The organism is Massilia atriviolacea (genome assembly GCF_003953935.1).
Taxonomy (GTDB): domain Bacteria; phylum Pseudomonadota; class Gammaproteobacteria; order Burkholderiales; family Burkholderiaceae_D; genus Telluria_A; species Telluria_A atriviolacea.
Genome location: NZ_RXLQ01000008.1, coordinates 1 through 109,506 on the forward strand (window position 1 = coordinate 1; position 109,506 = coordinate 109,506).

A 109,506-nucleotide genomic window follows, 5' to 3' on the forward strand; every position below is an offset into this window, starting at 1 on the left:
GTCCCTGGTTCGAGTCCAGGTCGGGGAGCCAGAATGCGAGAGGCCACGTTGAATCAACGTGGCCTTTTTTGTTTTCTAAGCAGATTTGCACTGTTTGTTACCCGAAAACAACGCCTGCCAGTGATCTTCCTTGCTTATTTGCAATTGATGCAAGTATCATTCCGCCTGGTAAATACGCAGCATTCCGCGCGTGACGGCCAACCACCCTACAAAAATACCATGAAAAAAATTGCACTCGTGATCGCTGTTGCGATCGCATCCCTGAGCTCGGCCCAGGCACAAACCGCGCAGGCCAACCCGCTGCGCTTCGTCGTCGGCGCCGGCCTGACCGCTGGCGGCGACAAGCTCGCCACCGCTGAATATTCGCACGGCGGCTCGGTCGACGTGCGCGCCGGCGGCCTGATCGCCTTCCTGGGCGGCGTCGACTACCGCGTCAACCAACAGTTCTCGTTCCAGGGCACCGTCGGTTTCCACGTCGACCAGGCCAGCGCCAAGAACGGCGACGTGACCTTCAAGCGTTTCCCGATCGAAGTGCTGGCTTACTTCCACCCGACCAACAACATGCGCATCGGCGGCGGCGTGCGTTATGTGTCGAGCCCTAAACTGAACGGCGACGGCTTCGGCGCCGGCGTCTACCAGGAGTTCGACAACACCGTCGGCGCCGTGGTCGAGGGCGAATACTTCTTCAGCCCGAACGTCGGCCTGAAGCTGCGTTACGTGAAAGAAGAGTACGAGTCGAACTACGTTTACCGCCGTGTGACCTACACCGAAAAGACCAAAGGCGACCATATCGGCATTTTTGGTAATTTCTACTTCTAAAATTCGTCCGGGGCCTATATAATACGGCCTCTTTTCCCTGATAGCTCAGTTGGTAGAGCGACGGACTGTTAATCCGCAGGTCCCTGGTTCGAGTCCAGGTCGGGGAGCCAGAATTTGAAAGGGCCTGCAATCGCAGGCCCTTTTTGCCTTGGTGCTGCCAGTTGCACGCCAGCCGCCGTCCATGCGCCGCGCATGCCCGCAGGCGGGCGGTGGCGCGCACGGTTGAGATTTTGTTGCATTCGAAACAGCTTGTCCTCATGTAAAATATAACGAAATTTATGTTATAGCAATACACATGATCGACGACAAAACGACCCCCTGTTCGGTACTGCTGATAGACGATGAGCCCTTCGCCCAGGACTTCATCGCGCACTGCCTCGAAGCGTGTTCCGACGTGGCCCTGCGCTATGCATCGCAGTCCGAGCGCGTCGTCGAACTGGCGCTGGAGGTCGGTGCGACAGTGGTGCTGGTCGACCTGCGCATGCCGGGGGTGGACGGTTTCGACGTGATCCGCCTGCTGCGCCAGCACCGCGACACCGAGCACCTGCCGGTCATCCTGCTCTCGTCCGAGGAAGACGCCGAGATCAAGGCCAGGGCGTTTGCCACCGGCGCCAACGATTACATGGTCAAGTGGCCCGACGGGCGCGAACTGATCGCGCGCGTGCGCTACCACAGCGCCGCCTACATCGCGCGCAAGCAGCGCGACGAAGCCTTCGTGTCGCTGCGGCGCAGCCAGGAAGAACTGGCCGCCAGCCAGTCGGCCCTGCACCAGGCGCAGAAGATGGAAGCGATCGGCCAGCTGACCGGCGGCGTGGCGCACGACTTCAACAACGTCTTGCAGATCATCGGCGGCAACCTGCAGTTGCTCAAGCTGCTCGGCGGGGTGAGCGAGAGCGCGCGCACCCGCATCGATATCGCGCTGGCCGGGGTCGAGCGCGGCGCCAAGCTGTCGGCCCACCTGCTCGCCTTTGCCCGCCGCCAGCCGCTGCAGGCGGTGGTGGTCAATCCCGGCACGGTGCTGCGCGACATGGATGAAATGATGCGCCGCGTGCTCGGCCCGCGCGCCGTCATCGTCACCGAGATCGAAGAACAGCTGTGGAGCACCACGGTCGATCCGAGCCAGTTGAACAATGTGATCCTGAACCTGGCCATCAACGCGCGCGACGCCATGGCCGACGGCGGCACCCTGACCATCCGCGCGGCCAACGTGCCGGTCGGTTCGCCCCTGCTGTCGGAGCTGGCGGCGGGCGACTACGTCATGGTGGAAGTGTCCGACACCGGCTGCGGGATGCCGGAAGCGGTGCTGCAGCGCGCCTTCGAACCGTTTTTCACGACCAAGCCGACCGGGCAGGGCACGGGCCTGGGGCTGTCGATGGCGTACGGTTTCGTCAAGCAGTCGGGCGGCGAAATCCAGCTGAAAAGCGCATTGGGGGCCGGCACCAGCGTCAAGATTTTCCTGCAACGCAGCGCCAGCGAGCCGGAAGACGCCGAGGAACACGTGCAGGCGCCCCTGTTCGGCGGACTGGAAACGATACTCGTGGTCGAAGACGAGGCGGACGTGCGCACCAGCACCGTCGAATTGCTGTCCGCGCTAGGTTACCAGGTGTTCGAAGCGGAGGACGCGGCGCATGCCGTGGAATTGATCGACTCGGGCGCCAAGATCGACCTGGTGTTTTCGGACGTGATCATGCCGGGCAAATTAAGCAGCCTGGAATTGAGCGAAGTGGTGCGCGCCAAGCTGCCGTCGGCCCAGATCCTGTTCACCTCGGGCTATGCCGAGGGGGTGCTGGCGCACGAGGGCAAGCTCGATGCCAAGGTCAACCTGCTGCAAAAGCCGTACAACGCCGATGTGCTCAGTGCGCGCATCCGCCATCTGCTGCGGCGCCGCAAGCCGGCCGGCGCCACCTCGCACTAAGCGGCGCGCGCCGCCTCGCACTAAGCGCCGCACGCCGCACGCCGTCATGCGATTCAGTGCGGCTTGACGTAGCGGTACGACCCCGGCGGCGGTTCGTTGAGCACCGCCCAGAAAATCCCCAGGTCCGCGATCGCGCGCACGAATTCCTTGAAGTCGACCGGCTTGACCACGTACGCATTGACTCCCAGCTCGTAGCTGCGCAGCAGGTCCTGTTCTTCCTTGGACGAGGTGAGCATCACCACCGGCGTGCTTTTCAGGGCCGGCGTGCTGCGGATTTCCTTGAGCACTTCGAGGCCGTCGATCTTGGGCAGCTTCAGGTCGAGCAGCACCACGGTCGGATTGCCTACCTGGCGCGCCGCGTGCGCGCCACGGCACATCAGGTAATCGAGCGCCTCGGCGCCGTCGCGCGCGATGATCACTTCATTGGCCAGCTGGCTTTTTTCCAGCGCGATCAGGGTCAGTTCCAGGTCGTGCGGATTATCTTCGACCAGCAGGATGGGCTTTAACATGTCTTACTTACCTTAAATATTGAGTTCTTTGGGAATGCTGAAGTAAAAGGTGGCGCCGTTGCCCGGCGCTCCCTTGGCCCACACGCGCCCGCCGTGGCGTTCGATGATGCGGCGCACATTGGCCAGGCCGATGCCGGTTCCCTGGAAGTCTTCCATCCGGTGCAGGCGCTGGAACACGCCGAACAGCTTGTGCACGTAATCCATGTGAAAACCGGCGCCGTTGTCGGCGATCGACATCACCCATTCCGCGCCCTCGTCGCTGGCGCGGATGGTAATCACGGCGCGCTCTTTCTGGCTGGTGAACTTGACCGCGTTCGAGAGCAGGTTGTACAGCGCCAGCTGCACGAAGGTGGGGTCGGCGCGCATCGCCGGCAAGGTGCCGATGTCCCATTCGACCTGGCGCGCGCCGATGTCGAGCGCGAGTTTGTCGATGCAGGAGCGCACCAGGTCGTCCATCTGGATCAGGGTCGGGCGCAGCGCGGCGCGCCCCATCTGCGAAAAACTGAGCAGGTCGTCGACCAGCTTGCCGGCCAGGCGCGCCGAATCCTTGATGTTGCGCAGGAAGCGCTGGCGCTTTTCCAGGTTCTCGTTGGCGGACGGTTCCAGCAGCAGGTCGGAAAAGCCGACGATGTGGCGCAGCGGCGCGCGCAGATCGTGCGAGACCGAGTACGAAAACGCTTCGAGTTCCTTGTTGGCGCGCCCCAGTTCTTCGGCCAGTTCGGCCATCTGTTCGGCGCGTTCGAGCGCGATGCCCAGCAGCGCGCTGCGGAACTCGATCGCCAGTTCGATCTCGCCGCCGTGCCAGGGCGCGCTGGTGCCGGTGATGGTCTCGCGCCAGGTGGCGAAGCTGGTGCGCGGCGTCAGTTGCGCCGCCGGCGGCGCGCCGTCCTTGTCGTGCGGGTTGCCGGCCCATTCCACCGTGCGCACCACTTCGGGCCGGAACCACAGCAGGTAGTGCTTGTGGATGCGCGAGACCGGCATCGCCAGCAGGCCCGCGCTGTTGGCGGCCAGCGCCGCCGCCGGCGGGTACAGCGCCGCCAGCTGGTCGGTGTGGAACACGTCGCCATGGCAGTGCAGGTCGAGCCAGGCCACCAGTTCGCGGATCGCTTCCTCGTCGGGCGTGTCGCCGTAGGTCAGCAGGCGCTCCTCGAACAGGATGGCGGCGCCGCCGGCGCGCGCGAACTTCAGCAGGGCCGGGAAAACGCTGGAGAGGTTGTCGATGAAGTCGGCGCTCTGGGTCAGGCCGGCCAGCATCGAGACCATGATGCGGCGCACGTCGAGGCGGAACTGGAGCTCGTTGGCGTCTTCGCGCGACTCGATGCACATCGACAGGATCTGGCCCAGCTGTTCGCAGGCGGTGCGCTTGTCGAAGGCGACCGTGCAGGGCGTCGCATGGTGGCACGAGATCAGTCCCCACAGCTTGCCCTTGACCATCAGCGAGACCGACATCGAGGCCAGCGTGCCCATGTTGCGCATGTATTGCAGGTGGATCGGCGAGACGCTGCGCAGGGCCGCGAACGAGAGGTCGTTGGGCTTGCCGGTGACCGGATTGAGGGCCGGGACCAGGCGCGCCGGCGTGTAGTCGGCATCCTGGATCAGGCGGATCCGGTTGAGCATGTACAGCTCGCGCGCCTGGCGCGGAATGTCGGACGCCGGAAAGCGCTGCCCCAGGTAGGACGGATAGTCGTCGGCGCGGCATTCGGCCAGCACATGGCCGTGGCCCTCGTCGTCGAACTGGTACACCATGACCCGGCCGAAGCCGGTGACGCGGCGGATTTCCTGGGCCGCCAGCGCGCTCATGGTCCGGGTGCTGGCGGTGTCGGTCAGCTTGAGCAGAAAATCGCCGACCTGGCGGTGCAGGTGGCGGAAGTCGGCGGCCGAGGCGCGCGCCACCGATTCGAATTCGAGGATCAGCAGCGCATCGTAGTAATGCGCCAGCACGTCGAAGTGGCGCGCCGGGCCGATGCCGAGGGTGCACAGGTACAGCGGACGCTGGCCGATGTCGGCGGCGTCGATCTCGGGCACCAGCTGCAGGCCGGCCTGTTCGCCGATCACCGCCTGCAGCGACTGGCCGATGGCGCGCGCCGCGTCGGCGCCGATCATGTCGTCGAGGTTGTCGCTGGCCTGGAGCACCTGCAGGGTGGGCGACAGCGCCAGCAAAAAGCCGTGCGGCTGGATGCTGCCGGGGAAGCGGATCGGTTCCTTGTCGCAGCTGGACAAATCGAGGTCGGGACGGTCGGGGTTTGCCTGGCTCATGGAGATTTCCTGGGCACGGGAAGGAGGCGCCGCATTCAAAAGCAATATTTTACTTCATACACCATCGCTTGCCACGCACGTTAGCCGGTTTGACAATGCCCGCGCGGCGATGCAAATTATCAACAGCAATTGGTCAACGCGCAGGGGCGCATGCGACAATCCGGCATGACCACGCGACCCGACTACGAGGCCCTGTTCCGCGCCTCTCCCTATCCGTACATGCTGACGGACCTGGAACTGACCATCATCAGCGCCAACGATGCCTACTGCCGTGTCACCGGGCGCAGCGAAGCCGAACTGCGCGGCCGCTACGTCTTCGACGCCTTTCCCGAGAACCCGGACGACCCCGGTTCGACCAATGTGGCCGCCGTGCGCGCGTCGATGCTGCGCGCGCTGGCCAGCGGCATGCCGGACACCTGCGCCTTCCTGCGCTACTCGGTGCCGGCGCCCGGCGGCGGCTTCGAGGAGCGCTTCTGGAGCACCGTGCACACGCCGGTCAAGGACGGCGCCGGGCGCGTGGCCTTCCTGGCGCAGAACTCGATCGATGTCACCGAGTTGTACCGCTACGACCGCCAGTCGCGCGTGGCCTCGGTCGCGCCGCAGGCCGGCAGCGGGTCGGGCGACGGGCATTTCAACCAGGCCCAGATGCACCAGGCGATGAACCGCATCCTGATGGTCGAGCGCAGCCACCTGCGCGACCTGTTCAACCAGGCGCCCGGCTTCATCGCCGTGCTGGCCGGCGAGCGGCATGTGTTCGAGATGGTCAACGAAGCGTATTACCAGCTGGTCGGCCACCGCGAGCTGGTGGGCAAGCCGGCCTGGGAAGCGCTGCCCGACATCCGCGGCCAGGGCTTCGAGGAACTGCTCGACCAGGTGTACCGCAGCGGCCAACCGTTCGTCGGGCGCGGCCTGTGCGTGACGGTGCAGCGCAGCGCCGGCGGCCCGCTGGTGCAGCGCCACATCGACCTGCTGTACCAGCCGCTGTTCGACAAGGAAGGGCGCACCAGCGGCATCTTCGTGCAGGGCCACGACGTAAGCGACGCCCACGCCGCGCAGCTGGCCAGCGCCGACAGCGCCGAGCGCCTGTCGGAAGGCATGAACGCGGCGCGCATGGTGGTCTGGGACTGGCGCATCGACACCGGCGAGATGGTGTTTTCGGAGAACGCGGAACTGGTGCTGGGCAAGCGCGAACCGGACATCGACAGCCTCACCGCATCGATCCATCCGGACGATGCCCGGCGCCTGCTCGAGGCGCGCGTGCGCGCCATCGCCAGCGGCGGCGGCTACCAGGAAACCGTGCGCTTTCGCCGCCCCGACGACGGCCGCATGCTGTGGCTCGATATCCGCGGCAAGGTGCGCTGCGATGCCGGGGGCACGCCGTTCGCGGTGCGCGGGGTCACGCTCGACATCACCGAACGCATGCGCGCCGAAGAAGACCTGCGCGACGCCCACCGGCGCAAGGATGAATTCCTGGCGATGCTCTCGCACGAACTGCGCAATCCGCTGGCGCCGATCAGCTCGGCGGCGCAGCTGCTCAAGCACGTGCGCCTGGACGAGGCGCGTCTGCGCGAGACGACCGACATCATCATCCGCCAGACCGCGCACATCACCGGCCTGGTGGACGACCTGATCGACGTTTCGCGGGTGACGCGCGGCCTGATTTCGACCGACCGCCAGCCGCACGACATGAAGCGCATGATCGGCGACGCGGTCGAGCAGGTGCGCCCGCTGATCGACGCGCGCCGCCACCGTCTGGCGGTGCTGCTGCCGCCCGAGGCGGCGTATGTGATGGGCGACCACAAGCGCCTGGTGCAGGTGCTCACCAACCTGCTCAATAACGCGGCCAAGTACACGCCCGACGGCGGCAATATCGTCCTGACCCTGGCGCTCGACGGCGACAGCGTGGTGCTGGCCGTGCGCGACGACGGCATCGGCATGGGTCTCGAACTGCTGCCGCGCGTGTTCGACCTGTTTACCCAGGGCGAGCGCAGCGCCGACCGCGCGCAGGGCGGGCTCGGGGTGGGGCTGGCCGTGGTGCGCAGCCTGGTCGAGCTGCACGGCGGCCAGGTGAGCGCCGCCAGCGAGGGGCCGGGCAAGGGCAGCGTGCTGACCGTGCGCCTGCCGCTGCTGGCCGGCGCCGGCCAGCCGGCCGGGCCCGCCGGCGAGCGTCCGGCCCTGCCGCAGGGCCCCTTGCGGGTGCTGGTGGTCGATGACAATCCGGATGCGGCGCTGATGCTGTCGATGCTGCTCGAAGCGTCCGGCTACGAGGTGCTGACCGAGAACAGCTCGCACGCGGGCCTGGCCAGCGCCGCGCGCCACGCGCCCGACGTCTGCATCCTCGACATCGGCCTGCCCGGGATGAACGGCTACCAGCTGGCGCGCGCGATCCGCGCGGTCGACGCTGCGCAGGGCGCGACCCTGATCGCCGTGACCGGCTACGGCCAGGAACAGGACCGGCGCCTGGCGCTGGACGCCGGCTTCGACCATCACCTGGTCAAGCCGGTCGATGCGGGCGCGCTGGCGGCGCTGCTGGCGGCACGGGCGGCACGGGCGGCTCCCTAGCCCGGCGGATCGGCGTTGGCCGTGTTGGAGTGCAACATCGCCTTGATCCGCCGGATATGGATGTTCGACTGTTCCACGCGCTCGGCGTAGGAGGGGCTGGCGCTGCCCTCCGCACCCATCTTGACGAGCAGGTTCTTGTGCTCTTCGAACATGCGCAGGGCGACCCACAGGGTTTCCTCCATCTTCGCCGTCTGCTCCGCCAGGAGCGCTGCCGCCGTGTACGCGTGACCGGTATGGCAACGGAAGCGCACGTGGTTTCCAACCTTCATTTGCCACAGCACGCCGCCGCAGCCGGGACAGTTGAACGGCAGCTGCGTCCCGAGGAACTCGACCGATTCCAGGTCGCTCAATACGCGCTCGGCGATCCTGGCCTCGACCGCGATATCGTCGGGAACGGCAATTGCCTTGCCGCGCTCGCCAAGCGCGAGCCGCGTCAGCAGGCTACCCATTTCCGCCAGCGGCACGCAGTGATCGACCTTGACATGGTTGAGCACGTTTTGCGGCATGTCCGGGTAGGCGGCGTCGGCCGGGTCCTGGACCACGCAAACGCCGCCGCAGCGGCGGATCACTTCCATGCCCGAGGTGCCGTCGTCGAGATAGCCGGTGAGGATGACGCCGATGAGCCGGTTGCCGAATTCGACGGCGGCGGAACGGAACAGGGGATCGATCGCGGGCCGCGCCCGGTTTTCGCGCGCGCCCTTGGTCACCACGGTTTTGCCTTGCGAGATCATCAGGTGGTGATCCGGCTGCGCCAGATAGATACAGCCGCTCTTGATCACGCCATGCTGTATCGCTTGCTTGCACGGCAGGTTGCCCTTGTCGGCAAGCATGCGCAATATCGCCTCGTTCGAGCTTGTCGCCGTCATGTGCTGGACCACCAGGATCGCGGCGGGGAAGTCCGCAGGCAGTTGCGCCACGAGAGAGCTCAGCGCACTGAGTCCGCCAGCGGAAGTGCCGATCACGATCACCGGGAAGTCGCCCGGTCGTGTCGTGGAATCGGCGTTCGCCGTCTTTTTCGTCGATGCCGTCATCAAGATTCCTATCATTGCGGATGCAGGGCTGCCGTCAGGAATGATGCCATACAAGGTGCGACGGCAGCGCGCGACAGCGCCAGGCACGTTGCAGGAATGTATGCGCACTGACGTGGTCAAGGCTGGAATGGGCCATGTGGCATGGCCGACGGGCAAGTCTGGGGCGTGATAGACTCGGTTCCTCTCACCGGACTCCTTGCTTTTCCCATGCCGCCATCGACGACGACGCTGCGCCTGATCCTCGGCGACCAGCTCAATCCCCTGCACAGCTGGTTCGGCGAGGTGCGCGCCGAGGTGGTGTATATACTGATGGAAGTGCGCCAGGAAACCGACTACGTCCGCCACCATGCGCAAAAGATCATCGCCATCTTCGCCGCCATGCGCGCGCTGGCGCGCCGGCTCGAACACGACGGCCACCGCGTGCACTACCTGCGCATCGACGACCCGGCCAACCTGCAGGCGATTCCCGCCAATATCGACGCGCTGCTGGCCCATTACGGCGCCACCGGTTTTCAATACCAGGAGCCGGACGAGTACCGGCTCGACCGACAGCTGGCCGCCTACGCGGCGCAACTGGCGCTGCCAGGCAGCATGGCCGGCAGCGAACATTTCCTGACCACGCGCGATGAAGCCGAACGCATTTTTGCGGGCCGCCCGCAATGGCTGATGGAGTACTTCTACCGCCAGATGCGCCTCGTGCACGGGGTGCTGGTGGAACCGGGCGGCAAGCCGGCCGGCGGGCAGTGGAACTTCGACCACGACAACCGCAAGCCGTGGCGCGGCACGCCGCCCGAGCCGTTCGACACGCGCGCGCAGCACGACCATGCGGCCCTGTGGGCCGGCATCGAGGCCGCCGGCGTGGCCAGCTTCGGCCGCCCCGACGCGGCGCGCATCGTCTGGCCGCAGGACCGCGCCGAAGCGCTGACCCACCTGGACGCCTTCATCGAGCATGGCCTGCCGCACTTCGGCCACTACCAGGACGCGATGCACACGACGGCCACGCGCCTGTTCCATTCGATGCTCTCGTTCGCCCTCAACACCAAGATGCTGCATCCGCGCGAAGTGATCGCCGAAGCCGAAGACGCCTGGCGCGCCGGCCACGCGCCGCTGCACGCGGTGGAAGGCTTCATCCGCCAGATCCTGGGCTGGCGCGAGTACGTGCGCGGCGTGTACTGGGCCAGCATGCCCGGCTACGAACAGCACAATGTGTTCGGCCACGACACCCCGCTGCCGTCCTGGTTCTGGGACGGCAAAACGAAGATGCGCTGCCTGCGCCACGCCATCGGCCAGTCGCTCGACGATGCGCACGCCCACCATATCCAGCGCCTGATGATCATCGGCAATTTTTCGCTGCTGGCGGGACTCGACCCGCACGCGCTGCACCAGTGGTATCTTGGCGTGTACGTCGACGCGTTCGAGTGGGTGGAAATGCCGAACACGATCGGCATGAGCCAGTTCGCCGACGGCGGCCTGCTGGCGACCAAGCCGTATGTGTCGAGTGCGGCCTACATCGACCGCATGAGCGACTACTGCAAGGGCTGCCACTACGATAAAAAGGCGCGCCTGGGCGAGACGGCCTGTCCGTTCAATGCGCTGTACTGGGATTTTTTCGAACGCAACGCCGACCGGCTGTCGGGCAATCAGCGCCTGGGCATGGTGTACCGCAACCTGTTCAACATGGACCAGGACGCGCGCGCCGCGTGCGCCGGGCAGGCGGCGTCGGTGCGGCTCCGGCTGGAACAGCTTTGACTTGGGTTTTTCACTTTACGGGACATTGATTCAACGATGACACTACATATCGAGACTGCGCTGATCGCTTCGTCGGCCATGAGCAAGGAGGGCCAGACGGTCTGGCTGAAGATGGAAGCGCTGCAGCCGAGCGGCTCGTTCAAGCTGCGCGGCATCGGCCACGCCTGCGAGGAATACGCGCGGCGCGGGGCCAGGCGCTTCATCTCTTCGTCGGGCGGCAATGCGGGCCTGGCCGCCGCCTGCGCCGGCCGTCAACTGGGCCTGCCGGTGGTGGTGGTCGCGCCGGAAACGACCAGCGCGCGCGCGCGCGAACTGATGCGGCGCGAGCAGGCCGAGGTGATCGTGCACGGCGCCTCGTTTACCGAAGCGAACGCGCTGGCGCTGTCGATGGTGGGCGAGCACGATGCCTTCATCCACGCCTTCGACGATCCCCTGCTGTGGACCGGCCACGCCAGCATGATCGACGAAGTCGCGCACGCGGGCGTCACGCCCGACGCGGTGGTGCTGTCGGTGGGCGGGGGCGGTTTGATGTGCGGCGTGATCGAAGGCTTGCGTCGCAACGGCTGGGACAAGGTGCCGGTGATCGCCGTCGAAACCGACGGCGCCGATTCGCTGGCGCAGTCGATCGAGGCCGGCGCGCGCATCGAGCTGCCGCGCATCGCCAGCATCGCCACCTCGCTCGGCTCGCGCCAGGTGTCGCAGGCGGCGTTCGACTGGACCCGCGCGCACCCGATCGACAGCATGGTGGTGACCGACAAGGCCGCGGTGGCGGCCTGCATCCGCTTCATGGACGACCACCGCCTGGTGGTCGAGCCGGCCTGCGGCGCCTCGCTGGCGGTGGCTTACGCCGGCCGCCCCGAGCTGGCCGGCTTCAGGAACCTGCTGGTGATCGTGTGCGGCGGCGTGACCGCCACCGTGGCGCAGTTGCAGGCCTGGGAAGGCACGCTCGGCGCCTCATAGGCTGTACAGGATGGCGGCCACCGCATCGTAGATCGGATACACGCGCGGCCCGGATTTGGGCCAGCCGATCATGTCGAAGTGGTCGTAGCCTTTGTAGTTCTGCAAAAAATTCCAGCTGCCGCGCAGCGGCGTGCCGCTGTAGTCGCGCACCGGATGCCCGGAGGGCGCGCGCATGCTGACCGTGTTGACCACGCCATCGTTGGCGAACCAGGTATGGTCGACCGGCACCCGGCCGAAGCCGGCCAGCGTATACGACCCCATGCCGCGCCGTCCGGCCGAGGGAATCACCCATTCGCCCGCGTAGGGGCGCGTGAGCGAGGCCATGTCGGCGCGCGGATACTGGAAGGCCGGGTTCTGGAGCGGGAACAGCAGGCGGTCGGTGTTGTTGCAGCACGGGCTGCCGGCTTCGGTGGCCTGGTTACTGATCGAGAAGTAATACACCGAGGGCGAGGTCTTGACCCAGGCGTTGAAGGTGCGCGCGCCGTCGGGCGTCATTTCGGCCTGGGCCGAGTCGAAGTTGTCCTGGTCCCAGAAGGGCGCGGCCATCACGCGCTGGTGGTAGGCCGCCTGCGGCTCGGCCGCGCGGCTGCGCAGGCCGAATTGCTCCAGCCCGAAGTCCTGCGCCGTCTGGGCCGCGTTGCCGCCGTTGGCGATGCTGGCGATGCCGGTCGCGAGCTGGGTGAGGGCGGCCCCGGTTTCTCCCATGGCGTCGCGCAGGCTGGTGCCGTCGTTGGGCGAGGAAATGGTGGTGGCGCTGAGCACCCAGCCGGTCTTGCCGCCCTGGTACAGTTCGGCGCCGCCTTCGTCGCCGTGCGGCGAGCCGTTCTCCAGCAGTTCGATCAGGGCGCGGATGGTCTGGCCGCCCTGGCTGTGGCCGATCAGGTGGATCGGGTGGCGCGCATCCCAGGCCGGATACAGCGCGAGCGGGTAGCCGTTCGGATTGTTGGCCGCATCGGCGGCCCAGCACTTGCCCTCGGGCTGGCGCAGGGCGCCGAACCTGGCCGCGCTGCCCGTGTGGGTGCTGCCGTAATCGACGCAGCCCCCCTTGATCTGATAATACAGTTCGGCCGCACGGTCCCAGTTGGAACTGATCGCGCCGACCGAGGCGGCCCAGACCTGGTGCTGGCCCTTGTGCGTGCGCATGTGGCCGACGATGTCGTCGAAGCCGCCCCAGTATTTGAAGCCGCTGCGGGTGTACTGCTCCGGGCCGAAGCCGAGGAAGCCGTGCACCAGGACGATCGGATAATTGTTTGCGGCTGAGGCCGCTTGGAAGGCGCAGGACAGGAAGAGGGCGGGGGCGAGGACTGCGCGCAGTACATTACGTGGCAACATGATTCTCTCCAGGCGAGAAAAAACGTCGGCACATTGTATAGTCATTTTATGCGCGCACGCGTCCGGTTTTTCGCGGCGTTGCCAAGACGTTACGTCAGAGGCTGCCGGTCCCGGCGCCGCCGCTGGCGCTGGCGCTGGCAGTGAGCAGCTTGTCCTTCCACACCACGTAGTCGTCAACCGAGTACAACTGACAGGGTTCCCCGCTGGTGCGCGCGCAGGCGGCCAGGGCGCGCGCGTGCGGGTCTTCGCCTTCCTCGGCCCAGCACCAGGCGCCGCTGGGCGAGACCGCGAATGCGCGCGGGGTCAGCTTGTTCAAATACTCGCGGTAGGCGGCGCGCCCGTTCTCGCTCAGGTAGGGCACGGCGGCGATGTCGTCGACGCGCGCGAAGTCGGTGCGCGGCACGCTCGGGGGCTCGGCCACGGCCACGATTTCGCGGGTCGGCATGCCGATCTGTTGCAGGAAACGTTCGGTGTCGCGCCACCAGACGCGCTCGCCGTCGCGGCTGGCGATCATGCCGTGCGCGTCGCGCTTGAAGGCGCCGAATGCGACCAGGCGCGCGCTGCCGCCGGCGCGTTCGAAGGCGCTGTGCATGCGCGCCACCAGCTCCGGTCCGAACAGGGAATCGTTGACGCCATACATCCACAGGCTGGGAATCTTGTTGGCCGCGCCGTAGTCGGCAAAGGCGTGCACCAGTTGCGCGCGCCAGTCGCAGCGCTCGCCATCGTCGCGCAGGCCGCCGGCGAAGTTGATCAGGCCGCGCACGCCGGGCACCGCGCGCGTGCCGAGGGCGATGGTGGCCAGGCCGCCGTAGGATTGGCCGGCCACGACGATGCGCTCGGGATCGGCCCAGTGCTGGCGGCGCGCGAAGTCGACGGTGTCGCGCACGTCGCTGGCCTGGGCGTAGCCGTTGGCGGTCATGTCGCAGCCGTGGTCGGCATAGCTGCCGGTGGAGCCGGCGAAACCGCGCCGCATCGGCACCAGCACCGCGTAGCCGCGCTTGACGAAGGCGGTGGCCATGAAAATGAAGCGCTCGCGCTGCTGTTTGCGCGGTTCGCCCGATTCCTTGCCATGATTGATGATCAGCAGCGGAAACGGGCCGGCGCCGTTCGGCCGGAACAAGGTGGTCTGCAGGTCCGACTGCTTGCCGGGCCCGGCGGGGATGGCGATCACGGTTTCGTTGAGGCGGAAGTCGAGCGGCAATTCCTGCTCGACCGCGATCGAGGGGAGCAGGGTCAGCCCGGTCAGCGCTGCGGCGGACAACAGGCGCAAGGCGCGCCGGACGGGCGAAAATACGCTGGCGATGATGGACTCCCAATTGCCGAAAGGAATGATTCAATTCTATGCAGGGAGTTTTTGCTGAGCAATACCGGAATGTCAATTTGCAGCGGCCGGTGTGAAAAATAGTTTCCGGATGCACGCTTCCTTGCCTGGATACGCATGCCGTTAATGCAAGATGGGCTGGCGGGGGCTGTGGCGTTTTGGCGACGCTGCGCGAACAATTACTGTCACTGTGCTCGCTTGAGAAACATTTCCTATGGGAAAAATTGTTCTCGCCATACCAGATCGGCGGTGTTAGCATTCTCCTGCCGTCCAATCCAGGCCATGTGCCCTCGTCCTCATGAAAAATCTCAGTATCGGAACCCGCCTGACGCTCGGTTTCGCCGTCGTCCTCTCGTTTCTGGTCGCCCTGACCGGCATCGGGGTATGGCGCATGCAACACGCCAGCGAGCTGACCGACAGCATGGTGAAACAGACGGTGCGCAACGAGCGCCTGATCGACGAGTGGGCCAAGGTGATCGAAGTGAACGCGGCGCGCACCACCACCGCCTGGAAGGTTAGCGACCCGGCCGATCAGAAACAGGTGGAAGCGCAGATGAAGGTCTCGTCCGCGCGCGCCACCGAGATCCAGACCATCCTGGGCGAGAGCGTCAAGCACCCGCGCGCCAAGGCGCTGCTGGAGCAGGTGCTGGAAACGCGCAAGGCCTACACGGCGGCGCGCGCCACGGTGTTCAAGCTCAAGGCGGCCGGCGACATGGCCGGCGCGGCAGCCGTGTTCGACAAGGACATGGCGCACAAGCGCGAAGCCTACCTGGCGGCCCTGGCCAGCCTCTCCGATGAGCAGCGCGGGGAGCTCGATACGACCGCCGCCGAGATCGCCGCCCAGTATGCGAGCGGGCGCACCATGCTCATCAGCCTGGGCGCGCTCGCCATCCTGATGGGGATCGGCTGCGCGGCGTGGATCACCGGCACCATCACGCGGCCGATCCGGGCCGCGGTGCGGGTCGCCGAAACGGTGGCCTCGGGCGACCTGACCAGCCGGATCGAGGTCGACAGCGGCGACGAGACCGGGCAACTGATGCAGTCGCTCAAGCGCATGAACGACAGCCTGGTCGACATCGTCGGCCAGGTGCGCGGCGGTACCGACGCCATCGGCACGGCCTCGCGCGAGATTGCCAGCGGCAACCTGGATCTGTCCTCGCGCACCGAGAGCCAGGCCAGTTCCCTGCAAGAGACGGCCTCGGCCATGGACCAGCTGACCTCGACCGTCAAGCTGAATGCCGACAACGCGCGCGAAGCCAACCAGCTGGCCATCAGCGCGGCCGAGGTGGCCACGCGCGGCGGCGCGGCGGTGGCGCAGGTGGTGGCGACGATGAGTTCGATCAATGCCTCGTCGAGCAAGATCGTCGACATCATCGGCGTGATCGACGGGATCGCCTTCCAGACCAATATCCTGGCGCTCAACGCGGCGGTGGAAGCGGCGCGGGCGGGCGAGCAGGGGCGCGGTTTCGCGGTGGTGGCGTCCGAAGTGCGCACCCTGGCGCAGCGCTCGGCGGCGGCCGCGAAGGAGATCAAGGAACTGATCGGCGACTCGGTCGGCAAGGTCGACAACGGCACGCGCCTGGTGGACCAGGCCGGCAAGACCATGGACGACGTGGTCGCCAGCATCCAGCGCGTGACGCGCATCATGAACGACATCACCGGCGCCAGCGACGAGCAGCGCGACGGCATCGAACAGGTCAACCTGGCGGTGACCCAGATGGACCAGGTGACCCAGCAGAACGCGGCGCTGGTCGAGCAGGCCGCTGCGGCAGCGGCGGCGATGCAGGACCAGGCGACGCAGTTGTCGCGGGTGGTCGGCGTGTTCAAGCTCGGCCAGCTGGCAGCGGGACGGCGCGACGCGCCCCGGCTGGCGCAGTGATGGCTTTGCCGCAACGCCAGGACGCCGTGCACGCGCAGCAGGCCGCACCCGCGCGGCGCAGCGTCTGCCAGCAGTGCGCGCGGCCGGCGGCCGCCTGCATCTGCCGCTGGATTCGTCCGGTCGCCTGCGACGCGCGCCTGCTGATCCTGCAGCATCCGCTCGAAGTGAGCAACGCCAAGGGCAGCGCGCGCCTGCTGCACCTGAGCGTGGCCGGCAGCACCCTGGCCGCCGGCGAGGTGTTCGACCCGGCGCAGCTGTCCACACTGCTTTCCGTGGACGGGCGCCACCCGGTCCTGCTGTATCCGGAGACGCCGGACGACCGGTCGCTGGGCATGCCGCCGCCACCGCCCTTGCCGCCGGCGCTGTTGCGCGCGCCCGCCAGGCTGCTGCTGGTCGTGCTCGACGGCACCTGGCGCAAAAGCCGCAAGATGCTGTATCTCAATCCACTGCTGCATGCACTGCCGCGCCTGCCACTGAGCGACATGCCGCCCTCGCGCTACCGGATTCGCAAGGCGCATGCGCCCGACCAGCTGTCGACCCTGGAATCGGCTTGCCATGCCCTGGGTGAGATCGAAGGTGACCACGACAAGTTCCTCCCGCTGAGCCGCGCCTTCGACGATCTGATCGAGGCGTTTGTGCTGCATCAAGGGCGGCTTTGAATGCTGCTTGAAATAGCGGCAGCACCCACGTAGAATACTGTATGTTTATACAGTTAAATGGGTGCTCCGGTGACCGACCGCGACAAGGATGTTGAAGAAAGCGTCATGCTCCCGCCGCGTCCGCTGTCGGCGCAAAAGGGGCGCGGCGCCGTCACCAACCTGCAGGGACGCTACGACGTCCATGCGCGCGAGCGCTTCGACGACGGCTGGGTGCATGCCGACGATGACGACGACGCGGCGGCGCCGTTCCGCACCCAGGTCACCGACGAGTTCGCCAAAACCATCCTGAGCCGCAACAGCTCGCCGGACATTCCGTTTAACGTGTCGCTCAATCCGTATCGCGGGTGCGAGCACGGCTGCATCTACTGTTTCGCGCGGCCCACCCACAGCTACCTGGGCCTGTCGCCCGGGCTCGACTTCGAAAGCCGGCTGTTTGCCAAGGTCAACGCCCCCGATGTGCTGCGGCGCGAGCTGGCCAGGCCGTCCTACGTGCCGGAGCCGATCGCGCTCGGCGTCAATACCGACGCATACCAGCCGTGCGAGCGCGGGCTGGGCATTACGCGGCGCGTGCTGGAAGTGCTGCACGACTGCGAGCATCCGGTCGCGCTGATCAGCAAGTCCTCGCTGATCGAGCGCGATATCGACCTGATCGGGGCCATGGCGGCCAAGAACCAGGCGATTGCGGCCGTCACCGTGACCACGCTCGACCCCGACATCTCGCGTACGCTGGAGCCGCGCGCGGCGGCACCGGCGCGGCGCCTGCGCACGATCCGGCGGCTGACGGACGCCGGCATCCCGGTGCGGGTCAGCGTGGCGCCGGTGATTCCCTTCATCACCGAACCGGAGCTCGAACGGGTGCTGGAAGCGGCGCGCGACGCCGGTGCGGTCAGCGCGCACTACGTCGTGCTGCGCCTGCCGTGGGAGGTCAATCCCCTGTTCCACGAATGGCTGCAGGCGCACTTTCCCGAGCGCGCGCAGCGGGTGATGAACCGGGTGCGCGAGATGCGGGGCGGCAAGGACTACGACAGCGATTTCAGCAAGCGCATGCACGGGGAGGGCGTCTGGGCGGACCTGATACGCCAGCGTTTCGTCAAGGCGGTGCAGCGGCTGGGCATGAATGCCACCAGCGGACGCTTTGCGCAACTCGACAGCTCGCGCTTCAGGCGGCCGCAGGTGGTGCCGACGGCGCCGGCCAAGCAGTGCGGCAATGCGACCGGGCAGCTGGATTTGTTTGGCTGAGGACGGCCGAACATTTTTCGTCTTTGATGCCTTCCAAAAATTAATCGCACGCCGAAATGCGAATTAGTTCCATTGCCCAATTTTTAGGGGAACTAATTGTCACCAGGCGCCGAGCAGTGCGACTGTTGTCGCCCACGGCTTCCCGTCACGGCCAGCAACGTCCTCCTGACCAACATGCAAGAGCGTGCAAGCATGTGCTGTCAAGTAGTGGTTGACGCCAGCGGCAAAATCCATCGTTCCATCAATCGAATGCGAGCAGAAGCTGCATCCGCTCATTTCGTTAGAACTTACGCGGGCTACTGCAGCGATTTTATTGGTCATGTGCTGGTCCATAGTGGGTGCTGGCGGCCGGCCAGTTGCGGGCCCCAAATGGGCGCAGGATTTTCCTCGAACTATGTCATGACCGGCAGCAGTCGCCCCATTTCAGACGGTCATGCTTTTTAATTTGAGGCCTTTTGGTCCAACTTTGATTCAAGTTCACGCACGCGTTGACGCAAGGCGATTACAGGCGCTTGAGATAGACAAATGATGCCGATAGCAAACGCGATGATTGAGGGTGTAGACATTTCACCCTCGATGCGCTGCCCAACGTACATCCCTCCAAGGATCATCAAAAAAGCTCCCGCCGCAATCATCAGTTTGGACAACATTCAATCTCCAGCGTTCGTTATGGCTCACTGCGAAGTTTAGTTTGCTACAGCCAGTTTGTGGTCGCCGTCGTCGCTTTGCGACGGGCCGCTTCTGGCCCGATTGCGGACTCACGGCCCTGCCCTCATCAGCGCCTGCATTTCCCCACTTGTGTGTTTAGCCGGTGAAAAGCTCAAGCGCTCACTATCATTCGGGATTTCGAGTCTACCGCAGTCCCGCTGATGTATTGTATGAGTTGATCCCCGTAATATTTGAGCACTGGGTCGTCTATCAACTCCCCCACTGCTTCAAGTTCTGCAGCCAACAGTTTCATCGAAATGAAGTCAACAGCTGAACTCCCTGTCGGAATAAAATTCTTTAACTGATGCAGGTCGTACGCCCGCCCTACATGGTAGAAACGATACATGATCGGTATTGGTACAGCAATTCCTTCATCTCCTGGGTCCGGATGGAAATTTAATTTGAATCGAATGACCTTGTCTAGCGCATATGTCACTAGATCGAGCTTCTGGTGGAGCGCTCGCATTTTCTGTTTCACAGGAATTCCTTGGGTAGACGCTGAATGACCGCTCTTGGCCGATCTCGGCCTGTCGAACTAGCATACCAGCTTGCCGGCCAGAAAAATCCCCAAATTGTACCGACGGGCGGCTATCGCCCCAAACCGGAAGTTTAGGATTCCAAAAAGGATGCCACGACAAAGCGCAAGCGCTTGCCACGCTTCAGCGCGGGTTGCTCGTTAAGACTAGGTGATCCATTCGGATACCAGTGATAGTCGACCTTGATTACATGATGGACAGGGGATTTCTGGTTCGATCTCTGCCGTGAGGTTTTCTGCGCTGCCGCATAAGGCGCAGCAGATTTCGCCGACGTCTTGGGTGATGTTCGGCCCGATCGTCCATGCTTGTTGATGTTCGCCGAACTGCCTCTCGGGCGTAAACAGCAAACGATCAGCCTGGATTGGCCCGTAGCTTGTGTTTGAATGCTCCCCGACGACTTCTACAGTGAGCTGGACACCTAGAGGATCGAGTTCTTTCTGAACCGCCTCGACAACGTGTAAATGAGCCCTGTCATGAAGCACCAATGGAAGATTCCTCACGGCTTCCAATGCTTCGTTGTAGCTCATACTCCTTTCCTTCCGAAGCCACCGCCTCGCAATGATGCTTTTTGCTTCAGTTGAGGCTGATTGAACGGTGACCTTTAGTAGCGGATAGGACTTTGGGCCCCGATCCTGCATCGCATGCTCAATTGCATGTTGTCCGCCGCATGCTCGGCAAGCCAGTAGCGTACGACCGCTATAACCGTCTTGTAAGCCGTGGTAGTGATACCGGCCGCCTGAGAGGCGGAGATCACACACGCTGCATTTAAATTCAGAAGGCATGCTGAGGCCCAAAGCTAGAAAGCGGAACTACGTGGTCGGCCCGTCCGTAAGTTCCAGGAATGGCACTGCAAATACAAAGACGCGACCTGCTCATCCCAGGCGTTCCTGGACTTCCAGGTCGGGGAATTGTGCGCGAATATCGGTGTCCAAATTTGCGGCAACCGCTGGCGAGAATGTTCCGATCACGACCCATTTGCCTGTTGGGAATCCATTCGCGATTTCGATCACTTTGGGAAAGGCTATTCGAAGGCGACTCTCTGTTGACGCGTCGAGCGGAAGATGAGTTCGAATGGCAACGGTCTCCGACTGCTCCGCCATCCAGTCAAAATCCGATTCGCCGATCCAGCCGACGATGTCGTTATCGTTGGTGAGCGCTGCGCAGCGACCGAGTTGTGAAGCCAATTCGAATTGCGCACGCGTACGAACCTTAAATACGCCATTGTCACAGTTGGGGCAATAGCGAACATCCGTGCTATCAGTGATCGCAAGATCATCCCACCTTTCTCGACAAACGAATGTCAAGTCGCATTTTGCAAATGTCGACATGCTTTACGTCCTTAATGCTAAAACGTCCTGTAAATCTGCGACCCAGCACATTCTTCTGGTGGCGATTTGCACGTACTCGACTGTCCGCTGGTGGCCGGCACCTGCCGATTGTACTCGACGGCGATCCTGCGGCGGCTAGTTCGGCCGCTGCCGCCTCAAAGCCGGCATTGGCTAGACGAAGGGTTCGGGTTTTTACTTGCGCCAGACGTTTAGCCGGCTGATTTGGAAACCAACATATGCCCCTATGTAGTCGGGATCGTACATTGTGATGGGCAGCGGAATTAAACAGCCGCCGCAGTCAGCAAGTGCGGGGCCGGAATCTTCGTCGATCTCCACAATTCGACCTAACGCGCGATAACTCCATACCCCGATTCGATGCAACCGCGTTTCTTGGTCCGGGTTGCCTTCGAATACTGTATGCCAGTCCACATCGAGGTCATCATCGAAGAGACACGAGAATGTGGGCTCGAACCAAGATCCAATCGTGAGATACGGGGTGTCATAGATTCCATACCCTAGGCAATTCATCGCACCTATCTCAACGCCTTTTATCGACAGCAGGGCAAGCCCGCCCTCGTCGTCGTCGATGCCAATCAGGAGGGCTTTGTTCGTCATGTATGGCAGCACATTAAATTGTTGTTGTCCCCGAACGACCGCTCCTGGCCTGATGCAGACGCCACCTGGATTACCGCCAAAGCGATGAAGGGCCAGTAATCGCTCTACGACACTGTGACATAGCCGTCTTGCCAACAGTCTTGATCGAGCTCGTATTCATCGATGTTGAATCCTTCCGGCGATCCACCGTCCTCATGGGCCGTGAAGTGGGGCAAGTTGCAGAACCCTGGCAAACGACGATAGCGCTCAACGGCTGTGACCGCAGCTTCGCGCGTCGAGTAAATTCCAAGCGCTTTCGCACTCTCCTCGCCATCATTCAAAATGTGAAGGTGTTCCAATAAGTAGACGCTTGCCATATCAGTTACCTAAAATGTGTTGCGCAATCTGCGTGCGTTTTTCAGGGCGCAGCCCAACGACAGTCTCGTCACTGAACGCGCCGCGTGCGGACTCGCGAAAAATAGTGGCCGTCTGCTCCTGGCCGACCTCCGCCGTTGGGCTAAGCATAGCATGCTGGCACTATGAAAAAAGATATGCGGATGGTCATAAGTGGCGCTCCCGATCACAGGAAAGGTTCGCTTTGCGGTCGCGCTTTCCATAACGTTACGTAGGGTGGCGCCCAGGTAGCGCGTGCGGCGCCGGCCCGGACCGATGGAATATGGTCGGCCAACTGCAAGCGGGCAGCGGCCGGATTGGGGTTGCGGCGAGCATGCGCCTTCCCGCATCGGGGTTTGACTCCCAGGTCGCACGACACCTTCTGTCTGTCGACCGGGCCGGTGCGCGGTTACCCGTAGCGCTACCAGTTCCGCTGACATGGTTGTCGCTTGTACCGCTTACCCGCGCATGTCGATCAAATGCCGCTCGATCTCGAACACATGGCCGTCTTCCATGCCCAGCTCGCGCAGCGCCTGCGCCAGGTCGATCAGGTAGTCGCGGTTGGCGCCGCTGGGGCCGTGCGAGCGCGCGATTTGGCGGGCGATCTCGATCTCGCTGGCTTCGCCCAGGAAGGCTGCATTGTCTTCGGCCGCAATGTACACCAGACCGAGTTCGCTGCTGCCGTCGTCGAAATGGATGTCGATGGCCAGGCGCAGATAGCCGTTCTTCTCGCGGTGGTCGAGGTGGGCGAACACTTCCGGCGTGATCAGGTAGGCCATGCCGGCGGTGATGGCGCCGGCTTCGGCAACCAGGGTGGCGACGCGCCCGGGCGCCGTTTCCGTGCCGCGGTGATCGTGCGAACCTTGCCAGAAGCGCCGGGTCCAATTGGCAATCGTCGCCGGGCGGCGTTCGATGTACGGAAAATCGGCCTTGAAGATCAGCGAGCCGTAGCCGAACAGCCACACGCGATGGTGGCCGTCGAATCGATCCATGCGCTGGTTGATGGCAACGGTGTTGTGTGACATGGGCGGAATCCCTCGGACGCGAGCCGTCATTATAGGGGCGTGGCACGGTCGGCGCAGCGGCCGGCGCGGGCGCCGCCAGCGGCGCTGTTCATGTGGAGGCGGATTGCGGCAGGGCCTCGCCCGCAGCCTGCGGCGCCTTGTTTCCGCCCGCTACGGGAATGTTCCAGTCGTGCGACTCGACGAACTTGAACAGGAAGGCGATAAAGCTCTCCGCCGCCGGCGAGAGCGAGCGTTTGTCGCGCGTGTACACGAAGAAGCGGCGCGTCAGTTCGGGCTCGTGCAACTGGCGCATGTGCAACTGATGCAGGCGCACCAGCGGCTCCGCATACGGCAGGCACACGGTCACGCCCAGCCCGGCGCTGACCATCGCCAGCGCGGTGGTCATGAAGGTCACTTCATTGACCGGATTGAGCGGCACGTCGCGCAGCGAATGGTGCATGTCGCTCAGCAGGCGCTCGGTGAACTGCCCCTGCAGCGAGATGAAGGGGTGCTCCGCCAGGTCCGACCATGTCACCCGTTCGCTGTGTTCCAGCGCATGCTGTTGCGGAAACACGAGCACGAACGGCATTTCGAACAGCACCGTCGCCTCGATCTGCGCGGTCGGATCGCGCTCCGGCCCGATGCCGCAGTCGACCTCGCCGCTGAATACGCGCGACGTGACGTTCTCGACCGCGCAATCGACCAGGCGCACCTGGATTTCCGGGTACAGTTTGCGGTAGGCGGCTATCACCTGCGGCAACAGGGTGCACGACATCAGTTGCGGCGCCGCGATGCGCACCACGCCTTTTTTCAGGCGCGTCTGGCTGGCGATATCGAGCAATGCGCCGTCGAGGTCGTCGATCATTTTGGAAAACAGGGGCGTCAGCTCGCGGCCGACGTCGGTCAGCGCGATGCGCCGCGTACTGCGGTCGACCACGCGCACGCCCAGGGTCAGTTCCAGCTCCTTGATCAGGCCCGACAGCGCCGCCTGGGTCACGTGCAGATACTCGGCCGCCAGGGTGAAACTCCCTGTTTTGGCGAGCGCGACAAGGGCGCGCATCTGGCGCAAGGTGGGATTCATAGCTTTGTCTGATAAGTCGCATTGAAAATATTGTTTGAATGATAGTTCGTTTTGCACTCTAATAGAAGGATCAACAGGGGAGCACAGCATGAAAATCACCAGGATTCACCACGTAGCCTATCGCTGCAAGGATGCCAAAGAGACAGTCGACTGGTACGTCAAGTACCTCAATATGGACTTCGTGCTGGCCATTGCCGAAGACCAGGTGCCGTCGACCGGCGCGCCCGACCCGTACATGCATGTTTTCCTCGACGCCGGCATGGGCAATGTGCTGGCCTTCTTCGAACTGCCGAGCCAAGCCCCGATGGGCCGCGACGAGAACACCCCGGCCTGGGTCCAGCACCTGGCCATGGAAGTGGGGTCGATGGACGAATTGCTTGCTACCAAGGAGCGCCTCCAGGCGGCTGGTATCGAGGTCATCGGTCCGACCAACCACACCATCTTCAAATCGATCTATTTCTTCGACCCCAACGGTCACCGCCTGGAACTGGCGGTCAACACCGCCACGCCCGAGATGCAGCAAAAGCTCGACGCCGTCAAATGGGACATGCTCAACGAGTGGTCGCAAACCCGCAAGGCCCCGAAACACGCGGCCTGGATGCACGAGAACCCGCGCGCGGACCAACAGGAACAACACTGAGGCACACATGAAACTTGCAACATTGAAAACAGGCGGGCGCGATGGTTCGCTGGTCGTCGTCAGCCGCGACCTGTCGCGCTACCAGAAGGTGCCCAAGATTGCCGCCACCTTGCAATTTGCGCTCGATAACTGGGATGAGGTCGCCGAACGCCTGCAAGGCGTGTATGTCGCGCTCAACGATAACGCCAGCTGGGACGCCCAGCCTTTCGACGAGGCGCTGTGCCACTCGCCATTGCCGCGCGCCTACCAGTGGGCCGACGGTTCGGCTTACATCAATCACGTGGAACTGGTGCGAAAGGCGCGCAACGCCGAGGTGCCGGCATCGTTCTACACCGATCCCCTGATGTACCAGGGCGGCTCGGACTCCTTCATCGGCCCGCGCGACCCGATTTATGCGCTGTCGGAAGAGTGGGGCATCGACCTGGAAGCGGAAGTGGCCGTGATCACCGGCGACGTGCCGATGGGCGCCAGCGTCGAGCGCAGTGCCGCCGCCGTGCGCCTGGTCATGCTGGTCAACGACGTTTCGCTGCGCAACCTGATTCCGAACGAGCTGCTCAAGGGCTTCGGCTTCTTCCAGTCGAAGGCGGCCAGCGCCTTTTCGCCGGTCTGCGTCACGCCGGACGAGCTGGGCGACGCCTGGCAGGACACCAAGCTGCGCCTGCCGCTGAACGTGCAGATCAACGGAAAGCCCTTCGGCAAGCCGAACGCGGGCGACGACATGACCTTCAACTTCGCGCAACTGGTGGCACATGCCGCCAAAACGCGCGAACTGGCGGCCGGCACCATCATCGGCTCCGGCACGGTGTCGAACAAGCAGGGCAACCTGCACGGATCGAGCATCGAGAACGGCGGCGTCGGCTACTGCTGCCTGGCGGAAGTACGCATGTACGAAACCATCGAACATGGCGCACCCAAGACCGCGTTCCTGAAGTTCGGCGACAGCGTGCGCATCGAGATGCTCGACGCCGCCGGGACCAGCATCTTCGGCGCCATCGACCAGACCGTGGCCGTGTACGAGGAGCGCCGGCCATGAAGCTGTACACCTACTTCCGCAGTTCTGCCGCCTACCGGGTGCGCATTGCGCTGAACCTGAAAGGGGTCGGCTACGAGGCGGTGCCTGTGCATCTGCTGCGCAATGGCGGCGAGCAGCGCGCGCCGGAGTACCTCGCCATCAACCCGAGCGGACTGGTGCCGAGCCTGCAGGACAAGGGCACGACCCTGACGCAGTCGATTGCAATCCTGGAATATCTGGAAGAAGTGCATCCGCAGGTGGCCTTGCTGCCGCGCGACGCGCTGGGCCGGGCGCGCGTGCGTTCGCTGGCGCTGATGGTGGCGTGCGACATTCATCCGCTGACCAATCTGCGGGTGTTGCGCCATCTGGTGCATCAGGTCGGTTTGCCGGAAGAAGCCAAGACCGAGTGGTATGTGCATTGGTTACGCGAGGGCATGGCCGCGATCGAAGCGCATCTGGCCCATTCGCCGGACACGGGGCGTTTTTGCCACGGCGACACGCCGACCATGGCGGACTGCTGCCTGGTGCCGCAAGTGTTCAATGCGCGCCGCTTTCATGTGGACCTGGCGCCGTATCCGACCATCGCCCGCATCGACGCCATGTGCGCCGCGCTGCCGGCGTTTGCCGAGGCGCATCCATCGCGCCAGCCCGACGCCGAATAAACGCCTGCTCAGCGGGTGGCGAAGGCCACCACGCTGATCAAGGTGGCGATCAGCAGGGCCACGCCGATCAGGCCGGCCAGAATCACATACACGGGATTGAGCGCCGTCACATCGCGGTCGAAATCGGACTTGCGGCGCAGGCCCACAAAAGACCAGGCGATGGCGGCCAGGGTGGCGAGAAACGACCGTTCGGTGGTCTGGGTGAGGTTCTTGTCGGACATATGGTTCCCCTTTCGATGCTGCGGGCAGGGCAGGCGCCCCGATTCCTCCGAGCATAGCCGCTTCGCTGGGCGCGCAACAGGAGCAGATCGGCGCGCAAGACCATATCAAAAGGCGGGAACCGCGCTGGCGCTGGTGGGGTCGAACAAATACCAAGCTCATCGATGTGCGGCGGACCGCAGGCGCGGCGCGCGGCCTGCCTGCGGCGCGCGCCGTCAGTGCTTACTTCGCTTTTGCGGCGCCGTCCGTCGGCGACGAGATTTCCTGCAGCGCCTGGCCGATGCCGCTCGTTTGCTTGGTCGCCATGTCGCCCAGCGACACGATGCCGACCAGCGAGTGCGACTGCTGGTCCACCACCGGTACGCGGCGGATCTGCACGTCGCCCATCTGGGTCAGCACGTCGTCGACCGACTGGGTCGCGTAGCAGGTGCGCACTTCGGTGCTCATCGCGTCGCCGACGCGGCTCGTTTCCGGCGCCTTGCCGGCGGCGGTGGAGCGCACGGTGATGTCGCGGTCGGTGATCATGCCGACCAGTTTGTCGCCATCGACGACCGGCAGGGAGCCGATATTGAACTCTTTCATGATCTGCGCGGCGCGGTGCACGCTGTCCTCGGGCGAGACGTGTTGAACATCGCGGCTCATGACTTCTTGAATGGTGGGCATCTGTATCTCCAAAGCTAAAAATTGATAAGTTGTTATTTATCCCGATCGGGTTGGCAGCATCATGCACGTTTTCCCGAAAACGGGCCGCGTGGTTGAAATTGCATCATTCGACACGGTGCCGGGCGCCGTGTCGGCTACAATCCTCCCTTTTTGCCGGCAGCTTCCGATGTCCGTTCAAGCCATTCCTCCCGCCATTCTCGACGCCGCCTCGCGTGCCCATCCGTCCTGGCAGCCCATCCTGCGCCAGGGGCTGGAAGCGATCATGCGCGCCGAGCCCTTGTACCTGCCGACCCTGGCTGCCGACAATTACCTGCCGACCGAGCAGCGCCTGTTCGCCGCCTTCGCCTTGCCGCTCGACCAGGTGCGCTACGTGCTGGTGGGCGAGGGCCCGTACCCGCGCCCCGAAAGCGCCACCGGCGTGTGTTTCATGGACGGCGCCGTCGGCAAGCTGTGGAGCGAGAGCGGGCTGTCCAAGCCGGTCAACAAGGCCACCTCGCTGCGCAACTTCATGAAACTGCTGCTGGTGGCCGACGGCCAGCTTCACGCGGGCGCCACCGGCGGCGCCGCGCTGGCGCCGGTGGCGGCCGCCGCCGCGCACAACGGCAGCATCCAGACCCTGGCCGAGCTGCAACAGAACCTGACCCGGCAGGGCTTTCTGCTGCTCAACGCGTCGCTGGTCTTCCGCGCGCACGTGGCCCCGCTCATCGACGCCCGCGCCTGGCTGCCCTTCCTGCAGACCGTGATGGCGGCCCTTGCCGCCCGCGAACACAAGCCCACCCTGGTTTTGTGGGGGAAAATTGCGGAACAACTACAGAAATTGCCAGAAACAAAGAGTTTTCCGCAGCTCAGCTCCGAGCATCCGTATAATTTGTCTTTTATCCAGCACGCTGGCATGCAGGAGCTGTTCGGGCCGATGCAGCTGCTGCGCGCCGCTGGTTCTTGACACGGCAGGGTTTGTTTTCAGCCTTGCCAATATGGAAGGCGCAACATGAACAAACTGAAGCTGGCGATCGGCTTGTTAAGTATGGCGTGCACAGGCCTTGCCAATGCCGCGCAGGAGGACGCGCCCGCGCCCGCGCACGTTGGGCCGGCAGTGCAAGCCGAGCCGGCGGCACCGGTTCGCACCAGGACGCCGAGGGTGGCAACCCGCATGCGCATCATTGACGACGCCCATGTCGACGTGCGTTTTTTTCGCAAGCAGGCCTGCTACAGCGGTACGGGCGTGGTCGCCTCCAAGGCGGGCGGATTGCCCGCTATTTTCCGCCGCAAGAAAGTCGTCTCCATCGGCATTCCGGTGACGCCGGCGGTGGAGGCCATGAAAGAGCGCAGCGGCTTCATGAGCAACGCGTTCTACCGCGAATATGCGCTCGCTCCCGGCGAGCCGGTGGTCATCCAGGCGGGTTACCTGTCGGGCGCTGCGCACATGCCTTACGTCTGTCGCTTTCCCGCAGTCACGTTCGTACCCGACAAGGGTAGCGATTACGAAGTCGAGACGCGCGTGGGCGAGCAAAGTTGTCATTTGCTGGTCGGCAGGATCGTTACATCGGAGGGCAAGGTCAACGTTGTTCCAGTGGCGCTAACCACGACATCCGAGTGCGCGCAGGGCGAATGAGCGTCTTGTCAGGAGAAGTGATGGGTGCCGGCGGCAGTCCGGAAATGGACCTCCCAAGACAAGATGTCCCATCTTTGGTATACTTGACTAATTCGATCAACTAATCCGGTCTTTGATGGCAGTCTGCATCGACCTGCGTTGATTGAAACGAGGCAATATTTTACCACTGTGACCGGGGTTGTGATGCGTCTGACCACAAAAGGCCGTTTTGCTGTAACTGCGATGATCGATCTTGCCCTGCGACAGGGCAAGGGTCCCGTCACGCTGTCGGGCATCAGCCAGCGCCAGGCCATTTCGCTGTCGTATCTGGAGCAATTGTTCGGCAAGCTGCGCCGACACGAGATCGTCGAGTCGATCCGCGGTCCCGGCGGCGGCTACAGCCTGGCCCGCCGTGCCGACAAGGTGACCGTGGCCGACATCATCATCGCCGTCGATGAGCCGCTCGACGCGACCCAGTGCGGCGGCAAGGAAAATTGCCACGGCGCCGACGCGGCCACCGGCACCCGCTGCATGACCCACGAGCTGTGGGCCACGCTCAACGAAAAGATGGTCGACTACCTCGATTCGGTCTCCCTGCAAGACCTGGTCGACCAGCAGAAGCAAAAGAATTGTGAACAAAACGTCGTGCACGTGCACCGTGCCCACGCCGCTGTCGGACAAAATTGAAGCATATTGGAGTGATTTGATGAACGCGCCTTTGGACAAAAACCTCGAGCAGACTTTCGTGACTGCCCCGCATTTCCCGATCTACATGGATTACTCGGCCACCACGCCGATCGATCCGCGCGTCGCGGACAAAATGATTCCCTACCTGCGCGAGCAGTTCGGCAATCCGGCATCGCGCAGCCATATGTACGGCTGGACCGCGGAAGCGGCGGTCGAGGAAGCGCGCGCCCACGTGGCCGCCCTGGTCGGCGCCGATCCGCGCGAGATCATCTGGACTTCCGGCGCGACCGAGAGCAACAACCTGGCGATCAAGGGCGCGGCCCAGTTCTACAAGACCAAGGGCAAGCACATCATCACCGTCAAGACCGAGCACAAGGCCGTGCTCGACACCGTGCGCGAACTCGAGCGCGTCGGTTTCGACGCCACCTACCTCGAACCGCAGGACAACGGCCTGATCACGGTCGCCCAGCTCGAAGCGGCGATCCGTCCGGACACCATCCTCGTGTCGGTCATGCTGGTCAACAACGAGATCGGCGTGATCCAGCCGATCGAGGAACTGGCTGCCCTGTGCCGTTCGAAAGGCATCATTTTCCACTGCGACGCCGCGCAAGCGACCGGCAAGGTGCAGATCGACCTGGCCAACAGCAAGGTCGACCTGATGACCTTTACCGCGCACAAGACCTACGGCCCGAAAGGCATCGGCGCCCTGTACGTGCGCCGCAAGCCGCGCGTGCGCCTCGAAGCGCAGATGCACGGCGGCGGTCACGAGCGCGGCCTGCGCTCGGGCACCCTGGCCACCCACCAGATCGTCGGCATGGGCGAAGCCTTCCGCATCGCCAAGGAAGAGATGGACAGCGAACTGGCGCGCGTGAGCGCCCTGCGCGACCGCCTGGCCAAGGGCCTGCAAGAAATCGAGGAAGTCTATATCAATGGCGACATGGAGCACCGCGTTCCGCACAACCTGAACGTGAGCTTCAACTACGTCGAAGGCGAGTCGCTGATCATGGCGATCAAGGATATCGCCGTCTCGTCCGGCTCGGCCTGCACCTCGGCCAGCCTGGAGCCATCGTATGTGCTGCGCGCCCTGGGCCGCAGCGACGAGCTGGCGCACAGCTCGATCCGCTTTACCATCGGCCGTTTTTCGACCGAAGCCGACATCGACTTCGCAGTCGACCTGCTCAAGTCGAAAGTCCACAAGCTGCGCGAACTGTCGCCGCTGTGGGACATGTTCAAAGAAGGCATCGACATCAGTTCGATCCAATGGGCAGCCCACTAACCGTATTGAATCATCAGGAGTTCTACCATGGCATACTCGGACAAAGTGTTGGACCACTACGAAAATCCACGTAACGTCGGCGCCTTCGACAAGGGCGACGAGACGATCGGCACCGGCATGGTCGGCGCGCCGGCCTGCGGCGACGTGATGAAGCTGCAGATCAAGGTCGGCGCCGATGGCCTGATCGAAGACGCGAAGTTCAAGACCTACGGCTGCGGCTCGGCGATCGCCTCGTCGTCGCTGGTGACCGAATGGGTCAAGGGCAAGACGCTGGACCAGGCGCTGTCGATCAAGAACACCCAGATCGCCGAAGAACTGGCACTGCCGCCGGTCAAGATTCACTGCTCGATCCTGGCGGAAGACGCGATCAAGGCGGCTGTGCTGGACTACAAGACCAAGCATCCGGCCGTCGCCTGAGGTTGATTTACAGTTGTACTCGCGGAGGGAAACATGGCAATCACACTGACCGAAAAAGCAGCCAAGCACATTAACCGCTACATCGAACGTCGCGGCAAGGGTGTCGGCTTGCGTTTTGGCGTGCGCACCACGGGTTGCTCGGGCCTGGCCTACAAGCTCGAATATGTCGATGAAGCGGCGGCCGAAGACAATGTCTTCGAGTCGCACGGCGTGAAGGTCTTTGTCGACCCGAAAAGCCTGCCCTACATCGACGGTACCGAGCTCGACTTCACGCGCGAGGGCTTGAACGAAGGCTTCCGCTTCAACAACCCGCACGTCAAGGACGAGTGCGGTTGCGGCGAGAGCTTCCGTATCTGACCCCGGTCAGGTAGCCGCACCCATGCAGAATCACTTCGACCTCTTCAACCTGCCGCCCCGTTTCTCGCTCGACACGGGCGCCCTCGACGCCGCTTACCGCGACGTCCAGGGCCAGGTGCATCCCGACCGCTTCGTCAACGCCACCGACGCCGAAAAACGCGTCGCCATGCAATGGGCCACGCGCGCCAACGAAGCCTACCAGACCCTCAAAAACCCGCAAAAGCGCGCCCAGTACCTGTGCGAGCAGCACGGCGTCGACCTGCGGACGGAATCGAACACGGCCATGCCGATGGCCTTCCTGATGCAGCAGATGGAGTGGCGCGAGGCGCTCGGCGACGCGCGCGCGGACAAGGACCTCGGCGCGCTGGAAGCGCTCGACGAGCAGGTCAGGCAGGAGCGCAAGGCGCGCCTGGTGCAGATCGGCGAGCAGCTCGACGGCGGCGACTACGAGCAGGCCGCGCAGGGGGTGAGGGCGCTGATGTTTTTGGAAAAATTGACGCAGGAGATAGACGTATTGCTCGAGACGCTTGAGGAAACGTAATGCTCGACTGGGCCGACGGACTGCATTACGCTGTCGAGGCCGTGAAGATACTGGGCGGTTTTGCTTCTTTTTATGCCGTCGTCAAGCTGCGCCAGATTGAACGCAGATACCTGTTCAAGGCGACGATTCCACAAATGGTGGACAATATCCAGAAGACGTTAGATGAGCTCAACGCCTGTATGGGAAAGTCAGGCAACGATCGCTTGCAGGTTGCGCTGGTGCTCAATGTGTTGATCGTCGACGTCAAGAATATCCGGCGCAAGGCGCATGGCGATTCACTGCGCGCGGCCAAGGCCTTGCTGAAGGCGATGAGCGCGACGCGCCCGCGGCGGTTCTTTTGGCAGGCGGATGCACCGCTGGCACCGAAGCGCCAGGCTTTGCTCGATATCTACGGCCTTGGAATGGGCTTGATTCGTTCACTGGAAAATGATCTGAAAGATCAGCGATGGAGCAGCAAATGAGCGACGACAAATTCGATCAGGCGGCGTTCAAGATTTTCCGTATGACCCATGAAGATGAACTGAAGTGGGTGAGCAAACCCTTGCCTCGGACTTTGGCGCCAGGCAGCGATTCACTCTTTCCGGTGTACTTCGAAACGACCTATCAAGGCCGCAGGCTGGGACTGTTTCAGGAGCGAAGCTGGCCTCCATCGCGCGAAGCGCGGATGGCCGGTCTTGACGGAGCCGGGGATGCGTGGCGAACAGCCGCGCGTCTCGTGCTGATAGGAGAACACGACGAGATCATGTTCGTGTTTCCTCCTTCGCGCCAGATCAATGGCTTGCTCGATGCGGTCCGCTACAAAGACGCGAATGTCGGGGAGTTCCTCGATGAATTACTTAAATCTGAACCGGTAGACGTAAAATAACAATGGCACTTTTGCAAATCTCAGAACCCGGCATGTCGACCGCGCCGCACCAGCATCGGCTGGCCATCGGCATCGACCTGGGCACCACCAATTCGCTGGTCGCCACCGTGCGCAGCGGCAGTCCCGAAGTGTTGAGCGACGAAGAAGGCCGTCCGCTCCTGCCGTCCATCGTGCGCTACCTGCCGAACGGCCACGCCAACATCGGCTACAAGGCCCAGGCCCACCAGACCACCGACCCGAAGAATACCATCGTCTCGGTCAAGCGCTTCATGGGGCGCGGCCTGGCCGACATCGCCTACGCCGAAAACCTGCCCTACGATTTCCAGGATTCGCCCGGCATGGTGCAGATCAAGACCATCGCCGGCGTCAAAAGCCCGGTCGAAATCTCGGCCCAGATCCTCGCCACCTTGCGCCAGCGCGCCGAAGACTCGCTCGGCGACGAGCTGGTCGGCGCGGTCATCACCGTGCCCGCCTATTTCGACGACGCCCAGCGCCAGGCCACCAAGGACGCGGCCCAGCTGGCCGGCCTGAACGTGCTGCGCCTCCTGAGCGAGCCGACCGCCGCGGCGATCGCCTACGGCCTCGATCACGGCTCCGAAGGCGTGTACGCCGTCTACGACCTGGGCGGCGGCACCTTCGACATCTCGATCCTCAAGCTGTCCAAGGGCGTGTTCGAAGTGCTCTCCACCGGCGGCGATTCGGCCCTGGGCGGCGACGACTTCGACCACCGCCTGTTCTGCTGGGTGTGCGAACAGGCCAAGCTCTCGCCGCTGTCGGACGAGGACACCGCCACCCTGATGGTCAAGGCGCGCCAGGCCAAGGAACTGTTGTCGACCAATGCCGACACCACCGTCGACGCCATCCTCAACTCCGGCGAGATCGTGCACGTCAAGGTCAGCGCCGAAGTCTTCGCCGACATCACCAGGCACCTGGTCAACAAGACCATGACCGCGATCAAGAAAGCCATGCGCGACGCCTCGGTGTCGGTCGACGATGTCGATGGCGTGGTCATGGTCGGCGGCGCCACCCGCATGCCGCACGTGCGGCGCGCGATCACCGAATTCTTCAAGACCATCCCGCACGCGAACATCGATCCCGACAAAGTGGTCGCCCTGGGCGCCGCGATCCAGGCCAACCTGCTGGCCGGTAACCGCGCCGCCGGCGACGACTGGCTGCTGCTCGATGTGATCCCGCTCTCGCTCGGCATCGAAACCATGGGCGGCCTGGTCGAAAAAATCATCCCGCGCAATTCGACCATTCCATGCGCCCGCGCGCAGGAATTCACCACCTTCAAGGACGGCCAGACCGCGCTGGCGGTGCATGTGCTGCAGGGCGAGCGCGAACTGGTGTCGGACTGCCGTTCGCTGGCGCGCTTCGAGCTGCGCGGCATTCCACCGATGGTGGCGGGCGCCGCGCGCATCCGCATCACCTACCAGGTCGATGCCGACGGCCTGCTGTCGGTATCGGCGCGCGAAACGCGTTCCGGCGTCGAAGCCTCGATCACCGTCAAGCCATCCTACGGCCTGGCCGACGATGAGGTGGCGCGCATGCTGCAGGACTCCTACACCTCGGCTCAGGGCGACATGCTGCGCCGCGCGCTGCGCGAAGAACAGGTTGAGGCCGAACGCATCCTGCTGGCCACGCAATCGGCGCTGGACGGCGACGCCGCGCTGCTCTCGAACGGCGAACGCGCCTCGGTCGACGCCTTGATGGACGGCGTGCGCGCCGCGCTGTCGGCATCGAACGTGGAAGAGGGCGAGATCGCCGCCAGACAGGCCGCCCTGCATGCGGCCGTCGACGCGCTGGCCCACGGCACCGAGGAATTCGCGTCGCGCCGCATGGACCAGAGCGTGCGCAGCGCTTTGGCCGGCAAGACGCTCGACCAGGTTTAGGCAATCGTACAAGCATCGATACAAGCAACAATACAAGCAACAATATAAGCAACAATATAAGCAACAATATAAGCAACACAACCAGGACAATCACCGTGCCACAAATCGTATTCCTTCCCCATCCCGAATTCTGCCCCGAAGGCGCCGTCATCGAGGCGCCGACCGGCAAGTCGGTATGCGACGTCATGCTCGAAAACGATATCGAAATCGAGCACGCCTGCGACCGTGTCTGCGCCTGCACCACCTGCCACGTGCTGGTGCGCGAAGGCTACGCGTCCCTCAACGAGCTCGAAGAGCGCGAAGAAGACCTGCTCGACCGCGCATGGGGCCTGGAGCCCGTCTCGCGCCTGTCGTGCCAGGCGATCGTGGGAACCGAAGACCTGGTGGTCGAGATTCCGAAGTACACGATCAACCATGCGGCCGAAAAGAACCATTGATCGGGAGCCTGCCATGAAATGGAGCGACATCACGGCGATTGCCGAAGCGCTGTTCGACAAATACCCCGAGGTCGATCCGGCCGCGCTGCGTTTCGTCGACCTGCACAACTGGGTCATTGAACTCGACGGCTTCGACGACGACCGCACGCGCGGCGGCGAGAAGGTACTGGAAGCGATACAGGCGGCGTGGATCGATGAAGCGCGCTGACACCGGCGCCGCCAAGGCCAAGCCGGCTGAAACGCTGGCGCCCGAGATCCGTCCGGGCCAATCGATCGCGCTGCTGCAGGAACTGCACATCCTCACGCGCGACGGCAAACTCAATCAGGACAGCCGCCGCAAACTCAAGCAGGTCTACCACCTGTACCAGTTCATCGAGCCGCTGCTCAAGGAAATCCAGGAAGACCACGCCGCCATTTCGCTGGTCGACCATGGCGCCGGCAAATCCTACCTCGGCTTCATCCTGTACGACCTGTTCTTCAAGGGCCTGGACGACGGCTCGCGCATCTACGGCATCGAAACGCGCGAAGAACTGGTGCAGAAGTCGGCCGCGCTGGCCCAGAAGCTGGGTTTTCCCGGCATGTCCTTCCTCAACCTGTCGGTCGCCGAATCGACCCGCTCCGACAAGCTGCCGGCGCAGATCGACATCGTCACCGCGCTCCACGCCTGCAATACGGCCACCGACGACGCCATCGACTTCGCGCTCAAGAAGCGCGCCAGGTTCATGGTGCTGGTGCCGTGCTGCCAGGCCGAAGTGGCCACGGTCCTCAAGAAGAACAAGGGCAAGGACCTGGGCAAGAGCGCGCTGACCGAAATCTGGCGCCATCCGCTGCACACGCGCGAATTCGGCAGCCAGGTGACCAACGTGCTGCGCTGCCTGCAGCTCGAAGCGCACGGCTACCAGGTCAACGTGACGGAGCTGGTGGGCTGGGAGCACTCGATGAAAAATGAGCTGATCATCGCCAGCTACAAGAACCTGCCGCGCAAGCGTCCCACCGAACGCCTGCAGGAAGTCCTCGCCACGCTCGGCCTGGAAGAAATGGGCGAGCGTTTCTATACGCAGCATCTAGCCGAAGCCGAATCGACGACATGAGCCACGCCACCAACTGGATCGACCTGCGCAGCGACACCGTAACCCAGCCCAACGACGCCATGCGCGACGCCATGCACGGCGCGCCCGTGGGCGACGACGTGTACGGCGACGACCCCACCGTCAACCGCCTGCAGGACACGGCCGCCGAGATGTTCGGCTTCGAGGCCGGCCTGTATGCGCCGTCCGGCACGCAGAGCAACCTGATCGCGCTGCTGCTGCACTGCGCGCGCGGCGACGAATACCTGGTCGGGCAGGAAGCGCACACCTACAAGTACGAAGGCGGCGGGGCGGCGGTCCTGGGCAGCATCCAGCCGCAGCCGATCGCCAACCAGCCGGACGGCAGCATCGCACTGGCCGACATCGCGGCCTACATCAAGCCGGACGACATGCACTTTGCGCGCACCCGCGTGCTGGCGCTGGAAAACACCATCGGCGGGCGCGTGCTCGGCGCCGGCTACATGGCTGCGGCGACCTCGCTGGCGCACGAGCGCGGCCTGGCCACGCACCTCGACGGCGCGCGCATCTGCAACGCCGCCGTCAAGCAGGGGATCAGCCTGCGCGCCGCCTGCGCCGGTTTCGACAGCGTTTCGGTGTGCCTGTCCAAGGGCCTGGGCGCGCCGGTCGGCTCGGTCCTGCTCGGGAACAAAGCCTTCGTCGAACAGGGCAAGCGCTGGCGCAAGATGCTCGGCGGCGGCATGCGCCAGGCCGGCATGATCGCCGCGGCCGGCCTGTACGCGCTGGAGCACAACGTGCAGCGCCTGGCCGAGGACCACGCCAACGCGGCCAGTCTGTCGCAAGGGCTGGCGCGGATCGCCCAGCTCAAGGTGGCCACGCCGCAGACCAATATCTTCTACATCGAGGTGCCCCCGGCAGCCTGCGACGCCCTGCGCGCCACGCTGGCGCGCGAGCATATCCGCGCCACCGTCGGCCAGCATACGCGCCTGGTCACGCACCTGAACATCACGGCCGCCGACGTCGACAGAGTCGTCGCCGTCTTCACCGCATTTTTTAAAGACTGGCACCAAGCTTCATGACCGATTCCTCCATCCGCCTCGCCAAGCGCGTCGCCGAAATGATGCCGTGCTCGCGCGCGGAAGCCGAAAAGTACATCGCCGGAGGGTGGATCAGCGTGGACGGCGTCGTGATCGAAGAAGCCGGCGCCCGCGTGGCCGACGAGCAGGAAGTGACGATCCATCCCGACGCCACCCTGGTCGAACTGGCCCCGGTCACCATCCTGTTCCACAAGCCGGCCGGTTACAGCGCCGGCGCCGATGCGGACGCCGAACCTGCGGTCAAGCTGCTGTCGGGCGAGAACCTGCTGCTGGCGGAGCACGGCAAGCAGCGCTTCCTCAAGCGCCACCTGGCAGGCCTGACGTTGACGTCGCCACTGGAGACCAAGGCCAGCGGCCTGGTGGTATTCACCCAGGACTTCCGCGTGGCGCGTAAACTGGTCGACGAAGGTGTGCGCGTCGAGCAGGAATTCGTGGTGGAAGTCAAAGGCGATATCCGCGAAGGCGGCCTGGCGCTGCTCAATCACGGACTCACGTTCAACGGCAAGGAAATCCCGCCGATGAAGGTCAGCTGGCAGAACGAAACGCGCCTGCGTTTCGCCCTCAAGGGCGTCAAGCCCGGCCAGCTGATGCACATGTGCCGCATGGTGGGCCTCTCCATCGTCAGCATCAAGCGCCTGCGCATCGGGCGCGTGCCGATGGCCAGCCTGCCGTCCGGGCAGTGGCGCTACCTGCACGAGTACGAGCGCTTCTGACCCCGCCTTCCTACGAAATCAGGTCGCTGGCGGCGATGGTCGGCGCCGTCGCGCCGGACCTGAGCGCGTAGACGATGCTGTTCGCGGGCAGCGCGATATCGGCGTCGAGCAGGGCGGCAAACAGCGGCGCCGCGCCCAGCGCCGGCGCGCTGTCGGCATCGTCGGGAGCGAATCTGCGCAAACGTCCCAGGAAGCCGGCATTGTCTTCGCCGGCGTGGCGCGACAGCGCCCGCATGCCTCCCGCCTCATCGCGCACGATCACGCGCTGCGCCCGCGCCGCCCCGTGCAGCAGGGCCAGGTGGTACATCGACATGCGGATGCCGCTGGCAAAGTACGCGATCATGGCCGGGCACACGGCGGCGATGTCCGCGTTCGACGTTGCCACGTTATTGAAGGCAAACTCGCCCGAGGTATACAGGTCGAGCCAGTGCAGCCTGTCGTCGCGCAGGTCGAACACCATCGGCAGGAACACCCCGTTGGCGCCTGCCAGGTCGAAGCGCAGCGCCACCGTGCGCGGGTCGAAGTGCTCGCCCTGCACCTCGTCGCGCAGCATCAGGCCGGCGAAGGCGTGTTCGAGGTTCTCGAAGGCCATGCCGGAATAATTGTTCAACACCGCCACCGCATAGCGCACGCCGTTCCGGCGCGCCAGCGCGCAATCGAGGTCGACGAATTCGCTGGCGCCGTTGGGGAAGGGCGCATCCGTCAGGTCGCCGGCGCTGGTGGCGATGACGCTGCCGTCGCGCCCCGTGCAGGTCAGCTGGTAGTACGAACACACACCCAGGTAGTGCCAGTCGTCGTCGTAGAAGGCGACCGACAGATCGAGGTCGGTCGTGTGGCCGTTTTCGGGTTCGCACCAGTGCAGGAACAGGCGGACTTTGTTGGCTGGCGGCACCGCGAGCACCGAGCCGCGCGGCAGCTCGATGGCCGAACGGCTTGCCGTGCGTTCGTTGAAGGGCACGACGATGTCGCCGAGGGCGGCATCGATCAGAAAATCGTCCAGCTGCGGCTTGCCTGAAAAGCGCGCCAGCAGCTCGCGCTCGATCAGGGCGACCGTAGCCTCGATTGTCTGGCGCGCCAGCGGCGGGCGCCGGTCGCGCACCATGAAGCCGGTCGCCACGCTGCCCTTGGGCCAGTAGATGCGCTTCTGCGCTGCGTGCAGGCGCGTGGGGAGCAGGGCGCGCAAGGTCAGCAGGACTGGCGTCGCGCACTGCGCCACGCATTGCGCAAAGGCGTCCAGCACCGCGCCGGCGGCGGCGCTGTCGTCGCCGGCCACGCGCAGGGCATGGTCGAGGCGGCGCGCCAGTTCCCCCGGCCGCTTGCGCAGCAGGGCGACCATGGCGACGGCATCCTTGCGCATGACGGCCTTTTCCAGCCCGGCGTAAAAGGTCTCGAACTGCGGGCCCGGGGTGCCGTCCGGTCCCTTCTTGCGCACCACGCCGAACGCGAACGCCACCTTCGGATAGCGCTTGCGATATTCGTGCGGGTGCAGGAATTCGCCCAGCCAGACCCAGTACGCGCGGTGGCGCAGCATGTCTTCGGTCAGCGAATCCGGATCGAAGCTCTCCAGCAGGGCGAGCAGGGCGCGCCGCAGCGGCCTCCCCAGCCTGGCCATCTTGAAGCGCTTGATGGTCAGCGCAAGCGGCACGCTCGCGCGCCGGTTCCAGTACGATTCCGGCGTGAACAGGGTCTTGAAGCGCGCCATCCCACGCGCCTTCTCGATCGGCACCTCACGGAACACGCGCTGTCCCTGCAGCGACGGATCGGCGCCGGAATAGACCGCAATCAGGCGGATCACGTCCGTCGCCGTGCCGATATGCGCAGCGGCGGCGGCCAGCACGGCGGCCGGCTCGCAGTGCTTGAGCAGGGTGCCGAACAGCAGGGCGATATTTTCGCGCACCGGAATCTGTTCCGGGATCCAGGGCAGCAGGCGCAGGCGATACTCGCCGGCCAGCGCCTTGAAGTCGTCCGTGTCGACCGGCGACATGGCCTGCTTGCGCTCGCACAGGGCGCGCACCAGCACTTGCGCCGCGTCGTCCATGCTGGCGCCGAGGTCCAGCAGTTTGCGTGGTTCCGGCACCGTGCCCACTGCCGGGGCAGGATCGGGAAGGAAGAACGGCGACGCGCGGTCGGCGTGGCGATGGCAGATTGGGCAGGCGCTGTAATTGGCGCCGTCGAAGCAGGCGTCGCACACCACATGCCGGCAAGGCTTGAGCACGTGGGTGGTTCCGGTGCGCCCGCAATGCACGCATGGCTGGCCGGGCGCCTGCATGAAGTGCGACAGGACCCGATCCTGCCAGAGTGCCACGGTATCGGGCGGAGTTCGGTCGGGGAAGCGCCGGAACAGCGGCGTGTGCTGGCGGTGCGCGCCGAGCTGCGCCGCCAGGGTCTTCCAGATGTGCTCCTGGATAGCCAAAAGCGAGGGCAAGTCCAGGGTCTGCAGGCGCGTGCGCAGGCGCTGCGACAGCGCGTAGCCAAGTGTCGCCAGGTCGATATCGAACAGCTGCATGCACGCCTCCGGCTGAAGTTCGGTCCCTTCCTCGGCGAAGACGCTGGACTGGCGGCGCAACAAAAGCGCCCGGGTTTGCTTGAAGTTGATCGACATTGCTGGGTCCCATAACAAAAAAACGGATGCAGGCGCGCGCCTTGATCCGTTTTTGAAAAGGTGAGAAGGGAATCGGTCAGACTGAATCAGGGGTAGAAGGAAGCCCGGCCTGAGCCTTCTCGAACAAATGCTAACCGATTATTAAAGTTTAATCAACACCGACGGTTTATCGCTTCCTTTTATTATTCGAGCGCACATTGCGCGAGAAATAGGAGGGGTCCTTTTTGGCCACCCAGGCGATAAACGCGCGAATATCCTCGTGCTCGCGCAAAGCCTCCCAGGTGTGAAAGGACTTGAACAGTTCATGCTCGGTCAAGGTCGAGTGGATTTTCTGGTGGCAGATCTTGTGGATATCGAACTGCGCGCGCCCCTTGTAGGTCTTGGGGATCAGATGGTGGCGGTCCACATGCCGTGTGCCGAGGGGCCGGCCGCACAGGGGACACAAGGCCTCGCTCATGCCGCCCTCCGTGCTCAGGCCTCGGCCGGTTTGGCTGCCTTGCCGGCCTTGACCGGCTTGGGCAGCGCAATGAGGCGGGTGCCGGCCAGCCGGTCGTGCAGGAACTGGCGGTCCTTGTCGAGAAACACGGTCATGCCCCACAGTACGATGTTGATCGCCAGTGCGCCGGCCACCTGGCTCTTGCCGGTCAGGTGAAAGCGCCAGCAGACGATCAGCGCCGGCAGCACCCAGCCCCAGCCCAGCACATAGCGCAGGGCGGCAGCCTTGAACGGCACGGTGGCATGGCCGACCTTGACCAGCTTGATGCGCCAGGTCTTCATGGCCAGGGTGTGGCCGCTGCCGGTCCAGGAATGGATGAAATAGGCGGCGGAGACGAGCACCAGCACCGCCGTCCCGCCGTATTCCTTGACCGCCTTGACCATGTTCTGGGTGATCAGGAGGAACACGAGCATGCCGAACATGACCACGGCGGTCAGGAGGAACATCTCGTACACCAGGCAGATCAGACGGCGTTTCAGGGTCGGCGTGGCAACCGCGGTCTTACTATTTTGCATTGGATACTGGCGTGGCCTGCACCGGGGCGGCCGGCGCTGTGGTAGGTGGAGCGGTGACGGCCGGCGGCGTGGCCGGCACAGCCAGCGGATAGCCCGCCGACGGGGCGGCGATGCAGCGCGGCACGGCGGCCGGGGCATTGCGGATGGTGCCCGGCGGGCAGCCAGCCGGCGGCGGCTTGCTTGGCGCCAGCGGCTTGACTTGCGTCGCCGGCGGCAGGTTGGTCACCTGCTTCTTGGCGGCGGCAGCGTCAAGTGCCAGCTTTTTCTTTTCTTCTTCGGGCAACTGCTGGTATTTTTCCCATTCGGCCGACTTCTGGCTCTTGTCGATCTTTTTGCTCAGGGTATAGTTTTCGCGGGCCACGCGCCGTTCGTCGGGGGTGAGCCGGGTCCAGTCGCGCATGCGTTCCTGCATCCGCAGTTGCTCGTCGGGCTTCATCGACGAATAGCGGTTGGCGATGTCGAGCCATTTCTGCTTGCGCACGCTCTCCATGCGGTCCCACTCGCCCTTGAGCGGGTCGAGCGCGACTTGCTGGGGCGGCGACAGGTCTTTCCACATGGGCTTGCCGGCAAGCGGCGCCGGTTTGGCGGCGACGGCAGGGGCCGGTTTGGAGATGGGCGCGACCACAGGCGCCGCCGGCTGCCCGGGAACGGCGACGGGCGCCGCCTGCGGAGCACCGGCGGGCGCGGGTGCGGCGCCCTGGGCTGCGGCGATGCCGCTTGCTCCGGCTGTTGTCAACAATGCAAGCGCAAGCGCCAGGGAATGCAGGGACGACATCGCGCGCGTCATCCTTATTGGGCGCGCTGGGCGAGATAGGCGTTGAAACCCTGGTCCAGATAGGCTGTCAGCGGCAACTCGTCGGACAGTACCGCTGCGTCGAGCTCGGCGATTTCTTCGAGGCGCTGCTGTTCTTCGTACTGATAGATGCCGGCCAGGCCAGCCACCAGCGCCATCAGCGGAATGGCCACGCTCATGCGGCCGAGCGAGGAAAACGAGAACAGGGCGCCGATATTGCCGGCCAGCTGGGTTTGCGCGGCCTTGACCGGCGCGTCCGGCTTCTTGCGCGCCATGGCCGCCTTGCGCGCGGCCGCCAGGCGGTCGGTCGTCGCAGCGGGCAGCGCGTCGAGGTGGTCGTTGAGGGCGTGGCGTACCTTGTACGCGAAGTTCAGATCGTCGGTGTTCATAATTTTATTCCCTTGGCTTTCAGCGATTCGGCGAGGGCATGCGTCGCTCGCGAGCAGTGCGTTTTGACACTTCCCTCGGAGCACCCCATCGCTTCGGCTGTTTCAGCCACGTCCATGTCCTGCCAGTAACGCATGAGGAAGGCTTCCCGTTGACGCGCTGGCAGTTTTTGTACTTCGGCATCGATCAGGCTCAGCGTCTGCTGGCGCTCGACCTGGTCCGCGCTCGATTCCGCCGAGGCCGAACCTGGTTCCGCCTCGAACGATTCGAGTATATCAAATTCCCCGTCTTCTCCCTCGCGTTTACCCATGCCCGAGAAGAGGCTGACCCAGGTATTGCGGACCTTTTCGCGGCGGAAGTAATCGAGGATGGTGTTTTGCAAAATGCGCTGGAACAGCATCGGCAATTCGGCAGCCGGCTTGTCTCCGTATTTTTCGGCGAGCTTGATCATCGCGTCCTGCACGATATCGAGCGCAGCTTCATCCTTGCGCACGGCGTACACGGCTTGCTTGAAAGCGCGCCGCTCGACATTCTCAAGAAAATCGGATAACTCTTTGTCTGTGGCCATGCGAACAGGGGTGGGGAGGGAAGCACCGCAGGTACATAGCCCGTGGCATTAGAGAAAACTGAGGCATCCTAGCAAAAAATGGGCCTTTTTGCATGGTATTTACTGCATTTGCCCGCTGCAGCGCCACGAAAGCAGCCGAGCCCGGCCGATTTAACTTGACCGCAATGGTGCAACGCAGTAAGGTATATGACGCTTTGCAACCCCGAAGCTGTATGGTCAAGTCGAGACCGGCACACAAGGCCAACATCGACGTGACGCGCTTTCATATGTAGGCAGTTTGCTCTAACCCGCGCCACAAGCGCGAGAGGTTCGCAGTAATCGCTACAGAAACTCATGCCAAACGAGTTGCGTTTAGCGCCGGTTCGTAACGTATCTATGGGTACGTGAAAGATCGCCGTGACCGCAGAAAGAAGGGAAGCCTGAGCACTGTCGCGCCACGCGAATTTCGTTAGGAAAGAGCATCCGATCACCTCCCAATGGGTCTTGAAAGGAATGTATCATGAACAACGAAGCATCGGCCACCATCACGGGGTCCGAAATACTCGTCCGTGCCCTGGCGGAAGAAGGCGTTAAACACGTTTTCGGTTATCCAGGCGGCGCCGTACTGTATATCTACGACGCCATCTTCAAGCAAGACAAATTCCAACACGTCCTGGTACGCCACGAGCAGGCCGCCGTCCACGCGGCAGACGCCTATTCGCGCAGCTCGAACACGGTCGGCGTGGCCCTGGTCACCTCCGGTCCGGGCGTCACCAATGCCGTCACCGGCCTGGCCACGGCGTACATGGATTCGATTCCGATGGTCGTCATATCCGGCCAGGTGCCCAGCACCGCGATCGGCCAGGATGCCTTCCAGGAATGCGACACCGTCGGCATCACGCGTCCCTGCGTCAAGCACAACTTCCTGGTCAAGGATGTGAAGGAGCTGGCCGCCACGATCAAGAAAGCGTTCTTCATTGCGCGCACCGGCCGTCCCGGTCCGGTCCTGGTCGATATCCCCAAAGACATCAGCATGCACAAGTGCGCCTACGACTATCCGAAGGATATCGAGATGCGCTCGTACAAGCCGATCGACAAGGGCCATTCGGGCCAGATCCGCAAGGCCGTGCAATTGCTGCTGCAAGCCGAACGTCCGATGATCTACACCGGCGGCGGCGTGATCCTGGCCAATGCCGCGCCCGAGCTGAACAAGCTGGTCGACAAGCTCGGCTTCCCGGTCACCAACACCCTGATGGGCCTGGGCGCCTACCGCGCATCGAGCGACAAGTTCCTCGGCATGCCGGGCATGCACGGCACCTACGAAGCGAACATGGCGATGCAGAATTGCGACGTCCTGATCGCCATCGGCGCCCGCTTCGACGACCGCGTGATCGGCAACCCGAAACACTTCGCTTCCAACCCGCGCAAGATCATCCACGTGGACATCGATCCCTCGTCGATTTCCAAGCGCGTCAAGGTCGATATTCCCATCGTCGGCAACGTCAAGGACGTGCTGGTCGAATTCCTGGCGCAGCTCGACGCCGCCGAAGCCAAGGTCAATACCGCCTCCCTCAAGGACTGGTGGAAGCAGATCGGCGAATGGCGCGGCCGCGAGTGCCTCAAGTTCGCCGAATCGGACCTGGTCATCAAGCCGCAATCGGTGGTGCAGAAGGTCTGGGAAATCACCAAGGGCGACGCCTTCATCACGTCCGACGTCGGCCAGCACCAGATGTGGGCGGCCCAGTACTATCCCTTCGACAAGCCGCGCCGCTGGATCAATTCCGGCGGCCTGGGCACGATGGGCGTGGGCTTGCCCTACGCCATGGGCGTACAGATGGCCAATCCGGACGCCACGGTGGCCTGCATCACCGGCGAAGGCTCGATCCAGATGTGCATCCAGGAACTGGCTACCTGCAAGCAATATCACCTGACGCCGAAAATCATTTTGCTCAACAACCGCTTCCTCGGCATGGTGCGCCAGTGGCAACAGATCGACTACGGTTCGCGCTATTCCGAGTCCTATATGGATTCGCTGCCGGACTTCTCGATGCTGGCCGAATCGTTCGGCCACGTCGGCATGAAGATCGACAAGCCGGGCGACGTCGACGGCGCGCTCAAGGAAGCCTTCGGCATGAAAGACCGCCTCGTGTTCATGAACTTCATCACTGACCAGTCCGAAAACGTCTGGCCGATGGTCAAGGCCGGCAAGGGCTTGTCCGAAATGCTGCTCGGCTCGGAGGACCTGTAATGCGCCATATCATTTCTGTCCTGCTCGAAAACGAAGCCGGTGCGCTCTCGCGCGTGGTCGGCCTGTTTTCCGCCCGCGGCTACAACATTGAAACCCTGACCGTCGCCCCGACCGAAGACGCCACCCTGTCGCGCATGACCATCGTCACCAGCGGCTCGGACGATGTGATCGAACAGATCACCAAGCACCTGAACCGCCTGATCGAGGTGGTCAAGGTGGTCGACCTGACCGAAGGCGCGCACATCGAGCGCGAGCTCATGCTGATCAAGGTACGCGCGGTCGGCAAGGAACGCGAAGAGATGAAGCGCACTGCGGACATCTTCCGCGGCCGCATCATCGACGTCACGGAAAAGACCTACACGATCGAACTGACCGGCAACAAGGGCAAGCTCGACGCGTTCATCGATTCCATCGACCGCGCCTCCATCCTCGAAACGGTGCGTACCGGCGGATCCGGCATCGGCCGCGGCGAACGCATCCTCAAAGTTTGATCCGTGCCCACGAGCACGGCCCCCCACACTAAAAATTATAGGAAAATTATCATGAACGTTTTTTACGACAAAGATTGCGACCTCTCCCTCGTTAAAGGCAAGAACGTTGCCATCATCGGCTACGGCTCGCAGGGCCATGCCCACGCACAAAACCTGAACGATTCGGGCGTCAACGTCACCGTCGGCCTGCGCAAGGGCGGCGCTTCCTGGACCAAGGTCGAACAGGCCGGCCTGAAAGTTGCCGAAGTCAATGACGCGATCAAAGCGGCCGACATCATCATGATCCTGCTGCCTGACGAAAACATCGCCCAGGTCTACAACGACAACGTTGCCCCGCACGCCAAGCAAGGCGCGGTGCTGGCTTTTGCGCACGGCTTCAATGTGCACTACGGCCAGGTCGTGCCACGCGCCGACCTCGACGTGATCATGATCGCGCCGAAGGCGCCGGGCCACACCGTGCGCGGCACCTACGCGGCCGGCGGCGGCGTACCGCACCTGATCGCCGTCTACCAGGACAAGTCCGGCTCGGCGCGCGATATCGCCCTGTCCTACGCCATGGCCAACGGCGGCGGCCGTGCCGGCATCATCGAAACCAACTTCCGCGAAGAGACCGAGACCGATCTGTTCGGCGAACAGGCAGTCCTGTGCGGCGGCGCGGTCGAACTGATCAAGGCCGGCTTCGAAACCCTGACCGAAGCGGGCTACGCGCCGGAAATGGCCTACTTCGAGTGCCTGCACGAACTGAAGCTGATCGTCGACCTGATCTACGAAGGCGGCATCGCCAACATGAACTACTCGATCTCGAACAACGCCGAGTACGGCGAGTACGTGACCGGCCCGAAAGTCGTGACCTCGGCGACCAAGGATGCGATGCGCCAGTGCCTGAAGGATATCCAGACTGGCGAGTACGCCAAGAGCTTCATCCTGGAAAACAAGGCCGGCGCACCGACCCTGATTTCGCGCCGCCGCCTGACGTCCGAGCACCCGATCGAAGAAGTCGGCGCCAAGCTGCGCGCTATGATGCCGTGGATCGCCAAGAACAAGCTGGTCGACCAGTCGAAGAACTAACAGCCTGCGTTATCCGTAACACCGTCGTCCCCGCGAAGGCGGGGATCCATGGCACCTTTGATTACCGGTGCTATGGATCTCGGCCGGGCCGCTTCGGCGCGGCGACGACTGCGTTACAGTGGTAGTTTGGTATTACCCAAATGTAAGCAAGCTTCCCAAATTTGCAAATTTTGATTACAACGGTACGTCCTGCGTCCGATTCCGGGTATCGTCCGGGTTAACCAAGCTGATGAGATAGCGATATCTCGCATGCTTGCCATTCACCTGGAGAAAATCATGTCCCTCAAAAAAATTGCACTCATCGCCGCCGTGGCTTTTGCCATGCCAGCGTTCGCCCAGAACACGCTGGCCACCGCCGGCGCCATGGTGATCGTTCCCGCCTACGGTGAAGTCACGCATCCGAACGACCAGGTCGTCGCCACCTTCTTTATCGAAGAACAGGACAAGGACAAGGCCGCCGCCGCCTCGCGCGTCAACCAGAAGATGAAGCAGGGCACCGAGATCGTGCGCCGCGAAGACCCGAAGGCGATCCTGAAAACGGTCGGCTATTACACCTATCCGGTGTATCCGGAAGTAGCGCCCCGTCCGGACGGCCAACCGCAGCCGCGTCCGCTCGTGCCGACCGGCTGGCGCGTCGGCCAGTATCTGGAAGTAAAAACCACCAACCTGGCCAACCTGCCGAAGATGACGGCCGCCGTGCAAAAGGTGCTGGCCCTGAACGGCCTCAATTTCGGCCTGTCGCCGGAAACCACCCGCAAGCTCGACGACCAGCGCATCGCCGCCACCTACAAGAACCTCAACGAGCGCGTGGCCGCCATCGCCAGTTCGATGGGCCGCAAGATGAGCGAAGCCGTGGTCGATACGGTCGACTTCGAAGGTTCGGGCAATTATGCCGGGCAGCAAGACAGCGCCCCGATGATGATGCGCGCCGCCAAGGCCGAAAGTACGGAAGTGGCCGAGCCGAGCTTCGAGCCCGGCGAAACCACCTTGCAGATGCGTCTTGTAGGAAAGGTGAAATTCAAGTAAAAGTAGTTGATCGCTAAGTTGACGGTGCTCCCACTATAATAAGTGGGAAACCAGCCGCGTCCAGTTCGGGCGCGGCCGCACTCAGCGATCCTATTACTTGAAACGGAAACATATGCCCACCTTCCCACGCCGCAGAAAGCCCGCAGTCCCGAAAGTGAAGGGCGGCAAGCTGGCCCGCTTCAGCAAGATCGGCCGCCAGCGCGTCGATGCCGACGGCAACCCGATGCGGCGCCGTGGAATCTACCTGTTACCGAATGCCTTTACCACCGCCGCCCTGTTCTGCGGCTTCTACGCCATCGTCATGGCCATGAACCAGCGCTTCGAACACGCCGGCTGGGCCATTTTCATCGCCATGATCCTCGATGGCCTGGACGGGCGCATCGCCCGCCTGACCAATACCCAATCCGAATTCGGCGCCCAGTACGACAGCCTGGCCGACATGGTGTCCTTCGGCGCCGCCCCGGCGCTGGTGATCTACGAATGGTCGCTGCGCGGCCTCGGCAAGTTCGGCTGGCTGGCCGCCTTCGTCTACTGCGCCGGCGCCGCCTTGCGCCTGGCGCGCTTCAATACCAATATCGAAGTGGTCGACAAGCGCTTCTTCCAGGGCTTGCCCAGCCCGGCCGCCGCCGCCATGGTGGCCGGCTTCGTGCTGATGATGAGCGACCTCGGATTCTCGGGCGCCGAACTGCCGTGGTTCTCGTGGGGGATCGCGCTGTTCGCCGGCCTGACCATGGTCACCAACGTGCCGTTCTACAGCTTCAAGGACGTCAACTTCCGCAAGTCGGTCCCCTTCATCGTCGTGTTCCTGATCGCGCTGGCGCTGGCGCTGGTCTCGATCGACCCGCCGAAGGTTCTGATGCCGCTGTTTGTGATGTACGGTTTGTCCGGATACGCCGTGTACGCGTGGCGCCTTGCCAAGGGCAAGCCCGTGAGCATCGTCCAGACCGACGACGAACCTGTCGACCAGAGCGAACGCCGCTGACCATCGATCCGATTCGATGGCGGCAGGCGCGCGCCTGCTTATTTTGCCTAGCCCAATGGAGCCGCCATGACGAATTCGAATCGCCTGATCATTTTTGACACCACCCTGCGCGACGGCGAGCAATCGCCCGGCGCATCGATGACCAAGGATGAAAAGGTCCGCATCGCGCGCCAGCTCGAGCGCATGCGCGTCGACGTCATCGAAGCCGGCTTCGCGGCCGCCTCGCCGGGCGACTTCGAGGCCATCCGCGCCATCGCCGGCGCGGTGCGCGAGTCGACCATCTGCTCGCTCTCGCGCGCCAACGACCGCGACATCGCGCGCGCCGCCGAAGCGCTGGCCCCGGCCGAACGCAAGCGCATCCACACCTTCATCGCCACCTCGCCCCTGCACATGCAGATGAAGCTGCGCATGGCGCCGGAACAGGTGCTCGAACAGGCAAAGATCGCGATCCGCTGCGCGCGCCAGTACACCGACGACATCGAATTCTCGCCCGAAGACGGCAGCCGCTCGGACGAAGACTTCCTGTGCCGCGTGCTCGAAGCGGTGATCGCCGAAGGCGCCACCACCATCAACTTCCCCGACACCGTCGGCTACGCCGTGCCCGAGGTGTTCGGCGCCACCATCCGCCGCCTGCGCGAGCGCATTCCCAATTCCGACAAGGCGATCTGGTCGGTCCACTGCCATAACGACCTTGGCCTGGCGGTCGCCAACTCGCTGGCCGGCGTCATGATCGGCGGCGCGCGCCAGATCGAATGCACCATCAACGGCCTGGGCGAACGCGCCGGCAACACCGCGCTCGAAGAAGTGGTGATGGCGCTGCGCACGCGCGGCGACCACTTCAAGCTCGAACTGGGCATCGACACCACCCAGATCGTGGCGGCGTCGAAGATGGTGTCGCAGATAACGGGGTTTGCGGTGCAGCCGAACAAGGCGGTGGTGGGCGCGAACGCCTTTGCGCACGCGTCCGGCATCCACCAGGACGGTATTCTGAAGGCGCGCGAAACCTATGAAATCATGCGCGCCGAAGACGTGGGCTGGGCCGCCAACAAGATCGTGCTGGGCAAACTGTCGGGCCGCAACGCCTTCAAGGAACGCCTGCGCGAACTGGGCATCGAACTCGATTCCGAGGCCGAAGTGAACGCCGCCTTCGCCCGCTTCAAGGAACTGGCCGACCGCAAGTCCGAGATCTTCGACGAAGACATCATGGCCCTGGTGTCCGATGAAGAGCACGCGCAGGAAGGCGAACATTACCGCTTCGTGTCGCTCGCGCAGCGCTCCGAAACCGGCGAAATCCCGAGCGCCAGGGTGGTGTTCGCGATCGGCGGCAAGGAATTCGCCTGCGAAGGCGAGGGCGACGGCCCGGTCGACGCCACCGTCAACGCCATCGAAAAGGAAGCGGCCAGCGGCGCCGAACTGGTGCTGTTCTCGATCAACGCGATCAGCAACGGCACCCAGTCGCAGGGCGAGGTCACGATGCGCCTGTCGCGTTCGGGCCGGATCGTCAACGGCGTGGGATCGGACCCGGACATCATCGTCGCCTCGGCCAAGGCCTATCTGTCGGGGTTGAACAAGCTGCACTCGAAGATCGAGCGCGTCAACCCGCAGCAGTAGCGGCGGTATTTGCGCCTGCCCGGCCTTGCCTGGCGCTCTGCCATGGGACAAGGCGCCGCTACCACTTTTGCGTGGTGGCGGCCTGCTCGCTCTTTTCGCAGTTGGTCTTCTTGTGCTGGATGCCTTTGGCGAGATCGAGTCCGTCCGGCGCGTGGTTCGATTCGACCGTGATGCAGTAGGTGCCGTCGGCCCCGACCACGCGGTAGCGCCGCCGCGAATACGGCCCCGGATCGATGATCTCGGTGACCTTGGGCGCTTCGTACCAGCGGTTGGGAGCGGCGTCGGCGGCCGCCTGCAAGCCCTGCGCCAGGCGCGTCGCGCCATTGCCGACCGGCGCGGTGATCGGCTGGCCCGGATGGGCCTTGCGCAATTCCCGGTCGATCCTGCCGATGCTGCTGCGGGCCTGGCGCAGGATGTCGGCCGCGCTCGGCGCGGGCGCGTCGACCGCTACCGCTGGCGGCGCCGCTTCGCCAAGTGCTTCGCGCGCGGCCGGCGGCGGGGCCGGGCGCGCGGTGGCGACTGTGCTGTGGCTTCTGGCGGCGGCAGGCCTTGGCGGCGGTGCCGGCGCAGCGGTTGGCGGCGGGGTTGGCTGCGGCGCCACCGTGACCCACTGGATGCGCCGGCTGTCGTCCTGGTCGGCGGGAGGGAGGCGGCGCGCATGCTGCCAGGCGAGCACCAGCAAGGCATGCGCCAGCAAGGTCAGGGCGATGGCGGCGTAGCGGCGCGCCGCGCGCGGCGGAGTGAAGTCGGAGACCATAGGCCACAAGTATAGGCAGGCTTCGGCGGACCCGGCGGAGGGCGCCCCCTGCATGTGGAAAGGCCTGGCTGGCGGCACCGCCGGTAGCGCCAGCCAGGCCCCGGACGGCAAAGCTTATTCGTCTTCTTCCGGCGGCGAGGTTTCCGGCTGGTTGATGACTTCGGGATCGACGCTGCCTTTGTGCTTCGGGCCGACCATATACAGGGTGATCTGGTACTTGTTGTGGTCGGTATTGGCGTCGTTCAAGGTGATTATCTTGCCGCTTTTGCTCAAGGAGGGCACGCTGAACTGGTCGTTGTCCGCCGGATGCACCGTCAAGCCCGTGAACTTGATGCCGCGCGAGTTGACCAGCTGGTAATTGATCACGCAATCCTTGCGCTTTGCCAACAGCGTTGGCGGTTCGAAGGTGGCTTCGAAAACGCCCTCGCTCACTTCCTTCGCTTTGACCTGGACGTTCAGGAATTCAGTATCTCTATTGCGCATGGTTCGTAATCTCCTTGTTGGGAAGGGCGGACACGTGCTGGACGTAGGCACTTTCCAGGTATCCTATTTCTTTTAGTCTATTTTGAAACGTAGAAACTATAGCAGCTTCACCGGTGCAATGGTGGGCCCTGACCCAGGGCGCCAGCAGGGTGTAATCGGTGGTCTGCGCGGCCATCGGCGCCAGCACGGCGCGCACCCGCAGGCAGGCCTGGCGGCCGGCCTCGCCCTCGTTGCGGTCGATGTGGTGGCTGGCCTGGTCCAGCAGCAGCGCGGCGAGCGATTCGCGGATCGGCTGGTCGGCCGGCGCGCCCGCATGCATGGCTTCGAGCGCGGCGACGGCCTGGGCCAGCAGGGCGGCGGCGGCCGCATGCCTGCCCTGGCTGGCGAGGATGCGTGCCTGGTTCTGTTCGGTCACGCCGAGCAGGCGGCGCAGATTGAGTTTTTTCGGTTCCAGTGCGACCAGGCTGCTCAAGCGCTGGTGCAGCAGGTCCAGTTCGGCCAGGGTGGCGGCCGGCTTGTCGCGCGGATCGCGCAGGGCGAGCAGGCGCAGCTGGACGGTGTAGAGGGCCGACTGCCAGCTGCGGTTGCTGGGATCCTGGACTACCGCCTCTTGCAGCAAGGTGTCGGCGTTCAGGTAGTCAGCTTTCGCCTGGGTATTGTTTCCGCGCGCCAGACGCAGATCGGCCTGGTGCCACAGGGCGAAAGCGAGGCGCTGGCGCCACAGCGCATTGGCCGGCTCGGCCTCGTGCAAGGCGCGGATCAGCTGCCATTCGCGCTGGTAGAGCGACATCGCCAGTTCCAGCTTGCCCAGTTTGGCCTGGGCGCTGGCCAGCCACGACAGGCTGTTGGCCAGGTCCGCGCCCAGGCTGCGCTTGCCCGGGGCCTGCGCCAGCGCCCGCGTTTTCAGATTCACCGACAAGGTGAACGCCTGCACCGCGCGCTGCAGGTCGCCACGGCGCAGGTACAGGCTGCCCAGGCTGTTGCTGGCATAGGATTGCTCGATCCAGGCGTCGCTGTCGTTCGGGTCGAGCGCGGCCAGCTGGTCGCTCAGGCGCTGGTAGTCGAGGAAATGGCGTTCGGCGCGGGCCGAGTCCTTCTGGTCGAGTCCGATCTGGCCCAGCCAGAAGGCATTGGCGCCGAGGATTTTCAGCATGGCCTGGTCGGCCTTGCCGTCGGCCAGGCGCGGCGCCAGCATCTGCTGCGAGGCCAGCAGGGCGCTGGTGGCGGCGGCCGGATCGGCGCGCGCGATCTTGACTTCCGCAATCACTTGCAGGGCCTTGGCGCGCTGGGTCAGGGCGGCGTCGCTGTCGCCGGCATTGCCTTTGCCTGACAGATAGGCCAGGGCGCGGCTGCTGATATCGTCGAGCATGTCCAGCTTGCCGATCGGGCGCAGCTTGTCGACGAAGTCGCCCAGCATGTAGCCCATCAGTCCTTCGGCCTCGGTGCGGTGGCGGTCGGCCTGTTGCTGGAGCGCGCGCGCGGCCAGGCCGAGTCCGCTGGCCAGCAGGGCCAGGCCCACCAGCGCCACCGAAATCACGATCCGCAGGCGCTCGGCGCGGGTGGCGCGCTGCTGCGAAGCGCGAATGAAGCTGCGCTCCTGTTCGCTCAGCGACAGGTCCTCCAGGCCGAGCAGTTCGGCGGCCTGGCGCACCTGGCTGCCGCGCGGCAGCAGCAGGTCGCGCGCGCCCCCGCCGGCTTGCCAGCGCGCCGCCTGGGCGCCGATGTTGGCGCGCAGTTGCAGGGCCTGGCGGTGGGTCTCGATCCAGCGCAGCGCGCGCGGCCAGCGCCCCAGCAAGGCCTCATGCGCCAGCGCAAACGTGGAAGCGTCGCCATGCAGGTCGCTGACCAGCAGGCGGGCGTCGATCAGGGCTTGCACCAATTGCCGTTCGGCTTCCTTGTGCAGATTGGCGCGCGCGGCGCGGCGCGAGGTCACCGCCAGGTCGTCGCGCGCCACGCTCACCAGTTGCGACAGCACGCGCGGCAGTGCCGCCGCCTGGGTTTCGGTCAGGCCGGCCACCACATGTTCGGCGCGCGCGCCGATGGCGCCTTCCAGGCCGCCCATCTGCTGGTAGGCCTCCCAGCGCAGTTCGCCATCGCCGGCGCGCAGCCGGTACAGCTCGTTCAAACAGTATTGCAGCAAGGGCAGGGCGTCCGGACTGCTGAGGGCGGCATCGGCCAGGACCTCGTCCAGGCGCGCGCCGCCGGCCGGGTCGACGCCGAAGTGCAAGCCGGCCGCGCGCGCCGGCTGGCGGATGATCTGCCCGATTTCCTCGCGGTTGGGCGGACCGAGGTCGAAATGTCCGCCGCGCAATTTCAGCTCCATCAGGCCCGCATATGCGCTCAAATGCGGGTAAAAGTCGTTGCGGCAGCCCAGCACCAGTACGCAGGAGTTGCTGCGCGCCAGCGTGTCGAGCACGCCGATGAAGCGCGCGTTGCCATCGTCGCCCTGGTCGGCCAGGCGGAACAGGGCTTCGAAACGGTCGATGCACAGGGCCAGGCGCCATTGCGGCAAGGCGCGCAGGCGGGCGAGGACGGCGGCGGGATCCTGTTCCAGGCGCTGTCCGAGCGCGGCGGCGCTGTCGCCTTCGAACAGCGGCTGGCCGCCGGCCTCGGCGTCGAGCAGTACGCTGCCGAGCGCGGCGAAGGGGCCGTCGGCATCGATATCGGCGCAGTCGAGGTACAGCGCGTCCTGGCAGGCCAGCAGCGGATCGGCCCGGGGCGCGAGCAATTGCGGCAACAGCGCGGCCTGGATCAGCGAGGTCTTGCCCGAGCCCGACGGGCCGAGCACCAGCACCATCGCGCAGCCTTGCGCGGCTTGCGCGCGCACGGTGGCGAGCAGGGCGGCGGCGGCGCGGCTGCGGCCGTAAAAGATCGCTGCATGTTCCTGCCGGAACGATTCCAGTCCGCGAAACGGCGAGCCGGCAAGCCAACTGCCGGGCTGGGCGTCGTCGGAGTCGCGCACCTCGGCCACGATGCGGTAGCCGCGCTTGCGGATGGTTTCGATAAAGCGCGGCGCGGCGCTCGAATCGCCTAGCGCGCGGCGCAACTGCGCGATCATCTTGTGGACCGGATTGTCCCCCTGCGCGGCGGGCCCCCAGCACACTTCCAGCAATGTTTCCGCAGAAACAACCTGACCCGCATCGGCGCACAGGGTGCGCAGCACTTCCATCGCGCGCGGCTCGATCAGGCGCCGTTCGGTGCCATCGGTCAGCGCATTCTGGTTCGGATCGACCTGCCACGGCCCCAGTCGGAAGGTCTTGTGGATCATGGGGCCGGGTTTCCTCTGTCAGAAATTAATATGTAAAAACAATGGTTTAGATCGCCGGCAGGTTAACGGAAGGTCTTTTCTGGCGACACCGCTTAGTGTAATTGCATGTTTTGAAGTTTGGCAATTTTTCCTTCTTCCGGAGCCTATCGTGAACGCACTTGCATCGCCCTTGCCCCCACTACTTGCAGCATCCCAGACCGATCAGTCGTTTGCAGAACTGCAAGCCGAAGCGCGCCGAGTTATTGCCAGCGAGCATTTTCGAAAGGCCGAACGCAGCAAGCGCCTGCTTGCCTTCCTGGTCGAACAGGCGGCGCGCGGGGTGGCTGGCGCGGCCAACGAGTATGCGATCGGGATCGCCGTGTTCCAGCGCAATGCCGCGCTCTACAGCACTGGCGAGGATCCGATCGTGCGCGTCCACATGGGACGCTTGCGCTTGCGCCTGGCCGAGTATTACCTGGGCGAGGGACGTAATGCGAGCGACTGCCGTATCGATATCCCCGTGGGAAGTTATGTGCCGCGCCTGTTGCCCCGTCCGCCCCAGCCGGTGCGGATGCTGTTCCGGGGCTTGCGTTGTATTTCCAGCGAAAAAGAAATCGATGCGTTTACGCACGGTCTGGGGGAGGAATTGCGTTACCGCCTGTACCGTGCCTTCGGCGCCCGCCTGGCGCTGCCGGCGCCGGGGCAGGACAGTGCCGACCAGTTGCGCCAGCTGGGCGTCGGTTTCGTGCTCGAGGGCAGCGTGCGCCAGGACGCCGGCACGATCCGCACCGCCTTGCGCCTGATCTGCCTGGACCAGGCGCGCACGCTCTGGAGCGAACAGCGCGACCATGCGGACGACATGTCCCTGCGGCGCCAGGAGGCGCTGGCCGAAAGTTGTTGTGAGGCATTAAGCAGTTTGCTCAGTCCGCTGTAACACGCGCCGGCGTTACGGTAACGACACTGATATATCGGCGACAGGGAGCGTATCTTGTCTTCATCGCAACGAAACGAACGCTGCGAATGCCGTCTGGCACGGTGTGCTGATGAACCGGGTAGTACAAAAGGCTGACGCCCGGTCCGCTCTCATCCCAGCCTTTCGCTATCTGCTTTATCAACTGTCTGTATTCACTCACTGGAGAAGATCATGCCTGAACAAACGCAATTCCGCGCCCTCGATACCCACAATGCCATGACCCGTCATTATGTCGAGCAGGCTGCCCGCTACGCCGACCTGAAGACCGATGCGCAAACCTGGACCTCGACCAGCGCTACCGGTTCCTGCGCGTATGTGTTCGTCTATCTGAACGTCGACCTGTCGATGACCTTCGCTAACGGCGTCAGCCTGTCGTTCGACGGCAAAGGCATGGTGGTCGGCCTGGGTGCGACCGGCGCCATGGGCGGCCAGGTGGTCCTCAATGTCGATCCGAACACGCTGCGCGGCGCCTCCGGAATCACCTTCCAGGCGAGCAGCATCGGGGTCGGCGTGGGGGGCTTCCAGGTCACGTTCTACAAAGACCATGGCTACATCGGTCATGCCGAATTCGTCGGCGCCGGGGTGCAGCTGGGTACCCCTGGCGGCGGCTGGGGCGAGTTCAAGTAATAATTGCGCGGGGCGCGGCCGGCAGCGGGGTCGCGCTCCCCCGCGCCAGTCAGTCCCTGAAAAAGCCGCGCTTTTCCTCGTACATGGGGTCCGGCCCGCTGATCATCTTGCGGACGATGCCGGCGCGGTCGAAGTGCACGTGCATCATCGAATTCCACACCCCGCTTTCCTGGTAGCGGTACGACCAGACTTCCAGGTCCGACAACCCGAGGTAGGAGCGCTCGGCCGGCCGCCCGACCGTGACCGTCACGTCGGCCTTGGTAGCCTGGTCGATCTTGATGCGTCCGAAACCGGCGTCGCCCAGCACCTGCTCGAACGTCGCCAGCCTGCCGTCCGGCCCCATGCGCGCCATCCAGGTGAACTGGCCGAACGGGCCGGTCGCGTATTCCAGCACCTGGCCCGAGGGCAGGGGATGGATCGCGGTCGGTTCGCCGAACTTGGCGCGCACCACCTCGAGCGTGTCGCCCGGCAACGGCGGGGTGCGCATCATCGCCGCGCAGCCAGCCAGGACCACGACGACGCTCAGGATTGCCATTTTTGCCAGTTTTTGCATAAAAACCACCTCCGAATCGCGTAAAACGCCATCATGCACCAGCTTGGGCCAAGCTTCACTGGCAGCACGGCACAATTTCGCATATACTTGCGGGTCTGGCCGTTTTGGCCGGTTCATCAATCGAAGTTCACGGTGTGTCGGGTTGCGACTCGTGCACCGCATGTGAAAGGTATCATCATGACCGTAGAAAACATCAACAAAGCCGCGATCATCGCGGACAACGCCCGCGCGCAAAACGACACCGGCTCCCCGGAAGTTCAGGTCGCTCTGCTGACCGCACGCATCAACGAACTGAACGGCCACTTCAAGGCCCACCAGAAAGATCACCACTCGCGTCGCGGTCTGATCATGATGGTTAACCGTCGTAAGAGCCTGCTGTCCTACCTGAAAAGCAAGGACGCAACCCGTTACCGCGATCTGATCGCCAAACTCGGTCTGCGCAAGTAATTTTTGCCGATCCAAGTTGATCATGAAATGCCTGCACAGCTTGCTGTCGCGGGCATTTTTGCATTATTAGTCCCGAAAAAGTAGTAAAGGCAGCAAGCAATGTTGCCTGTGGTGAGGTGGACGACAGCGCCTGAAAATCTGTCGGCAAATAGAAAGGGATTACCCATGTTTAATAAAGTTACGAAAACCTTCCAGTACGGCCAACATCAAGTCACGCTGGAAACCGGCGAAATCGCCCGTCAAGCCTCCGGCGCCGTCATGGTGTCGATCGAAGACACCGTCGTCCTGGCCACCGTGGTTGCGCGCAAAGACGCCAAGCCAGGCCAGGATTTCTTCCCGCTGACCGTCGATTACGTCGAGAAAACGTACGCAGCCGGTAAAATCCCAGGCGGTTTCTTCAAGCGCGAAGGCCGTCCTTCCGAAAAAGAAACCCTGACCAGCCGCCTGATCGACCGTCCGATCCGCCCGCTGTTCCCAGAAGGCTACCTGAACGAAGTTCAGATTATCATCCACGTCCTGTCGGTCAATCCTGAGATCGATCCGGACATCGCCGCCATGATCGGCGCTTCCGCCGCCCTGTGCGTTTCCGGCATCCCGTTCAGTGGCCCGATCGGCGCCGCGCGCGTCGGCTACGCCAACGGGCAGTACATCCTGAACCCGACCACCACCCAGCTCAAGACCTCCGAGATGGACCTGGTCGTCGCCGGTACCGAAACGGCCGTGCTGATGGTCGAATCCGAAGCCAAGCAACTGTCCGAAGAAATCATGCTCGGCGCCGTGGTCTACGGCCACGACCAGATGAAAGTCGTGATCGACGCCATCCACGACCTGGTGCGCGACGGCGGCAAGCCGGAAGTCGAGTGGACCGCTCCCGCCAAGAACGAAGCGCTGATCGCCCGCGTGAAAGAACTGGCTGAAACGAACATCAACGAGACCTACCAGATCAAGGACAAGGTTGCCCGTACCGCCAAGCTGAAAGCCTCGTTCCAGGAAGTCTACGCCGCCCTGGCCGCCGACGCTGCCGCCACCGGCATTCCGCAGCCGGACAATGTCGACGTCGGCAACGTGCTGTTCGATATCGAAGCCAAGGTCGTGCGTTCGCAGATCCTCAACGGCGAGCCGCGCATCGACGGCCGCGACACCCGCACCGTGCGTCCGATCGCGATCCGCACCAGCATCCTGCCGCGCACCCACGGTTCGGCCCTGTTCACCCGCGGCGAAACGCAGGCGCTGGTCGTGGCCACCCTCGGCACCGCACGCGACAGCCAGAAGATCGATGCGCTGATGGGCGAGTACACCGACGACTTCATGATGCACTACAACATGCCTCCGTTCGCCACCGGCGAAACCGGCCGTGTCGGCACACCGAAGCGCCGCGAAATCGGCCACGGCCGCCTGGCCAAGCGCGCGCTGATCGCCGCCTTGCCCAACCCTGAAGACTTCAGCTACTCGGTGCGCCTGGTGTCCGAAATCACCGAATCGAACGGTTCCTCGTCGATGGCTTCCGTCTGCGGCGGCTGCCTGGCGCTGATGGACGCCGGCGTGCCGATGAAAGCGCACGTGGCCGGTATCGCCATGGGCCTGATCAAGGAAGGCGGCAAGTTCGCGGTCCTGTCGGACATCCTGGGCGACGAAGATCACCTGGGCGACATGGACTTCAAGGTAGCCGGTACCGCCAATGGCATTACCGCGCTGCAGATGGACATCAAGATCATGGGCATCACCAAGGAAATCATGCAAGTGGCACTGGCGCAAGCCAAGGAAGGCCGCCAGCACATCCTCGGCGAAATGCAGAAGGCCATGCCGCATGTGAAGACCGAACTGTCGGATTTCGCACCGCGCCTGATCACCATCAAGATCAATCCTGAAAAGATCCGTGACGTCATCGGCAAGGGCGGCGCCGTCATCCGCGCGCTGACCGAAGAAACCGGCACCCAGATCGACATCAGCGATGAAGGTATCGTCACCATCGCGTCGGTCGACGCCGCCGCCGGCCAGGAAGCCAAGCGCCGCATCGAAGAACTGACCGCCTCGGTCGAAGTGGGCAAGACCTACGACGGCGTCGTGCTGAAACTGCTCGACTTCGGCGCGATCGTCCAGGTCATGCCAGGCAAGGATGGCCTGCTGCACATCTCGCAGATCGCCAACGAGCGCGTCAACGCGGTGGCCGACTACCTGAAAGAAGGCCAGCAAGTGCGCGTCAAGGTCCTGGAGACCGACGACCGCGGCCGTCTCAAGCTGTCGATGAAAGCTGCCGAAGGCGCGGAAGCGGCTCCTCAGTAATCGTTATCGGGCCATGCCTGTTCAAAGACCGCCAGCGCGCAAGCCCTGGCGGTTTTTTTCGGGCAAGCCCCATGTGAGAAAGGATGATTTTCATGGACGAGCTTAACGCCCCGTACCACGCACATATTTACTACGACGCCGCAAGCCGCGCGCAGGCACTGGACCTGCGCCAGCGCCTGCTCGACGCGAAAGAGAGCGGCGCGCTGCCGAAACTGTTTTTTGTCGGCGAGCTGGGCGACCATGCGGTCGGCCCGCATCCGCTGCCGGAGTACGAGATTCACTATAGTCGCGCGATGCTGCCGGCGGTCCTGGCGCTGCTGGAAGGATCCGGCCTGACGGCCCTGGTGCATCCGCTGACCGACGACGACCTGGCCGACCACACCAGCCTGGCGCACTGGATCGGCGCGCCGCTGCCGCTCAAGCTGGAAACGCTGGACCCGCCGGGCGTGAATCAGGGCGTGGCGCGCTTCGGCAAATCGGCGTTCTAGCCGATATTTGCAGGGCCTGGTGTGGTGGACGGCAGCGCGCTGTCGACATGAAGATCGTCTTAATCGCTCATCAGGCTGTTCAACGCGCCATACCCGAGCTGCGGCAAGCCCGCCTCGTTGACCTTGCCGCTCTCCAGGAACCGCCTCGTCAAGGCATCGACGCAGCCGAACATCGCCTCCGAGATCGCCGAGCCGGCGCTCAGGCGGCGCGCGCCCAGCTGCATCAGCCGCGCCGGCGCCGGCACGCCATCGCGCACCATCACGTTCAGCGGCAGGCGCGTGGCCCCGGCCACCGCCGCGATGTCGTCCGCGCTCACGATCCCGGGTACGAACAATCCGCTGGCGCCCGCTTCCTCGTACACGGCGGCGCGGCGCATGACTTCCGCCACCGGCGCGCCGGCGCCGAAGCCGCGCAGGTACACGTCGGTGCGCGCATTGATGAACAGGTTCACGCCGCGCGCCTCGGCCAGTGCCCGGATCGCCCGGATCTTGTCCGCCAGCAGCGCCGGCGTGCCGCTGCCATCTTCGATATTGATGCCGACCACGCCCGCATCGATCAGTTCGCCGGCCAGTGCGGCGGCCTGGGCCGGATCGTCGCTGTAGCCATCTTCCGCATCGACCGTCAGGGGCAGGGAACTGGCGCGCAGGATGCCCTTCACCGAGGCCAACAACAGTTCGCGCGGCAGGGTGCTGCCGTCCGCAAAGCCGTGCGACCAGGCGACGGCGGCGCTGCTCGTCGCCAGCGCCCTGGCGCCGGCCGCCGCCGCAATGCGCGCGCTGCCCGCGTCCCAGCAATTGGCCAGCATCAGCAGGCCGTCGGTGTGCAGCGCGTGAAACAGAACATCATTGCGGACTTGCATTATTTCTCCTTGGTGAATGGGAAGTCGGGCGGGCGCAAAGCTGGCGCGCAGTTTCGCTTACTATACCGGCATCGGAATGCGGAGCGATCTTGACATGAAAAACGACAGCCTGTCTTCGAAGGAAACGATCGACCTCGTCGATCGGGTAAAAGCGCTGGTCGACAGCGGCGACATCGAGGGCCTGGGCGCGGCGTTGGAGGCACGGCCCGGCATCGTCGAGCTCGCCTACTGCATCGTGTCGCGGGTATCCCTGCTGGGCTACGCGGCACGGTGCGGGCAGACCGGCATCTGCGCGCTGCTCGTGCAGCGGGGCGTGGATGTCGACACGCGCTCCGGGCGGGCCGACACGCCACTGGGCATGGCCGCCTCTGAGGGCCATCTCGCCACGGCCGCCTGGCTGCTCGCACATGGCGCCATGCCGGATGGCGATCCGTGCGCCATCCTGAGTCCCTTGATGCACGCCATCATCCCCGGCCACGCCGATGTCGCCGCGCTGCTGATCGATGCCGGCGCCGATCTGACCCGCCTGCACTCCCGCCAGCACCAGAGCGCGCTCGATCTTGCGCTGGTCTGGGGCCATGCGCACATCGAGGCCATGCTGCGCGCGAAAAACGCGCCGTCGCTGTTCGAAGGAAGCGACTGGTCGCAGGAATACGGCGGCCCCATCCTGGCATTCATCGATAGCCAGTTCGGCCGCGTCCTGCCGGTTTCCTTGAGCGCGATTGTGCATGGTACGGACGTCGTGCAGCGCGTGGCCCTGGTGAACAACAACAGGAGCAAGATGCTGTTTACGGTCGGCCTGTTCAACGTACACGAACCGATGATCGAACTGTTCATCGTCCTTGCGCCAGCGTGGAACATGCACGACAGCTCGGCCGCGAACCAGTTTCCGTCCGCCCTGCTGCTGTGTTTGGCGGACAGGGTAGTACAAGGCTTGCATGTGGAAGAAGGCATGCTGGTGATGGCTGACGACCCTGCTTACAGCGCACTGGCCTGGCCCGCGGAGATTGCCGGATTTCAGGTCTGCGACCACCAATGGGGAACCGACAGGGAGCACGAAAAGGACATCGCGGACGACGAAAAAGTCGGCCTGTGGACCCTGGCGCCCATCAAGCGCACCAGGAACGGCGTGCGCAAGTATTCACTGGAGAAAAACCGGACCGCAGGGTGGACGGCGCTGACCTTGCATCCGGCCTGACGCGCGACCCTATTGCGTGTCGAACCGGCGCAGATAATCGGCGATCGGCTCCAGGCCGACACTGGCGCGGCGCTCGTCGAGCCGGCTTTCATCCTCGACCGGACCCGGCGCCAGTTTGCCTGCGTTGTTCCTGACCAACTGGCTGCCGTAAAGCTGCTTCTTGCCGTCGTAGACCAGGTCGCGGTCGATGCTGAGCGCCACGCTCGACCACGGCAGCTCGCCATCCTGGGCCGCTTTCTTCATCGCCGGCAGCGACTGCTTGAGCAGCTCGGGCGGCGCATGCTGAACCAGAATCCACATGGCATGGCTGGCCTGCGCGCCAACCGCCTCGACGTCGGGCCATCCATGCCCGGCAAGAATGGCCTTGATCCGCAGCGCATGCTGTGCGTCCACCGAGCTCATCTCCGCCATGATCGCTGCGCAGTCCGGCGCCGCGGCCAGGCGCTGGCGCAGCTCCTGGTCGCGCGCTTCCATTGCCAGCAGTTCGGCCGCGAGCGCCGGCTTCTCGCCGCGCACCCGGTGCATGACAAGTCGCGCAGGCGCGTGTCCGCCGGGCAGGGCGAGCTGGTGCTGAGCCGATGTCCAGCCCGGTGCGCGTGCGATCAACACATAGTTACCCGGCGAAAGGGCGAGCGCGTAACGGCCAGCGCTGAGATCGGCAAAGAAAACGTCGCCGCTCGCCTGACTCATTCTGCCGATCAGCAAATAGCTGCCCGCCGGCAGCGTGCCGTGTCGATCGCCGACCTCGCCAGTCACGACGGTCGCCGCTGCCGCCATCGTCAAGCGACGCGAGGTGACCGTGCTGCCTTTGTCGATGAGCACGTCTGGTATGAAGGCGGGGCCGTAGCGCCGATCGGTCGCGGTGACGCCGTAGCTGCCCGCAGGCAAATCGGACAGGCGGAAGCGCCCCCGCCTGTCCGTGCGCGCGATGTGGCGTACGATCTCGCCTTGCTCGTTGCGGACGTCGCGCGCGGCATTCGCCGCCACCACGGCGTTGGCCAGCGCCTTGCCGCGCGGGTCAGTCACCGTGCCCTCCAGTACGCCGGCCTGTGCCGACAGTGCAAGCAGGCTCGCGCCAAGTCCGATCGTCCATCTGCGCATGCATTCCCTTTCGGCCGGCGGGATTGAGGAGTGTCCGCGAAGTGCTTTTCGCCGCGCCGGCGTCACTATATCGCTTTCCCGAAGCGTTTTTCGCCGCCGCCTGCGCCGTCACGCCGATGCGCCCCTCATGCAGCCTGGCACAGCGCTTGCAATGGATGAAGCAGGACGCGCAGCAGCACACTCTCTTCCCCGCGCGTTCGCAACGTGAAAGGGCTGCCCGTGAACCGTCGCCTGCTTGAATACAGTCCGGTGTTCGACATCTTCACCCACGCCGCGCCGCGCCCGGGCGAACAGGAATTCGCGCCCGGCCCGCTCTCGGACGACAGCGCCGACCTGGCGCTGGCCGCCGAACTGCTCGAAGCGCCCGATCCGGCCCAGCTGCGGCGTGTGCTCGGCCGCGCCATCGCCGGCGCCGGCGTATTGGGTGCGCGCGTGGCCCGTTCGCCCATGGGCTCCTTGCTGGTGACCGAACTGCTGCGCGCCGTGCAGCCGATCCTGGCGCCGCGCCAGCGCCCCGCGCGCGGCGCCAGCGCAAAAACGGTGAGCATCAACCTCGGTGCGCGCATGTTCGGCCTCGAACTCGAAGGCCTGAGCCCCGAGGACAAGGAATTCGTCGTGGCGCGCCAGTTGGTGCGCCTTGCCGACCAGGCTGCGCGCCACGCCGGCAATGCGCGCAGCGCGTCGCCGCAGTCGGCGCGCGCCGCCGTGCAGGCCGCAGCGCGCCGGATTGCCCCGGGCCTGCTGCCGCATGTGCATGCGCAGCCGGCCGCGCAGGGACGCTGGACGCGCCAGGCGGGCCGGCTGGTGCTTCACGATTGCTGATCCGGACCGATTACCGATCCGGGCGACGGGTTGTTGAAGTTCGTTGTTTCACTTTGTTGTTTCATCCTTGTTGTTTCATCCTTGTTGTTTCATCTATCTAGAGGAGCGCATCATGCATGACATCGACCGCACGACAATGGAATATGGCCAGGAAACCTCCAGCTTCGAGGGCGAACAGTTCGAATTCGGCCAGGGCGAGTGGAGCGGCGAAACGGGTCTGAACGAACAGCAGGAAGCCGAATTCGCGCAGGAACTGCTGAACGTGAACAGCGAAGCGGAACTCGACCAGTTTCTCGGCGACTTCATTCGCAAGGTCGGCGCCACCGCCGGCCGCGTGATCCGCTCGCCGGTCGGCCAGGCCGTCGGCGGCGTGCTCAAAGGGGTGGCCAAAAAAGCGCTGCCGCTGGCCGGTGGCGCCATCGGCGGCTACTTCGGCGGCCCGCTGGGCGCCAAGATCGGCAGCGGCCTGGCCTCGGCGGCCGGCGGCGCGCTCGGGCTGGAAGCGGAAATGAGCGGTGAAGACCGCGAGTACGAAGGCGCGCGCCAGTTCGTGCGCCTGGCCGCCGACACGGTGCAGAAGGCCTCGCAGGCGGGCGGCTCGGGCGACCCGCGCTCGATCGCCCAGAATGCGGCCATGGCGGCGGCGCGCCAGCACGCACCGGGCCTGCTCAAACGCGGCGCAGCGGGCGGCGGCTGCAGCAGTTGCGGCGCTGGCGGCATGGGGCAGGGCGGCGCCATGGGCTCGGGAGGCGGCCGTGGCGCCAGCGGCCGCTGGAGCCGCCAGGGCAACAAGATCGTCATCTACGGCGCCTGACCGCCATGAGCCCCTATGCCTCGTCGCTGCTCGAACAGGAGGCGCGTTCCCTGCAAACCAGGCTGGCGCGGGTCCGCCCCTTTGCCCTGATCGAGCCCATGGTACCGGCGGCCGCGCTGCTGCCGTCGGCCCAGTCGGCGCTCGAGCGCTACCTGGTCACGGGGCGGCGCGAGCTGCAGGCGCTGGTCGCGGCCTTCCAGCACTGGCTGGCAAGCGCGAGCGCGACCGCCACGGCGGCCGAGGCGCAGCGCCGCTTCACCTTCCTGCGCCTGAAGTTCAACGCCACGCTCACCCAGTTCGACCTGTTCAACGATGTCATCACCCAGCGCAGCGAGCACGAAAACGGGGTCTGGCTGTCGGGCCTCGACGCAGTGGCGGCCGACGCCCTGGCCCTGCCGGGCAACTACTACCGCATGCCGCCCGTGGTCTGCTACCTGGACCGGGGACCGGGCGCGGCGATCCGGCGCGCCCGCACGCGCCTGCCGGGCGGCGGCGAGAACCCGGTGGCGGTGGTGCGGGTGCCGCGCGAACGCATGATCGGCAGCGGCATCGCCTCCTCGCTGATCCACGAAGTCGGGCACCAGGGCGCGGCCCTGCTCGACCTGGTCAACTCGCTGCGCCCGCAACTGCAGGCGATGCAGCAAAGCGACAGGGCCCGGCGCGACGTGTGGCAGTGGTGGGAGCGCTGGATCTCCGAGATCGTGGCCGACTTCTGGTCGGTCGCGCGGGTCGGCGTGGTCTCGACCCTGGGCCTGATCGGGGTGGTCAGCCTGCCGCGCGTGTTCGTGTTTCGCCTCAGTCCCGACGACCCGCATCCGATTCCGTGGATCCGCGTGATGCTCAGCTGCGCCATGGGCCAGGCCCTGTATCCGCACCCGCAGTGGGAGCGCCTGGCCACGGTGTGGCACGACTACTATCCGAGCGCCACCCTGGCGCCGGAGACGGTCGACCTGCTGGGGCGGCTGCGGCGCGGGATGCCGGCGTTCGTTCAGCTGCTGGTGCGGCACAAGCCGGCGGCCTTGCGCGGCAAGACCCTGCCCGAGGTGCTCGAGGTGGCGGCGCGCCAGCCGGCGGCCCTGTCGTCCCTGTACCGGCGCTGGGAAAACGCGCCGGGGCAGATGTACCGCGCCCCGCCGTCGCTGGTGTTCGCGGTGCTGGGCCAGGCGCGCGCCGATGGCCTGGTCGGGCCGGAAGACGAGAATATCCTGCTGGCCAGGCTGCTGACCCACTGGGCGCTGCGCAGCACGCTCGACACCAGTTTCCTGTGCGCCTCGCTGGACGCGCGCGCGCCGGCGCTTCCCCGGGCACCTTTGACTTTCCACTGAGGAGAATGACATGAGCAGCAAGAACAATCTGAAGGAAGCCCGCACCGGCTCGCTCGAGGTGACCGTGCACGAGGCGCAGACCGGCGCGCCGGTGGCCGCCGGCGCCATCAGCGTGTACCGCTACGCGGCAAGCGTCGACAGCTTTGAAGCGTCGCGCTGGACGGCGTCGTACGAGGCGCTGCAAGCGACCGCCGTCACCGGCAGCGCCGGCGAGGCCACGGTGGCCAACCTGGCGCCGGGCAGCTACGTGGTGGTGTACGAGCACTATCCGCTGACCGAGCCGCGCTGCGTCAGGGTCGACGGCGGCTGCCGCGCCGTGGTCTGCTTCCAGCTGGCGCTGGAACTGCGCGCCGAACTCAGTTACGAAACCGTCGACTGCCAGGCCAATACCTGCAGCGTGGCGCGCGTGTCGGACCGGGTGGTGGCGACGATCCGCTTTTCCGGCAACCAGTCCGATCTCAAGCCGCATGTGCGGGTAATGCCCACGCCCGGCTGGATCGCGCGCGACGACGACCCGTACGTGCTCTCGCGCGTGGTGCGCCACGCCGGCCCGCAGCAGTTCGAGGCGGTGCTGGCGTTCGAGCGCCGCCCAGCGGCACTGGCGCTGGCCCCCGGCATCGAGATGGCGCCGCCGGGCGCGCCGGCCTTGATCGGCATCCGCCAGGGCTTCGTGGCCGACGAGCGCACGCCGAGTCCGATCTCGGGCAGCATCGGCGTGTCGATGACGCGCACCGAAACCGAGCCGACCGACGACCTGCCGCTGTGGACCCTGATCCGCAACAGCACCGATGCGATGTCGTTTACGAACTACCTGAACTTCATGGATGCGCTGTTCTGCACCCCGGCCAACCGCGGCGCCGCCTTCGACGCCAAAAGCCAGCTGTTCGAGCAGCTGCGCCAGCGCCGCGCGCTGCCCTTCAACGATTCGGAAGCCTACCGCGTGCTGAAGGTGGCGACCGAAGCGTTCGTGATGGTCAACTGCGGTGTGCTCAGCCAGCCGAACATGTTCAATCCGGTCGAAGACCAGGCCTACCTGGACCGGCGCGACATCCCGGCCACGCGCGACCTGGAAACCACCTTCAACGCCGACTACCTGGAAACCACGGTCGACGGCACCAAGGTGCTGCCCTACCTGGCGATCATCCGGCGCAAGCTGCCCGACGTGCCGATCAACCTGCTGCGCGGGATCGAAGGGGAGGCCGACCTGTGCTTCGGCATCGTCCAGCAAAAGCTGGCCAACCCCTGCCTGCTGGAGCTGATCTGGTCCTACTGGCACGAAGAGGGCATGCTGGTGCAGACCATGAACGCGATCACCCAGCGCTTCCAGAACGTGCGCGCCTTCGGCCGCGACGATCCGCTGGCGAACCTCGAAATCGATCCCCTGCGGCCCTTGAATAACCTGATCTGGGGTTACACCCAGGACGAACAGCATCGCCTCACGGTGGTACGGCGCAACTACGAGTACGACCACCACTACGGCGTGCGCCTCGACGGCAAGGCGGTCCAGCATTTCCGCCCGGCCGACACGCGCTCCAAATTCCTGGAAGCCTTCCACTACCTGCTGCGCCTGTGCACCGCCTTCTACCGCCAGGACGACGACACCACGGTCAAGGCCGACGCCTTTCCGGTCCTGAACGGCCTCAAGGAAGTGCACCTGATCCTGTCGCAGGGGGCGCACAACCAGTTCGGCGACCTGCCGTCGACGGCGCGCATCGAAATGCTGATGCAGCAGTGGATGCTGGCGCGGCCCGAGTTCCGCGAGTTCCTCCCGACCCGCATCATGGTCGCCTATCCCGAGCCGTGGATGGACCGGGTCGACGCCATGAAGAAGCTGCAGGGCTGGTCCGATACCAGCGTGATGCACTTCCGCAGCCTGGCGATGTTCGGCGAACAGGTGCTGCTGTCGGTGCGCTACGGCGCCTGGAGCGATATCTACGAGCCGACCCAGGCCTTCAACTGGGCGCGCTTCTGGCGGCCGCAGATCCAGGGCTATATCCATGCCTACCGCGCCGCCACCGGTGTCGACCTGACGGTCGATGCGCGCGACCCCAAGGCGGAAGGCACCTTGCCCTCGATTCTGCTGCGCAGGCGCCTGGAGCAGCAGGCCCGGATGGCCTAGGCCATGCTCGACTTTGCCAGCGCCCTGTATCTGGGCATGCGCCATCCCAGCGCGGAGCTGGGCGGCTGGGACGCGCTGACCCTGGGGCGGCCGGCGGCCAGCAGGGAGCCGCCCGGCGCCGCGCAGCTGGCGGCGGCGCTGGCGCTCTTGTGCGGCTGCCAGGCGGCGACCTTGCTGCCGTCGACCCTGCACCTGTTCTGCGACCTGTTCGACCTGCTGGCGCGCGAACCGCTGGCGATCCTGGTCGACGGCGCCAGCTATCCGATCGCGCGCGCCGGGGCCGAGCGCGCGGCGGCGCGCGGCACGCCGCTCGCGGTGTTCGCGCATGCCGACGTGGAGGACGCGCGCCGCCTGGCGCGGGCCGCGCGCAGGCAGGGACGGCGCCCGCTGATCCTGGCCGACGGCTGTACGCCGGGCGCGCCGCAGCCGGCGCCGCTGGCCGCCTACGCGGCGCTGATGCGCGAGATGGACGGCTGGCTGGTGCTGGACGACACCCAGGCCATCGGCCTGTTCGGCGCGGGTGGCGGCGGCTCGCTGCGGCGCCAGGGCGTGGCGGGGCCGCAGGTGGTGGCCGGCAGTTCGCTGTCGAAAGCCTTCGGCGCGCCGCTGGCGGTGCTGTGCGCCAGCGCGGAGCTGGTGCGGCGATTCGGGGAATCGAGCCAGGCGCGCGTGCATTCCAGTCCGCCGCCGGTGGCGTCGATCCGGGCCGCGCTGGCGGCGCTGCGCATCAACCGCGCGCACGGCGACGATTTGCGCGCCCGCCTGTGGCGCCGCGTGGCGCAGTGGCGCGCCGGCGCCGCCAGGCACGGCATCGCGCTGCACGCAAGCGCGTTTCCGGTGCAGACGCTGGCGCCGGACCGCGATGTCGATGGGGTGGCGCTGCACGCCTGCCTGCGCCGCGCCGGGGTCGACGCGGTGCTGCAGCGCGCCGGCGCGCGCTCAGCGCTCAGTTTCATCGTCACGGCGCGCCATGCGCCGGACGACATCGAACGCGCATTGGCGCTGCTGGCGGCCTGCCTGCGCGCGCAGGCCGCAACAGCGACCACGACAAGGAGAAACCATGAATACGGAATTTGAGATGGTGGCGTTCGAGATGCAGGACGAACGGGGCGGGCGCCGAGGCGGCGCGCGCGGACCACGGCCGTCGCCGGGCCGCGCCTGGCCGGCCAGGCCGCGCCGGCCGGCGTGGGGCGGCTGGCGCTATCCGCTGTTGGCGCCATGGCCCGAACCGGCGCCGTACCTGGCTCCATACCCCGCGCCGTACCCTGTGGAGGATGACGAGCCGCAGGACGAACAGCCCGCCAGCATCGCGCCCGCGCTGGCCAGGATGGCCGCCGCGCCAAACTACAAACCCTACGGCGCGCTGCGCGACGCGGCGGCGAAGGTGGGCGCCAACCTGGCGGGCCTGTACCTGATCGAGTTCGACGGCCCGGCGGGCAAGCGCGCCTACAGCGGCCAGAGCGACAACGTGGGACGCCGCCTGCGCCAGCATCTGCTGTGCGCCACCATGCTGGGGCTCGACGTGGGCAGGCATCGGGTCTTCGTGGCGGCGGCGCCGTCGGCCGCCGCGCGGCGCAGGACCGAAAAGGACCTGCACGCGCAAATGGGTGTCAAGGCGCGCAAACCGGGCGATCCGCCGGGCGTGCTGACCAACCAGCGCAAGGAACTCGAGGCCGAGCTGCTCGGCGAGTTCTGGGGCTGACCTGACTGAAGGTTCGCAAACGCTTCATCAACCGAAGGAGATCGTCATGCAAGAATCAGGATGTGGTTGCGCCAAATGCCGGCAGGCGGCCGGCGAACTGGAAGTGCTCGAATTCGAAGCGCCCGGCCCCTTCGGGGAGCAGGAAGAAATCGCGCTGGCGATGGAATTGATGTCGGTCGCCAGCGAGGAAGAACTGGAGCAGTTCCTCGGCAAGATGTTCAAGGGGATCTGGAAGGGCGTGAAAAAGGTCGGCTCCTTCATCGGCAAGGTCGCCAAGCCGCTCGGCGGGGTGCTCAAGGGCCTGGCCAAGACCGCGCTGCCGTTCGTGGGCAAGGCGCTCGGCTCCTTCATTCCGATTCCGGTCGTGGGCACGGCGCTCGGCGGCGCGCTCGGGAGTGCCGTCGCCAAGGCGCTGGAGATGGAAGCGGCGGGCCTCGACGGCGAGGAGCGCGAGCTGGACATGGCGCGCCGCTTCGTGCGCATCGCCGGCACCGCAGCCCAGCAGGCAAGCATGGCGGGGCAGGGCATGGACCCGCAGCGCGCCGCGCGCCAGGCGCTCGATGCGGCCCTGCGCTGCCACCTGCCGCGCATGCGCCAGCCCGCAGCCGCCGCCAGCGGTACCTGGCGCCGCCAGGGGCGCGGCCGGATCGTGCTCGATCTATGATCATCGATTGCCACTGCCATGCGGGCGAGGGCGATGGCTTTTCCGGGCCCTGGGACAGCGATGCCGGGCTCGAACGCTACCTGGCGCGGGCGCGCCGCGCCGGCATCGGGCGCACGGTGCTGCTGGCCGCCTTTCACTCCGACTATGCGCAGGCCAACCGCAGCGTGGCGCGCATCGTGGCGGCCGATCCGGGCCGCTTCTACGGCTTCGCTTTCGTGCATGCGCAGCGCGACCGCGGGCGGGTGCGCGCGCTGGTGCGGGTGGCGGTCGAGGAGTATGGTTTCGTCGGCATCAAGCTGCACCGGCATGACGCCCGCATCTCGCGCGAGGTGTGCGAGACGGCGCGCTTCTTTCGCCTGCCGGTGCTGTACGACGTGACCGGAGAAGTAGCAGTGGCCGAGCTGCTGGCCAGCCAGTTCCCGGACGTGAACTTCATCCTGCCGCACCTGGGCAGTTTCGCCGACGACTGGAGCGCGCAGCTGGCGCTGGTCGACCACCTGGCGCGCCACCGCAATATCCACGCCGACAGCGCCGGCGTGCGCCGCTTCGATCTGCTGGAGATGGCGGTGCGCCGCGCCGGCGCGCACAAGCTGCTGTTCGGGTCCGATGGGCCGTGGCTGCATCCGGGCGTGGAGCTGGCCAAGATCGGCATGCTCGGCCTGTCGCCCGGCGACGAGGCGCTGGTGCTGGGGCAGAACCTGCTGCGCCTGATCGGGCACTGAGCGACAGGGCACAGCCTGGACCCGGCGTCGTCAGGTAACAAGCTCCCTCTTCAGACAGGTACCCGGACCAACAGGGCGTGGAACAATGGCGTGGCGCTTCGGAGCTGATCGACATCATGATGCTGGACATCCGCTTCGACTAGCTGCATTGATTACCAACAGGCTGGCGGCTCGTTTCAGAACGACTCAACTCTTTGACAGGAAATCATCATGGCAGACTACGCTCAACATCATCCCGCTTTCGCTTCGCACCATCCTTCCTTGGCCGTACATCATCCATCGCTCGCGCTTCACCATCCTTCGCTGGCCGTCCATCATCCATCGTTGGCGGTACACCATCCCTCGCTGGCCGTCCATCATCCATCGCTGGCCGAACACCACCCTTCCGTGGCGCTGCACCATCCGTCGCTGGCGGCGCATCATCCATCCCAGGCGGTAGCAGTGCACCATCCGTCGGTCGCTGCGCACCATCCATCGCTGGCTGCGCACCATCCGTCGCAGGCCGTGCACCATCCGTCGCTGGCTGCGCACCATCCGTCGCAGGCCGTGCACCATCCATCGCTGGCCGTGCACCATCCATCGGTCGCTGCCCACCATCCGTCGCAGGCCGTGCATCATCCGTCGGTCGCTGCCCACCATCCGTCGCTGGCCGTGCATCATCCGTCCCTGGCAGTTCATCATCCGTCGGTCGCTGCGCACCACCCATCCCAGGCCGTGGCAGTGCATCATCCATCGCTGGCCGTGCATCATCCCTCTCTGGCCGTGCATCATCCCTCTCTGGCCACGCCACTGCCATCGCTGGCAAGCCATCATCCTTCGCTGGCCTCGCATCATCCCTCGCTGACCGGTGTTGTGTACTGATCCGATCATCCGGCGCGCCCGCCGCTGCGGTGGCGGGCGCGCTTTTCCTTTTTCAGGAGTCAGCTTCATGCCAAATCCAAAAGATCCGAACGAGAAAAAAACGCCCGACGCTGAAACGTCGTCTGCCCCGGCGCAGCCGCCGGTCACCGACGAATCCAGCGCTGCCGTCCGCAACGCCGTGCAGGAGTTTTCCGAGCTGGTCAAAAACTACGGCGGCACCAGCGGCGACCGCTTTGTCTTGAGCGCACTGCTGCACGCCGAGGTGCAGCTCTGTTTTGCGCGCCGCCTGCAGGCGAAGGATATCTTCATCGCGGTCCAGTGCATGCCGTCGATTGCCGAGGAGGTGCACGTCATGTTCGATTTCCGCTGCACGCCTCCGCGACTGAGCTTGATTCCGGTCCGCTTCCTCGCCGTGCTCGATGCCTATACGGCCCGCCTGATCCGCGTCGTCGATCCGTACAACGCCCTGATCGCCCAGCAAGAGGCAGGCGCGCGCCCCGTCAATGCGCCCGCAGCCGGCCAGGCGCCGCCGTCGCCATTTTCCACCTTCATCGGGAACGGCCTGTACCCGGACCTGCGCCGCTGACGGCCGCGCCAGCGCTTCCGGCTTGCCAGGTGCTGCGACGCTTGCGGCACATCGATTCAACGTACTCGACTGAAGGAAATGTTGATGATCAGACGCGCCCGCAGCATCATCTTGCGATATTCGACCACGGCCCTCATTGCCGAAAACTTCGTCGCCAAGACCGCGATCGAGCTGTCCGAGCTTGGCCGCTGGGTACTCGCCTCCTGCGACGGCTGGAGCCATCCCTACGCCCTGTACAGCGCGGTCCCCGCTTCGGTCCATCCGGCGCTCGAGCGCGAAATCGCCTCCTTGACGGCAGCCTCCCTGCTGGTCTGCCAGCACAGCCCGGCCGCAGCGCAGGACCAGGAGTACGAAGAGCGCTTCGCCTGGGGCGCGATCGCCGGCTACTATCATTTTTCGATTCGCGGCACCGAGTACATGGATCCCGCCCAGAGCGCCGCGCGCCTGGTCGAGAAATCGGCAACGACCGAGGCGGTCCCGCTGCACCAGGACAACCAGGGCTACGCAGCGACCATCGCCCTGCCGCGCCCCGAACTGGAGTCGGACGCGCTCTCGCTCATGTGCAGGCGGCGCAGCTACCGCGGCTTCTCGGACGAGGCGCTGCGGCTCGATCATCTGTCCGAATGCCTGTTCGCCGGCCTCGGCATCACCGGCTTCGTCAAGCCGTTTGCGGAATCGGAGGAGCAACTGCCCTTCAAGCTGACGCCCTCCGGCGGCGGGCGCAATCCCTACGAGGCCTTCGTGTACGCGCGGCGCGTCGATGGGCTGGCGCCCGGGGTCTATCATTACAGTGCCAGGGAACATTCGCTGGGACTGGTGGGCGAGCAGGACCTGCCGTCGGTGGCCGAGGTGCTGGCGGGACAGCGCTGGTTCGAGCACACGGCCGCGCTGGTGCTGCTGGTGGCCAATTTCGAGCGGACGATGTGGAAGTATCCGCATCCGACCGGCTACCGCGTGGTCTTGCTGGAAGCGGGGCACATCGCGCAGAACATCCTGCTGGCAGCGACCGCGCGCGGCCTGGCCTGCACGCCGACCTGCGCCATCGACGACCGCCAGGCCGTCAGGCTGACCAAGTGTGCGCAGCTGACGCAAAGCCATGTCTATACTATCGCCCTGGGCAACCGTTCGACGATTCCGACCGTGATGGATCCACTCCACATTGCACACAACAGCAGCTCGCCGGTGGCGCCGGGATGACGCACACCGCCGTCCTCTGTCCGATGTCGGGCGCCGGTTTCGATGCCTATGCCGCGCGCGCGATCCCCCTGCTGGCCGAGGCACAGGCACGTGCCTACGGCAGCAGCGCGCAGGCCGCCCGTGCCAGCGCCGAGGCTGCCTTTCGCAAGATCGCGGCGGACGCGGAGCCGGCGGCAAGCGGCCAGTATCTCTACACCATCGAGAGCGCCGGCGCGCAGGTCGGCGCGTTGTGGTTCGAACTGCGCCAGGCGGCGCTCGACCCCTATGTCTACCTGTACGACTGGATCATCTGGCCGGCGTACCGCGGCCAGGGCCTGGGCCGGGCGGCCCTGCGCCTGTTCGAACAGCGGGCGCGCGAACTCGGGGCGCGCAGGATCATGCTCAATGTGTTCGACGACAACCGCTTCGCTGCCGATCTGTACCGGCGTTACGGCTTCGCGCCCGGCTCCAGCATCCTGGTCAAGCCGATTGCGCCATCGGACGACTGAGCAGGCGGACTGCCCGGACCCGCGCTCAGTGGGCCTCGGCCCAGGCTTTTCTGCGGATCTGCAATGCGCGGTCGGTCACGCCCAGGCGCAGGGCGGCGCGCTGGTTGTTGTCGCCTTCCTGTTCCAGCACCAGCTGGATCGCGATGTCGGCCGCAGCCTGGCTGATGCGCGCCAGGCCGATGCGCAGGTCGATCGCTGCGCGGATCGCGCTCTCGAAGCGCACATCGGGCCAGCTGGCCGGGGCGCCGCGCGCCGGCCGTTCGTCGGGCGCGAGGTCGCCGATGGTGATCGGTCCCGGTCCGCTGTGGCGGTACCACAGGCGCGCCACGGCCTGGCGCAGTTCGCGCACATTGCCGGGATACTCGCGCAGCAGCAGGTATTCGCGCACGGCGTCGTCGAATTCGCAGCTTGCGCCGGGACCGGCCAGCAGCGCCAGGAAGTGGCGCGCCAGCGGCAGCACGTCGTCGCCGCGTTCGCGCAGGGGCGGGGTGCGGCAGCGCCAGGCGGCGATGCGGTGGAACAGGTCGGCCCGGAAGCGTCCGTTCGCCACGTCCTCTTCCAGGCTGCGGTTGGTGGCGCACACCAGCCGGAAGCGCGAGTGCTGCCAGGTGTTGCTGCCGATCCGCTTGTAGGTATGCTCCTGCAGCACGCGCAGCAACTGGGCCTGCAGCGGCAGGGGCAGTTCGCCCACTTCGTCGAGGAACAGCACGCCGCCGTCGGCCAGCGCGAAGGCGCCGTCGCGCGCGCTGGCCGCGCCCGTGAAGGCGCCGCGTTCATGGCCGAACAGTTCGCTGCCGGCCAGTTCGGGCGTGAGCGTGGTGCAGTCGAGCACAACCAGTTCGCCGCGCCCGCCCAGGCGGTGGATCAGTTGCGCCACCTGGTCCTTGCCGGTGCCGGTTTCGCCGGTGATCAGGACCGGCGATTCGGTGAAGGCGGCCACTTCGACCACGCTGCGCACCAGCGCGCGCCAGGCCGGGCTGGCCCCGACCAGGGTGCTGCGCACCTCGGGCGAATCGGCCAGGCGCTGCAGGGCGTCGCGCCGCTCCAGGCGGGCGCGCACCTGCGTCGCGTCGCCGCTGGCGTCGGTCCAGTTGAGCACGTCGAAGGCGCCGGCTTCCAGCAGGGCCCACATGTCGGCCGTGGGCGGGGGATGCGCGCCGACCGCGATGGCCAGCACGCTGGCGCCGGCGGCCATGGCGCGCACGCGTTCCAGCACGGCGGCGTCGACGCCGTCGACCAGGGCCAGGCCGAAGCCGCCGCTGCGGGCGCTGCCGGCGGCGTCGGCTTGCAGTCCGGCCTGCGCCAGCGCCGAAGCGACCTTGGCGCACAGGGCGGCGCTGACTTGTTCGAAGGGGTGGATCCAGAGCGGGAGGGATAGTCGGGCTTGCATGCGCGTCGTTCTCCCGGTCAAAGAAAGTTGCACAATGTTTGACAAGGCTCAAATGTTGGTTGAGCCCCGCTTGCTACAAACAACTATACGTGCATCTAAATGACCAAACTTTGATCTAGCTCAATGCCTATTTTGTTGCGCAAAAGTGGGTGACATGGCATGAAAAATGCAAACTACCAGGCGAGCACGCGCGGTCCGATCAGGGCGCCGAGCGCTGCCGGAATCGCCATGCCGAGCAGATACCAGAAGCCGACGAAGACCGGGCTTGCTTCCGGGCAGTGGAGGCAATACACGGCTGCTGCGGCGGCGCCCGCTGCAATACCGGCGGCCGCGCCCGCCAGGCGCAGGCGGGTCGGAGCGAGGCTGCGCGCCAGATGCAGGGCGGCCGCGAACAGCGGCAGGGAGATCAGCGCGATCAGCGGCGGGCAGGTGCGCCATGTGCCGCCCCAGAACAGCCCGGCGCGCAACTCGGGCGCGGCTTGCCACAGCATCGTGCCTCCCGCACACCAGATCAGCAGCACCGGGGCGGCCAGCAGGAACGGCAGCGCGGCGCTGCGCGCGCCCGGGGTCGACAGGCGCTTGAGCGCCAGCGTGCCGGCCGCCGCCAGCGCCAGCGTGAACGCCAGCTTGATCCAGAACGGCGGCAGGGTGGCCGCGATGGCCAGGTCGGCGCGCATGCCCAGTCCGGCCAGCACGATGATGGTGCTCGCCAGCAGGGCTGCGGCCAGGGGCAGCAGGGTCGCGCGCGCCGATGGCCGGCGCACGCGCACATCGGGGCCGCTGGCCAGCATGGTAATCAGGTCGTCGGTGTTCATAGCGCATCCTTCAAGAGGGTTGCCAGGGTTTTCAAGCCGCGGTGGACCGATACTTTGACCGCCGCTTCGCTCATCTGCAGGGCGTCGGCCGCTTCGCGCACCGACATACCGTCGAGCTTGGTGTACACGATCGCCTCGCGCTGCTTGTCGGGCAGTCCGGCCAGCAGCCGGGCCAGGTCGCGGCGCGCTTCGCCGGCATCGGCGTCGGCGCTGGAAAAGAACGCGTCGTCGTCGGGCATCGGCTCGTTCAGGGCGTCGCGGCGCGCATGGCGGCGCAGCCAGTCGATCAGCTTGTAGCGGGCGATCGCCACCATCCACGCCGTCAAGGGCACGGCGGTATCGTAACTCAAGCGCTGGTTATGGATCGCCAGCAGCGATTCCTGCACCAGGTCTTCCACTTCGTCCGGCCAGCTGCCCAGGCGCCGCCGCAGAAACGCGCGCAAATGCGACGCGGTCGCCTGCAGGAAGGCGCGATAGGCCACGGCATCGCCGTCCAGCCCTTGCAAGAACAGAGCGTGCAGGCGCAATTCGGTGCTGCGTAACACGCTTGCCTCTGTTATTCGTTCCATCGGGGCCTTAAGTAACAGCGTTTGGTCGATTCAGTTTTATGTTGCGATTTTTTTGTCGCGGCTGTAACCATTCCCGCGCTCGCGGCGAATTACCTGTCAGTGTCCTACTTCAACAGGTTAAAACCATGAGACCGTTTTCCGTGTGTCGCGTATTGACTGGCTCCGGCGCCGCGCCGGCATCATATGCTGCTTCTTGCCGGCAAGTCAAAAGCGACTTGGCCGGCACCGCAGGGAGCGCCGCATGAGCGCCGACCCGCGCATCATCCATCCGCTGTGGCTGCGCATCACGCACTGGCTCAACGCCGCGGCCGTGGTGTTGCTGGTGACCAGCGGCTGGCGCATCTATAACGCGACCGGCTTCCTGGGCTTTGCCATTCCGCCCGGGATCACCCTGGGCGGCTGGCTCGGCGGCGCGCTGCAGTGGCATTTCGCCGCGATGTGGCTGCTACTGGCCAACGGCATCGTGTATTTGCTGCGCAATCTGTTCTCGGGACGGCTGCGGCGCCAGTTCTTTCCGCTCTCGCCACGCCAGTTGCTGAGCGATATGGGCGCAGCGCTGAAAGGCAAGCTGACCCATGCAGATCCGCGCCGCTACAACAGCGTGCAGCGGCTGGCCTACCTGTTCGTCATGCTCGACAGCATCGTGCTGGTGCTGTCCGGACTGGTGCTGTGGAAATCGGTCCAGTTCCCCCTGCTGCGCCTGCTGATGGGCGGCTACGAAGGCGCGCGCCACGTGCATTTTTACGCCATGGCCGGGCTGTGCGGCTTCATCGTCGTGCATGTGGCGATGGTGGCGCTGGTGCCGCGCACCCTGCTGGCCATGCTGCGCGGCCGTTAATCGTCACATTCCCGGATAAATCACCATGAAACTGTTCAAACCACGCGACATCGTCCTGCCCGCCGAGGGCAGCGCCATGCTGGCCGACGCCATCAAGCGCATTGCCCAGCCATCGCGCCGGGCCTTCCTGCAACGCAGCCTGACCCTGGGCGGACTGAGCCTGCTGACCGCTTGCTCCACCAGCGAGCAGGACAGCATCGAGCAGGCGCTCGGCAGTATTTCACGCTTCAACGACAGCGTGCAGGGCTTGCTGTTCGATCCGGCGCGGCTGGCGCCAACGTATCCGGCCAGCATGATCACGCGTCCGTTTCCGTTCAATGCCTATTACGGCGAAGACGAGGTGCGCCAGATCGATGGCGAAGCCTGGCGCCTGGAGCTGGGCGGCATGGTGGCCGACCGCAAGCCGTGGACCCTGGCCCGCCTGCGCGCGCTGCCGCAGCAGGACCAGATCACGCGCCACATCTGCGTGGAAGGCTGGAGCGCCATCGGCAAATGGGGCGGGGTGTCGTTCGGACACTTCCTGCGCCACGTGGGCGCCGACCTGAGCGCCAAGTACGTGGGCTTCCAGTGCGCCGACGATTATTTTACGAGCATCGACATGGCCACGGCCTTGCATCCGCAGACCTTGATGGCGCTGACCTACGACGATCAGCCGCTGCCGCCGCGCTACGGCTTTCCGATGAAGCTGCGCATGCCTACCAAGCTCGGCTACAAGAATCCGAAACACGTGCAAGCCATCTTCGTTACCAATACCTACCCTGGCGGTTACTGGGAAGACCAGGGGTATAACTGGTTCGGCGGCAGCTGATCGGATTCCGATCGCCGTGCCGGACCTTCCGCAAGCAGTACTTTGTTTTAATCACTTTAAAGGAAACAAGCATGAAAAACATCACCACCGCCCTGATCGCCGCTTGCCTGACCTTCTCCGGCGCCGCATTCGCCCAGGACGCCATGAAGAAGGACGACATGGCCAAGGATGGCATGCACAAGCCGGCCATGCAGAAGGATCACATGGGCAAGGACGGCATGCACAAGGATGCCATGGGCAAAGATGCGATGAAGAAAGATAGCATGGGCAAGGATGCCATGAAAAAAGATGGCATGAAAAAAGATGCGATGGCCAAGGATGCGATGAAGAAAGACGCCATGACCAAGGATGAAATGAAGAAGTAAGCGCGGCTTCGCCACGCCGGCGGCGCTGTCAGAGATCGCAGGCGCGCGCCGGCCGCGCACCCGGCGCAAGGCGCGCGCCGATGGCGGCGCTGGGGTCGTCGATCAATACACTGGCTCTGCAGTGCTCGTCGGCCAGCTGGAGGTCGAGGCGGTAGCGTTGCCCGGCCTCGGGAATGAAGCTTGTGGACGGCGTGCATCTCCCATTGCGATCTTTGTAATAGGCGCCGACGGTCAGGCGCGTGCCGGCGGGAATCTGCGCCTGGCCATCGGCGTCGCCAACCAGGCGGTGCGGCTGGCCCTGCGCGCAAATCCATTTGACGCTGCTGCCGGACGCGTCCATCAAGGCCGAGGCCCCGGGCGCCATCGGACCGGGGCGGTAGAGCGGCGCGCCGCAGCCGCCGGCCGCGCCCAGCACGGCCAGGACCGCGGTCCACTTCCTTATCTGGAGCGTGGAGCTCATTGGGGCTTGCCTTTCACCTTGGTTTGCAGGCGCGCGATGACTTCCGCGGCCGATAGCAGTCCCGGTGCATTCTCGGCGAAAGGGATGATGTAGGCGGACGAAAACGCCCTGCCGCCGATGGTCGAAAACACGGTTTTCTCGCTGCGCCGGTCTTTCATCGCCGAGGGCAGGTCGTTGTACAGCGCGAAATAGGCTTTGCCTTCGCGCTGGGTGATTTCGGCGCTTCGGTAGAGTACGGCGTTCGCAGCCATGTACACGGTTGCACTCGACGGGCCGGTATAGCTGACCTTGATCAACTTGCCCGGTCCCGGTTCTTCCTCGTAGCCGCCGTCCAGGCCGCGCAGCCCGATCACGTTGCGCGGGCGGTAGTCGCTGCCGCAGGCACTGAGCATGAGAGGCGCGAGTGCCAGGCAAAGCAGGCCGATGAATGTGATGACGATGTTCGGACGTGTCGCGGCGTGCATGGGAAGTATGTTCACTTGATGAGCGGGACGACGACGACCCTGACGGCCTGGTACCAGCCTCTGCCATTTTTGTTGATGCCGTTGAACCCCGGCATGCAGGAATACTCGGGCCTGGTGGACGGCACCTCGTGGTTGTCCTGGTCCACGATGATCATCTCGCAACGTTGCGAGTTGCCGCGCGTGTACAAGCGGGCGTCGTAGGTCTGGTTTGCCTTGGGCGTGAAGGTGGCGGTGACGGAACAGCCCGAATTGCCGCCCCAGAGAACGTGCGAGGCTCCCATGGCGAACGTGAATTCCTGCTCCGCCGCAATCTGCTTGCGCGGAAGTTCATCGACATCGTCCATGGAAATGGCGCTGCTGATGACGTGGTTGGTGCGCGGGGTTCCGCATTCGCTATCGTCGAAAGCAACCGCTTTGCCGATACGCATGCGCGGGGTGGGGGTTTCGTTTTCCATGTACATGATCAGGGTCGCGGTCGGCTTGCTTGCCGGCGGCACGTACGTGCTGCATGCGGACAGGATCGCCACCAGCAATGGCGCGATGAAAAGGCGGGTGTTTGGCATGGTGCTCCGGATGGGCTATGCGCCTGCTCTGGCGCGCGACAGGGCGGCATGGAATAAAAACCGCCGGCGCGTGCACGCCGGCGGACTTGGTGATCGGCACAACCATGCGACAGGACGCGCGCGGCGGCGTCGTGAAGAAGTTGCCTCACATTATCTCTTATTTCGATAATAAATTACAACTATTGCTGAAAAATGGACGCGTGGACCGCCGATGTAACCGGTTACATCGGCAGCCCCCAAAAACGCTTACTTCAGCAGGATCGCCTGTTCCTTCTCGGTGCCGAGGATGTCCGACTTGCAGACGGCATACACGGTTTGCGAGGAGGTCGAACCGAGCGTGAGCGCCTTGCTATGCTTCAGGCCGCCCGTTGCGGTGGTGATGGCATCGTACAAGGCGTCGTACGCATTGCCGGCGCTCCAGGCGGCGCGGCACCTGGCCGGCTGGTTGGTGCTCAAGGCGTACGTGGCGTTGTAGCCGCTCTTGGTCACGGCGCCCAGGGTGATGGCCAGCGGCGGGGTGGCCGGCGGCGGGGTGGTCGGGGTGCCGGTGCCGGGGATGGTCTTGACTGCGCTGGCCGGAATGTCGATCAGGTAGGCGTCGACATCGGTGGCGCTGCTGGTGCCCCAGTTCGAATTGAACAGCACCTTGGTCAGGTCGCGGTTGATCGAGGCGTGCGGCTCGCTCCAGTAGCCATTGCTGACCACGCGCGAAAAGCCCAGGTTGTAGGTGATCGGATTGGCTGCCAGTTGCACCAGGAACATCTTGCGGTGCAGCCACTGGCGCGAACCGCTGTTGTCGGCGTAGGTCGATACCAGCGCCCAGCCCGGTTTGTTGAAGCCTTTGCCGGACACATGCAGCGCGGTCGCGCTGCCGTTGACGTAGGTCGGCAGCAGGTTGGTGCGTACGCCGGTGCGCAGGTTGACCATGAACAGGTCGCCCGCGTTGGCCTGGTAGTCGACCGAGACGTAGACATCGTCGCCGTTGGCATCGATCGCCAGGTCCGAATGCTCCGACTTCGCATGGATCTTGCGGCGGTTGCTCAGGTCGCGATTGGCCACCACGGTGCCGCTGGCGCTGTCGCCGGAAATGACGCAGTAGTTGCCGCTCGGGCTCATGCTGACGTGGTCGGGACGGTCGCCTTTGGTGTCCAGGGTGCCGAGGATCGCATTGGTGTCGCGGTCCCAGGTGAACACGCCCAGGCTGTTCCAGTTGGCATCATCGACCATGAAGCACCAGTAGCGGCCATCCTTCGACGGCGACCCTTCCGACCTGGTCCAAGCCGCGTTGGCGGTCGGCCAGCGCGCTTTCAGGCGGGTTGCAAAGTCGCCCACCACGCGCGTGGTCCCGGTCGACACCGTCAATTCGTTCAGGCGCATGCCCACGCCGTTGGTCGGCAGGTAGTACAGCTTGTCCGGATTGCTCGGGTGCCATTGCGGTTCGGCGTCGCCCGCCAGGCCCGGCAACTGCTTGCTGAAGCCGAAGGTCCTGGCGTTGTAGGTTTGCCAGAAGCCGTTCAGGGCGTAGGTCAGGTATTGCGAGCTGTCGGCATTGAAGGCCTGGCGGCGCGAATAGTCGTTGCGCGAAAAGCCGTCGACGCCTTCGGCCGTGTGGTTGGTGGCGCGCACCAGGCAGGTGTTGTAGGCGCCTTCCTTGAGCGCCACGCCCTTGGCAGGACGGGCAGTGCTCGGAATGGCATCGATGTGACGGGTGCTCGACAGTTTGAAGTCGGCCGGATAGAAGCTGGCGCAGGCCGGGCTCAGTTCCGGTGCGCTCTGGGCGAAGGCGCTCGCGCAGCCCAGGCTGGACAGGCTGGCGACGATGCTTAGCGCCAGCATCTTGCGAGGCTGCATGGAAAGACATCTCGATGTTGTCATGAATCCCTCAATCATGGTTATATGAAAAAAATGATCGATTTCCTCACTTTGTAACAATCTAAATGATAATTAATTGCAAAGAGGAAAATCCATTGGGATTCTAGTCTGGGGATATTCCTTGTGCAACAAACTTGGGTGAATATGCGTGACAAATTGTCTGCATTTGCGTGTTGCCAACACGTCAAGCTGTTACATTCACGCGTGAATTAATAAATACGGATATCAGGAGGTCAATCCGTCGAATTCCGGCATACTTCACGCTTGTTACGGCGGGGCGGGCGCGTGTCGTGCTTGGCCATCAATGTAAAAAAGCCGCCCCTGCGTGCGCAGTGGCGGCCTTGCTGTGTGGCGGCGCAACGGTAGCGGGGCAGGCCCGCCGCCGGCTTACTTCTGCTGCACGCCGAATTCGCCGTAAGGCTTGAGCTGCTCGGCGATGGCGGCATGGTCGCCCACCACGACCACCGACTGCAGCTCCGGCGCAAAGTACTTCTTGCCCATCTCGCGCACCTGCTCGGGCGTGACTTTCTGGATCATCGGCACGTACTGGCCGAGGAATTCCGGCGGCAGGCCGATCAGCCAGTTGTTGGCCAGGGTCCTGGCCACGGCGACCTGCATCTGGTTGGCGATCAGGTAGCCGCCCGCCACGTAGCGCTTGTTCATGCTCATTTCCGCTTCCGGCACCAGCTCGCTGCCGATGCGCGTGTACTCGTGCAGGTATTCCTTGAGCGCCGCGCCGGTCACTTCGTTGCGCACGTCGGCACCGCCGACGATGCTGCCGCCGTTGCGGAAGATGCGCGCGCCGGCCGAGGCGCCGTAGGTATAGCCTTTTTCCTCGCGCAGATTCAGGTTCACGCGGCTGCTGAAGCCGCCCCCGAGGATGGTGCTGGTCAGGCGCAGCGGCACGTAGTCGCTGGCGCTGGCGGCCATGCCCGGGCTGCCCAGGCGCATGGTCGACTGCACGCTGCCGTCGCGCTGCAGGATGATGCGCACCGGCTTGGCGGCCAGCGCGGCGCCAGGGGTCTCGGGCAGGGCCGGACCTGCGGCTTTCCAGTCGCCGAAGGCGGCGCTGGCCAGTTTGATCGCTTCCGCTTCGCCGATGCGGCCGGTGATCACCAGCAGGCTGCGGTCGGGACGGAAGCGCTTGGCGTGCTCGGCGCGCAGCAGCTCCGGCGTGACCGCGTTGATCGACTCCACGGTCGGGCTGGTGTTGCCGTACGGGTGCTCGCCGAAGACCGCCTTGCCCAGCGCGCGTTCGGCGCGGAAGCCCGGGCTGGTCTCGGACACTTTCAGGCCCTCCAGCGCATTGCCCTTGCTCAGCGCGACTTCCTGCGCGGGAAAGGCGGGCATGCGCGCCACTTCGGCCAGCAGTTGCAGCATCGGTCCGGCGTTCGAGGTGAGCGCGTTGGCCGAGACGATCACGCCGTCGTGGCTGGCGCCGGCGCCGACTTCGCCGCCCAGGCCCTGGGCCGTTTCGGCGATGGCGCGCGAGTCGCGCCTGGTGCTGCCTTCATTGAGCAGGCCGGCCATCAGGTTGGCGAAGCCGGGCAGCTGGCGCTCGTCGGCGGCCATGCCGGCGCCGCGCACGGCCAGCACGTAGTCCACGCGCGGCAAGCCCTGGCGCGGTACGACCCACACCTGCAGGCCGTTGGCCAGGGTCTTCTTGACGATCTTCGGGACCGGGATCGGCTTGTCCTTGCCGTACGGGGGCAGGGCGTTGGCGGCGGTTTTGTCTGCGGCGGCGGCGCTGTCGGCGGCAAAGGCGGACGGCGCGCACAGCAGGGAAATGCTCAGTGCCAGCATCAGTTTTTTCATGGTGGCTCTCCTTAGTTCTTGACGGCGGTGGATGCGGCGGCGGCCGGCGCCGGCGCTGTGACGGGCGCGGCGGCCGTCCTGGCGACCGGCTTGCGGTCGATGACGGTGCGGTTGGCGCGCGTCAGATAGGTTTTGGCGACGCGCTGGATGTCTTCCGAGCGCACGGCCTCGATCCAGCCGGGGATCTTGTTGGCCACGTTGGCGTCGCCCCACAGGGTTTGCAGCTTGGCCAGGGTGTCGGCGCGGTCCATGAAGCTTTCCATCGTGTTGTACCAGTTGGCCAGCATGCGCGTCTTGACGCGCTTGAGGGTGGCCGCGTCGGCGCCGCTGGCGGCGATCTTGGCGACTTCTTCCTCGATGCCCTTGAGCATGGCGTCGGCGCTGCTGGTCGGCTTGTACAGCGCGAACACGGTAAACAAGGTCGGGCCGTCGAATTCCCACGGGCTGGTCAGTCCGTACAGGGAGTCGACGTTGAGCGCCACTTCGCGCCCCTTGACCAGGCCCTGGTACAGGACCGAGGCGTCGCCGCCGGCCAGCAATTCGCCTAGCACCGCCATCGGCGCCAGGTCGGGGCTACCGCGCTGCGGCATCTTCCAGGCGGCGGCGATGGCCGGCACCTGGGCCAGCGCGTCGCTTTGCTCGATGCGCTTTTCGGCCGTGCCCAGCGGCTCGCTGAAGTCGGTCGGCGCCGGGGTCGGGCGTTTCGGGATGGCGGCAAAGTATTTCTGCGCCAGCGCAAAGCCCTGGGCCGCGGTGACGTCGCCCGAAATGGCCAGCACCGCATTGTTCGGGCCGTAGTAATCGCGGTGGAAGTTGCGCACGTCGTCCAGGCTGGCGCCTTCCAGGTCCTCGAAGCTGCCGTAGCCGTCGTGGTTGTTTTCCCACTTCTGGAAGGCTTGCTGGTTGATGTCGATCCACATGAAGCCGCCGTAGGGCTGGTTCTTCACGTTGACGCGGATTTCTTCCTTGACCACGTCCTGCTGGTTCTTCAGGGTTTTTTCGTTGAAATCGAGCGTCTTCATGCGGTCCGCTTCGAGCCACAGGATCGATTCGATCGACGACACCGGCGCCGTCTCGATATAGTTGGTGAAGTCGGGCCGGGTCGAACCGTTGTTGCGGCCGCCGCCGCCGGTAATGGTCTTGTCGAACACGCCCTTCGGTGCGTTCGGCGTGCCCTGGAACATCAGGTGTTCGAACAGGTGGGCGAAGCCGGTGCGGTTTTTCGGTTCGAGCCGCATGCCGACGTGGTACACCACGCTTACGCCGACGGTGGGCGAGGTGTGGTCGGGCGAAACGATCACGGTCAGGCCGTTGTCGAGCTTTTTGACGTTGACGGGAACGGTCCAGCTGTCGCTGCTTGCCGCAAAGGCGGACAAGGACAGGGAAAGTCCGGCGATGAGAACGGGGAGTTGGCGCATGCGCATGAAAAACCTCACGATAAGTACCTGGAAAACCAGCTCGGCCGCAGGGGCGGGAGCCGCTGCATGGCGGCGTATCTTAACGTAGCTTGGTTTTTAAACAAACATATGCATGTCAAAAAAAAGCCCGCGCGCAGGGGGGCGCGAGGGCTTTCATGCCGGCAGGGTAAAACTTACGCTGCCAGGGCGGCGGCGGCGGCCTTCTTGTTGCGGCGGCGCGCGGTGAAGCCCAGCAGGCCGAGGCCGGCGAGCATCATGGCATAGGTTTCTGGCTCAGGTACTGGCGCCAGGGCGATGTTGGTCGAGTAGCGGCCTGCGGTGTTCGACAGGATGCTGCCCTTGATCTGGATCGTGTACGCGCCAGCGGCCAGGGTCGAGGTCGACAGCGACCATTGGTCGGTCGCGCCGGTCGACAGCAGGGTGCCGCCGAACAGCGAGCCGGTGCTGTCGATCAGGTTGAAGGCGGTGATGTCCAGGCCGTTCTTGGCATTGCCGGTGATCGACAGGACGCCAGCGGCGAATTCGCCAGCCTGGGCCAGGGTGAAGCTGTAGTTGTCGACGAAGGTGTTGCCCTTGTTGCCGCCTGCAAAGAAGCCATCGGCTTCAGCGAAGTTGTCGACCAGTTCCAGGGTCGAGGTGTTGATGATTTCGACAGCGGATGCCTGGCTCGAAACGAGGGCGGCGGATGCCAGCGCGATGGCCGACAGGAAGACTTTGGATTTTTTCATCATAGTGCACCTATTAAAGTTGCCTTTTGTTAAGGCCGGATTGTGGCTTGGAACGCGTATGTGTACGCGAGAAGGCAATCTAACATCGGCTTGTGACAGTAGTAAGGACGAGGCCGCTTCTTTACATCTCGTTGCAATTTTCTACAGAGAACGCTTAGTTGATATGGAAATACTATTAAAAGCCCGTTCTCATAGTGAAGAGCTCGCTTGATTTCTGTTGCAGAGCACCATTTGTGTTCATATCAATTCTGTTTGTAGTCCCAATCCTACACGACGACGAGAAATTGTGGAAGCTTGGGCTTAAGTCATTCCTAAGTTGCGCTTCAGTTGAGCCGCCTCAATACCGCGCCGGCGCATCATGTTGGGGTGTTGCTTGACCGCTTTGGTGCCCGGTTTGTGCCGTATTGCGCCAGTTTGGTGAGGAGTCGGGCGAAAACCCCTGCTGCGGCCTGGCACGGAACCTGCACCCGCTTGTTTCTGTCCGGATGGCGACATCGCCGCCGGCACTGAGAAGGAGAGCAAGATGTTGGACGATGCGAGCACACTGGAACGCCCGCGCGAAGATGGATTTGCCGGCGTCAAGCTGTCCGGCGACGTCTTCGGGGCGCTGATCAACCTGTCCGGCCGGCGCCGCTTCACCTCGCAGCGCGTGGTGCTGTACGCCGTGCTGGCCTCGATGGGCCACGAGGGCGCCGTGGCGACCGCGCGCGAGACCCTGGCGCAGTTCCGCGAAGCGCACCTGACCCTGGTCGAAGGCAAGGGCGGCTTGCCGGGCGTGTTTTGCGCACAGCTGCGCGACGCTTACTTCGGCGTGCTGCAGGGCGACCGCGTGATTCGCGACTTCATCGCGCTGGCCGAAGCGGCGCTCGACGCCATCGTCGGCGGCGGGCGCGGCGCGCCGGCGCTGCTCGACGAGCTGGTGCGCAGCGGAACGGCCCTGTTGAGCGTGCTCAACGGGCTGACCCTGGTCTACGAAGAACAGTCGAAGCGCCACGCCCAGCTGCAAAAGCGCCAGCTGCAGGTGATGATGGGCGATATCAAGACCATCGCCAAGCAGGCCCGCATGGTCGCTTTCAATGCCCAGATCGTCGCCGCGCGCGCCGGCCAGGCCGGCAAGGAGTTTTCCGTGGTGGCCAGCAGCATGACCCTGATCACCGGCGAGATCGACGACCTCGTGCACGAAGCGCTGAACGGCGCGCTGGCCGCCTGAGGAATTGAAACGGCGCCTCAGCGCGCCAGGCGCCGGCCCAGCCAGGTGCCCAGGCACAGCAGGGTCAGGGTCGGCGGCAAGCCCCACGGTCCGGGAATGACCGAGGCGTCGCACACGTACAGGCCGGCGGCCCCGGCTTGCAGGCTGGCGTCGACGCCGTCGCCGATCGGCACGCTGCCGCCCGGATGCGCGGCGAAATGGTGGCTGGCGAACACATGCGTGGCGCCGCAGCGGGCCAGGATCGCGCGCGCCATGGCTTCGCCCCGGGCCAGCTTGGCGCGGTCGGCCTGGTGCAGGGTCTTGTCGACCCAGCGCGGCCCCACCGCGCCGCCGGTCCGGTCGGCGATCTTGACCATCAGCGAGAGCGTGCGCCGGTGCGCGAACAGGCGGTCGAAACGGCCCGCCTGCGCCGTGAAGGCCTGGTACATCGGCTTGGGCAGGGTCATGTCGGCCAGCGAAATGCCGGCCTCGTCGAGGCGCATGCCGGCCGCCATCGGCACTTCCGCGCCGCCGTCGAGGCCGTCCACCGTGCCCATCACCGCCAGCACCGGATCGCTGAACAGGCTGCTGGCCCGCGCGCGCAGGCCGCTGCCGTGCAGCAGGCGCGGGCTGCCGACGCCGCCGCCGGCCAGGACCACCAGCGGCGCACGCGCCTGTTCGAGCTTGCCCTCACGTACATAGTCGACGCCGGCCGCCTTGCCGTCGTTCACCAGCACGCGGGTGGCGCGGGCCTTGTCGCGCAGGACGGCGCCGTGGGTACAGGCCTGGTCGATGAAATCGCGCGCACTCCACTTGGCCCCGAACGGGCAACCGTAGACGCAACGCCAGCAGCCGGCCCGGCACAACTGCGGGCGGATCATCTTGTCGAGCTTGCGCCAGTCCAGGCCCAGCGCCAGCGCGCCTTGCAGGATGCGCGTGGCCGCCGGACCGACCAGCGCATCCGGCAGCGGGCCGATCGGCAGCTCGGCGCGCAGCGAAGCCAGGGCGGGCGCCAGGTCGATGCCGAGCGCGGCGAAGCGGGCCAGGGGCGGATCGGCGGCGGTGGCGAAGTTGATGCTGGAACTGCCGCCGGCGTTGACGCCCTGCACCAGCAGCGACGCGTCGCGGTGCACGAAGGCGCCCTTGCCGGGAATGGCGGCGATGCGCGCCATCTGCGCCAGGGTGCCGCGCAAGGGGGCGGCGCTGCCCTGTTCGAGGATCAGCACGCGCAGGCCGCGCGAGGCCAGTTCGCGCGCCACGCTGGCGCCGCCCGGCCCGCTGCCGACGACAATCGCGTCGAACGATGGGGCGGGGGAGGAAATGGTCTCTGGCATGGTGTCCGAGTATCGGCCGCAGTGGCGGGCGCGTCAACCAGGTGATGCGCGATCGCGTTCCATCGCGCTTTTTGCGGGACTGGGTGGCGAAAAATGCAGTTCGTCGCAATCCGCTGGAGCGATGGGTGGCGTGTGGTTAAAGTCGCACCATACCGCCACGTCATCGAACCCACCAGGAGCGCATCATGAACATCGCCAAACACATGGAAGCCATTTTTCTTGCCGTCGTCGCCGTGATCGGCGCCAGCACCTTCGCCACGGCCGGCGCGCCGGCCCCGCGCAGCGCGCCGCTGGCCGCCAGCGCCACGGCGGACGCCGCCATTCCGGTGGTCGTGGTCAGCGCGCGCCGCCTGAGCGCCGCCGAAAAAGCCAGCCTCCCGCAATAAGCTGGAACTGCGCCGCACTTGCTGGTAGTGTATGCGCCATCCCATACCAATAAAAACACGCGGAGACGCACGATGATGCAATTTTTTCATGCCGGCGCGCTGGCAGCGGCCCTCACCCTGGCCGCGGCCGCCAGCGCCGGCGCCGCCGACGACCACCTGAGCGAAACCCGGAGCGTCGACGCCAATGCGCAGCGGGTCCGGCTCGACGGCGCCATCGACCTGCGCCTGCGCCAGGGCGCCGTCCCGAGCCTGGTCATCAGCGGCGGCAGGCGCGCCATGAGCGCCGTCACCACCGAGCAGCATGGCGACACGATCAGCATCGGCGGCCCCGCGCGCGGCGCGCGGGCGCGCGCCGACCTGACCCTGCCGGCCCTGCGCGAAGTGTCCTCCGACAACGTCGGCTTTACCGAGGTCAGCGGCTTCGCCGGCGACGAACTCGACCTGTCGCTGGAAGGGGCCGGCTCGATGCGGGTCAACTGCACTTACCGCGTCGTCAGCGCCAGCCTGGGCGGGGTGGGCAGCCTCGACCTGGAGGGCGTGCTCGGCGAGGGCATCGAACTGGAGCTGCGCGGCGCCGGGTATGCGCGGCTGAGCGGGCGCGCCAAGTGGCTCAAGGCCGACCTGGGCGGGCTGGGCGGACTCGATGCGCATCAGTTCCAGGTCGACAGCGTGAACATCGACTTGAACGGACTCGGCAACGCGACCGTGATGGCGCGCCAGAGCGCCAGGCTACGCCTGGACGGGATGGGGTCGGTGATTGTGTACGGCAAGCCTGCCAACCGCAGCGTCCGGGTCGAAGGCCTCGGCAAGGTCAGCTGGAAATGAGCGTCATGCACGCACGGCTGGCGACCCGCGCCATGAAACAATCCCTGTTCGCGCTCCTGCTCGCGGCCGGCCTGCACGGCACTGCCTTCGCCGGGTTCGCCGAAGGCGCCAACGCCTACAATGCGCGCGACTATGCGCGCGCGCTGAAAGAAGTCGCGCCGCTGGCCAGGGCCGGCCATGTGGACGCGCAGCATTTGCTCGGGCTCATGTATTACATGGGGCGCGGGGTGGCGCGCGACTACAGGCAGGCCATGCTGTGGCACCGCAAGGCGGCCGATCAGGGCAAGGCCGACGCCCAGTATGTGGTGGGGGCGATGTACTACACGGGCAACGCGGTGCCGCTCGATCACAAGGCGGCGATCGGCTGGTTCCGCAAGGCGGCCGAGCAGGGGCATGCCGAGGCGCAGCATGCGCTGGGATTGATGTACCGTTATCACGCGGCGGGCATGCCGCAGGATAAGGTGCTGGCCTATATGTTGTGGAACCTGGCGGCGGCCAGCGGCAACGCCAACGCCACCGAGCAGCGCGCCGCCATCGCCAGGCGCATGACGCAGGAGCAGATCGACGAGGCGCAGGCCTTGTCGCGCGCGTGGAGGCCGGGCACGCCCCTGCCGACGCAGTCGCGCAGCGGCGGCGCGGCGGGCTAGGGTGGGGTAGAGGAGCGGGGGAAAACACGCTTCCCCCACATCCCGTACAATCGCCTTTTGCTTCCAGCGAGCCCCATCCCATGCGTGCCATCGAAATCAAGCAGCCCGGTCCACCCGATGTGTTGCAACTGTGCGAGCGTCCCGTTCCTGAACTGAAAGCCGGCGAAGTGCTGATCCGCGTGCACGCGGCCGGCATCAACCGTCCCGACGTCCTGCAGCGCCTCGGCCACTACCCGGTCCCGCCCGGCGCCTCCGACCTGCCCGGCCTCGAAGTGGCGGGCGAGATCGTCGGCGGCGATCTGGCCGGCAGCGCTTTCCAGAAAGGCGACATGGTCTGCGCCCTGGTCCAGGGCGGCGGCTACGCCGAGTACTGCGCCGCGCCGCTGCCGCAATGCCTGCCGCTCCCCGCCGGCCTGAGCCCGCTCGAAGCGGCCTCCCTGCCCGAGAACTACTTCACGGTCTGGAGCAATGTGTTCGACCGCGCCCGCTTGGAAGGCAGCGACACCCTGCTGGTGCAGGGCGGCACCTCCGGCATCGGCGTCACCGCCATCCAGCTCGCCGCCGCCCTCGGCCACCGCGTGTTCGCCACCGCCGGCAGCGCCGGGAAATGCCGCGCCAGCGAGTCGCTCGGCGCCGAACGCGGCATCGACTACAAGAGCGAGGACTTCGCCGCCGTGGTCAAGTCGCTCACCGACAACAAGGGCGTCGATGTCATCCTCGACATGGTCGGCGGCGACTACCTGCCGCGTGAAATCGATTGCCTGGCCGACGACGGCCGCATCGCCCTGATCGCCCTGCTGGGCGGCGCCAGGGCGAATATCGACCTCGGCCAGGTCCTGCGGCGCCGCCTGAGCATCTCCGGTTCGACCCTGCGTCCGCGTCCGGTGGCCTTCAAGGGCGCGATCGCCGCCAAGCTGCGCGAACGGGTCTGGCCGCTGTTCGGGCAGGGCAGGATCCGCCCGGTGATTTTCCAGACTTTTCCGCTCGAACAGGCGGCCCAGGCGCATGCCCTGATGGAGAGTTCCACCCATATCGGGAAGATCATGCTGCAGGTGCTGTGACGCGCTGAGGTTGCGATACAACTGCCCCCGGCCTTTGTTTGACCGACATCGGATCGGGGGTTAAAATAGCGGGTTAATTAAATCTGGGCTACTATGCGTCGCAAACTGGTCGTAGGAAATTGGAAGATGAACGGCAACCGTGCCGCGAATGCGAGCCTGCTGGCCGGCATCGTCGCAGGCATCGGCGCCGCTAACGCCGCTAACGCCGCTAACGCCTCTTGTGCCGTGTGTGCGCCGGCTCCCTATCTGGCCCAGTGCCAGGAAACGCTCGCCGGCGGAGCGGTGGCCTGGGGCGCCCAGGATGTCTCGGCCCAGCCGGGCGGCGCCTTCACCGGCGAGGTGTCGGCCGCCATGCTGGCCGATTTTTCCTGCGCCTACGTCATCGTCGGCCATTCCGAGCGGCGCGCCTATCATGGCGAAAGCAGCGAACTGGTGGCAAAAAAAGCCGTCGCCGCACTGGACGCGGGCATGACCCCGATCGTCTGCGTCGGCGAAACCCTGGCCGAGCGTGAGGCCGGCCAGACCGGCGCCGTGGTGTCGGGCCAGCTCGGCGCCGTGCTCGACCTGGTGGGCGAGCGCGTGGCGCAGATCGTCGTCGCCTACGAGCCGGTCTGGGCGATCGGCACCGGCAAGACCGCCACGCCGGCCATGGCCCAGGAAGTCCATGCCCAGCTGCGCGCGCAGCTGATGGCAAAGAATGCAGTCGCGGCCGAGACAGTGCAGATTTTGTACGGCGGCAGCATGAAGCCCGATAACGCCCTTGAATTGATGGCCCAGCCGGATATCGACGGCGGCCTGATCGGCGGGGCGGCTTTGAAGGCGTCGGATTTCCTCGCCATTCTTCACGCAGCCAATTGAACTCTTATTGTTGTTATTGTTGTTATTGTTGTTATTGTTGTTAAACTTGGAATGGAATAAGCAATGAACACGTTGTTCAATCTGGTAGTTGTTGTACAGGTTATTTCCGCTCTGGCGATTATCGGCCTGGTATTGCTGCAGCATGGCAAGGGCGCGGATATGGGTGCGGCCTTCGGTTCCGGTGCTTCCGGCAGCCTGTTCGGCGCCACCGGCTCGTCGAACTTCATGTCGAAGTCGACCGGCGTGGCCGCCGCGGTGTTTTTCGGCGCCACCCTGGGCCTGGCGTATTTTGCCAAGTCCCACACCGGCGTCACCGGCGGCGGCCTGATGGACCGCGCGGCGGTCACCGCGCCGGCGCCGGTCACCGGTTCGGGCGCGATCCCGACCAGCGCACCGGTCATGAGCACCCCGGCCGCCCCCGTCGCCGGCGGCGCAGCTCCCGCAGCCGCTCCTGCGCCAGCTCCGGCAGCCGCGCCCGCAGCCGCTCCGGCGCCTGCACCGGCAACGCCTGCTAATCAGCTGCCAAAGTAATCGTTTTCTGGTAGAATACTGCCCGCGCACAGAGTATTAGCGCAGGCAGCAAGGCCGGGTATTGGCCAGTATCAAACAGTTGTAAAGTTTTTCTGTTTTATCCTTGTTTTTACGCAATTTTGCATTGAATACTGAGATGTAACAATGTTAGAATAGCGGACTCAATGCCGACGTGGTGAAATTGGTAGACACGCTATCTTGAGGGGGTAGTGGGCGAAAGCCTGTGCGAGTTCGAGTCTCGCCGTCGGCACCAAGAATATAAAAGCCAGCAAGGTTGCATAAGCAAACATGTTTATGCCTAAGCTGGCTTTTTTGCGAGGATCAGTCGTTCGGTCCTGGTGGCAAGGTTCAAGCCAGGTTCGTGCGGTAGGGCGCTGCGACATGCAGTGTTTCATTAACCGATCGTTCAAGATAGGCTCCATCAAGTGAACCTCGATAATTACTTCCCCGTCCTGTTGTTCATCCTGGTAGGCATCGGCGTCGGTGTCGTCCCGCAGGTGCTGGGATATCTGCTCTCTCCCCATAAGCCCGATTCCGCCAAGCTGTCGCCTTACGAGTGCGGCTTCGAAGCGTTCGAAGACGCGCGCATGAAGTTCGACGTCCGCTACTATCTGGTGGCAATCCTGTTTATTTTGTTTGATCTGGAAACGGCATTCTTCTTCCCATGGGGCGTTTCCATGCGTGAACTGGGCTGGTCCGGCTTCGTGACGATGATGGTCTTCATCGCCGAGTTTGTGGTCGGTTTTTGGTATATCTGGAAGAAAGGTGCCCTTGATTGGGAATAAGCCATGTCAATTGAAGGCGTATTAAACGAAGGTTTCATCACCACGACAGCAGACAAGCTGATCAACTGGGCGCGTACCGGGTCGATGTTCCCGATGACGTTCGGCCTGGCTTGCTGCGCGGTCGAAATGATGCACACGGGCGCGGCCCGCTACGACATGGACCGCTTCGGCGTCGTGTTCCGTCCCTCGCCGCGCCAGTCCGACGTGATGATCGTCGCCGGCACGCTGTGCAATAAAATGGCCCCGGCCCTGCGCAAGGTCTACGACCAGATGCCGGAGCCGCGCTGGGTCATCTCGATGGGTTCCTGCGCCAACGGCGGCGGCTACTATCACTATTCGTACTCGGTGGTGCGCGGCTGCGACCGCATCGTGCCGGTCGATGTCTACGTGCCGGGCTGTCCGCCGACCGCCGAAGCGCTGCTGTACGGGATTCTGCAACTGCAGAACAAGATCAAGCGCACCAATACCATCGCACGTTAAGAAGCGGTTTCCACCATGACGACAAAACTCGAAGCCCTTGAACTCGCCCTGCGCAACGCGCTCGGTGAGGGCGCCGCTATGACCGTGGCGCTGGGCGAAGTGACCGTAGTGGTCAAGGCTGCCGGCTATTACGCCGCGATGCAGACCCTGCGCGACCATCCCGCGCTCAAATTCGAACAGCTGATCGACCTGTGCGGCGTCGACTACTCCACCTACGGCGAAGGCACGTGGGATGGCGCGCGTTTCGCGGTCGTCTCGCACCTGCTCTCGCTCGAACACAACTGGCGCGTGCGCGTGCGCGTGTTCGCCGAGGACGACGATACCCCGGTGCTCGCGTCGGTGGTCGAACTGTGGCGCGCCGCCAACTGGTACGAGCGCGAAGCATTCGACCTGTACGGTATCCTGTTCGAAGGCCACAACGACCTGCGCCGCATCCTGACCGACTACGGTTTCATCGGCCATCCGTTCCGCAAGGACTTCCCGATCTCCGGTTACGTCGAAATGCGTTACGACCCTGAACAGAAGCGCGTGATCTACCAAGCCGTGACGATCGAGCCGCGTGAAATCATTCCGCGCGTGATCCGCGAAGAAACCTACGGGATGAATCCTGGGAGCAAAAACCTTGGCTGAAATTAAGAACTACACCCTCAACTTCGGCCCGCAGCACCCGGCCGCGCACGGCGTGCTGCGCCTGGTGCTCGAACTGGACGGCGAAGTCATCCAGCGCGCCGATCCGCACATCGGCCTGCTGCACCGCGCCACCGAAAAACTGGCGGAAACCCGCACCTACCTGCAAACCGTGCCCTATATGGACCGTCTCGACTATGTGTCGATGATGAGCAACGAGCACGGCTACGTGATGGCGATCGAACGCCTGCTGGGCATCGAGGTGCCGGTGCGCGCCCAGTACATCCGCGTCATGTTCGACGAAATCACGCGCCTGCTGAACCACCTGATGTGGCTCGGCACGCACGCGCTCGACGTCGGCGCCATGGGTCCCTTCCTGTACGCCTTCCGCGACCGCGAAGACCTGTTCGACTGCTACGAGGCGGTGTCCGGCGCGCGCATGCACGCGGCCTACTACCGCCCGGGCGGCGTGTACCGCGACCTGCCGGACGCGATGCCGAAGCACAAGGCCTCGATCATCCGCAGCGCCAAGGCCATTGACGAACTGAACGAACACCGCCAGGGTTCGATGCTCGACTTCCTGGACGACTTCTGCAAGCGCTTCGTCACCTATGTCGACGAATACGAAACCCTGCTGACCGACAACCGTATCTGGAAACAGCGTACTGTCGGCATCGGCGTGGTCAGCCCGGAAGCGGCGAAAGCCATGGGCTTTACCGGCGCCATGCTGCGCGGCTCCGGCGTGGAGTGGGACCTGCGCAAGAAGCAGCCCTACGCCGTGTACGACAAGATGGATTTCGACGTGCCCGTCGGCACCAATGGCGACTGCTACGACCGCTACCTGGTGCGGGTGGAAGAGATGCGCCAGTCGAACCGCATCATCCAGCAGGCCTCGCGCTGGCTGCGCGCCAACCCGGGTCCGGTCATGACCGACAACCACAAGGTTGCGCCGCCACGCCGCACCGAGATGAAGTCGAACATGGAATCGCTGATCCACCACTTCAAGCTGTTTACCGAAGGCTTCCACGTGCCGCCGGGCGAAGCGTATGCCGCGGTCGAGCATCCGAAGGGCGAGTTCGGCATCTACATCGTGTCGGACGGCGCCAACAAGCCGTACCGCCTGAAGATCCGCACCCCGGACTATGCGCACTTGCAAAGCCTTGATGAAATGGCGCGCGGCCACATGCTGGCCGACGCCGTGACCATCATCGGCACCCAGGACATCGTATTCGGCAGTATCGACCGCTAAGCTGTCGATTAATTGAGGCACAACCATGTTGTTATCAGAGCAGTCATACAAAAAAATCGACCGTGAAGTCGCCAAGTATCCGCCCGACCATAAAGAGTCCGCGGTCATGGCGGCGCTCGCCATTGCGCAGGATGAAAAGGGCTGGCTTGCGCCGGAAGTGATGCAGGACGTCGCCGACTACCTCGGCATGCCCGCCATCGCCGTGCAGGAAGTGGCGACTTTCTACAATATGTACAACGTCAAGCCGGTCGGCAAGTACAAGATATCCGTGTGCACCAACCTGCCGTGCGCCCTGTCGGGCGGCGAGCACGCCGGTCACTACCTGCAGGAAAAACTCGGCGTCGGCTATCGCGGCACCACCGCCGACGGCCAGTTCACCCTGATCGAAGGCGAGTGCATGGGCGCCTGCGCCGATGCGCCCGTGATGCTGGTGAATAACAAGCGCATGTGCAGCCTGATGTCGGATAGCAAAATCGATGCATTGGTCGAGGAACTCAAGAAATGACATCGCTCCATTCACGTCACATCGACCCGGTCATCCTGGCCGGCCTCGACGGCCAGAACTGGCACCTGCAGGATTACGTGAAACGCGGCGGCTACTCCGCGCTGCGCCGTATCCTCGAAGAAAAAATCACGCCGGAAGCGATCATCGCCGAACTGAAAGCCGGTTCCCTGCGCGGCCGCGGCGGCGCGGGTTTCCCGACCGGCCTGAAGTGGAGCTTCATGCCGCGCCAGTTCCCGGGCCAGAAATACCTCGTCTGCAACACCGACGAAGGCGAGCCGGGCACCTTCAAGGACCGCGACATCATCCGCTACAATCCGCACGCGCTGATCGAAGGCATGGCCATCGGCGCCTACGCGATGGGCATCACGGTCGGCTACAACTACATCCACGGCGAGATCTGGGCCGAGTACGCGCGCTTTGAAGACGCACTGGACGAGGCGCGCGACGCCGGCTTCCTGGGCGACAAGATCATGGGCAGCGAGTTCTGCTTCCAACTGCACGCCGCGCACGGCTACGGCGCCTACATCTGCGGCGAAGAAACCGCACTGCTGGAGTCGCTCGAAGGCAAGAAGGGCCAGCCGCGCTTCAAGCCGCCGTTCCCGGCCTCGTTCGGCCTGTACGGCAAGCCGACCACCATCAACAACACGGAAACCTTCGCTGCCGTGCCGTTCCTGCTGAACATGGGGGGCGAGAAATACGCCGCCATCGGCAAGCCGAACAATGGCGGCAGCAAGATCTTCTCGATCTCGGGCGACGTCAACCTGCCGGGCAATTACGAGGTGCCGCTCGGCACTCCGTTCGCCAAGCTGATGGAGCTGGCCGGCGGCATGCGCGGCGGCAAAAAGATCAAGGCGGTGATTCCCGGCGGTTCCTCCGCGCCGGTGATCCGCGGCGAGGTCATGATGAACACCGATCTCGACTACGATTCGATCGCCAAGGCCGGCTCGATGCTCGGTTCGGGCGCCGTGATCGTCATGGACGAGACGCGCTGCATGGTCAAGTCGCTGCTGCGCCTGTCGTATTTCTATTATGAAGAGTCGTGCGGCCAGTGCACGCCGTGCCGCGAAGGCACCGGCTGGATGTACCGCATGGTCCACCGCATCGAGAACGGCCAGGGCCGTCCCGACGACCTGGACATGCTCAACTCGATCGCCGACAACATCCAGGGCCGCACCATCTGCGCCCTGGGCGATGCGGCGGCGATGCCGGTACGCGCTTTCGTGAAGAACTTCCGCGAAGAATTTGAATATCACATCGAGCACAAGCACTGTCTGGTGCCCGCTTATATCTAAGGCCAGAGAAATCTCATGGTTGAAATTGAAATTGACGGTAAGAAGGTAGAAGTCCCACCCGGCAGCATGGTGATGGACGCAGCCAACAAGCTGGGCACCTACATTCCGCACTTCTGCTATCACAAGAAATTGTCGATCGCAGCCAACTGCCGCATGTGCCTGGTTGAAGTCGAGAAGGCGCCCAAGCCCTTGCCGGCCTGCGCCACGCCGGTCTCGGCGGGCATGATCGTGCGCTCGAACAGCGAGAAGGCGGTCCAGGCACAGAAATCCGTGATGGAATTCCTGCTGATTAACCACCCGCTCGACTGCCCGATCTGCGATCAGGGCGGCGAATGCCAGTTGCAGGATCTGGCGGTCGGCTACGGCAAATCGAACTCGCGCTACGAAGAAGAAAAACGCGTGGTGCCGCCGAAAGATGCCGGCCCCCTGATCTCGATGCAGGAAATGACGCGTTGCATCCACTGCACCCGCTGCGTGCGTTTCGGCCAGGAAGTGGCCGGCGTCATGGAGCTGGGCATGCTCGGCCGCGGCGAACACGCGGAAATCACTTCCTTCGTCGGCAAGACCATCGACTCGGAAGTGTCGGGCAATATGATCGACCTGTGCCCGGTCGGCGCACTGACCTCCAAGCCGTTCCGCTACAGCGCCCGTACCTGGGAACTGTCGCGCCGCAAATCGGTCAGCCCGCACGATTCGCTCGGCACCAACCTGATCGTCCAGGTCAAGGGCGGCAAAGTCATGCGCGTGCTGCCGCTGGAAAACGACGGCATCAACGAGTGCTGGATTTCCGACAAGGACCGTTTCTCGTACGAAGCGCTGGACAACGCCTCGCGCCTGACCAAGCCGATGATCAAGCAGGGCGGCCAGTGGGCCGAGACCGACTGGCAGACCGCGCTCGAATACGTGGCGCACGGCTTGCGCAACATCAAGCATGAGCATGGCGCCGACAGCATCGCCGCCGTCGCCACCGCCCATTCCACGGTCGAAGAACTGCACCTGCTGCAAAAAGCGCTGCGCGGCATCGGTTCCGAGAACCTCGACTTCCGCCTGCGCCAGAGCGATTTCGCGCTGGACGGCCAGGTCACCCCATGGCTGGGCATGCCGATCGCCGAACTGTCGACGCTCAAGCGCGCGCTGGTCATCGGTTCCTTCGTGCGCAAGGACCATCCGCTGGTCGCCACCCGCCTGCGCGCCGCCGTCAAGAACGGCGCCAAGCTGTCGCTGGTGCACGCCTCGGATGACGAACTGCTGATCCCGACCGCCAACAAGATCATCGCCGCGCCGTCCGACTGGCTGGCCGCCTTGTCGGGCATCGTGGCCGCCGTGGCCGCCGCCAAAGGCGTGGCCGCACCGGCCGGTTTCGAGCACATCGAAGCGAGCGACGCCGCCAGGGCCATCGCCGCCAGCCTGAACACGGGCGACGAGAACCTGCCGGGCGTCGTCCTCATGGGCAATGCCGCCGCGCACCATCCGCAAGCGTCCGCGCTGCACGCGGCCGCGCAGTGGATCGCCGAACAGACCGGCGCCAGGTTCGGCTACCTGACCGAAGCCGCCAACACCGTCGGCGGCTACCTGGTCGGCGCCTTTGCCAAGAATGCCGTTCCGGTGTTTTCGGCACCGAAAAAAGCCTACCTGCTGCTTAACGCCGAGCCTGAGCTCGATTGCGCGAATCCGCAGCAAGCCCGCGCCGCGCTCGACGCCGCCGAGATGGTGGTCGTCATGTCGGCCTTCCAGCATGGCTTCGAGTACGCCGACGTGCTGCTGCCGATTTCGCCATTCAGCGAAACCTCGGGCACGTTTGTCAACTGCGAAGGCCGCGCGCAAAGCTTCAACGGCACCGTCAAGCCGCTCGGCGACACCCGCCCGGCATGGAAAGTGCTGCGCGTGCTGGGCAACCTGCTGGGCCTGTCCGGTTTCGAATACGACACGTCCGAAGCGATCCGCGACGAGCTGTTCGGCAAAGGCGTGACCGACCTGTCGGCCAGGCTGAACAACACCGGCAAGGCCGCGCTCAAAGCCGCGACCTACGGCACCAGCGCCGCGCTGGAACGCGTCACCGACGTGCCGATCTACTTCGCCGACGCCATCGCGCGCCGTTCCGAACCGCTGCTGCGCACCGCCGACGCCAACGCGCCGCTGGTGACCTTGCCGGCCGACCTGGCCGGCAAGCTGGGCGTGCAGGCTGGCGCCAAGGTCAAGGTCACGCAGGGTTCCGGCTCCGCCATCCTGGTGGCCGGGATCGACGCGCGCCTGCCGGCCAACACCGTGCGTGTCGCTTCGGCGCATCCGGCCACCGCCACGCTCGGCGCGATGTTCGGTGCGATCACAGTTGAAAAAGCAGGGGAGGGGGTCTGATGGCTCTGCCTGAAATGATTGATGGCGTGAACGCCTGGGGTGCCGCCAATATCGGCTACGTCTGGCCGCTGATCTGGACCATGGTCAAGATCATGTGCGTCATGATGCCGCTGATGGGCCTGGTTGCCTACGCGACCCTGTGGGAACGCAAGCTGATCGGCTGGATCCAGATCCGTATCGGCCCCAACCGCGTCGGTCCGATGGGCCTGCTGCAGCCGATCGCCGATGCGATGAAGCTGCTGTTCAAGGAAATCGTGGTGCCGGCCAAGGCCGCCAGCGGCCTGTTCATCCTCGGCCCGATCATGACCATCATGCCGGCGCTGGCCGCCTGGGTGGTGGTGCCCTTCGGTCCCGGCGTGGCCCTGGCCGACGTCAACGCCGGCCTGCTGCTGCTGATGGCGATCACCTCGATCGAGGTGTACGGCATCATCATCGCCGGCTGGGCGTCGAACTCGAAATACTCGTTCATGGGCGCGATGCGCGCCTCGGCCCAGATGATTTCGTACGAAATTCCGATCGGCTTCGTGCTGGTGGTGATCCTGATGGTCTCGGGCAGCCTGAACTTCTCCGATATCGTGGCCGGCCAGAACGCCGGCTGGGGCGTGGCCCACGGCGTGTCCATGCTGTCGTGGAACGTCTGGCCGCTGCTGCCGCTGTTCATCGTCTATCTGACGTCCGGCCTGGCCGAATGCAACCGTTCCCCGTTCGACGTCGTCGAAGGCGAATCCGAAATCGTGGCCGGCCACATGGTCGAATACTCGGGCATGTCCTACGCCATGTTCATGCTGGCCGAATACGCCAACATGATCCTGATCGGCACCCTGGCCTCGATCATGTTCCTGGGCGGCTGGCACGCACCGTTCGCCTTCATGGAAGTCGGCGGCGTGCTCGGCGGTTTCCTCGGCTTCTTCTGGCTGTTCGCCAAGGCCTTTGTGATTGTCTCGCTGTTCATCTGGGTTCGCGGCACCTTCCCGCGCTATCGCTATGACCAGATCATGCGCCTCGGCTGGAAGATTTTCATTCCAATTTGCCTGGTGTGGCTGGTCCTGGTCGCAGGCTGGATGCAGACATCCTGGAATATTTGGAAGTAAGGAAGAGATAATGGAACGAGTGAAAGACTTTTTCAGCAGCATGCTGCTGACCGAACTGATCAAGGGATTGGCGCTGACCGGACGCTACGCGTTCTCGCGCAAGATCACCGTGCAGTATCCGGAAGAGAAGACCCCGATGTCGCCGCGTTTCCGCGGCCTGCACGCGCTGCGCCGCTACCCCAACGGGGAAGAGCGCTGCATCGCCTGCAAGCTGTGCGAAGCGGTGTGCCCGGCCATGGCGATCACGATCGAATCGGAACAGCGCGACGACGGTTCGCGCCGCACCACGCGTTACGACATCGACCTGACCAAGTGCATTTTCTGCGGCTTCTGCGAAGAATCCTGCCCGGTCGACTCGATCGTCGAGACGCACGTGCTGGAATACCACGGCGAAAAACGCGGCGATCTGTACTATACGAAAGAGATGTTGCTGGCTGTTGGCGACCGCTACGAGGGCGACATTGCCGCCGCGCGCGCGGCCGATGCGCCTTACCGCTAATCGTTAGCAAAATGCGTGTTCAGCAAACGCTGTCTTTAGCACATTTAACTGCAAGTCCTCTGGGTTAGTTATGGAATTTAAAACTGTGTTGTTCTACGTGTTCTCGGCGATTATGCTCATCGCCGCGACCCGCGTTATCACTGCCCGCAATCCGGTCCACGCGGCACTGTTCCTGGTGCTGGCGTTCTTCAATGCCGCCGGCATCTGGATGCTGCTCAAGGCCGAGTTCCTGGCGATCGTGCTGGTGCTGGTCTATGTCGGCGCGGTGATGGTGCTGTTCCTGTTCGTGGTCATGATGCTCGATATTAATATGGACCGCATGCGGGAGGGCTTCTGGTCCTACCTGCCGCTGGCCACCGGGATCGGCGTGGTGATCGTGCTGGAAATGGCGGCGGTGCTGTGGCGCGGCTTCATGAAGTTCGAGCAGGAGGCCGAGGCGGTCGGCGCGAACATCGGCGGCACCAAGGAATTGGGCATGCTGATCTACACCAAATACATCCTTGGTTTCGAGATCGCCGCCGCCATCCTGCTGGTCGCCATCATCGCCGCCGTCGCGCTGACCCTGCGCCGCCGCAAGGACACCAAGGCCTTCAACCCGGGCGATGCCGTGCGCGTCAAGCGCAACGACCGCCTGCGCATCGTGAAGATGGCCACGGTCGACCAGCCCGCCATCGACGCTGCCGCCAAGGCCGCCGCGCTGGCCGCTGCCGAAGCCCAGGCCGGTTCGCCAGAAGCGACCCCGCCGGTGTCCGCACCCAAGGAGACGAAATGACTTTATCGCTTGCACACTACCTGATCCTGGGCGCACTGCTGTTTGCGATCTCGATCGTCGGCATCTTCCTGAACCGCAAAAACGTCATCGTCCTGCTGATGGCGATTGAATTGATGCTGCTGGCCGTGAATTTGAACTTCATCGCGTTTTCCCATTACCTGGGCGACGCGGCGGGGCAGATCTTCGTCTTCTTCATCCTCACCGTCGCCGCTGCCGAATCGGCAATCGGCCTCGCGATTCTGGTGGTCATGTTCCGTAATCTGGACACGATCAATGTGGAAGACCTCGATACCCTCAAAGGTTAATCCGGTCCGTTCGGCGCTTACATTCATACTCGAATACATAACGATTAAGGTTCAACATGGCGGGGCAACTTCTTAACCCTAACGTCCTTCTTGCCGTACCACTGGCGCCGCTGGCTGGTGCTGTGATTGCGGGCTTGTTCGGAACAAAATTCTTCGGTAACCTGGTCGGCCGTAAAACGTCGCATACCGTCACGATTTTGGGCGTGCTGATCGCGCTGGTCCTGTCGGTGCAGACCTTGATGGCCGTGCTCGACGGCGCCAGCTTCAACGGCACCATTTATCAATGGATGACGGTCGGCTCCCTCAAAATGGAAGTCGGCTTCCAGATCGACGCGCTGTCGGCGATGATGATGTGCGTGGTCACCTTCGTGTCGCTGATGGTGCACATCTACACCATCGGCTACATGGCCGAGGATGAAGGCTACAACCGCTTCTTCGCCTACATCTCGCTGTTCACGTTCTCGATGCTGATGCTGGTCATGGCCAACAACTTCCTGCAGCTGTTCTTCGGCTGGGAAGCGGTGGGCCTGGTGTCCTACCTGCTGATCGGCTTCTGGTACACCCGCCCGACCGCGATCTTCGCGAACATGAAAGCGTTCCTGGTCAACCGCGTCGGCGACTTCGGCTTCATCCTCGGCATCGGCCTGCTGCTGGCCTACGCCGGTTCCATGAATTACACCGAAGTGTTCGCGAAGCGCGAAGCGCTGGCCCTGATGACCCTGCCGGGCTCGGACTGGATGCTGCTGACCGTCGCCTGTATCTGCCTGTTCATCGGCGCCATGGGCAAGTCGGCCCAGTTCCCGCTGCACGTCTGGCTGCCCGATTCGATGGAAGGCCCGACCCCGATTTCGGCACTGATCCACGCCGCGACCATGGTTACCGCCGGCATCTTCATGGTGGCGCGCATGTCGCCGCTGTTCGAACTGTCGGACACCGCGCTGTCCTTCGTGCTGGTCATCGGTTCGATCACCGCGCTGTTCATGGGCTTTTTGGGCATCATCCAGAACGACATCAAGCGCGTGGTCGCCTACTCGACCCTGTCGCAGCTCGGCTACATGACCGTGGCGCTCGGTTCCTCGGCCTACTCGGTCGCCGTGTTCCACCTGATGACCCACGCCTTCTTCAAGGCGCTGCTGTTCCTCGGCGCCGGTTCGGTCATCATCGGCATGCACCACGACCAGGACATCCGCAACATGGGCGGCCTGCGCAAGTACATGCCGATCACCTGGATCACCGCGCTGCTCGGCTCCCTGGCGCTGATCGGCACCCCGTTCTTCTCGGGCTTCTACTCGAAGGACAGCATCATCGAAGCGGTGCACGCAACCCATATCTGGGGCGCAGGCTTTGCCAACTTCGCGGTGCTGGCCGGCGTGTTCGTCACGGCGTTCTACTCCTTCCGCATGTACTTCCTGGTGTTCCACGGCGAAGAGCGTTTCGGCAAGGCGCATGCGCACGACCATCATGCCCACGACGCCAAGCACGATCACAAGCATGACGCCAAGCACGACGCCAAGCACGCCGATGCGCACGGCCACGGCGCCGACGCCCATCACGAGGAAGATCATGACGACCACGCGCACCACGGCCTGGCCCCGGGCCAGAAGCCGCACGAGTCGCCGCTGGTGGTGACCCTGCCGCTGATCCTGCTGGCGATTCCTTCGGTGATCATCGGCTTCCTGACGATCCAGCCGATGCTGTTCGGCGACTTCTTCAAGGGCGTCATTTTCGTCGGCGACAACCACCACGCCATGAAGGAACTGGCCGAAGGCTTCCACGGCCCGGTCGGCATGGTCCTGCACGGCCTGCAGACGGCGCCGTTCTGGCTGGCCCTGTCCGGCGTGGCCGCTGCCTACTACTGCTATATGGTCAATCCGCGTGTCCCCGCCTGGTTCTATGCCAAGTTCAAGGCCATCCACACGCTGCTGGACAACAAGTACTACATGGACAAGTTCAACGAGGTGGTGTTCGCCGGCGGCGCGCGCCTGCTCGGCAACGGCCTGTGGAATATCGGCGACAAGGGCATCATCGATGGCATGGTCGTCAACGGAAGCGCGAAACTGGTTGGCTGGTTCTCGACCATCGTCCGTCTGGGACAGACCGGCTACATCTACCACTACGCGTTTGTGATGATCATCGGGGTGCTCGGCGCGCTGATGTACTTCCTCCCGTTCTGGCACGCTTAATCAGACACGCAAAGACAACAAAACATGATGCAGTCTACGATTTCTCACTTCCCTCCGTATCTGAGCCTGGCGATCTGGCTCCCGATCGTCCTTGGCGCGGCCATCCTCGCGGTCGGCCGCGACGACAAGCCGGGCATGACGCGCGCGATGGCGCTGATCGCGTCCATCGCCAGCTTCCTGGTCACCTTGCCGCTGATCCAGCACTTCGACAATGCCTTCCACGGCATGCAGTTCGTCGAAAGCACGCCGTGGATCGGCCGCTTCAACATCATGTACTCGCTGGCGATCGACGGCCTGTCGCTGTGGTTCGTGCCGCTGACCGCCTTCATCACCGTGATCGTCGTGATCTCGGCGTGGGAAGTGATCGAAAAGCGCGTGGCCCAGTACATGGGTTCCTTCCTGATCCTGTCGGGCCTGATGATCGGCGTGTTCTGCGCGATGGACGGCCTGCTGTTCTACTTCTTCTTCGAAGCGACCCTGATCCCGATGTTCATCATCATCGGCGTGTTCGGTGGCGAGAACCGCGTGTACGCTTCGTTCAAGTTCTTCCTGTACACCTTCCTCGGTTCGCTGCTGACCCTGGTCGCGATCGTCTACCTGTACAACGTCTCGGGCACCTTCGACATCCTGACCTGGCACAAGCTGCCGCTGACGATGAAGGAACAGGTCTTCATCTTCCTGGCCTTCTTCATGGCGTTTGCCGTCAAGGTGCCGATGTTCCCGGTCCACACCTGGCTGCCGGACGTCCACGTCGAGGCGCCGACCGGCGGCTCGGCCGTGCTGGCCGCGATCATGCTCAAACTCGGCGCCTACGGCTTCCTGCGTTTTTCGCTGCCGATCACCCCTGACGCCTCGCACTACATGGGCGGCTTCATCATCACCCTGTCGCTGATCGCCGTGATCTACATCGGCCTGGTGGCACTGGTCCAGAAGGACATGAAAAAACTGGTCGCCTATTCGTCGATCGCGCACATGGGTTTCGTCACCCTGGGCTTCTTCATGTTCAACCAGATGTCGGTCTCGGGCGGCATCGTGCAGATGATCTCGCACGGCTTCATCTCGGGCGCCATGTTCCTGTGCATCGGCGTGCTGTACGACCGCATGCACTCGCGCCAGATCGCCGACTACGGAGGGGTGGTCAACCGCATGCCGAAGTTCGCCGCCTTTATCGTGCTGTTCTCGATGGCCAACTGCGGCCTGCCTGCGACCTCCGGTTTCGTCGGCGAATTCATGGTCATCCTGGGCGCTGTCGAATTCAATTTCTGGATCGGCATGCTGGCCGCCACCGCCCTGATCTTCGGCGCGGCATACTCGCTGTGGATGGTCAAGCGCGTGGTGTTCGGCACGGTCGCCAACAAGCACGTCGCCGAACTGACGGACCTGAACACGCGCGAATTCGTCATGCTCGGTATCCTGGCCATCGCCGTGATCGCCATGGGCCTGTACCCGGCGCCGTTCACCGACACGATGCAAACCTCGGTCGCTGACCTGCTCAAGCATGTCGCCGTGTCGAAACTGCCGCAATAAAGAAGACTATGATCCAGACTACGAATCCCAACCTGATCCCGGTTTACGCCGAAATCTTCCTGCTGGTCGCCGCCTCGGCGATCCTGTTGATCGACATGTTCCTCAAGGACGAGAAGCGGGTCATGACCTACCTGCTCTCGCTCGGCGCGCTGATCGGCTGCGCCGTCCTGAGCTACGCCGACTACGCGGCCGGCACCACGGTCTACACCTTCAATAATATGTTCGTGTCGGACCCGATGTCGAACCTGCTCAAGCTGTTCACCTACCTGGCGATCGGCATCACCCTGGTGTACTCGCGCACCTATGCCACCGCGCGCGGCATGTTGTCGGGGAACCTGGGCGGCGAATTCTACGTGCTCGCGCTGTTCTCGCTGCTGGGCCAGATGATCATGATCTCCGGTAACAACATGCTGATCATTTACCTGGGCCTGGAACTGATGTCGCTGTCGCTGTACGCCCTGGTGGCGCTGCGCCGCGACCACGCGGTGTCGACCGAAGCGTCGATGAAGTACTTCATCCTCGGCGCGCTGGCCTCCGGCTTCCTGCTGTATGGAATTTCGATGCTGTACGGCGCCACCGGTTCGCTCGACATCGGCGAAATCTCGAAAGCGGCTGCCGCCGCCAACGCCAACCTGCACATCCTGGTGTTCGGCCTGGTGTTCCTGGTGGCCGGCCTGGCGTTCAAGCTGGGCGTGGTGCCCTTCCATATGTGGGTGCCCGACGTCTACCAGGGTTCGCCGACCGCGGTGACCCTGCTGCTGGGCGGCGCGCCGAAACTGGCGGCCTTCGCGATCTGCATCCGCCTGCTGGTGGAAGGCTTGCTGCCGATGGCGATCGACTGGCAGCAGATGCTGCTGGTGCTGGCCGTGCTGTCGCTGGCGATCGGTAACCTGACCGCGATCGCGCAGACCAACATCAAGCGCATGCTGGCCTATTCGACCATCGCGCAGATGGGCTTCGTCCTGCTGGGCCTGCTGGCCGGCGTGGTCGCCAATCCGGCCGATCCGAAAGCCCTGGCCGACGCCAGCAACGCCGCCTCGGCCTACAGCGCCGCCATGTACTACTCGATCACCTACGTGCTGACGACGCTCGGCAGCTTCGGCATCATCATGCTGCTGGCGCGCAGCGGCTTCGAAGCCGAAGAACTGAACGACTTCAAGGGCCTGGCCAAGCGCAGCCCGTGGTTCGCCATCGTCATGGCGATCCTGCTGTTCTCGCTGGCCGGCGTGCCGCCGATGATGGGCTTCGCCGCCAAGTTCGCGGTGCTCGAAGCGGTTCTGTCGACCGGCGCCGTGTGGCTGACCGTGCTGGCGGTGCTGTTCTCGCTGATCGGCGCCTTCTACTACCTGCGCGTGGTCAAGGTCATGTACTTCGACGAGCCGTCCGACACCTCGCCGATCGTGGCGCCGTTCGACATGCGCGCGGTCCTGTCCCTCAACGGCATCGCGACCGTGCTGCTCGGCGTGTTCGCCGGTCCGCTGCTGGCTGCCTGCCTGAACGCGATGACGAAGACTATCGGTTCCTGATGGACGTGTCGTCATCGAGCTGGTTGACCATCGCCATTGCCCTGGCGCTGGCCAACCTGCCGTTCATCAATGAGCGGCTGTTCGGCTTCATCCCTTTGCGCGGCGCGCCCGGCGCGGCGCCGAACAAATCGGGCTGGCTGCGGGTGGCCGAACTGCTGGTGCTGTACTTTGTGGTGGGCGCCATCGCCTACCTGCTGGAGTCGCGCATCGGCAACGTGTTCGTGCAGGTCAAGGAGTTCTACATGATCACCGTGCCCCTGTTCGTGGTGCTGGCGTTCCCGGGCTTCGTGATGCGCTACCT

General features: G+C 64.6%; 114 protein-coding genes and 2 tRNA genes (1 of these 116 only partly in view). 77 read left to right on the forward strand and 39 right to left on the reverse strand.

The annotated features are described in order from the left end of the window. The first annotated feature begins 219 nt into the window (after nucleotides 1–219). The 3 genes from EJB06_RS15735 (at nucleotide 220) to EJB06_RS15745 (ending at nucleotide 2,734) form a co-directional block, all read left to right on the forward strand. Nucleotides 220–819, forward strand: coding sequence for an outer membrane beta-barrel protein (locus EJB06_RS15735; RefSeq protein WP_164557935.1), 600 nt, complete (start codon nucleotides 220–222; stop codon nucleotides 817–819). Nucleotides 820–853: 34 nt separating this feature from the next. Further along, a tRNA-Asn gene (locus tag EJB06_RS15740) sits at nucleotides 854–929 on the forward strand. A gap of 185 nt (nucleotides 930–1,114) precedes the next feature. Beyond that, nucleotides 1,115–2,734 carry a response regulator gene (locus EJB06_RS15745; protein ID WP_126075000.1) on the forward strand — a complete coding sequence of 540 codons (1,620 nt, stop codon included), beginning with the start codon at nucleotides 1,115–1,117 and terminating at the stop codon, nucleotides 2,732–2,734. Between the two features lie 53 nt (nucleotides 2,735–2,787). Here EJB06_RS15745 and EJB06_RS15750 read toward each other — a convergent pair whose 3' ends face one another. Further along, complete coding sequence (locus EJB06_RS15750; protein ID WP_126075001.1) at nucleotides 2,788–3,243, reverse strand: response regulator; 456 nt, start codon at nucleotides 3,241–3,243, stop codon at nucleotides 2,788–2,790. Between the two features lie 12 nt (nucleotides 3,244–3,255). After that, on the reverse strand, nucleotides 3,256–5,499 hold the full coding sequence (locus EJB06_RS15755; RefSeq protein WP_126075002.1) for an ATP-binding protein: 2,244 nt from the start codon (nucleotides 5,497–5,499) through the stop codon (nucleotides 3,256–3,258). Between the two features lie 165 nt (nucleotides 5,500–5,664). Between EJB06_RS15755 and EJB06_RS15760 the strand changes: the two genes are divergently transcribed. Further along, nucleotides 5,665–8,061: a PAS domain-containing hybrid sensor histidine kinase/response regulator gene (locus tag EJB06_RS15760; RefSeq protein ID WP_164557936.1), complete on the forward strand. Its 2,397-nt coding sequence runs from the start codon at nucleotides 5,665–5,667 to the stop codon at nucleotides 8,059–8,061. Here the strand turns inward: EJB06_RS15760 and EJB06_RS15765 are convergent. After that, entirely contained in the window at nucleotides 8,058–9,092 is a 1,035-nt protein-coding gene (locus tag EJB06_RS15765) for a chemotaxis protein CheB (protein WP_126075004.1), read from the reverse strand. The two genes, EJB06_RS15760 and EJB06_RS15765, sit on opposite strands and share 4 nt — an antisense overlap. Before the next feature lie 207 nt (nucleotides 9,093–9,299). On the opposite strand from EJB06_RS15765, the gene EJB06_RS15770 reads away from it, so the two are divergent. Then, nucleotides 9,300–10,841: a cryptochrome/photolyase family protein gene (locus EJB06_RS15770; RefSeq protein ID WP_126075005.1), complete on the forward strand. Its 1,542-nt coding sequence runs from the start codon at nucleotides 9,300–9,302 to the stop codon at nucleotides 10,839–10,841. A gap of 36 nt (nucleotides 10,842–10,877) precedes the next feature. Further along, on the forward strand, nucleotides 10,878–11,801 hold the full coding sequence (locus EJB06_RS15775; RefSeq protein ID WP_126075006.1) for a pyridoxal-phosphate dependent enzyme: 924 nt from the start codon (nucleotides 10,878–10,880) through the stop codon (nucleotides 11,799–11,801). On the opposite strand, the gene EJB06_RS32235 is transcribed toward EJB06_RS15775, so the two are convergent. Continuing rightward, nucleotides 11,796–13,133 carry an esterase/lipase family protein gene (locus EJB06_RS32235; protein ID WP_198420843.1) on the reverse strand — a complete coding sequence of 446 codons (1,338 nt, stop codon included), beginning with the start codon at nucleotides 13,131–13,133 and terminating at the stop codon, nucleotides 11,796–11,798. The two genes, EJB06_RS15775 and EJB06_RS32235, sit on opposite strands and share 6 nt — an antisense overlap. 94 nt (nucleotides 13,134–13,227) lie before the next feature. Then, complete coding sequence (locus tag EJB06_RS15785; RefSeq protein ID WP_229427115.1) at nucleotides 13,228–14,403, reverse strand: dienelactone hydrolase family protein; 1,176 nt, start codon at nucleotides 14,401–14,403, stop codon at nucleotides 13,228–13,230. Between the two features lie 349 nt (nucleotides 14,404–14,752). Here EJB06_RS15785 and EJB06_RS15790 point away from each other — a divergent pair, with 349 nt between their 5' ends. The 3 genes from EJB06_RS15790 (at nucleotide 14,753) to EJB06_RS15800 (ending at nucleotide 18,231) form a co-directional block, all read left to right on the forward strand. After that, entirely contained in the window at nucleotides 14,753–16,333 is a 1,581-nt protein-coding gene (locus EJB06_RS15790) for a methyl-accepting chemotaxis protein (protein WP_126075007.1), read from the forward strand. Next, the gene (locus EJB06_RS15795) at nucleotides 16,333–16,992 is read left to right on the forward strand and encodes a tRNA-uridine aminocarboxypropyltransferase (RefSeq protein WP_126075008.1); all 660 of its coding nucleotides are present in this window, start codon (nucleotides 16,333–16,335) and stop codon (nucleotides 16,990–16,992) included. The genes EJB06_RS15790 and EJB06_RS15795 overlap by 1 nt, the downstream gene beginning before the upstream one ends. A 105-nt stretch (nucleotides 16,993–17,097) precedes the next feature. Further along, on the forward strand, nucleotides 17,098–18,231 hold the full coding sequence (locus tag EJB06_RS15800) for a PA0069 family radical SAM protein (protein WP_126075009.1): 1,134 nt from the start codon (nucleotides 17,098–17,100) through the stop codon (nucleotides 18,229–18,231). 99 nt (nucleotides 18,232–18,330) lie between these two features. Here EJB06_RS15800 and EJB06_RS15805 read toward each other — a convergent pair whose 3' ends face one another. The 9 genes from EJB06_RS15805 to EJB06_RS15845 all read right to left on the reverse strand — a co-directional run bounded on the left by EJB06_RS15805 (nucleotide 18,331) and on the right by EJB06_RS15845 (nucleotide 23,875). Next, nucleotides 18,331–18,552, reverse strand: coding sequence for a hypothetical protein (locus tag EJB06_RS15805; RefSeq protein WP_126075010.1), 222 nt, complete (start codon nucleotides 18,550–18,552; stop codon nucleotides 18,331–18,333). Nucleotides 18,553–18,671: 119 nt separating this feature from the next. Then, on the reverse strand, nucleotides 18,672–18,881 hold the full coding sequence (locus tag EJB06_RS15810; protein WP_126075011.1) for a hypothetical protein: 210 nt from the start codon (nucleotides 18,879–18,881) through the stop codon (nucleotides 18,672–18,674). A gap of 170 nt (nucleotides 18,882–19,051) precedes the next feature. Further along, nucleotides 19,052–19,417 (reverse strand): hypothetical protein, encoded by a 366-nt coding sequence (locus EJB06_RS15815; RefSeq protein ID WP_126075012.1) that lies wholly within the window; start codon nucleotides 19,415–19,417, stop codon nucleotides 19,052–19,054. Between the two features lie 204 nt (nucleotides 19,418–19,621). Beyond that, nucleotides 19,622–20,002, reverse strand: a complete 381-nt coding sequence (locus tag EJB06_RS15820) for a hypothetical protein (protein WP_126075013.1) — start codon at nucleotides 20,000–20,002, stop codon at nucleotides 19,622–19,624. A 345-nt stretch (nucleotides 20,003–20,347) separates the two neighbouring features. Beyond that, on the reverse strand, nucleotides 20,348–20,803 hold the full coding sequence (locus EJB06_RS15825) for a hypothetical protein (RefSeq protein ID WP_126075014.1): 456 nt from the start codon (nucleotides 20,801–20,803) through the stop codon (nucleotides 20,348–20,350). Nucleotides 20,804–20,995: 192 nt separating this feature from the next. Next, complete coding sequence (locus EJB06_RS15830; RefSeq protein WP_126075015.1) at nucleotides 20,996–21,418, reverse strand: hypothetical protein; 423 nt, start codon at nucleotides 21,416–21,418, stop codon at nucleotides 20,996–20,998. Nucleotides 21,419–21,522: 104 nt separating this feature from the next. Further along, the gene (locus tag EJB06_RS15835; protein ID WP_126075016.1) at nucleotides 21,523–21,774 is read right to left on the reverse strand and encodes a DUF7336 domain-containing protein; all 252 of its coding nucleotides are present in this window, start codon (nucleotides 21,772–21,774) and stop codon (nucleotides 21,523–21,525) included. Between the two features lie 474 nt (nucleotides 21,775–22,248). Next, nucleotides 22,249–22,815 carry a gamma-glutamylcyclotransferase gene (locus tag EJB06_RS15840; RefSeq protein WP_126075017.1) on the reverse strand — a complete coding sequence of 189 codons (567 nt, stop codon included), beginning with the start codon at nucleotides 22,813–22,815 and terminating at the stop codon, nucleotides 22,249–22,251. Nucleotides 22,816–22,903: 88 nt separating this feature from the next. Then, a complete protein-coding gene (locus tag EJB06_RS15845; RefSeq protein WP_126075018.1) occupies nucleotides 22,904–23,875 on the reverse strand; it encodes a LysR family transcriptional regulator in 972 nt (323 codons plus the stop codon). 88 nt (nucleotides 23,876–23,963) lie between these two features. Between EJB06_RS15845 and EJB06_RS15850 the strand changes: the two genes are divergently transcribed. Genes EJB06_RS15850 through maiA form a run of 3 tightly spaced genes read left to right on the forward strand, consistent with a single transcriptional unit; the run spans nucleotide 23,964 to nucleotide 26,189 of the window. After that, nucleotides 23,964–24,515: a VOC family protein gene (locus EJB06_RS15850; RefSeq protein ID WP_126075019.1), complete on the forward strand. Its 552-nt coding sequence runs from the start codon at nucleotides 23,964–23,966 to the stop codon at nucleotides 24,513–24,515. Between the two features lie 7 nt (nucleotides 24,516–24,522). Continuing rightward, nucleotides 24,523–25,548 carry a fumarylacetoacetate hydrolase family protein gene (locus EJB06_RS15855; RefSeq protein ID WP_126075020.1) on the forward strand — a complete coding sequence of 342 codons (1,026 nt, stop codon included), beginning with the start codon at nucleotides 24,523–24,525 and terminating at the stop codon, nucleotides 25,546–25,548. Beyond that, nucleotides 25,545–26,189, forward strand: coding sequence for a maleylacetoacetate isomerase (gene maiA / locus EJB06_RS15860; RefSeq protein WP_126075021.1), 645 nt, complete (start codon nucleotides 25,545–25,547; stop codon nucleotides 26,187–26,189). The genes EJB06_RS15855 and maiA overlap by 4 nt, the downstream gene beginning before the upstream one ends. Before the next feature lie 8 nt (nucleotides 26,190–26,197). Here maiA and EJB06_RS15865 read toward each other — a convergent pair whose 3' ends face one another. Further along, nucleotides 26,198–26,410, reverse strand: a complete 213-nt coding sequence (locus EJB06_RS15865; RefSeq protein WP_126075022.1) for a DUF2970 domain-containing protein — start codon at nucleotides 26,408–26,410, stop codon at nucleotides 26,198–26,200. Nucleotides 26,411–26,630: 220 nt separating this feature from the next. After that, complete coding sequence (locus EJB06_RS15870; protein ID WP_198420844.1) at nucleotides 26,631–27,071, reverse strand: CBS domain-containing protein; 441 nt, start codon at nucleotides 27,069–27,071, stop codon at nucleotides 26,631–26,633. 166 nt (nucleotides 27,072–27,237) lie between these two features. Here EJB06_RS15870 and EJB06_RS15875 point away from each other — a divergent pair, with 166 nt between their 5' ends. The 15 genes from EJB06_RS15875 (at nucleotide 27,238) to EJB06_RS15945 (ending at nucleotide 37,990) form a co-directional block, all read left to right on the forward strand. After that, nucleotides 27,238–28,014, forward strand: a complete 777-nt coding sequence (locus tag EJB06_RS15875) for a uracil-DNA glycosylase family protein (protein ID WP_126075023.1) — start codon at nucleotides 27,238–27,240, stop codon at nucleotides 28,012–28,014. A 45-nt stretch (nucleotides 28,015–28,059) separates the two neighbouring features. Continuing rightward, nucleotides 28,060–28,683: a hypothetical protein gene (locus EJB06_RS15880; protein WP_126075024.1), complete on the forward strand. Its 624-nt coding sequence runs from the start codon at nucleotides 28,060–28,062 to the stop codon at nucleotides 28,681–28,683. A 183-nt stretch (nucleotides 28,684–28,866) separates the two neighbouring features. Then, the gene (iscR, locus tag EJB06_RS15885; RefSeq protein ID WP_126075025.1) at nucleotides 28,867–29,349 is read left to right on the forward strand and encodes a Fe-S cluster assembly transcriptional regulator IscR; all 483 of its coding nucleotides are present in this window, start codon (nucleotides 28,867–28,869) and stop codon (nucleotides 29,347–29,349) included. A 19-nt stretch (nucleotides 29,350–29,368) separates the two neighbouring features. After that, a complete protein-coding gene (locus EJB06_RS15890) occupies nucleotides 29,369–30,625 on the forward strand; it encodes an IscS subfamily cysteine desulfurase (RefSeq protein WP_126075026.1) in 1,257 nt (418 codons plus the stop codon). Nucleotides 30,626–30,652: 27 nt separating this feature from the next. Further along, nucleotides 30,653–31,042, forward strand: a complete 390-nt coding sequence (gene iscU / locus EJB06_RS15895) for a Fe-S cluster assembly scaffold IscU (protein ID WP_099876445.1) — start codon at nucleotides 30,653–30,655, stop codon at nucleotides 31,040–31,042. A 33-nt stretch (nucleotides 31,043–31,075) separates the two neighbouring features. Continuing rightward, entirely contained in the window at nucleotides 31,076–31,399 is a 324-nt protein-coding gene (iscA, locus tag EJB06_RS15900) for an iron-sulfur cluster assembly protein IscA (protein WP_054263704.1), read from the forward strand. Between the two features lie 22 nt (nucleotides 31,400–31,421). After that, entirely contained in the window at nucleotides 31,422–31,940 is a 519-nt protein-coding gene (gene hscB / locus EJB06_RS15905) for a Fe-S protein assembly co-chaperone HscB (protein WP_126075027.1), read from the forward strand. Then, nucleotides 31,940–32,401, forward strand: coding sequence for a hypothetical protein (locus tag EJB06_RS15910; RefSeq protein WP_126075028.1), 462 nt, complete (start codon nucleotides 31,940–31,942; stop codon nucleotides 32,399–32,401). Before hscB ends, EJB06_RS15910 begins: the two co-directional genes overlap by 1 nt. Beyond that, nucleotides 32,398–32,805: a hypothetical protein gene (locus EJB06_RS15915; RefSeq protein WP_126075029.1), complete on the forward strand. Its 408-nt coding sequence runs from the start codon at nucleotides 32,398–32,400 to the stop codon at nucleotides 32,803–32,805. Before EJB06_RS15910 ends, EJB06_RS15915 begins: the two co-directional genes overlap by 4 nt. A 2-nt stretch (nucleotides 32,806–32,807) precedes the next feature. Continuing rightward, nucleotides 32,808–34,697: a Fe-S protein assembly chaperone HscA gene (hscA, locus tag EJB06_RS15920; protein ID WP_126075030.1), complete on the forward strand. Its 1,890-nt coding sequence runs from the start codon at nucleotides 32,808–32,810 to the stop codon at nucleotides 34,695–34,697. A gap of 95 nt (nucleotides 34,698–34,792) precedes the next feature. Beyond that, on the forward strand, nucleotides 34,793–35,134 hold the full coding sequence (fdx, locus tag EJB06_RS15925; protein WP_126075031.1) for an ISC system 2Fe-2S type ferredoxin: 342 nt from the start codon (nucleotides 34,793–34,795) through the stop codon (nucleotides 35,132–35,134). Nucleotides 35,135–35,147: 13 nt separating this feature from the next. Beyond that, on the forward strand, nucleotides 35,148–35,342 hold the full coding sequence (gene iscX, locus EJB06_RS15930) for a Fe-S cluster assembly protein IscX (protein WP_126075032.1): 195 nt from the start codon (nucleotides 35,148–35,150) through the stop codon (nucleotides 35,340–35,342). After that, nucleotides 35,329–36,225 carry a class I SAM-dependent methyltransferase gene (locus EJB06_RS15935; protein ID WP_126075033.1) on the forward strand — a complete coding sequence of 299 codons (897 nt, stop codon included), beginning with the start codon at nucleotides 35,329–35,331 and terminating at the stop codon, nucleotides 36,223–36,225. Before iscX ends, EJB06_RS15935 begins: the two co-directional genes overlap by 14 nt. Then, on the forward strand, nucleotides 36,222–37,259 hold the full coding sequence (ltaE, locus tag EJB06_RS15940) for a low-specificity L-threonine aldolase (protein ID WP_126075034.1): 1,038 nt from the start codon (nucleotides 36,222–36,224) through the stop codon (nucleotides 37,257–37,259). Before EJB06_RS15935 ends, ltaE begins: the two co-directional genes overlap by 4 nt. Beyond that, the gene (locus tag EJB06_RS15945) at nucleotides 37,256–37,990 is read left to right on the forward strand and encodes an rRNA pseudouridine synthase (protein ID WP_126075035.1); all 735 of its coding nucleotides are present in this window, start codon (nucleotides 37,256–37,258) and stop codon (nucleotides 37,988–37,990) included. The genes ltaE and EJB06_RS15945 overlap by 4 nt, the downstream gene beginning before the upstream one ends. A 10-nt stretch (nucleotides 37,991–38,000) precedes the next feature. Here the strand turns inward: EJB06_RS15945 and EJB06_RS15950 are convergent, their stop codons facing one another. The 6 genes from EJB06_RS15950 to EJB06_RS15975 form a co-directional block, all read right to left on the reverse strand. Next, entirely contained in the window at nucleotides 38,001–40,592 is a 2,592-nt protein-coding gene (locus tag EJB06_RS15950; RefSeq protein WP_126075036.1) for an MXAN_6230/SCO0854 family RING domain-containing protein, read from the reverse strand. Nucleotides 40,593–40,758: 166 nt separating this feature from the next. Further along, nucleotides 40,759–41,049 (reverse strand): hypothetical protein, encoded by a 291-nt coding sequence (locus EJB06_RS15955; RefSeq protein ID WP_126075037.1) that lies wholly within the window; start codon nucleotides 41,047–41,049, stop codon nucleotides 40,759–40,761. A 14-nt stretch (nucleotides 41,050–41,063) separates the two neighbouring features. Continuing rightward, the gene (locus EJB06_RS15960; protein WP_126075038.1) at nucleotides 41,064–41,603 is read right to left on the reverse strand and encodes an RDD family protein; all 540 of its coding nucleotides are present in this window, start codon (nucleotides 41,601–41,603) and stop codon (nucleotides 41,064–41,066) included. Continuing rightward, a complete protein-coding gene (locus tag EJB06_RS15965; RefSeq protein WP_126075039.1) occupies nucleotides 41,593–42,378 on the reverse strand; it encodes a DUF3106 domain-containing protein in 786 nt (261 codons plus the stop codon). Before EJB06_RS15965 ends, EJB06_RS15960 begins: the two co-directional genes overlap by 11 nt. 14 nt (nucleotides 42,379–42,392) lie before the next feature. After that, the gene (locus EJB06_RS15970; RefSeq protein ID WP_126075040.1) at nucleotides 42,393–42,785 is read right to left on the reverse strand and encodes a DUF3619 family protein; all 393 of its coding nucleotides are present in this window, start codon (nucleotides 42,783–42,785) and stop codon (nucleotides 42,393–42,395) included. Further along, nucleotides 42,782–43,351, reverse strand: coding sequence for an RNA polymerase sigma factor (locus EJB06_RS15975; RefSeq protein WP_126075041.1), 570 nt, complete (start codon nucleotides 43,349–43,351; stop codon nucleotides 42,782–42,784). The genes EJB06_RS15970 and EJB06_RS15975 overlap by 4 nt, the downstream gene beginning before the upstream one ends. A 499-nt stretch (nucleotides 43,352–43,850) precedes the next feature. Between EJB06_RS15975 and EJB06_RS15980 the strand changes: the two genes are divergently transcribed. From EJB06_RS15980 to EJB06_RS16005, 6 genes are all read left to right on the forward strand, one after another. Then, nucleotides 43,851–45,578, forward strand: a complete 1,728-nt coding sequence (locus tag EJB06_RS15980; protein ID WP_126075042.1) for an acetolactate synthase 3 catalytic subunit — start codon at nucleotides 43,851–43,853, stop codon at nucleotides 45,576–45,578. Further along, nucleotides 45,578–46,069 carry an acetolactate synthase small subunit gene (gene ilvN / locus EJB06_RS15985; protein WP_054263691.1) on the forward strand — a complete coding sequence of 164 codons (492 nt, stop codon included), beginning with the start codon at nucleotides 45,578–45,580 and terminating at the stop codon, nucleotides 46,067–46,069. Before EJB06_RS15980 ends, ilvN begins: the two co-directional genes overlap by 1 nt. A 51-nt stretch (nucleotides 46,070–46,120) precedes the next feature. Continuing rightward, on the forward strand, nucleotides 46,121–47,137 hold the full coding sequence (ilvC, locus tag EJB06_RS15990) for a ketol-acid reductoisomerase (protein ID WP_126075043.1): 1,017 nt from the start codon (nucleotides 46,121–46,123) through the stop codon (nucleotides 47,135–47,137). Nucleotides 47,138–47,413: 276 nt separating this feature from the next. Beyond that, nucleotides 47,414–48,163 (forward strand): SIMPL domain-containing protein, encoded by a 750-nt coding sequence (locus EJB06_RS15995; protein WP_198420845.1) that lies wholly within the window; start codon nucleotides 47,414–47,416, stop codon nucleotides 48,161–48,163. Nucleotides 48,164–48,275: 112 nt separating this feature from the next. Then, nucleotides 48,276–49,145: a CDP-diacylglycerol--serine O-phosphatidyltransferase gene (gene pssA, locus EJB06_RS16000; protein ID WP_126075044.1), complete on the forward strand. Its 870-nt coding sequence runs from the start codon at nucleotides 48,276–48,278 to the stop codon at nucleotides 49,143–49,145. Nucleotides 49,146–49,211: 66 nt separating this feature from the next. Beyond that, on the forward strand, nucleotides 49,212–50,756 hold the full coding sequence (locus tag EJB06_RS16005) for a 2-isopropylmalate synthase (RefSeq protein ID WP_126075045.1): 1,545 nt from the start codon (nucleotides 49,212–49,214) through the stop codon (nucleotides 50,754–50,756). A 58-nt stretch (nucleotides 50,757–50,814) separates the two neighbouring features. On the opposite strand, the gene EJB06_RS16010 is transcribed toward EJB06_RS16005, so the two are convergent. The 3 genes from EJB06_RS16010 to EJB06_RS16020 form a co-directional block, all read right to left on the reverse strand. Then, on the reverse strand, nucleotides 50,815–51,513 hold the full coding sequence (locus tag EJB06_RS16010) for a hypothetical protein (RefSeq protein ID WP_126075046.1): 699 nt from the start codon (nucleotides 51,511–51,513) through the stop codon (nucleotides 50,815–50,817). 114 nt (nucleotides 51,514–51,627) lie between these two features. Then, nucleotides 51,628–51,996 carry a DP-EP family protein gene (locus tag EJB06_RS16015; protein ID WP_126075047.1) on the reverse strand — a complete coding sequence of 123 codons (369 nt, stop codon included), beginning with the start codon at nucleotides 51,994–51,996 and terminating at the stop codon, nucleotides 51,628–51,630. Beyond that, entirely contained in the window at nucleotides 51,986–55,264 is a 3,279-nt protein-coding gene (locus EJB06_RS16020) for an nSTAND1 domain-containing NTPase (protein WP_126075048.1), read from the reverse strand. Before EJB06_RS16020 ends, EJB06_RS16015 begins: the two co-directional genes overlap by 11 nt. 148 nt (nucleotides 55,265–55,412) lie before the next feature. Here EJB06_RS16020 and EJB06_RS16025 point away from each other — a divergent pair, with 148 nt between their 5' ends. Further along, nucleotides 55,413–56,177, forward strand: a complete 765-nt coding sequence (locus EJB06_RS16025; RefSeq protein WP_164557938.1) for a hypothetical protein — start codon at nucleotides 55,413–55,415, stop codon at nucleotides 56,175–56,177. Nucleotides 56,178–56,387: 210 nt separating this feature from the next. After that, the gene (locus tag EJB06_RS16030; protein WP_126075050.1) at nucleotides 56,388–56,843 is read left to right on the forward strand and encodes a hypothetical protein; all 456 of its coding nucleotides are present in this window, start codon (nucleotides 56,388–56,390) and stop codon (nucleotides 56,841–56,843) included. 49 nt (nucleotides 56,844–56,892) lie between these two features. On the opposite strand, the gene EJB06_RS16035 is transcribed toward EJB06_RS16030, so the two are convergent. Further along, nucleotides 56,893–57,396: a hypothetical protein gene (locus tag EJB06_RS16035; RefSeq protein ID WP_164557939.1), complete on the reverse strand. Its 504-nt coding sequence runs from the start codon at nucleotides 57,394–57,396 to the stop codon at nucleotides 56,893–56,895. Between the two features lie 177 nt (nucleotides 57,397–57,573). Here EJB06_RS16035 and rpsO point away from each other — a divergent pair, with 177 nt between their 5' ends. From rpsO to EJB06_RS16050, 3 genes are all read left to right on the forward strand, one after another. Next, entirely contained in the window at nucleotides 57,574–57,843 is a 270-nt protein-coding gene (gene rpsO, locus EJB06_RS16040; protein ID WP_073214802.1) for a 30S ribosomal protein S15, read from the forward strand. Nucleotides 57,844–58,008: 165 nt separating this feature from the next. Further along, nucleotides 58,009–60,126: a polyribonucleotide nucleotidyltransferase gene (pnp, locus tag EJB06_RS16045; RefSeq protein WP_126075051.1), complete on the forward strand. Its 2,118-nt coding sequence runs from the start codon at nucleotides 58,009–58,011 to the stop codon at nucleotides 60,124–60,126. Nucleotides 60,127–60,218: 92 nt separating this feature from the next. Then, on the forward strand, nucleotides 60,219–60,614 hold the full coding sequence (locus tag EJB06_RS16050) for a DOPA 4,5-dioxygenase family protein (RefSeq protein ID WP_126075052.1): 396 nt from the start codon (nucleotides 60,219–60,221) through the stop codon (nucleotides 60,612–60,614). Between the two features lie 59 nt (nucleotides 60,615–60,673). On the opposite strand, the gene EJB06_RS16055 is transcribed toward EJB06_RS16050, so the two are convergent. After that, entirely contained in the window at nucleotides 60,674–61,474 is an 801-nt protein-coding gene (locus EJB06_RS16055) for an isocitrate lyase/PEP mutase family protein (protein ID WP_126075053.1), read from the reverse strand. A gap of 94 nt (nucleotides 61,475–61,568) precedes the next feature. On the opposite strand from EJB06_RS16055, the gene EJB06_RS16060 reads away from it, so the two are divergent. Next, nucleotides 61,569–62,672 carry an ankyrin repeat domain-containing protein gene (locus EJB06_RS16060; RefSeq protein ID WP_164557940.1) on the forward strand — a complete coding sequence of 368 codons (1,104 nt, stop codon included), beginning with the start codon at nucleotides 61,569–61,571 and terminating at the stop codon, nucleotides 62,670–62,672. 9 nt (nucleotides 62,673–62,681) lie between these two features. Here EJB06_RS16060 and EJB06_RS16065 read toward each other — a convergent pair whose 3' ends face one another. Beyond that, complete coding sequence (locus EJB06_RS16065; protein ID WP_126075055.1) at nucleotides 62,682–63,773, reverse strand: carboxypeptidase-like regulatory domain-containing protein; 1,092 nt, start codon at nucleotides 63,771–63,773, stop codon at nucleotides 62,682–62,684. 219 nt (nucleotides 63,774–63,992) lie between these two features. On the opposite strand from EJB06_RS16065, the gene EJB06_RS16070 reads away from it, so the two are divergent. From EJB06_RS16070 to EJB06_RS16125, 12 genes are all read left to right on the forward strand, one after another. Further along, nucleotides 63,993–64,595, forward strand: coding sequence for a hypothetical protein (locus tag EJB06_RS16070; RefSeq protein ID WP_126075056.1), 603 nt, complete (start codon nucleotides 63,993–63,995; stop codon nucleotides 64,593–64,595). A gap of 112 nt (nucleotides 64,596–64,707) precedes the next feature. Then, complete coding sequence (locus EJB06_RS16075) at nucleotides 64,708–65,409, forward strand: hypothetical protein (RefSeq protein WP_126075057.1); 702 nt, start codon at nucleotides 64,708–64,710, stop codon at nucleotides 65,407–65,409. A 5-nt stretch (nucleotides 65,410–65,414) separates the two neighbouring features. Then, nucleotides 65,415–66,734, forward strand: coding sequence for a hypothetical protein (locus EJB06_RS16080; RefSeq protein ID WP_164557941.1), 1,320 nt, complete (start codon nucleotides 65,415–65,417; stop codon nucleotides 66,732–66,734). Between the two features lie 10 nt (nucleotides 66,735–66,744). Then, nucleotides 66,745–68,853: an MSCRAMM family protein gene (locus tag EJB06_RS16085; protein WP_126075058.1), complete on the forward strand. Its 2,109-nt coding sequence runs from the start codon at nucleotides 66,745–66,747 to the stop codon at nucleotides 68,851–68,853. 3 nt (nucleotides 68,854–68,856) lie between these two features. Continuing rightward, nucleotides 68,857–69,930 carry an aminotransferase class I/II-fold pyridoxal phosphate-dependent enzyme gene (locus tag EJB06_RS16090; RefSeq protein WP_126075059.1) on the forward strand — a complete coding sequence of 358 codons (1,074 nt, stop codon included), beginning with the start codon at nucleotides 68,857–68,859 and terminating at the stop codon, nucleotides 69,928–69,930. Beyond that, the gene (locus tag EJB06_RS16095; RefSeq protein WP_126075060.1) at nucleotides 69,914–70,555 is read left to right on the forward strand and encodes a GIY-YIG nuclease family protein; all 642 of its coding nucleotides are present in this window, start codon (nucleotides 69,914–69,916) and stop codon (nucleotides 70,553–70,555) included. The genes EJB06_RS16090 and EJB06_RS16095 overlap by 17 nt, the downstream gene beginning before the upstream one ends. 46 nt (nucleotides 70,556–70,601) lie before the next feature. Beyond that, a complete protein-coding gene (locus EJB06_RS16100; protein WP_126075061.1) occupies nucleotides 70,602–71,219 on the forward strand; it encodes a hypothetical protein in 618 nt (205 codons plus the stop codon). Beyond that, nucleotides 71,216–71,941, forward strand: coding sequence for an amidohydrolase family protein (locus EJB06_RS16105; RefSeq protein ID WP_126075062.1), 726 nt, complete (start codon nucleotides 71,216–71,218; stop codon nucleotides 71,939–71,941). The genes EJB06_RS16100 and EJB06_RS16105 overlap by 4 nt, the downstream gene beginning before the upstream one ends. A 210-nt stretch (nucleotides 71,942–72,151) precedes the next feature. Further along, nucleotides 72,152–72,802, forward strand: coding sequence for a ribosomal eL19 family protein (locus tag EJB06_RS16110; RefSeq protein ID WP_126075063.1), 651 nt, complete (start codon nucleotides 72,152–72,154; stop codon nucleotides 72,800–72,802). Nucleotides 72,803–72,869: 67 nt separating this feature from the next. Then, entirely contained in the window at nucleotides 72,870–73,388 is a 519-nt protein-coding gene (locus EJB06_RS16115) for a hypothetical protein (RefSeq protein ID WP_126075064.1), read from the forward strand. A gap of 84 nt (nucleotides 73,389–73,472) precedes the next feature. Next, nucleotides 73,473–74,585: a SagB/ThcOx family dehydrogenase gene (locus tag EJB06_RS16120; RefSeq protein ID WP_198420846.1), complete on the forward strand. Its 1,113-nt coding sequence runs from the start codon at nucleotides 73,473–73,475 to the stop codon at nucleotides 74,583–74,585. Continuing rightward, complete coding sequence (locus EJB06_RS16125; RefSeq protein WP_126075065.1) at nucleotides 74,582–75,073, forward strand: GNAT family N-acetyltransferase; 492 nt, start codon at nucleotides 74,582–74,584, stop codon at nucleotides 75,071–75,073. Before EJB06_RS16120 ends, EJB06_RS16125 begins: the two co-directional genes overlap by 4 nt. A gap of 25 nt (nucleotides 75,074–75,098) precedes the next feature. On the opposite strand, the gene EJB06_RS16130 is transcribed toward EJB06_RS16125, so the two are convergent. The 3 genes from EJB06_RS16130 to EJB06_RS16140 form a co-directional block, all read right to left on the reverse strand. After that, nucleotides 75,099–76,463, reverse strand: a complete 1,365-nt coding sequence (locus tag EJB06_RS16130; RefSeq protein WP_126075066.1) for a sigma-54-dependent transcriptional regulator — start codon at nucleotides 76,461–76,463, stop codon at nucleotides 75,099–75,101. A gap of 173 nt (nucleotides 76,464–76,636) precedes the next feature. Continuing rightward, entirely contained in the window at nucleotides 76,637–77,278 is a 642-nt protein-coding gene (locus EJB06_RS16135; RefSeq protein WP_126075067.1) for an NrsF family protein, read from the reverse strand. Then, on the reverse strand, nucleotides 77,275–77,847 hold the full coding sequence (locus EJB06_RS16140) for a sigma-70 family RNA polymerase sigma factor (RefSeq protein ID WP_126075068.1): 573 nt from the start codon (nucleotides 77,845–77,847) through the stop codon (nucleotides 77,275–77,277). Before EJB06_RS16140 ends, EJB06_RS16135 begins: the two co-directional genes overlap by 4 nt. A gap of 241 nt (nucleotides 77,848–78,088) precedes the next feature. Between EJB06_RS16140 and EJB06_RS16145 the strand changes: the two genes are divergently transcribed. From EJB06_RS16145 to EJB06_RS16155, 3 genes are all read left to right on the forward strand, one after another. Continuing rightward, nucleotides 78,089–78,685 carry a cytochrome b/b6 domain-containing protein gene (locus tag EJB06_RS16145; RefSeq protein WP_126075069.1) on the forward strand — a complete coding sequence of 199 codons (597 nt, stop codon included), beginning with the start codon at nucleotides 78,089–78,091 and terminating at the stop codon, nucleotides 78,683–78,685. 76 nt (nucleotides 78,686–78,761) lie between these two features. Beyond that, a complete protein-coding gene (locus EJB06_RS16150; RefSeq protein WP_370660136.1) occupies nucleotides 78,762–79,493 on the forward strand; it encodes a molybdopterin-dependent oxidoreductase in 732 nt (243 codons plus the stop codon). 71 nt (nucleotides 79,494–79,564) lie between these two features. Further along, nucleotides 79,565–79,858, forward strand: a complete 294-nt coding sequence (locus tag EJB06_RS16155) for a pentapeptide MXKDX repeat protein (protein ID WP_126075071.1) — start codon at nucleotides 79,565–79,567, stop codon at nucleotides 79,856–79,858. A 28-nt stretch (nucleotides 79,859–79,886) separates the two neighbouring features. Here EJB06_RS16155 and EJB06_RS16160 read toward each other — a convergent pair whose 3' ends face one another. From EJB06_RS16160 to EJB06_RS16190, 7 genes are all read right to left on the reverse strand, one after another. Beyond that, nucleotides 79,887–80,318 carry a hypothetical protein gene (locus EJB06_RS16160; protein ID WP_126075072.1) on the reverse strand — a complete coding sequence of 144 codons (432 nt, stop codon included), beginning with the start codon at nucleotides 80,316–80,318 and terminating at the stop codon, nucleotides 79,887–79,889. Beyond that, the gene (locus EJB06_RS16165) at nucleotides 80,315–80,782 is read right to left on the reverse strand and encodes a CC0125/CC1285 family lipoprotein (protein WP_126075073.1); all 468 of its coding nucleotides are present in this window, start codon (nucleotides 80,780–80,782) and stop codon (nucleotides 80,315–80,317) included. Before EJB06_RS16165 ends, EJB06_RS16160 begins: the two co-directional genes overlap by 4 nt. A gap of 11 nt (nucleotides 80,783–80,793) precedes the next feature. Then, the gene (locus EJB06_RS16170) at nucleotides 80,794–81,345 is read right to left on the reverse strand and encodes a hypothetical protein (protein WP_126075074.1); all 552 of its coding nucleotides are present in this window, start codon (nucleotides 81,343–81,345) and stop codon (nucleotides 80,794–80,796) included. 246 nt (nucleotides 81,346–81,591) lie between these two features. Then, nucleotides 81,592–83,196, reverse strand: a complete 1,605-nt coding sequence (locus tag EJB06_RS16175) for a YncE family protein (protein WP_198420847.1) — start codon at nucleotides 83,194–83,196, stop codon at nucleotides 81,592–81,594. Nucleotides 83,197–83,604: 408 nt separating this feature from the next. Continuing rightward, nucleotides 83,605–85,032 (reverse strand): M16 family metallopeptidase, encoded by a 1,428-nt coding sequence (locus EJB06_RS16180; RefSeq protein WP_126075075.1) that lies wholly within the window; start codon nucleotides 85,030–85,032, stop codon nucleotides 83,605–83,607. An 11-nt stretch (nucleotides 85,033–85,043) separates the two neighbouring features. Further along, the gene (locus tag EJB06_RS16185) at nucleotides 85,044–86,456 is read right to left on the reverse strand and encodes a M16 family metallopeptidase (RefSeq protein ID WP_126075076.1); all 1,413 of its coding nucleotides are present in this window, start codon (nucleotides 86,454–86,456) and stop codon (nucleotides 85,044–85,046) included. Nucleotides 86,457–86,623: 167 nt separating this feature from the next. Continuing rightward, nucleotides 86,624–87,178, reverse strand: coding sequence for an FxDxF family PEP-CTERM protein (locus tag EJB06_RS16190; protein WP_164557942.1), 555 nt, complete (start codon nucleotides 87,176–87,178; stop codon nucleotides 86,624–86,626). 523 nt (nucleotides 87,179–87,701) lie between these two features. Between EJB06_RS16190 and EJB06_RS16195 the strand changes: the two genes are divergently transcribed. After that, on the forward strand, nucleotides 87,702–88,388 hold the full coding sequence (locus EJB06_RS16195; protein ID WP_126075078.1) for a methyl-accepting chemotaxis protein: 687 nt from the start codon (nucleotides 87,702–87,704) through the stop codon (nucleotides 88,386–88,388). 17 nt (nucleotides 88,389–88,405) lie between these two features. Here EJB06_RS16195 and EJB06_RS16200 read toward each other — a convergent pair whose 3' ends face one another. Beyond that, on the reverse strand, nucleotides 88,406–89,701 hold the full coding sequence (locus EJB06_RS16200) for a GMC family oxidoreductase N-terminal domain-containing protein (RefSeq protein ID WP_126075079.1): 1,296 nt from the start codon (nucleotides 89,699–89,701) through the stop codon (nucleotides 88,406–88,408). A gap of 185 nt (nucleotides 89,702–89,886) precedes the next feature. Here EJB06_RS16200 and EJB06_RS16205 point away from each other — a divergent pair, with 185 nt between their 5' ends. The 22 genes from EJB06_RS16205 to EJB06_RS16310 form a co-directional block, all read left to right on the forward strand. Further along, complete coding sequence (locus EJB06_RS16205) at nucleotides 89,887–90,087, forward strand: hypothetical protein (RefSeq protein WP_126075080.1); 201 nt, start codon at nucleotides 89,887–89,889, stop codon at nucleotides 90,085–90,087. 72 nt (nucleotides 90,088–90,159) lie between these two features. Continuing rightward, a complete protein-coding gene (locus EJB06_RS16210; protein WP_229427116.1) occupies nucleotides 90,160–90,912 on the forward strand; it encodes a GIN domain-containing protein in 753 nt (250 codons plus the stop codon). Nucleotides 90,913–90,917: 5 nt separating this feature from the next. After that, a complete protein-coding gene (locus tag EJB06_RS16215; RefSeq protein WP_307720452.1) occupies nucleotides 90,918–91,559 on the forward strand; it encodes a tetratricopeptide repeat protein in 642 nt (213 codons plus the stop codon). A gap of 80 nt (nucleotides 91,560–91,639) precedes the next feature. Next, nucleotides 91,640–92,620, forward strand: a complete 981-nt coding sequence (locus EJB06_RS16220; protein WP_126075081.1) for an NAD(P)H-quinone oxidoreductase — start codon at nucleotides 91,640–91,642, stop codon at nucleotides 92,618–92,620. A gap of 93 nt (nucleotides 92,621–92,713) precedes the next feature. After that, the gene (gene tpiA / locus EJB06_RS16225) at nucleotides 92,714–93,478 is read left to right on the forward strand and encodes a triose-phosphate isomerase (RefSeq protein ID WP_126075082.1); all 765 of its coding nucleotides are present in this window, start codon (nucleotides 92,714–92,716) and stop codon (nucleotides 93,476–93,478) included. Nucleotides 93,479–93,541: 63 nt separating this feature from the next. Further along, nucleotides 93,542–94,009 carry a preprotein translocase subunit SecG gene (gene secG / locus EJB06_RS16230; RefSeq protein ID WP_126075083.1) on the forward strand — a complete coding sequence of 156 codons (468 nt, stop codon included), beginning with the start codon at nucleotides 93,542–93,544 and terminating at the stop codon, nucleotides 94,007–94,009. Between the two features lie 166 nt (nucleotides 94,010–94,175). Then, nucleotides 94,176–94,262: transfer RNA gene (locus EJB06_RS16235), tRNA-Leu, on the forward strand. A 172-nt stretch (nucleotides 94,263–94,434) separates the two neighbouring features. Then, nucleotides 94,435–94,794 (forward strand): NADH-quinone oxidoreductase subunit A, encoded by a 360-nt coding sequence (locus EJB06_RS16240; RefSeq protein ID WP_099876556.1) that lies wholly within the window; start codon nucleotides 94,435–94,437, stop codon nucleotides 94,792–94,794. Nucleotides 94,795–94,797: 3 nt separating this feature from the next. Continuing rightward, nucleotides 94,798–95,274: a NuoB/complex I 20 kDa subunit family protein gene (locus EJB06_RS16245; protein ID WP_054263649.1), complete on the forward strand. Its 477-nt coding sequence runs from the start codon at nucleotides 94,798–94,800 to the stop codon at nucleotides 95,272–95,274. 15 nt (nucleotides 95,275–95,289) lie between these two features. Then, nucleotides 95,290–95,904, forward strand: a complete 615-nt coding sequence (locus EJB06_RS16250; RefSeq protein WP_126075084.1) for an NADH-quinone oxidoreductase subunit C — start codon at nucleotides 95,290–95,292, stop codon at nucleotides 95,902–95,904. After that, nucleotides 95,897–97,150, forward strand: coding sequence for an NADH-quinone oxidoreductase subunit D (locus tag EJB06_RS16255; RefSeq protein ID WP_126075085.1), 1,254 nt, complete (start codon nucleotides 95,897–95,899; stop codon nucleotides 97,148–97,150). Before EJB06_RS16250 ends, EJB06_RS16255 begins: the two co-directional genes overlap by 8 nt. Nucleotides 97,151–97,175: 25 nt before the next feature. Beyond that, on the forward strand, nucleotides 97,176–97,655 hold the full coding sequence (gene nuoE, locus EJB06_RS16260) for an NADH-quinone oxidoreductase subunit NuoE (protein WP_126075086.1): 480 nt from the start codon (nucleotides 97,176–97,178) through the stop codon (nucleotides 97,653–97,655). Further along, nucleotides 97,652–98,947 (forward strand): NADH-quinone oxidoreductase subunit NuoF, encoded by a 1,296-nt coding sequence (nuoF, locus tag EJB06_RS16265; RefSeq protein ID WP_126075087.1) that lies wholly within the window; start codon nucleotides 97,652–97,654, stop codon nucleotides 98,945–98,947. Before nuoE ends, nuoF begins: the two co-directional genes overlap by 4 nt. Nucleotides 98,948–98,962: 15 nt before the next feature. After that, entirely contained in the window at nucleotides 98,963–101,302 is a 2,340-nt protein-coding gene (nuoG, locus tag EJB06_RS16270) for an NADH-quinone oxidoreductase subunit NuoG (RefSeq protein WP_126075088.1), read from the forward strand. Then, nucleotides 101,302–102,393, forward strand: coding sequence for an NADH-quinone oxidoreductase subunit NuoH (nuoH, locus tag EJB06_RS16275; RefSeq protein WP_126075089.1), 1,092 nt, complete (start codon nucleotides 101,302–101,304; stop codon nucleotides 102,391–102,393). Before nuoG ends, nuoH begins: the two co-directional genes overlap by 1 nt. A gap of 10 nt (nucleotides 102,394–102,403) precedes the next feature. Further along, the gene (gene nuoI / locus EJB06_RS16280; protein ID WP_099876575.1) at nucleotides 102,404–102,892 is read left to right on the forward strand and encodes an NADH-quinone oxidoreductase subunit NuoI; all 489 of its coding nucleotides are present in this window, start codon (nucleotides 102,404–102,406) and stop codon (nucleotides 102,890–102,892) included. 70 nt (nucleotides 102,893–102,962) lie between these two features. Beyond that, nucleotides 102,963–103,664 carry an NADH-quinone oxidoreductase subunit J gene (locus EJB06_RS16285; protein WP_126075090.1) on the forward strand — a complete coding sequence of 234 codons (702 nt, stop codon included), beginning with the start codon at nucleotides 102,963–102,965 and terminating at the stop codon, nucleotides 103,662–103,664. Continuing rightward, the gene (nuoK, locus tag EJB06_RS16290; RefSeq protein ID WP_126075091.1) at nucleotides 103,661–103,969 is read left to right on the forward strand and encodes an NADH-quinone oxidoreductase subunit NuoK; all 309 of its coding nucleotides are present in this window, start codon (nucleotides 103,661–103,663) and stop codon (nucleotides 103,967–103,969) included. The genes EJB06_RS16285 and nuoK overlap by 4 nt, the downstream gene beginning before the upstream one ends. Before the next feature lie 56 nt (nucleotides 103,970–104,025). Then, on the forward strand, nucleotides 104,026–106,152 hold the full coding sequence (gene nuoL, locus EJB06_RS16295) for an NADH-quinone oxidoreductase subunit L (protein ID WP_126075092.1): 2,127 nt from the start codon (nucleotides 104,026–104,028) through the stop codon (nucleotides 106,150–106,152). 24 nt (nucleotides 106,153–106,176) lie between these two features. Continuing rightward, the gene (locus tag EJB06_RS16300) at nucleotides 106,177–107,679 is read left to right on the forward strand and encodes an NADH-quinone oxidoreductase subunit M (RefSeq protein ID WP_126075093.1); all 1,503 of its coding nucleotides are present in this window, start codon (nucleotides 106,177–106,179) and stop codon (nucleotides 107,677–107,679) included. 8 nt (nucleotides 107,680–107,687) lie between these two features. Beyond that, nucleotides 107,688–109,205, forward strand: a complete 1,518-nt coding sequence (gene nuoN, locus EJB06_RS16305; protein WP_126075094.1) for an NADH-quinone oxidoreductase subunit NuoN — start codon at nucleotides 107,688–107,690, stop codon at nucleotides 109,203–109,205. Next, nucleotides 109,205–109,506, forward strand: partial view of a DUF2818 family protein gene (locus EJB06_RS16310; RefSeq protein ID WP_126075095.1) — the 5' portion only. 16 nt of this gene lie beyond the right edge of the window; 302 of the gene's 318 nt are visible here — the first part of the coding sequence; it begins with the start codon at nucleotides 109,205–109,207; its stop codon lies off the right edge, out of view. The genes nuoN and EJB06_RS16310 overlap by 1 nt, the downstream gene beginning before the upstream one ends.

What these genes read in the sequence shown, in the direction of transcription:
- EJB06_RS16285 (WP_126075090.1), top strand. Translation starts at nt 102,963, where the DNA reads ATGGAATTTAAAACTGTGTTGTTCTACGTGTTCTCGGCGATTATGCTC.
- EJB06_RS15735 (WP_164557935.1), top strand. Translation starts at nt 220, where the DNA reads ATGAAAAAAATTGCACTCGTGATCGCTGTTGCGATCGCATCCCTGAGC.
- secG (WP_126075083.1), top strand. Translation starts at nt 93,542, where the DNA reads ATGAACACGTTGTTCAATCTGGTAGTTGTTGTACAGGTTATTTCCGCT.
- EJB06_RS16085 (WP_126075058.1), top strand. Translation starts at nt 66,745, where the DNA reads ATGAGCAGCAAGAACAATCTGAAGGAAGCCCGCACCGGCTCGCTCGAG.
- EJB06_RS16035 (WP_164557939.1), bottom strand. Translation starts at nt 57,396, where the DNA reads ATGCAAAAACTGGCAAAAATGGCAATCCTGAGCGTCGTCGTGGTCCTG.
- EJB06_RS15765 (WP_126075004.1), bottom strand. Translation starts at nt 9,092, where the DNA reads ATGACGGCATCGACGAAAAAGACGGCGAACGCCGATTCCACGACACGA.
- EJB06_RS15805 (WP_126075010.1), bottom strand. Translation starts at nt 18,552, where the DNA reads ATGACCAATAAAATCGCTGCAGTAGCCCGCGTAAGTTCTAACGAAATG.
- EJB06_RS16075 (WP_126075057.1), top strand. Translation starts at nt 64,708, where the DNA reads ATGCATGACATCGACCGCACGACAATGGAATATGGCCAGGAAACCTCC.
- EJB06_RS16245 (WP_054263649.1), top strand. Translation starts at nt 94,798, where the DNA reads ATGTCAATTGAAGGCGTATTAAACGAAGGTTTCATCACCACGACAGCA.
- EJB06_RS15915 (WP_126075029.1), top strand. Translation starts at nt 32,398, where the DNA reads ATGAGCGACGACAAATTCGATCAGGCGGCGTTCAAGATTTTCCGTATG.
- EJB06_RS15820 (WP_126075013.1), bottom strand. Translation starts at nt 20,002, where the DNA reads ATGAGCTACAACGAAGCATTGGAAGCCGTGAGGAATCTTCCATTGGTG.
- EJB06_RS15770 (WP_126075005.1), top strand. Translation starts at nt 9,300, where the DNA reads ATGCCGCCATCGACGACGACGCTGCGCCTGATCCTCGGCGACCAGCTC.
- EJB06_RS16030 (WP_126075050.1), top strand. Translation starts at nt 56,388, where the DNA reads ATGCCTGAACAAACGCAATTCCGCGCCCTCGATACCCACAATGCCATG.
- nuoE (WP_126075086.1), top strand. Translation starts at nt 97,176, where the DNA reads ATGTTGTTATCAGAGCAGTCATACAAAAAAATCGACCGTGAAGTCGCC.
- EJB06_RS16155 (WP_126075071.1), top strand. Translation starts at nt 79,565, where the DNA reads ATGAAAAACATCACCACCGCCCTGATCGCCGCTTGCCTGACCTTCTCC.
- iscA (WP_054263704.1), top strand. Translation starts at nt 31,076, where the DNA reads ATGGCAATCACACTGACCGAAAAAGCAGCCAAGCACATTAACCGCTAC.
- EJB06_RS16115 (WP_126075064.1), top strand. Translation starts at nt 72,870, where the DNA reads ATGCCAAATCCAAAAGATCCGAACGAGAAAAAAACGCCCGACGCTGAA.
- EJB06_RS16215 (WP_307720452.1), top strand. Translation starts at nt 90,918, where the DNA reads ATGCACGCACGGCTGGCGACCCGCGCCATGAAACAATCCCTGTTCGCG.
- EJB06_RS15875 (WP_126075023.1), top strand. Translation starts at nt 27,238, where the DNA reads ATGTCCGTTCAAGCCATTCCTCCCGCCATTCTCGACGCCGCCTCGCGT.
- EJB06_RS16180 (WP_126075075.1), bottom strand. Translation starts at nt 85,032, where the DNA reads ATGAAAAAACTGATGCTGGCACTGAGCATTTCCCTGCTGTGCGCGCCG.
- EJB06_RS15840 (WP_126075017.1), bottom strand. Translation starts at nt 22,815, where the DNA reads ATGTCACACAACACCGTTGCCATCAACCAGCGCATGGATCGATTCGAC.
- EJB06_RS15750 (WP_126075001.1), bottom strand. Translation starts at nt 3,243, where the DNA reads ATGTTAAAGCCCATCCTGCTGGTCGAAGATAATCCGCACGACCTGGAA.
- hscB (WP_126075027.1), top strand. Translation starts at nt 31,422, where the DNA reads ATGCAGAATCACTTCGACCTCTTCAACCTGCCGCCCCGTTTCTCGCTC.
- EJB06_RS15870 (WP_198420844.1), bottom strand. Translation starts at nt 27,071, where the DNA reads ATGCCCACCATTCAAGAAGTCATGAGCCGCGATGTTCAACACGTCTCG.
- pnp (WP_126075051.1), top strand. Translation starts at nt 58,009, where the DNA reads ATGTTTAATAAAGTTACGAAAACCTTCCAGTACGGCCAACATCAAGTC.
- EJB06_RS16170 (WP_126075074.1), bottom strand. Translation starts at nt 81,345, where the DNA reads ATGCCAAACACCCGCCTTTTCATCGCGCCATTGCTGGTGGCGATCCTG.
- EJB06_RS16185 (WP_126075076.1), bottom strand. Translation starts at nt 86,456, where the DNA reads ATGCGCATGCGCCAACTCCCCGTTCTCATCGCCGGACTTTCCCTGTCC.
- EJB06_RS16145 (WP_126075069.1), top strand. Translation starts at nt 78,089, where the DNA reads ATGAGCGCCGACCCGCGCATCATCCATCCGCTGTGGCTGCGCATCACG.
- EJB06_RS16140 (WP_126075068.1), bottom strand. Translation starts at nt 77,847, where the DNA reads ATGGAACGAATAACAGAGGCAAGCGTGTTACGCAGCACCGAATTGCGC.
- iscU (WP_099876445.1), top strand. Translation starts at nt 30,653, where the DNA reads ATGGCATACTCGGACAAAGTGTTGGACCACTACGAAAATCCACGTAAC.
- EJB06_RS15955 (WP_126075037.1), bottom strand. Translation starts at nt 41,049, where the DNA reads ATGAGCGAGGCCTTGTGTCCCCTGTGCGGCCGGCCCCTCGGCACACGG.
- rpsO (WP_073214802.1), top strand. Translation starts at nt 57,574, where the DNA reads ATGACCGTAGAAAACATCAACAAAGCCGCGATCATCGCGGACAACGCC.
- EJB06_RS15810 (WP_126075011.1), bottom strand. Translation starts at nt 18,881, where the DNA reads ATGTTGTCCAAACTGATGATTGCGGCGGGAGCTTTTTTGATGATCCTT.
- EJB06_RS15880 (WP_126075024.1), top strand. Translation starts at nt 28,060, where the DNA reads ATGAACAAACTGAAGCTGGCGATCGGCTTGTTAAGTATGGCGTGCACA.
- iscR (WP_126075025.1), top strand. Translation starts at nt 28,867, where the DNA reads ATGCGTCTGACCACAAAAGGCCGTTTTGCTGTAACTGCGATGATCGAT.
- EJB06_RS15845 (WP_126075018.1), bottom strand. Translation starts at nt 23,875, where the DNA reads ATGAATCCCACCTTGCGCCAGATGCGCGCCCTTGTCGCGCTCGCCAAA.
- EJB06_RS15760 (WP_164557936.1), top strand. Translation starts at nt 5,665, where the DNA reads ATGACCACGCGACCCGACTACGAGGCCCTGTTCCGCGCCTCTCCCTAT.
- EJB06_RS16300 (WP_126075093.1), top strand. Translation starts at nt 106,177, where the DNA reads ATGATGCAGTCTACGATTTCTCACTTCCCTCCGTATCTGAGCCTGGCG.
- ltaE (WP_126075034.1), top strand. Translation starts at nt 36,222, where the DNA reads ATGAGCCACGCCACCAACTGGATCGACCTGCGCAGCGACACCGTAACC.
- EJB06_RS16015 (WP_126075047.1), bottom strand. Translation starts at nt 51,996, where the DNA reads ATGCGCAATAGAGATACTGAATTCCTGAACGTCCAGGTCAAAGCGAAG.
- EJB06_RS15795 (WP_126075008.1), top strand. Translation starts at nt 16,333, where the DNA reads ATGGCTTTGCCGCAACGCCAGGACGCCGTGCACGCGCAGCAGGCCGCA.
- EJB06_RS15965 (WP_126075039.1), bottom strand. Translation starts at nt 42,378, where the DNA reads ATGTCGTCCCTGCATTCCCTGGCGCTTGCGCTTGCATTGTTGACAACA.
- EJB06_RS16205 (WP_126075080.1), top strand. Translation starts at nt 89,887, where the DNA reads ATGAACATCGCCAAACACATGGAAGCCATTTTTCTTGCCGTCGTCGCC.
- EJB06_RS15745 (WP_126075000.1), top strand. Translation starts at nt 1,115, where the DNA reads ATGATCGACGACAAAACGACCCCCTGTTCGGTACTGCTGATAGACGAT.
- EJB06_RS15755 (WP_126075002.1), bottom strand. Translation starts at nt 5,499, where the DNA reads ATGAGCCAGGCAAACCCCGACCGTCCCGACCTCGATTTGTCCAGCTGC.
- iscX (WP_126075032.1), top strand. Translation starts at nt 35,148, where the DNA reads ATGAAATGGAGCGACATCACGGCGATTGCCGAAGCGCTGTTCGACAAA.
- EJB06_RS15850 (WP_126075019.1), top strand. Translation starts at nt 23,964, where the DNA reads ATGAAAATCACCAGGATTCACCACGTAGCCTATCGCTGCAAGGATGCC.
- EJB06_RS15960 (WP_126075038.1), bottom strand. Translation starts at nt 41,603, where the DNA reads ATGCAAAATAGTAAGACCGCGGTTGCCACGCCGACCCTGAAACGCCGT.
- EJB06_RS15935 (WP_126075033.1), top strand. Translation starts at nt 35,329, where the DNA reads ATGAAGCGCGCTGACACCGGCGCCGCCAAGGCCAAGCCGGCTGAAACG.
- EJB06_RS16005 (WP_126075045.1), top strand. Translation starts at nt 49,212, where the DNA reads ATGACGAATTCGAATCGCCTGATCATTTTTGACACCACCCTGCGCGAC.
- EJB06_RS16090 (WP_126075059.1), top strand. Translation starts at nt 68,857, where the DNA reads ATGCTCGACTTTGCCAGCGCCCTGTATCTGGGCATGCGCCATCCCAGC.
- EJB06_RS16160 (WP_126075072.1), bottom strand. Translation starts at nt 80,318, where the DNA reads ATGAGCTCCACGCTCCAGATAAGGAAGTGGACCGCGGTCCTGGCCGTG.
- EJB06_RS15830 (WP_126075015.1), bottom strand. Translation starts at nt 21,418, where the DNA reads ATGACGAACAAAGCCCTCCTGATTGGCATCGACGACGACGAGGGCGGG.
- EJB06_RS16250 (WP_126075084.1), top strand. Translation starts at nt 95,290, where the DNA reads ATGACGACAAAACTCGAAGCCCTTGAACTCGCCCTGCGCAACGCGCTC.
- nuoN (WP_126075094.1), top strand. Translation starts at nt 107,688, where the DNA reads ATGATCCAGACTACGAATCCCAACCTGATCCCGGTTTACGCCGAAATC.
- EJB06_RS16195 (WP_126075078.1), top strand. Translation starts at nt 87,702, where the DNA reads ATGTTGGACGATGCGAGCACACTGGAACGCCCGCGCGAAGATGGATTT.
- EJB06_RS16150 (WP_370660136.1), top strand. Translation starts at nt 78,762, where the DNA reads ATGCTGGCCGACGCCATCAAGCGCATTGCCCAGCCATCGCGCCGGGCC.
- EJB06_RS15855 (WP_126075020.1), top strand. Translation starts at nt 24,523, where the DNA reads ATGAAACTTGCAACATTGAAAACAGGCGGGCGCGATGGTTCGCTGGTC.
- EJB06_RS16220 (WP_126075081.1), top strand. Translation starts at nt 91,640, where the DNA reads ATGCGTGCCATCGAAATCAAGCAGCCCGGTCCACCCGATGTGTTGCAA.
- EJB06_RS15910 (WP_126075028.1), top strand. Translation starts at nt 31,940, where the DNA reads ATGCTCGACTGGGCCGACGGACTGCATTACGCTGTCGAGGCCGTGAAG.
- EJB06_RS16165 (WP_126075073.1), bottom strand. Translation starts at nt 80,782, where the DNA reads ATGCACGCCGCGACACGTCCGAACATCGTCATCACATTCATCGGCCTG.
- EJB06_RS16105 (WP_126075062.1), top strand. Translation starts at nt 71,216, where the DNA reads ATGATCATCGATTGCCACTGCCATGCGGGCGAGGGCGATGGCTTTTCC.
- ilvN (WP_054263691.1), top strand. Translation starts at nt 45,578, where the DNA reads ATGCGCCATATCATTTCTGTCCTGCTCGAAAACGAAGCCGGTGCGCTC.
- EJB06_RS15835 (WP_126075016.1), bottom strand. Translation starts at nt 21,774, where the DNA reads ATGGCAAGCGTCTACTTATTGGAACACCTTCACATTTTGAATGATGGC.
- EJB06_RS16010 (WP_126075046.1), bottom strand. Translation starts at nt 51,513, where the DNA reads ATGGTCTCCGACTTCACTCCGCCGCGCGCGGCGCGCCGCTACGCCGCC.
- nuoI (WP_099876575.1), top strand. Translation starts at nt 102,404, where the DNA reads ATGGAACGAGTGAAAGACTTTTTCAGCAGCATGCTGCTGACCGAACTG.
- EJB06_RS16020 (WP_126075048.1), bottom strand. Translation starts at nt 55,264, where the DNA reads ATGATCCACAAGACCTTCCGACTGGGGCCGTGGCAGGTCGATCCGAAC.
- EJB06_RS16065 (WP_126075055.1), bottom strand. Translation starts at nt 63,773, where the DNA reads ATGCGCAGATGGACGATCGGACTTGGCGCGAGCCTGCTTGCACTGTCG.
- nuoF (WP_126075087.1), top strand. Translation starts at nt 97,652, where the DNA reads ATGACATCGCTCCATTCACGTCACATCGACCCGGTCATCCTGGCCGGC.
- EJB06_RS32235 (WP_198420843.1), bottom strand. Translation starts at nt 13,133, where the DNA reads ATGTTGCCACGTAATGTACTGCGCGCAGTCCTCGCCCCCGCCCTCTTC.
- EJB06_RS15865 (WP_126075022.1), bottom strand. Translation starts at nt 26,410, where the DNA reads ATGTCCGACAAGAACCTCACCCAGACCACCGAACGGTCGTTTCTCGCC.
- nuoL (WP_126075092.1), top strand. Translation starts at nt 104,026, where the DNA reads ATGGCGGGGCAACTTCTTAACCCTAACGTCCTTCTTGCCGTACCACTG.
- EJB06_RS16050 (WP_126075052.1), top strand. Translation starts at nt 60,219, where the DNA reads ATGGACGAGCTTAACGCCCCGTACCACGCACATATTTACTACGACGCC.
- pssA (WP_126075044.1), top strand. Translation starts at nt 48,276, where the DNA reads ATGCCCACCTTCCCACGCCGCAGAAAGCCCGCAGTCCCGAAAGTGAAG.
- hscA (WP_126075030.1), top strand. Translation starts at nt 32,808, where the DNA reads ATGGCACTTTTGCAAATCTCAGAACCCGGCATGTCGACCGCGCCGCAC.
- EJB06_RS16100 (WP_126075061.1), top strand. Translation starts at nt 70,602, where the DNA reads ATGCAAGAATCAGGATGTGGTTGCGCCAAATGCCGGCAGGCGGCCGGC.
- EJB06_RS15890 (WP_126075026.1), top strand. Translation starts at nt 29,369, where the DNA reads ATGAACGCGCCTTTGGACAAAAACCTCGAGCAGACTTTCGTGACTGCC.
- EJB06_RS16130 (WP_126075066.1), bottom strand. Translation starts at nt 76,463, where the DNA reads ATGCAAGCCCGACTATCCCTCCCGCTCTGGATCCACCCCTTCGAACAA.
- EJB06_RS16110 (WP_126075063.1), top strand. Translation starts at nt 72,152, where the DNA reads ATGGCAGACTACGCTCAACATCATCCCGCTTTCGCTTCGCACCATCCT.
- nuoG (WP_126075088.1), top strand. Translation starts at nt 98,963, where the DNA reads ATGGTTGAAATTGAAATTGACGGTAAGAAGGTAGAAGTCCCACCCGGC.
- maiA (WP_126075021.1), top strand. Translation starts at nt 25,545, where the DNA reads ATGAAGCTGTACACCTACTTCCGCAGTTCTGCCGCCTACCGGGTGCGC.
- EJB06_RS15945 (WP_126075035.1), top strand. Translation starts at nt 37,256, where the DNA reads ATGACCGATTCCTCCATCCGCCTCGCCAAGCGCGTCGCCGAAATGATG.
- EJB06_RS15980 (WP_126075042.1), top strand. Translation starts at nt 43,851, where the DNA reads ATGAACAACGAAGCATCGGCCACCATCACGGGGTCCGAAATACTCGTC.
- EJB06_RS15995 (WP_198420845.1), top strand. Translation starts at nt 47,414, where the DNA reads ATGTCCCTCAAAAAAATTGCACTCATCGCCGCCGTGGCTTTTGCCATG.
- EJB06_RS15790 (WP_126075007.1), top strand. Translation starts at nt 14,753, where the DNA reads ATGAAAAATCTCAGTATCGGAACCCGCCTGACGCTCGGTTTCGCCGTC.
- nuoK (WP_126075091.1), top strand. Translation starts at nt 103,661, where the DNA reads ATGACTTTATCGCTTGCACACTACCTGATCCTGGGCGCACTGCTGTTT.
- ilvC (WP_126075043.1), top strand. Translation starts at nt 46,121, where the DNA reads ATGAACGTTTTTTACGACAAAGATTGCGACCTCTCCCTCGTTAAAGGC.
- EJB06_RS16080 (WP_164557941.1), top strand. Translation starts at nt 65,415, where the DNA reads ATGAGCCCCTATGCCTCGTCGCTGCTCGAACAGGAGGCGCGTTCCCTG.
- EJB06_RS16175 (WP_198420847.1), bottom strand. Translation starts at nt 83,196, where the DNA reads ATGCAGCCTCGCAAGATGCTGGCGCTAAGCATCGTCGCCAGCCTGTCC.
- EJB06_RS16190 (WP_164557942.1), bottom strand. Translation starts at nt 87,178, where the DNA reads ATGAAAAAATCCAAAGTCTTCCTGTCGGCCATCGCGCTGGCATCCGCC.
- EJB06_RS16135 (WP_126075067.1), bottom strand. Translation starts at nt 77,278, where the DNA reads ATGAACACCGACGACCTGATTACCATGCTGGCCAGCGGCCCCGATGTG.
- EJB06_RS16060 (WP_164557940.1), top strand. Translation starts at nt 61,569, where the DNA reads ATGAAAAACGACAGCCTGTCTTCGAAGGAAACGATCGACCTCGTCGAT.
- EJB06_RS16095 (WP_126075060.1), top strand. Translation starts at nt 69,914, where the DNA reads ATGAATACGGAATTTGAGATGGTGGCGTTCGAGATGCAGGACGAACGG.
- tpiA (WP_126075082.1), top strand. Translation starts at nt 92,714, where the DNA reads ATGCGTCGCAAACTGGTCGTAGGAAATTGGAAGATGAACGGCAACCGT.
- nuoH (WP_126075089.1), top strand. Translation starts at nt 101,302, where the DNA reads ATGGCTCTGCCTGAAATGATTGATGGCGTGAACGCCTGGGGTGCCGCC.
- EJB06_RS16210 (WP_229427116.1), top strand. Translation starts at nt 90,160, where the DNA reads ATGATGCAATTTTTTCATGCCGGCGCGCTGGCAGCGGCCCTCACCCTG.
- EJB06_RS16125 (WP_126075065.1), top strand. Translation starts at nt 74,582, where the DNA reads ATGACGCACACCGCCGTCCTCTGTCCGATGTCGGGCGCCGGTTTCGAT.
- EJB06_RS15970 (WP_126075040.1), bottom strand. Translation starts at nt 42,785, where the DNA reads ATGAACACCGACGATCTGAACTTCGCGTACAAGGTACGCCACGCCCTC.
- EJB06_RS15800 (WP_126075009.1), top strand. Translation starts at nt 17,098, where the DNA reads ATGCTCCCGCCGCGTCCGCTGTCGGCGCAAAAGGGGCGCGGCGCCGTC.
- EJB06_RS15775 (WP_126075006.1), top strand. Translation starts at nt 10,878, where the DNA reads ATGACACTACATATCGAGACTGCGCTGATCGCTTCGTCGGCCATGAGC.
- EJB06_RS15825 (WP_126075014.1), bottom strand. Translation starts at nt 20,803, where the DNA reads ATGTCGACATTTGCAAAATGCGACTTGACATTCGTTTGTCGAGAAAGG.
- EJB06_RS16200 (WP_126075079.1), bottom strand. Translation starts at nt 89,701, where the DNA reads ATGCCAGAGACCATTTCCTCCCCCGCCCCATCGTTCGACGCGATTGTC.
- EJB06_RS15975 (WP_126075041.1), bottom strand. Translation starts at nt 43,351, where the DNA reads ATGGCCACAGACAAAGAGTTATCCGATTTTCTTGAGAATGTCGAGCGG.
- EJB06_RS15950 (WP_126075036.1), bottom strand. Translation starts at nt 40,592, where the DNA reads ATGTCGATCAACTTCAAGCAAACCCGGGCGCTTTTGTTGCGCCGCCAG.
- EJB06_RS16120 (WP_198420846.1), top strand. Translation starts at nt 73,473, where the DNA reads ATGATCAGACGCGCCCGCAGCATCATCTTGCGATATTCGACCACGGCC.
- EJB06_RS16055 (WP_126075053.1), bottom strand. Translation starts at nt 61,474, where the DNA reads ATGCAAGTCCGCAATGATGTTCTGTTTCACGCGCTGCACACCGACGGC.